A 108,642-nucleotide genomic window follows, 5' to 3' on the forward strand; every position below is an offset into this window, starting at 1 on the left:
AAATAGAGGACAAAGAGCTGGATCAGGCAAGGCGTGCCGCGAAAGAGGCTGACATAGAGTGTACCTATCGCCTGCAGGATTGCCGATTTCGACATCTTGGCGGCCGCGGCAAGCGCCGCGACCACAAGGCCCAGGATCAGGGCCAGCATCGTAATCTCTATCGTCACCAACGCGGCTTCCACGAAGAACGGGAAGACGCGCTGCATCAAGGAGAAATCCATGGAATAGCCCGGTAGGAGGAGTGGTCGGGCTTCATCGCGGCCTTAGCCGCTGCGAAACCCATGCAGGTCAGCGGATGTCGGTGCCCACCCACTGCATGGAGATCTTCTTGTAGGTGCCGTCGGCGAGCATATCGTCGAGCGCCTTCTGCATGGCAGCCTTCAACTGCGGATTGTCCTTACGAATGGCGATGCCGATGGCGACGCTGCCACCTTCAATGTTCGGTGTGTCGAGCTTGCGGACCTTCTCTCCCGTTTCCTTGACGGCGACCATGACCGGAATGTTGTCGACGACGATGGCGTCGACGCGGCCGGACTTCAGTTCAAGCAGAAGTTCCGGCAGGCCCTTGTAGGTGCGGATGTTCCAGCCGCCATGCTCGCGCGCCCATTTCTCATGGGTTTCGCCCAGCGTCACGCCAAGGGTCTTGCCCTTGAGGTCGTCAAGACTCTGTACCTTGGAGTCCTCGTTGACGAAGACCGCACGGCCGGCGTGGTAGTACGGCCCGACGAAATCGACCACCTTTTCGCGCTCCGGCGTGATCGTCATCGAGCCGACGACGGTATCATATTTGTTGGCCAGCAGGCCGGCGATGATACCGTCCCAGGCCGTGGTGATGATGGTGCCCTTGACGCCGATGCGCTCGGCGATGGCCTTGCCGATATCCGCGTCGAAGCCGACAACCTCGTTCTGGTCGTTGACGAAGTTGAAGGGTGGATACTGCCCGCTCATGGAGATCTTCAGTTCGCCAGCCGCCTTGATTTTCTCGAGGTCGTCGGCTCTGGCCGAAACGGTCGTGAAGGTCGATGCGAGCAGCAGGGCCGCGACCGCGATACCGCAAAATACTCTATTCATCTGGTGTCCTTGTTCCTCTGGATGGAGCGCGAAGTCTTGTTCTTGGGAGGCGTGGGAACGCTCTCCTGAACTCAATGATTGCCTTTGCGCATGCATTGCGCAAATAGATAATGGGAATAGGGAGCATAGATATCAGAAATGGCTTTGCCTCGCCCCGAACGGCTGGTCTGGGATTTGGACTGGAACCTTCTGCGGACATTCGTTGTCATCGCCGAGGTGAAGAGCATCACGCGGGCCGCCGAGCGGCTCACCCTCAAGCAGCCAAGCGTCAGCAATGCGTTGCGCCGGCTGGAAGACCGGGTTGGTCGGCGACTGGTCGAACGCGATGCGACACGCTTCGAACTGACCGAGGTCGGGCGGCTCCTCTATGAGCAGAGCATCGAGGTGTTCGGCACCATATCGCAGCTGCCGCAACTGATGCGGGGCATCAGCGACGATGTCACCGGCCATGTCATGATCGCCACTGCCAGCCATGTCGTTTCGCCGCTGTTTGATCAGGCGCTTTCGGAGTTCCACCGCAACTACCCGCGCGCCAGCATCACCATCTCGGTCGCCGCAAGTACCGAAGTGGCCAAACAGGTGAAGGAGCGCCGGGCCTCCTTCGGCATCTGCCTGGTCAGCCAGCGCGATCCGGCGCTGGAATACGCGATGGTTTATCGCGAGTTCTTCGGCTTCTTCTGCGGTCCTCAGCACAGGCTCTACGGAAAAACCGGACTGACCCTGGCGGATCTGCGCGGCGAGCCCTCGGTATCCTTCCAAACCGACCATATATCGGACGCGCTGCGGCCAGTCGCGCTGCTGCGCAGCGAGGCTCGGCTGAACGCCGATGTCGTCGGTGTGTCCTCGAGCCTGGAGGAGGTGCGGCGCATGATCGTCGCCGGCCTCGGTATCGGTCCGCTGCCATTGCATGTGGCGCGGCGCGATATGGCCGATGGGACGCTTTGGCGGCTGCCTCCCTACGACGCGCCGCCGGCCATCGATATTTTCCTGCTCACCAATCCCGACAAGGCGATGAATCGCGCCGAGAAGGCGCTGCTGTCAGGGATGCAGGCGCTGATCGCCGAAACGCCGTTCGAGGAGCGCATCTACAATGGCTGATCACCTGAAGCTGGCCTATTCGACGAGGTAGGCAGCCGCACGTCCGCGCATCGATTCATCAAGCGCCACCGAGGCACGCGCGACAAGGTCGAAGCGTACGCTGGTCGTCCGGCTCGATGCATGGACGATGCCGTCGAGAGACCCTGACATCACCTGTTCGAAGGTGATGGACGTCCGGCCGATCTTCGCCACATGCGAGCGGATGGTCAGGAGCGAACCAGCCTTCGTTTCATGGCGATAGTCGATCTCGGTGCGCACATCTGCCCATCCGGTTGCCGGGGCCAGGCTGCCGTCCTGTCCGGCGATGTGGCCGAGAAGCTGGAAGCTGGCATCGTCGAACATGGCCGCATAGTGACGCACATTCATGTGTCCCATCACATCGCACATCCAGGGATGAGCGACGCCAACGAAAGTGACGAGGGATTTGCTCATGGGGATTGCTCCGTGCCACGTCGGATCGCGCCTTCCGCGATCGCGCACACGCAATATCGAAATGCGCAATGACAGGCAAACCGGTTACTTGGCCTGGTATTCGTTAGCCGCGCCCTTGGCCGCCTCCAGCAAACCGACTATCTCAGGGGAGGCGGCGTTTCCGCCACTGGAGGCGGCATGCTCAGAGTGCAGAAGGTCAAGGTCGACGACATCTACGTGCCGACGGCGCGCAAGAAGACATTGCACCCAGAGACCGTCCGCCATCTGGCCGAGGATATTCTGGAGAACGGCATGAAGACCCCGATCCAGGTCCGCCACGACGGCAAGCGCCATATCCTTGTCGAGGGCCTGCATCGGCTGGAGGCGGCCAAGTGGCTCGGCGAGACCGAGATCGACGCCTATCTGGTGCAAGCCAAGCGCCATTGACGCACACTCGGTTCGCGGTTCTCACTGCAACGGTATCCGCAATTTTTACCGGGTTTGTCGGGTTGTGTTTTGTCGGCTCGTCCTTGGAACGGAAGCCAGATCAAACCGAGGAGACCACCTTGACCACCAAGCTCGACATCGCCCCCGCCAATGACCGCGAACTGGTTGTCGCCCGCATCATCGATGCGCCGCGCGAGAACGTCTATCGCTGCTGGACCGACACCCGGCTTTTGACGCAGTGGTTCGCCCCGAAGCCGTGGACGACGCCACGCGCCGAGATGGATGTCCGCACCGGCGGATCGAGCCTTGTCGTCATGGCCGGTCCGGACGGCAATGAATTCCCCAACCCGGGCGTCTTCCTGGAAGTCATTCCCGGCAAGAAGATTGTTTTCACCGATGCCTATACACAGGCTTGGGAGCCATCGGAAAAGCCGTTCATGACTGGCGTGCTCACCTTCGAGGATGAAGGCGAGGGCCGGACACGCTATATCGCGCGCGTCCGCCACTGGAGTGTTGCCGACCGCGAACGACACGAGGCGATGGGTTTTCACGTGGGCTGGGGCCAGTGCACCGACCAGCTCGAAGACCTCGCCAGGACGCTTTGATACAGGACAGCTCCGCCGACGATCGCGCCCAGGCTCAGGAGGCCTTGGCGCGGCGCGGCTGCCTGAGATGCTTGATACCGGCCATCTCGACGAAGTTTGTCGCCGACTCCCAGAGATAGTCGCCGTAGAGAAACGGCTCGAAAGGCTCGGCGCCGCTCAGGGGCAGCGGCGCGATCTCGGCGTCGACACGCGGTTCATAGAAAAACGGGATCGAAAACCGCACCGTCTTGGGTGCGATCACGCGGTGCCGCGTCGCCCGCACACGCCCGCCAGTCCAGCGCTCCAGCAACTGGCCGAAATTGACCGCCAGCGTGCCGTTGGCGGGCGGCACGTCGATCCATTCGCCGGCGAGGTTTTTGGCCTGCAGACCCTCGACCCCATCCTGCGCCAGCAAGGTGACGAAACCGGAATCGGCATGCTCGCGGCCGATGATGGTGCGCGTCTCCCCCTTGTGGAGGACCGAGAAGTCAGGCCCGCTGATGTCGACGCCGGCATTGGCGTCGCGCAGGGGATAGCGGATCAGGCGCAAGGTCGAGATGCCGTGCTCGAAATAGGGATCGAAGATCGCTTCCGGCAGGCCAAGCCCGCGCGCGATCGAGCGCATCAGCGCGTTGCCGACCGTCCCCATGGCGCGGTAATAGTCCGCCGCAGCCGCGCGCCAGCCGGGCAAGATGTCTTCAGCCGGCAGCGGCGTCGGCTCGCACAGCGGATCGTCGGATGCCGAAACGCCGACGGCGTCGGCGATATCCGGACCCATGTCGATGCCTTCCTTGTAGGAAACGGCTGTCGGCTGCAGCGGAAACCAGCCGCGATAGACATTCTTCCTGGTGCGGTCGAAATTCCAGCGCAGCAATTTCTGCTTCTCGGTGTCGGGAAGGGCGAAGATGCGCAGCAATTGCGCCCGGCGCTCCGGCGTCAGCCAGGCATCGCCGGGAAAATCCCGAACCGCCATGAAGCCTATTCCGGACGCGGCGGCCATGATGCCGATGTCGGCGCGATCGCGGCCGGGCGAGGGCGGCCCGAACAGATCCGCAATGCCGATGGTTTCGATGTCTTGCGTCACGATCTCCCCATCACGGTAATCGATGAAACTGTATCAAAGCTTTTCAATTGACCCAATCGGTCCCGCCATTTACCTCGACCGCACACTCTCATCATGGATCACGGTGATATGGCTAAACATCGGGGCGGGTGCCTGTGCGGAGCGGTGCGCTACAGCACCGACGCGGCACCCATCAACGAACGCATCTGCCATTGCCGGCTTTGCCAGAAGGCGATCGGCGCCGCCTTCAACGCGCGCATGCTGTTTCGCATCGATGATGTGACCATCGAGGGACCGCTGGCGACCGTGAACACTTCGCCCGATCTCAAGCGCGGCTTTTGCCCGAGCTGCGGCACGACGATGTTTTCGCGCCGCGATTCCGCCGGCATTATCGGCATCACCACCGGCTCGCTCGATGATCCCACGGTCTTCAGGCCGCAGATGCATATTTTCACCGCCTCGAAACAGCCTTGGGTGGTGCTCGATGACGGCCTGCCGCAATATGAAGGCGCTCCCCCGCCAGGCTAGGCCTTTCGTTCTCCCTTGTGGGAGAAGGGAAGGTGAACCATGACCAAAAATTGATCCAAATCATCACGCGATAGCCGGCAAAACGTCATTGGCGGGCCATCATTGTCCTCCTATCTATGCTGCGCGGGCCGGCATCGAGGAGACGACGGATGAACGACAGCATCAGCACCCTGGACGAGCTTTTGAGCGATCCGATGGTCCTGCTTGTCATGGAGCGCGACCGTGTGCGCCCGGAACAGGTGCGCATGCTGCTCGAACGGGTTCGCAGCCGGGCGCCCGATGACGCACGCGGCGATCAGCCGGTCGTTCCGCCGGCCCATATCGTGGCCAGAAGTTGTTTCCAGCAATGGCTGCGCAGTTAGGCGCGGTCAGTTGGAGCTAGGCGACAGATAGCTGTAGTGGCTGCGGAAATAGGCGATCCTGAAGCCCAGGCGCGCGTAGTTGCGGTAGGCCGGGCCGTCGCGTTCCTCGTGCGGCGCCTCGATGTCGGCGACGAACAGTTTCGCGCCGGCCGCAATCCCGTCACGCACCAGCGCTTCTCCAAGCACCGCGTCGAGATCGAAGCTCGGCGCCATGATGCCCGGCACCGGCGCTTCGATGCCGCTCCAGGCCGCGCCGTCGGCGCCGATGAACAGCGAGCGCACCGCCGCCACTGCGCCATCCCGCCTGGCCATATAGTGATGCCAGCCCTGTCGGTCGACCAGAGCCAGCAGCCAGGGCGAGGTGGGCAGCCGGTAGCTTCTGTCGATGAAGCCTGCCCATTCGCTCGCCGATGCCTTCGTGACACGCTCGACTGAAACCCCGTCAACCGTGAAGAGCGGCTCGGACGACAGCGGTTCGGCCTCACGATAAATCCGCTCCCAGCCGCCCTGGCGCTGCAGGCCGCGCGCCTCGAGCCAGCATCTCAGGCGTGATGGTTCGGCGTGTGGATTGACATAGAACCAGGGCCGCGAAATGCCGGCGGCGCGGTAGTGCGCGAGCAGCGCGTCGAGCTGGCCTTCGGAGGCCGGGCTGTCGACGCCGAAATTCTTCACGCAATTGAAATGGACGAACGGGATCGTCGTGCAGGTGGTCCAGGCGAGGTCGCCTTCTCCCGCTATCGAAAGGCCTTGCCTTGCGGCAAAGTCGGCCGGCGCGGCGGCATAGAGGTCGACCCAGGCGTTCACCTCGGCGCGCTCGATAATGCGGCTGACGTCGCGCGAGACATCCTCGATCGCGATGGCTGGCGAGTGCGGTTCTGGCAAGGGCTGTAATTCTGACAGGGCGGTCAGCATGGCTCTCCTCCGTCACTTAACTTACAGTGTAAGATTAGCGGAGAATAATATGAACGGGCGGCTTGTCAAGCGGCGCCTTACAAATCCGTAAATAGGAATCCGCGCATCGCGCGTCTATTCCTCGCGCGGATCGCTCTTCAGGATTCTCCGACGGAAAGGCTCGACATGGCTGACATCTGCACCCAAGGGGTGGACACCGGCTTCGTCGGCCTGGGATTTGCCAAAGTCGCCTTTCTCGGCCTGGTGCAAGGCATCACCGAATTGCTGCCGATTTCCTCGACCGCCCATATGCGCATCGTGCCGGCGGTACTCGGCTGGCAGGACCCGGGCTCGGCCTTCTCCGCCGCCATGCAGCTTGCCGCCCTTGCCGCTGTGATCAGCTATTTCTGGGGCGATGTCAGGGATCTCCTGTTCGGCTCGCTCGACGCCCTCACGCGCCGCGATTTTTCCGACCGGCATTTCCGGCTGGCGTCCTGGATCGTGCTGGCGACGATCCCGATCGTCATTGCCGGCGTCGCGCTATCGGGCATTCTCAACGCCTGCAATTCGCCGCTGCGCAGCCTGAGCGTGATCGGCTGGTCTTGTATCGTCATGGCGATCCTGCTGGCGCTGGCCGAGATTTTCGCCCGGCACAAGCGGACCATTGGCGAGGCGTCTCTCGCCGATGCGCTGCTTGTCGGCGTCGCCCAGATCGGCGCGCTGATCCCCGGCGTTTCGCGCTCGGGCTCGACCCTGACGGCGGCGCTGGGGCTTGGCTTCAAGCGGGCCGAGGCGGCGCGCTTCTCGTTCCTGCTCGGGCTGCCGGCGATCGCGCTTGCCGGTCTCAAGGAACTGTGGGAATTGCACAAGGTTCACCTCGACGCCCATGGCTGGTCGGTTCTCGCCACCGGGCTGGTCGTCGCCTCGATCTCCGCCTTCTTTGCCATCTGGGGCCTGATGCGGGTGCTGGAACGCTTTTCCGCCTGGCCTTTTGTCATCTATCGCGGCCTGCTCGGCGTCGTCCTGTTGCTCGGCCTGGCGATGGGATGGCTGGCTTAGCGGGCCTGGTGTTGCGCGCCGGCAACCAGTTGGGCGCGTGAGTCGCTCCCTCGCAGATGTGATCGCCAGGGTTGATTGACTTCGGAATATAACCGCCCTTAACATTCTGTTAACAAAACGGATGGGTGGGGCCGGATGGCATCCTCGATGGGTTGGCGCCGCAAGGCGAAGGGGCTGGGGCTGGCGGTTCTCGTGACCGCTTTCTGTTCGGTGGCGTGGTCGGCCTATGCCGCGCCCGTTTCCATGGTTGTCGGCGGCTCGACCTCCCAGCCGATCGGCCACTATGATTTTTGCAAGATCCATGTCGCCGAATGCTCGATCCGCTCGTCCGACAGCGTACCGGAACACCTGACCAGCAAGCTGCTGCACGATATCTCGGCCGTGAATCTCTCGGTCAACACGCGCGTCAAGCCGATGAGCGACATGGACAATTACGGCAAGGACGAGTGGTGGGCCTATCCGGACAACGGTTTTGGCGACTGCGAGGATTACGCGCTGGAAAAGCGGCGCGAGCTCAACAGCCTGGGCATTGCCATAGCCAATCTTTTGATGACGGTGGTTCGCAAGCCTGATGGCGAGGGTCACGCCGTGCTGACGGTGCGCACCGACAAGGGCGACTTCATCCTCGACAATCTGACCGACAAGGTCCGCCTCTGGAACCAGACAAGCTATCGCTACCTGAAGCGACAGGCGAGCGACAACACCGGTCACTGGGTCTCCATTCTGGGTGGCGACGAACAGCTGGTCAGCGCCGTCAAATAATCGGGTCGGCTCCGCCGTGTCCGAGCATGAACCTCGATCCGATCCTTTTGGTGCCGGCCTTCCATCGTGCCAGCAAGTGGTGATAACCACGACAGCTGATTGAAGCTGGCATCCGCAGGCGCATGGACTTTCTGACACTTCTGAACTCGGCGCCCCTGCTGCTGGGCCTGGTCAAAGCCGCGCTGCCCCAGGCGGTCGCCAGCACGATGGCATTCAGCCAATGGTTCGTGTCGCTGCCGCCGTGCCGTGACCTCACCTTCGAGGCGACCAGCTATCTCGTCTGCGAGGTCGATCCGAAGCTGTATTCGATCGAACTGTTCTGGAAGGACCCGGCCGGCAAGCCATTTCAGTCGCTTCACAATCTCGACACCGCCCAGCGCGCGGCCGGCCGCACCATGCTGTTTGCTATCAACGCCGGCATGTATCATCCCGACCTCAGGCCGGTTGGCCTCTATGTCGAGCGCGGCCAGGAAATGGCCGGCGTGAAGACGGGATCGGGAAGCGGCAATTTTTCGCTGCAGCCGAATGGCATCTTCTACATCGGCGGCGGCAAGGCCGCGGTCCAGGCGACCAGGGACTTCGTCAGGAAGCGGCCTTCCACCGACTATGCCACGCAATCTGGACCGATGCTGGTGGTCGACGGCCAGCTCCATCCCAAATTCCAGTCCGACGGCACCTCGCGCAAGACCCGCGACGGCGTCGGGGTGCGCAAGGATGGTGTCGCGGTCTTTGCCATTTCGAACGGCACGGTGAATTTCCATGCATTCGCCCGGCTGTTTCGCGATGCACTCGGCTGCGACAATGCGCTGTTTCTCGATGGCACGATATCGAGCCTGTTCGCGCCCGCCATCGGCCGCAACGACGACTACTGGAATCTGGGGCCGATGATCGGCGTGTTCAGGAAGCGCGGCTAGGCGGGGGCGGATCACCTGCTCCGGTGCTTGAGCGCGATCACCACTATGATGATCAAGGCGGCCACGGCGATCGCCGCCAATCCGAACAGGCTGGTCACGTCGAGCTCGGGAATGCTGCCGGCGCCCTTCGCCACCAGCCAGCCCGGCGACAACACGACCGGCGCCCAGATGATCGCCGACAGGATATTGGCGATCTGGAAGCGGCGCCGGTGCATGCCCATCATGCCGGCGACCAGCGGCACGGTGGCGCGGACCGGGCCGAAGAAGCGGCCGACGAAAACCGCCGCGAAGCCATAGCGGTGGAAGAACAGCCGCGCCCTGGCGACCTCGCGGCGGTAGCGGTTGAGCGGCCATTTGTGGACAACGCCCCGCCCCAGCCATCTGCCGAGAAAATAGGAGATGGTATCGCCGAGCGCCGCCCCGATCATCGCGGCCAGAAGGACGGGCAAAGGCTGGACGATACCCGCCCCCACCAGGCCGCCGACGATGATGAGCACCGTGGTGCCGGGCAAGAGGATTCCGACCAGCACGAGCGACTCGCCGAAGGCCAGCAGCCCGACCACGAGGCCGGCCCACGCCTGATGGTTCTCGATGAAACAAACGCTCTGGTTTATGAACGCCTGCAAGCAAGCTCCTGTTTAACAGCGTTTCTCAGCTGCCGCTGTCGAGAAGGCTTCTGAGTTCTTCGAGCTTGTCGTTGACGAGCCAGCCGTAATAATTCTCGACCGGCAGCTTGCGGCCCTTGCCGGTGAGCGCCGCGTGCAGGTCGGCTGCCCGCTGCCGGGGCTGGCCGACATTGTAGAGCGTGGCCGTGATGCCTGGATTGCCTGAGATATCGAAGCCCTGTTCCTTGTAGGCGTCGATGGCATCGCGCACGATCGCGGCGATGTAGACAATGCTGCGGTCGGGATCCATGACATCGCGATAGATCGCCTGCGGGTGATCCGGCGTGAGCTTGTCGTAGCCGCTGACCCTGTTGACCAGATCGGTCACTTCGAGCGCGGTCAGCGGGCTGATCTGGCCGAGGCCGAATGTCTGGCCGGCGAAGAAGGGCTGGAAGAAGGCCTGCTGGAAGGTCATCGCGTCATAAGTGACGCCGTCGACCGTCTTGCCGCGGAAATGGTCGATCCACACTTTGTCGCGGCAGCTCCACAGGGCGGCACTGTCTTTCGCCCCGGCGCAGGCCGTGAATTCAGGCCGCTGGACAAAGGTCTGCACCGGCACGCCCTTGTAGCGGAAGGCGAAGTCGAGGCCGGAATAGGACAGCGCCTTCACATAGTAGGTCTGGACCGAGCCGACGGCCGTCACATTGTAGGTGTGTTCGCCGACCAGCGCGCCGACAATATGGATGGGGTCGATATCGTAGGCCGCCGCGACCTGCTTGATATGCGCCACCAGCTTCTTCTCGCGCTTCAGCAGCGCGACGATCTTCTCGTATTTTTCCGCGTAGGTGGTCTTGAAGGCGCGGGTTCGCGTCGCCGATGCATCCGGGATCTGCGGCTGCGTTTCGGAGCGATTGCCGGGAGGAACGACGATCAGCGCGCTGGCATGCGCGGTCTCAACCAGCAGTGCGCCGCCGCAGGAGAGGGCCGCGAGCAGGGGGACCAGGAGAAGCCGCTGCAACGCAATCATCGGGCGCCTTTTGAGAACTCGTGGAAAATGCCTGCGGCGAAGGCCGCCTCCCGTCTCAACAGCCACATCATGGCACTGTCAAGGCTGGGCCGGCGGCATCGACGGCGAATGTCTGAAACGGGTCACAGTCATGGTAAAAAACTTGATTCAAACTTTATTGGTAATTTCTCATTCATAACTGGCCCGGTTGTCCGTCGGCCGTTGCCTTCGGTCTGTTGTGTTTTGAGTACAGGTCCAGATGCGGTTACCAGGCGCCCTCAGTTTCGTGATCGCATCGCTATGCCTCGCCGGCTGCTCGTCGACATCGGGCATGGACGCGCTCGACATTCAGAAGCCGTCGAATGAAACCACCAGTTCGGTGGTGCGGCCAAGCGCACCGATCGCATCCGTTCCCGTGAGCAAGGCCAGCAATGCGCGCAAGCTGGCCGAGGCCGCGCCCGAGGACGCTCCCGATCGGCCCTTTGGGCTGGCGGAGGAAGAAACCGTGGCGCTCTCGGCGCCCGCTTTGCCGGACAATGTCGATCCGCCCATCGAGCCCGCGGCCCTGGTCTCGCCGCCGAAACTCTTGTCGCGCGCCGCGCCGGCGATGCTTGCCGGGCCGGTCACGCGCTACGGTTTTCGCGATGCCAAGCCGATCAATTTTGGCCGGGGCTCGCCCAGGCACCTTGCCGTGCACGGGGTCGACGTATCGCGCTGGCAAGGCAACGTGAACTGGGAAAAGCTGCGCAGCCAGGGCGCCAACTTCGCCTACATCAAGGCGACCGATGGCGGCGACCATCTCGATCCGATGTTCATGAGGAACTGGCGCAATGCCGATGCGGCCGGGCTGAAGCGCGGCGCCTATCATTTCTTCTACTGGTGCCGCACCGCCGGCGAGCAGGCCGACTGGTTCATCCGCAACGTGCCGAAGGTCGATGGCGCGCTGCCGCCGGTGATCGACGTCGAGTGGAACGGCGACTCCAGCTGCAAGCGGCGCCCGTCGCGGGAAAAGGTGCTGGAGAAGATGCAGGTCTTCATGGACAAGCTTGAACGCCATTACGGCCAGCGTCCGATCATCTACACCTCCCCCGATTTCTATCGCGACAACCTCCAGGGCGCCTTCCTCGACTACCCGTTCTGGCTGCGCGCGGTGGCGCGGCATCCGTCAAAGGTCTATCCCGGCCGCAAATGGCTGTTCTGGCAGTATTCCGGCTCCGGCCTGTCGCACGGCGTGACCGGCCGCATCGACCTCAACGTCTTCCATGGCGACGAGCGGCAATGGCGCGCCTGGGCCGGCGGCGGCGGCCGTCAGATGATGGCCGACGCGGATTAGCGGCCGCGTCGCCATTCGTTCAGGTCCTGCCGTCTATTGGAGCTGGTTGCTCCCGCCATTCCTGTCTTCGCTCAGCCGCAGCTGTCTCCGCAACGCCATGATCTCGGCAATCGCGGCATCGATCATGGTGAGAAGCGTAATCGTATCGTGCTGGGTGGGATCGGCCCTGACATAGGCGAGCTGGTTGACGATGTCGGTGTCGTCCTCGTTTTCGTCGCTCATGGCCGTCTTCCGGTTGTTATCTTCCAGACGTTCTCATTCCATCCGATCCGTCGTCAAATTGCACCTATATCACTTCGTCGTGTGAATGGCCGCCCGACCGCCATCCAACCGGTCCGACCGCCTTATCTTGGATAACGGCGACGCGATTCGTCATAGGTGGCAAAAGCCAGAACCGCGGAAAATGACGCGAAGCTGAGCAGGACTGCGGCGATAACCATGAGGTCGTAAGTCGACACGTTCGTTCTCCTTGGGATGATGGCCGAGGAGACAGCACGGACGATGCGTTCGCGTTGATCTGGATCAACCGATCGGCCGATGCCGGGCCTTGCGCGACACGGGGGACTGGAACCGAGGGCTGAGAGAGGCGAGATTCATATCGTCCCCAATCCTCGGCTCCTATCGGTGCTCTATGAAGCCGACGGCTCGTTGATCATCGCCTCGATGTTGTAGCCATCGGGGTCGAGCACGAAGCAGGCGTAGTAATTCTGCGCATAGCCGGGACGCGGGCCGGGTGCGCCATTGTCTCTGGCGCCGGCTGCCAGCGCTGACTGGTGGAACGCATCGACCTCAGCCTTGCTGCCGACGCGGAAGGCAACATGCAGATGGGTGAGCGGCGGCGCCTCGCCGGTTCGCTGGATCTCGAACAGGCAGCCATTGCCGACATCGAAAGCCCAGAACACACCCTCCTTGCCGAAGGACAGGCGATATCCCAGGGGCGCGAAAGCGCGCTCGTAGAAGAGCTTGCTCTTCTCCAGGTCACCCACTTCGATGGTTATGTGATCGATCATCTGGTCCTCTGTAGCGAGTGAACCCTCCAAGCCTATGTCTGGCGCTCTTCCTGCGCCCGAATCTCCGCGGTCTGGGCCAGCACCCAGTCGCGGAACACCTTGATCTTCGGCACGTTGCGGCGGCCTTCCAGATGTACCAGCCAATAGCCGTCGCCGTCGGATCCGAGGACTTCGAAGGGCTGTATCAACTGGCCCTTCGCCAGCAGGGCGCTGTAGATATTGCGGGTGAGGATGGCCGCGCCCCGATCGGTCAAAGCCGCCATCGCGTCGTAGGCCTGCGAACCCAGCATCGGGCCCGCAATCACGCGATCGGGCTCGAAGGGTACGCCGGCGGATTCGAACCAGATTTTCCACCAGGGATCGTCGGCGCAGCACAGCGGCACCTTGTAGAGATCCTCGGGGCGCCGGATGCCGCCCACGCTTTCAGCCAGTCTTGGGCTGAGCATGGGCGTGTAGTCGGCCTTGAACAGATAGTGCGCGGTCAGACCGGGCCAGTTTCCGGTGCCGGTCCGGATGCCGATGTCCATGTCCTCGCGTGTGAAATCGACGAGCCGGGGCGATGTGTTGACCTTCACGGCAAGGTCTGGATGCATCAGCTGGAATGTTCCAAGCCATACGGCCAGCCAGTTCGTCGCAAAGGTTTCCATGGTCGTGACCGACAGCACGCCGGTCGCTCCGCCCTTGGTGGCGACCCAAGCATCTGCGAGTGCCGAGAACGCGCCGGATGCATGCGGCGCCAGCTGCTGTCCAGCTTCGGTCAAGGCAATCTGCCTTGTTTTTCTTATGAAAAGCGGCGTTCCGGCGCGCTCCTCCAGCACCTTGATCTGATAGCTGGCAGCGGACTGGGTCATGCCCAGTTCTTCCGCGGCCTTGGTGAAACTGCCCAGCCGCGCCGCGGCTTCAAAGACCCTGATGGCCCCTAATGGCGGTAGTTCCCAACTCATGACGCATCAATCCTCCTGATGCATGCTACGCGACGTTCGATTGGAAGCCAAGGCCGCGAGCAGGCATGCTCTGGTCATCAAATCGAACCCGAAAGGACAGGGCTATGACCACCACCCTCTACAGCACGCTTCGTCGTCCGATGCTCGATCTCTTCACCGCGCCGTTCAGGTCCCGCAGGCGCCACCTGCTCGACCACCGTTCGCTGTCGGATCATTTCCTGCGCGACATCGGCGTCCTCGACGGACACGTGCCTCCCGGCACCCTTCACTGACGAAGTTTTTTGACCCACATGGACGCAAGGGAGGGCAAGATGGATGTGTTGTCGCAGGCTCTGGCGAAGAGCCGTCAAACGATCAGCGCCTATGAGGATTATGCGGATCGCTACGATGCTATCGTGCGGCATGTCCCCAACGAGAGGGAGCAGGGATCGCTGAAGCGTCTGGTGGCGATCGCCGGCACGTCAGGCCGGATTCTGGAAGTCGGGTCCGGAGCGGGCTACGATGCGGACTTTCTGGAAGGCCTGGGCGTCAAGGTTCGGCGCACCGACGCGACAAAACGGTTTCTCGAGCTACAGGCGGCGCGCGGCAAGCACGGTGAGCTTCTCGATCTCCTCACCGACGATCTCGGCGGCCCCTATGACGCCGTCCTGGCGCTCGCCGTCCTGATCCATGTGCCGCGCGACCAGATCGACCAGGTGCTTGCCAAGATAGCGCGGTCGCTGCGGCTAGGCGGTGCCTTCCTCGTATCGATGCGCAATGGCGACGGCGAGACATCAGGCAGCTATCATACGGTCCTGTGGCGCAGGGACGACTTCGCGGCCCGTCTCGAAGCCGCCGGGCTGGTGCTTCTCAGGGACGATTTCAACATTGGCCGCAACAGCGAGGAATGGAACACCTTCCTGGCTGTGAGGCCGTCATGAAGGGATCTTTTTCCCTTCTCCCACAACGGGCGAAGGAGAGCCGCGCGTGACGCCTGGCCGCTCATCTCTCGACTTTGCGAATAAGCGAGACATTGCCGCCGCGGTGCTGTCTAGTGCCGGTTCCTGCACTCCGGGGGGATCAGGATGGAGCTGGAACTCAAATTTCTGCTTGTCGGATTTGCCTGCGCGGTCTCCGGCATGCTGTCGCTCATCACCTTCTTGAAATGGCGAGAGGTGCAGGCGCTCAGCCGCTGGTTGCCGACGCCGGGAAAGATCATCTCGTCGCGCGTCGAGGCGCGTGAGGTCAGGAGCTCGGGCGTCGGCTCGGACAGCAGCGATACCACCGAGATGCGCAATTTTCCGGCGATCACCTTCGAATACAAAGTCGGCGGCAAGAAATTTCAAAGCTCGCGCTACAGCGTGAAGGAGAATTTGGGGAATTTCGAAGTCACCGAAACCCTTGCGCAGTTTCCCCGCGGCGCGGAGGTGACCGTCTTCTACAATCCGGCCGATCCGAGCAAGGCCGTGATCGAGCGCACCATGCCGGACGGCGCCTTCAAGTTCATGGTCCAGCTCTCGGCCGGGTTGGTGATCGGCACAGCGGTGCTGGTGTTTTCCGTCGGCGGCGTGCTGGAGGCGATCCGGCCGCATCTGCCCAAGCCGCAGAACCTCGGGGCCGCGGCATTGCTGCTGTTCATGGGGCTGTTTGCCCTGCGCATGGGTTTTGTCCAAAAATCGCTGGCCGGGCAGGCGGCAAAATGGCCGGTCGCCGCCGGCCGCATCGAGTCCTCAGGTCTGCAGGCGCTGCGAAACTATAGCGGCTATCAACGCTGGCGCACCGTCTTCAAATCTCGCATCGTCTACAGCTATGGCGTCGCCGGCCAGCGCTACAGTTCTGACCGCGTGACGTTCGGCGCCACAGTGACGGCTTCGCTGCCCGGCCTCGTCAGCGGCCAGGCCCGAAGCTATGCCGAGGGCAGCAAGGTCGACGTGCACTACGACCCCGCCAACCCTACCTCGGCCGTGCTCGAATGCCGGGTGAGGGGACTTTGGCTGCTGTGGGTCTGTTCGGCGGGCTTTCTCGGTGGCGCGGCTTTGCTGGTCGGGCTGGTGTGAGTGCGGGCTTTCATGATGCTTTTCCGGAGACATCTCGTGATCATCCGCAAACTGGCCTTTGTATTGTTGGGCCTACTCGGCCCGATCCAGGGGGCGACCGCCAAGGAATGTCTGCTAAGCCACGCCACCTACCGCGAGCCGCGCTCCGGCGCGGTCCTGCAATTTCGGCCGCTCGACAATGAGCCGGCGGCGCTGACGGCGCAGGTGTTTTCGCTGAGCGTGCCCAACACGGACAAAAACCTGCCGGCCGACATCACCTGGACCAATGGCAAGAATTCGTTTCCACTCGGCACCATCCGCCACGCCTGCACCGACGACGACCGCGAAGCCGGACTGCAGGATGGCAGCGGACTGTGCAGGATATGGGATGGCCAGGTCTACGCCTTGACCGGCGGCGGCGCCGAACAGTTGAATTCGCGCGAAGCGACACCGGCGCCGAAAGGGCTGTTGCTGCCCGATTTCGGCGTGGCTTTCACGGAATGGGCCGATTTCGCCAAGGCCAATCCGGACGGGTCTGCCTGGGATGCTTTTACTCTGACAGGATGCAGCGATGACTAGCGCCATGCGATCGATCGCTTGGGCCTGCGCCTTGCTTGCATCCGTGACGACATCCGCCGCGGCGGACGAACCCGCGCCATCGCGCCCACCGATCGACAAATGCGTCTGGGAAAAAATGGCCGACAAAACGATCGGCCTTGCCGCCTGGGCGCAGCGCTGCGACTTCGGCTTCCGCCAGATCCATTTCGAATTCGTCGGCAACGCGCTCGCCATCAAATACAGCGATGGCGGCGCGGCCGCCCCGCTGGTCGAAGTGTTCGATATCAAACCAGGCGAAACCGCCGAGGTCGCGTTGCAGCGCCTGTTCCTGGAAAGGACCGACAAGGCCGTCAGCGCCCGCTGCGTGCTGACGCCTTACACCGAGGGAAGTCTGCCCGCCGGCGTCAAGCGCTACACATTCAGCCCCGACGCCGCCTATGCAAAAGAGCTGGAAGCGAAGGCCGACCCCAACGAGATCCCCGACCCGCCCTGCGGCGACTGGGGCGAAATGCCCGACGGCATCCAGTATTTCGAGGTGCCATCGGGCGAGGGGCGGAAAGTGCTGTTTGTCCGGGTGGGGCAAGACGAGCCGCTGTTTGACGAGCAGACGCTGCGGGTGTTGCCGGCGGGATGAGCCGGGACTAGGGTCTTCGGCGAAGCAACCGTCGGACACCTTCTCCCGGAAAAGGGAGAAGGTGGACATAGTAGGCCGCTTATCTAAGTCCTGTCTGACGGGACGCTTCATTGGCTACTAGCCTTGCCCGTATCGATTGCCAACGGTCGGCAATCTCTTGGCACGAGGCCGCGAGCAGTTTTCTGCGCTGGCTGAAGTTGCCGGGCGCGGCGAAAATCTTCTGCGCAAACACATCAACGACGAAACAAAATTCTGCACGAGGCTCTCCTGCACCTTCGAAGAATTCTTCCGCATACCAGTGGAGAAGAGCTCCTTGGAGTGACGAAGTTTCCGTCGTCAGTGGCAGCGTTTTACATAAGTAAGGCTTGATCAAGCCAAGGCCCAATTCCTTATTTCCTATCTGTGCCAGTTTCACTGAGTTTGTGGGCCGGACGCTAACAGAGACGCCGCCAAGGGAGAATTTAGGCTGGGTATCTGAAATGCCGATCAATTTCGCGGCAGCAGGCAGTTTAGCCAAGCTCATAGTACGACAGAGCTCGATTGCATCGTGGGCCGTAAGAAGCCTCTGTTCGTCATGCGAAGTGGCAGGTTGGCGCGACAACAAGGCTCCGTCGAGCTGTGATAGTCGGCTGTCATCACGGCCATGAGTTTCAATGAAATGTATCATCGCGCGCTCAATCTCGTTGTAGCGCGTGTCGAGGAGGAAGTTCTTAGGTCGGATGATTTCTTCAATGATCACAGTTCGACGAGTCGATCGAGCGAAACAATATTCGATCAATTTATTGGCACTAATTTGTGGTTCGGTTTTCATAACGAGAAGGCCTTTCTTGAGCCGTTAAAGTCACGCCAACTACCGATGCCTTCTCGACTCCTTGATCAGAATCTCCATATAATAACCTTGCAACAGGAGATGGGATTCCGATCTCGTCGCCCCGCGTGGGCTTCGGCTTATTCGCGGTACCTAAGGCCGCTCCGGGAGGGGCGGCCTTAGGTGTTTTCAGAGGATGTCACATAAAGACATCCTTATGTGATGTACCCTCTTTGTTCCGTTTACTACTTCGGCCCGATCTTACGACCGGGCCGATGATGTTGCGTTTTGGCGTCGTCGTTTCAGATTCTTAGCTGCACCCGCTCGTGGCACCGCAGGTATCGCACTTCTCACACGTCCCGTTGCGCACCATCGTAAAGTTCTGGCACTCGGAGCAGGAATTGCCGGTGTAGCCTTGCAGCAGTGACTTGGCGCGGCGGTCGGCGGCGAGTTTCTTCGCTTCGGCGGCTTCGTTCGCGGCCGCATCGGTGAACAGCGCCGCCGTGGCGTCCGAGGCTACGGAAGCAGAGCCCGCCGCTTCCTCGAAGGCGATGTCCTCGGCCAGTTCCTTGGCGCGATCCTCATAGTCGCGCTTGTAGGCGACCGCCTCGTCGCTGGCAGGCTTGAGCGCCAGCACATTGGAGCCGGAGAAAGCCGTCGGCGCCGAGCGGGCAGGGGTGCCGGCGCCGGCAAAGCCCTTCGGCTCGTTGCCGATCGCCCTCGACACCAGCTTCACCGGCGAACCGCGCGTCAGGCCCTTGGAAACGGCGTCGGTCTTGCCTTCGCTGATGCCGCGGCCAAGCGCGGTGTTGGAGAAGTCCGACTGGTCGACATGGGCGAGGTCGTTGCGGCCGAGATAGGAGATGGCGAGTTCGCGGAACACGTAGTCGAGGATCGACGTCGCGCTCTTGATGGCATCGTTGCCGATGACCATGCCGGCCGGCTCGAACTTGGTGAAGGTGAATGCGTGCACATATTCGTCGAGCGGCACGCCGTATTGCAGGCCGAGCGAAATCGCGATGGCGAAGTTGTTGAGAAGGCCACGCAGCGTGGCGCCTTCCTTGTTCATGTCGATGAAGATCTCGCCGAGGCGGCCATCATCATATTCGCCGGTGCGCAGGAAGATGGTGTTGCCACCGATCTTGGCCTTCTGCGTGTAGCCCTTGCGACGGCCGGGCAGCTTTTCCTGCTCGCGCGACACGCGTTCGATGATGCGCTCGACGATGCGCTCGGTGATCTGCGCCGCACGCGCGGCTGCCGGGGCCGCGATCAGCTGCTCGACGGCCTCGTCCTCGTCCTCCTCGCCATCGGCGAGCAGCGAGGCGTTGAGCGGCTGCGACAGTTTCGAGCCGTCGCGGTAGAGCGCGTTGGCCTTCAGCGCCAGCTTCCACGACAGCATGTAGGCGCCCTTGGCGTCCTCAACCGTCGCATCGTTGGGCATGTTGATGGTCTTGGAGATGGCGCCGGAGATGAAGGGCTGCGCGGCGGCCATCATCTGGATGTGGCTGTTGATCGACAGCGAGCGCTTGCCGATCTTGCCGCAGGGGCTGGCGCAGTCGAACACGGCAAGGTGTTCGGCCTTGAGGAAGGGTGCGCCTTCCAGCGTCATGGCACCGCAGACATGGATGTTGGCGGCCTCGATGTCCTTCCTGGAGAAGCCCATCGCCGGCAGCATCTCGAACGAGAAGTCGTTGAGCTGCTCGTCGGTGAACCCAAAAGTCTCCTTCACCCAGTCGGCGCCGAGCGTCCACTGATTGAAGACGAACTTGATGTCGAAGGCCGACTTCAGCGCCGCATTGAGCGCGGCGATCTTGTCATCGCTGAAACCCTTGGCCTTGAGCGAGCCGGGATTGATGCCGGGCGCCTGGTTGAGATTGCCGTGGCCAACCGCATAGGCCTCGATCTCGGCGATCTGGCTCTCGGAATAGCCGAGCGTGCGCAGCGCTTCCGGCACGGCGCGGTTGATGATCTTGAAATAGCCGCCGCCGGCGAGCTTCTTGAACTTCACCAGCGCGAAGTCGGGCTCGATGCCGGTGGTGTCGCAATCCATGACCAGGCCGATCGTGCCGGTCGGCGCGATGACGGTCGCCTGCGCATTGCGGTAGCCATGCTCCTCGCCGAGCTCGATGGCGCGGTCCCAGGCGGCTTTGGCATGCTCGGCAAGCGCCTGCTGCTTGAGGTCGGAGGCGACCAGCGGCACCGGGTTGACGGCGAGCTTCTCGTAGCCGTCCTTGTCGCCATAGGCGGCGCGGCGATGGTTGCGCATGACGCGCAGCATGTTCTGGGCGTTGCGGTCATAGTCCGGGAAGGCGCCGAGTTCGGCGGCCATCTCGGCCGATGTTGAATAGGCAACGCCGGTCATAACAGCGGTGAGCGCGGCGCAGATGGCGCGGCCCTCGTCGGAATCATAGGGAATGCCCGAGGTCATCAGCAGGCCGCCAATGTTGGCGTAGCCGAGGCCGAGCGTGCGGTATTCGTAGGAGAGCTTGGCGATCTCCTTCGACGGGAACTGCGCCATCATGACAGAGATTTCGAGGACGATGGTCCACAGCCGCACCGTGTGCTCGTAGGCCGCGATGTCGATCGTGCCGTCGGCGTTGCGGTAGGGCAAAAGGTTGATCGAGGCGAGGTTGCAGGCCGTGTCGTCGAGGAACATGTATTCCGAGCACGGGTTGGACGCCCGGATCGCACCGGCCGAAGCGCAGGTGTGCCAGTCGTTCATCGTCGTGTTGAAATGCAGGCCCGGATCCGCCGACGCCCAGGCGGCGTAGCCGATCTTTTCCCAGAGGTCCCTGGCCTTCAGCGTCTTCAAGACCTTGCCGTCCTTGCGGGCGGTCAGGTGCCAGTCGGCATCGTCCTCGACGGCGCGCAGGAAATTGTCCTTCAGCGACACCGAATTGTTGGAGTTCTGGCCCGAAACGGTCAGATAGGCATCCGAATCCCAGTCGGTGTCGTAAGTCTTGAACGACATCGAGGTGTAGCCCTGCTTGGCGAACTGGATGACGCGATAGATGTAGTTCTCCGGCACCGCCGACTTCTTGGCCGCCTTGATTTCGCGCTTCAGCGCCGTGTTGATGGCCGGATCGAAGCAGTCCTCGCCATTGCCTTCGCAATTGACGCAGGCCTTCATGATGGCTTCGAGATGTTTCTTGACGATCTTGGAGCCGGTCACCAGCGAGGCGACCTTCTGCTCTTCATTGACCTTCCAGTCGATGAATTCCTCGATATCGGGGTGGTCGGCGTCGACGATGACCATTTTCGCGGCGCGGCGCGTCGTGCCGCCCGACTTGATGGCGCCCGCGGCGCGGTCGCCGATCTTGAGGAAGCTCATCAGGCCGGACGAGCGGCCGCCGCCAGACAGCTTTTCGCCTTCGCCGCGCAGCAACGAGAAGTTGGAGCCGGTGCCCGAGCCATATTTGAACAGGCGCGCCTCACGCACCCACAGATCCATGATGCCGCCCTCGTTGACGAGGTCGTCCTGTACGCCCTGGATGAAGCAGGCATGCGGCTGCGGGTGCTCGTAGGAGGACTTCGACTTGGTCAGCTTGCCGGTGAAGGGGTCGACATAGAAGTGGCCCTGGCTCGGACCGTCAATGCCGTATGCCCAGTGCAACCCAGTGTTGAACCATTGCGGCGAATTCGGCGCGACGCGCTGGGTGGCCAGCATGTAGGCAAGCTCGTCGCGGAAAGCGCGCGCGTCTTCCTCCGACTTGAAGTAGCCGCCCTTCCAGCCCCAGTAGGTCCAGGTGCCGGCCAGGCGGTCGAAGACCTGGCGGGCGTCGATCTCGGAACCGTAGCGCTCGGCTTCCGGCAGCTTGGCGAGTTCCGCCTCGTCGGCAACGGAGCGCCACAGGAAGGAGGGGACGTCGTTCTCCTCGACCTTCTTCAGCCGCGCGGGCACACCGGCCTTGCGGAAATATTTCTGCGCCAGGATATCGGCGGCGACCTGGGAGAATTGCGCCGGCACATCGATGTTGTCGAGACGGAACACCACCGAGCCATCCGGATTCTTGATCTCGGAAAGCGCCTTGCGGAATTCGATCTCCGCATAAGCCGATTGCCCTTGCTTGGTGAAGCGACGCTCGATGCGCATTGGTCCGGTCCTTTTGTCTATATATAGCGCTTTTCCCCAGGGATTTCTCCCCCTGATGCGAAACGCGCATGTCCGCCGTCTGCCGGCGTTCGAAAACGGCCGGCTCTCCATTCCGCGATCTTCCCCAGCAATGCTGCCTGGGCTTCTCATGAAGCCTCTGTCACAACACGCCGGCGAACCCCGCGGGTCCCTCAAATCTGATTTTTTCGATTCCCTCACTCGAGGGAAATTCACACTATCTAGCGTCGAACCTACCTGCAAACACTAAATATAGTATTAACAGACAATTTATTCCAGTCCGACAATTCTCCCTTTCGTCGCCCCACCACCCCACAATCCCAACGCTTCCGCCGGCCTCGTAAACAGGCGGAAATGCGGGCAAAAACGCACATAATCCGGGAAAAAGACCGGGCTCAGAACTTTCCGGTCGCGCTCTCAACAGGAGCACATGGCCTATAAAAGGCGACTCGTTTTGCGCCGTCAAGGATTCGTTTGCGTAGCTTTTGTGACCCCAACATCTTGTGTGTCACACATGTGGATAACGGGGATAGAAATGCGCCTTTGCGATTGCCGTTTCGAGCGGCGGGTCCGAGGTCCTTGACCGCCAGGAGGCGTCCGTCGGGAGCAAATCTGGTCGGCCTCGAAAAACCTGTCGGGCCGACATGCCGGATATCAGCCGTAATGCAGCTTCGGCTTCGGCTCGGTGCCGGTGAATTGCACGCCGACCCGGTCGTTGCGGCGCCAGCGGACCTCGCAGCGATAGGCAACGCCGTCGAGCGGCACATAAAGCAGGAAACGGTCGGGCACCCGTGCCTCGAGCGGTATCTTCAATTCGGCGCCGCCCGCATGCTGGTTGCGCAGCATGACGGCGATTTCCGAGTTTTGAATCCCGGTGATGACGGTTCCACCCTTGAGAACGCGTGGACGGTGCTCGCGCTGGGGCTCGCCGGTATGTTGCTGAAGTGGGTCTACAGGATTCGCCATCGATCAAACGCCAGATTGGTCGATTCTTAGCGAAGAAGGATTAGCAAAACATTCATGCTCGGCACATCACAGGGTTGTGAAAATGCCAGTTACGAGAATCTGTGCGGGTCGGCGCAGAAGTAGGCGACGATCTGGCAAAGGTCCGGCTCGTTGATCATGCGCACCGCTTCGCTGGAACTCACCCATTTGCGGGTGCGGGAGCGCTTTTCCTTCCAGCGGTCGGCGATCTTGTCGACATGCAGCGGAAACACCAGCACCTCGCAAGGCACTTCTTCGCCCGAAGCCAGAACCTTGGCATAGAAATAGCGGCCGGCTTCGAGATGCGAGACCGTTCCGCGCAATCCGGCTTCCTCACCCGCTTCGCGCGCCGCCGCCTCGCAGAGCGGCTCCCTGGCCTCCGGCCAGCCCTTGGGCAGCACCCAGCGGCCAGTATCACGGCTGGTGATCAACATGATCTCGACGCCATTTCCGGTATCGCGCCAGGGCAGGGCGGCAACCTGCAGGCGACACGGTGCGGTGCCGAAGAGTCGCCGGACCCTTTCAGCCAGGTGGTTGTGCGTCGTTGGCCTTGTCAACATCGGAGAAGCTAGCCCCAGCCTCCAGAATCGTTTGCCGCCTTACGAATCTTACGGCTAATTCTGGCCAATAAAAGTAAAAACTTTGGTCAGGCTGGCCGATTCCCGTCAACAAAGGTCGATTTCACAGGATATCTTGCCCCGGGGACCCGTCCACGGAAGCAGATATTGTCGTCGGTGGCGGCTTAACTGGAAAAGCGGCGTGTTGCGAATCAGCCGGCGTGGTCGTCGGCGATCGGCTTCTGGTAGGTGAAGCCCATGTCCCAGGGGAAATAGATCCAGGTGTCCTGGCTGACCTCGGTGACGAAAGTATCGACCAGCGGCCGGCCCTTCGGCTTGGCATAGACGGTGGCGAAATGCGCCTTGGGCATCATTGCGCGCACGATGCCGGCGGTCTTGCCGGTGTCGGTCAGGTCGTCGATGATCAGCACGCCGGCGCCGTCGTCGGCGAGCAGTGCGGGCGTAATCTCCTTCAGCACCTGCAACTGCCCCTGGCTGGTGTAGTCGTGATAGGAGGCGACGCAGACCGTCTCGATGATGCGGATGCCGAGCTCGCGCGCGATGATCGCCGCCGGAACCAGGCCGCCGCGTGTGATGCAGACGATCGCCTTCCATTGCCCCTTGTTGGCGCCGGAAAGGCGCCAGGAAAGCGCACGGGCGTCACGATGGAACTGGTCCCAGGAGACCGGGAAGGCTTTTTCGGGAAGGGACATTGTTCGCGCACTCCGCAGCACGCGAAGACCGCGTGCACAAAAACAGGGGAATGCGCGCGGAATTAACTGGAAAACCTCGGCCTTGGCAAGGGCGGCAGGCAGCGATGGCTGTGGACTTATCGCGACAGGAAGGCCGCTACCTGTGCCGTACGCAGCACCGTGCGCGTCACCCCGCCGAACAGCAGCTGGCGCAGCCAGGAGTGGCTGTAGGCGCCAAGAACCAGCAGATCGGCGCCGCTCTCGGCGACCCGGTTCTGGATCATGTCGTCGACCGAAGTGCCGCCCGATTTCTGCACCGACACGCTGACGGTGGCGCCGTGGCGTGACAGCGCCGACGCGATTTCGGCGCCGGCGGCCTCCGGGCTTTCGTCGAACGCATCGGGCGGATCGATGACCAATATGTCGGTCTTCTCGGCCTCGATGATGAAAGGCAGGGCGTCGAAGGCGGCGCGGGCGGCCTCCTTGCTGCCGTTCCAGGCAAGCAGCACGCGTCTGAACGTGGTGACCAGCGGACCGGCACTCGGCACCACCAGCACGGGCCGGCCGGCGTCATAGACCAGCGTGTCGACATCGGCGCTGGGGTCGCCGCCGGTTTCGCGCTGGGCGGCAATGACGAGATCGGCGGCGCGCACGCTTGAAATGCCTGTCAGCGCGCTGTCGCCGGAGAAGCTCTCCAGGCTGCGCCACTCGAAAGAGAGGCCGGAATCCTCGATGCGCCGCAGGAAGACGGCCTCAAGCTTGTCGGCCCGCTCGCGGCTCATGTCGGCCGAGACCTGCAGGAACTCGGTATCGGGAAAACCGGTCGCCGACGTGTAGGGCACCGGAAGCGCCTCGGCATGGATGCCGACCAGGTGGCTCTCGAAGCGGTTGGCGAGCGGAATGGCGCAGTCGAGCACGCGTTCGGCGTCCTGCTCGTTCTGCAGAATGGCAACGATGGTCTTGAAGCGCATGGTGATCCCTCAATCTGGCGAGTGTTCGAACTCGCGTGAAAGCAACGCTGGCGCGCCATGCTTTGTTCCGGCCTGAACCGGCTCAACTCGCCTTGGCGGCGAAACCCGCTACCATCGCCTCTACATCGGCGCGCGCGGCGTCGAGCGCCTGCTGGCTGCGGGCGCGAACGACCAGCTCGGTCCAGAACTTGCCGTCACCATACTTTGGATAGGACCCGATGATCGTATCCGGATGGGCTTTCTGGATCTCGCCCAGCGGCCCGCCGACAAGGCCTTCGCCGAACGGACAGTGCACAGTCGCCGACAGCATCTTCGTGCCGGTCTTGAGCGTCGGCACGACATTGTCGAGCATGGCCTGGAAGATCGAGGGCACGCCGGCCATGACGTGGACGTTGCCGATGCGAAAGCCGGGCGCCACCGACACCGGGTTGTCGATATGGTCGGCGCCGCGCGGCATCCGCGCCATGCGCTTGCGCGCCTCGGTGTATTCGATGCCGCGCGCGGCATAACTTGCCTCCAGCAGCGCATAGGCCTTGGCATCGTATTCGCAGGGCACGCCGAACGCCTTCGCGATCGAATCGGCGGTGATGTCGTCATGGGTCGGGCCGATGCCGCCGGTGGTGAACACGTAGGTGTAGCGCGCACGCACGGCATTCACCGCCGCGACGATCTCGTCTTCCTCGTCGGGAACGATGCGCACTTCCTTCAGGTCGATGCCGACGGCCGTCATGATGTCGGCGAGGTGGCCGATGTTCTTGTCCTTGGTGCGGCCGGAGAGTATCTCATCGCCGATGACGAGCATGGCGGCGGTAACGATTTCGGTCATGGAGGGCTCCGGCAGGACGGGTCGCCTGAAATAGCGCGGCGCATGGCCGACGGCAATGCCATGTCGGCGGTGAACATCCGCCCTGGACGCGCGCGTTTCGATGCGAGGTTGCAGCATCACCGGATGCGGGTAAGCTCAAACGGGTTCTGGTCCGGGTGAACAATGCTGATATCGATCCTGTCATGGCTGCTGGCCCTGTTTTTGCTGCTGGCGGTCCTGGGGATCGCCTGCCTGGTGCTGGCGACGCTGTGGATCGCGGCGAAGGCGCAAAGGCAGGTGCCGCCGGTCGGAAAATTCGTCGAGGTCGACGGCAACCGCATCCACTATGTCGATGTGGGCGAGGGGCGGCCGATCGTCTTCCTGCACGGGCTTGGTGCGCAACTCCATCACTTCCGGCATACGCTGTTGGGACGTTTCGGCCCGGGCTATCGGCTGATCGCGCTCGATCGCCCGGGATCGGGCTATTCGACGCGCGCGAACGGTGCCACTGGCCGCTTGCCTGAACAGGCGGCCCTGGTGCGCCGCTTCATCGAAAAATTGGAGCTGGAAAGGCCGCTGGTGGTGGGCCACTCGCTGGGTGGCGCCGTCGCGCTGACCCTGGCCGTGGAACATCCCGAGGCAATTTCGGGCATTGCCTTGCTGGCGCCGCTGACACATCTGGAAAACAGGGCACGCCAGCGGTTTGACCTGCTCTATATCCCCTCGCGCCTGCAGCGCTGGATCATGGCCTATACCGTGGCGATACCCCTGAGCCTGCGCTATGCGCGGCCGACAATGGAATTCATCTTCGCGCCTCAGGCTTTTCCGACGGACTATATGGTTGAAGGCGGCGGCTGGCTCGGGCTGCGGCCAGCCCATTTCCAGGCGACATCAGCCGATGTCGTGGCCGTCGAACAGGATCTCGGCCGCATCGAGCAACGCTATGGCGAGATCGTCATGCCGGCCGGCATCCTCTTCGGAACCGCCGACCGCGTCATCGACATCCGCATCCATGGCGAGCCGATGCGAGGCAAGATCGCAGGGCTCGATTTCGAACCCGTCGACGGCGTCGGTCATATGCCGCAATTCGTCGAGCCCAGGCGGGTGATCGGCTTCATCGAGCGGATTGCCGCGCGCGCGTTTCCATCACCGCAGCCTCACGACAATTTCAACGAACCAACCGGCTGACTGCCGGGTTTACCCCGTGTCGCACCCAAGGCGACCAAGACACGGAGTAATGCAATGTACAGGAAATTTCTTGCAGCGTCGGTTCTGACGATCGGTCTCGCCACGTCGGCGATGGCGCAATCGTCCGACGGCGCGTATTCAAACCATCACAACTGGTGGCCGTTCGGCAACGAACAGTCTTCCGGCGTCGACCAGAACACGACCGGAAGCATCAATGGCGACCGCTCAGGGCTGGACAGCCTTGGCAATTCGGGCGCCTCCGGACCTTGTGCCTCCAATACGGCCGGTCCTGATGCCAATGCCGGATTGAACGTCAACGATCACTATTGCGGCAAATAATTCAGCCGTTGGGCAGCCGCTGACCGTGGGACGTCGTCTCTCCTGACGTCCGCGGTCGGCGCCCTGCCAGTTCCTTCCGGAAAGTTCTCTTCTGAGGAGGGTCTAGTCGGACACTTCGGTCTGTGGCCGGTCGCGGCCATCGGCCAGTTCCTCGTGCCATTTGCCGTCGGCGTCCTCATACTGGATGCCGTCCGTCGCGCCTGCCACCTGCTGCTCGGCCGAGGCGATCTCGGCTGCGCGCAACGCATCCTGATGGGTGGGAAATGTCTCCGAGAAGGTCGAACCGACCTTGTAGGCCCAGCCGCCGTCATGCTCGACGATCTTGTAAGTCAGCTTCGCCATAAAAACCTCCGGTTGAAAGGTCCGCCTGCTCAATGCAGCCGGTCGTCGGATAGCTTGTCGTCGGGCACCAGCACTTCCGATTCCCTGGCGGCCTCGATCAATGCCCGTCGCGCTTCCGCTGTCGAACGATAACCTTCCAGCACTTTGAGGCAAGTGTCGAGGGCATCACGATGACGCGGGCCGCGATTGAGCGGCCACACCGTCATGAGGCACTCCGCCGCTTCCTGGGTGCTGCGGATATGGCGATATTTGCCGACATGGCCGAGTTCGACCACGACCGGCGTTTCAAAAGGTTTGTTGTCCATCATGGCCGCAACGCAAAGCAGCCAATTTGGTTGCAAAAGTGGCCCGGAACCTGCGCCCAAAGGTCGCGTCGCGTTTTGCGGCGCGTTTTGGGCGACATGCATCGGCGTCTCAGTAGCCGCAGTCGTTGCGCAGCCAGCGTGCATTCGCCCAGCCGGTCGTGCCGCCGATTTCGACCTGATACCAGTTGCCGCGCCGGTCGAAAATCTCGACGTGATCGCCATTGAACAGCTGGCCGATCATCCGCGATGACGAGTTCGGCCGTGTCCGCACGGCGAGAAAGCCGCTGCCGGTCGCCAGATTGTAGCGGCCGGACAGGCCGTGCACAGTCCCCTCGCAATATTGCGCGACGCCTGGCGTCGATGCGCCGAGCCAAAAGCCGGCGACAGCCACAAGCATCGCAGCCGGCAAGAATGCCCTGAATGACATGATCTCCTCCCAAGCCCGGCCGCGCCCGCCGCAGCCTCACCCAGCGTAACAGTTTGCGGCCAGAATTGAAGCGGGCCGTGGCAAACGAGCCGGTCAGGATCGCACTGGTATCGGGAGAATTGGCTGTTTTCAGCCCGCCGCCTTCATCCAGTGCTCCATCGTCGTCACCGAGCGGGCGAGCTGCGGCGCCGGATGGATCTTTTCCTTGAATGTGGCGGCCGCACGCCAGCCCCAGCGCGGGTCGGCGAGGAAGGCGCGCGCCAGTGCTACCATGTCGGCGCGGCCCTCGGCGATGACAGCCTCGGCCTGCTGGGGATCGTCGATCAGGCCGACCGCGCGGGTCGGGATGCCGGCGCCCTTGCGCACGGCTTCCGCCAGATGCACCTGATAGCCGGGGCCGGTGGGCAATTTCTGCAAAGGGGAATTGCCGCCGCTGGAGCAGCAGAGATAGGCGATGCCCTCGGCCTTCAGGACCTTCGCCACCTCGATTGCATCCTCGACGTCGAAGCCGCCGTCGACCCAGTCCTTCACCGACAGCCGCGCGCCGAGCATCAGCTTCGGCACCGCCTTCTTCACCGCCCTGGCGATTTCGACGACAAGACGCATCCGGTTTTCCAGCGAGCCGCCCCAGCGGTCCGTGCGCTGGTTGGACAGTGGCGACAGGAACTGGAAGATCAGATAGCCATGTGCTGCGTGCAGTTCGATGAAGTCGAAGCCGGCGCGTTCGGCCCGCCTGGCGGCTCGGGCGAACCGCTCGATGAGCTGCAGGATCTCGTCCTCATCGAGTGCGCGCGGCACGTTCCAGCCGGTGTCGTAGGCGATGGCCGAAGCCGAGACGGTCTGCCAGGGATCTTCGTTCGGCTGCAGCGGCCCGCCGCCCTCCCAGGGCTTGCGGTTCGAGGCCTTGCGGCCGGCGTGCGCGAGCTGCGTGCCGAATTTCGTGCCTGGTGCTGCGACGCGCCGCGCCGCGTCCAGAGTGCGGCGCGCGGCGGCCTCATTGTCGTCGGAGTAAAGCCCGAGGCAGCCATGGGTGATACGCCCGCGCCGCTCGACATCGGTCATCTCCACCGTGACCATGCCTGCGCCGGACATGGCCAGGTTCATCCAGTGGTAGAGATGCCAGTCGCTGGCCGACCCGTCCTCGGCGGAATACTGGCACATCGGCGCCACGGCGATGCGGTTGGGGAAGGTGAGGCCGTCGAGGGTGATCGGCTGGAAAAGCGATGCGGTCATGAAGTGAGCTCCGGGAGAGGGAACGCTATTTAGGCGACGGATATGTTGCATACCACACACGAGAGAGTGAAACGCTGGACCAATCGCTGCCCCAATTGCGTCGGCGCCGGTTCGCGGCTACGCCTGCGCCCCGCTGCAAATACCGAGGTATCCAATGGAAGATCGTATTCGTATCCGTTCGGAAGAGGTTCTTTCCGACGACTGGGCGGTGCTGAAGAAGACCGTGCTCGACTATCGCCGGCGCGACGGCCAGTGGGAGACGCAGATCCGCCAGACCTATGATCGCGGCGACGGCGCGGTGATCCTGCCCTACGACCCCCAGCGTTCGACGGTGCTTCTGGTGCGCCAGTTCCGCTATCCCGCCTATGTCACCGGCCACCGCGAACCGCTGATCGAGGCCTGTGCCGGGCTGCTCGACGAAAACGATCCGGAGACCGCCATCCGCAAGGAAGCCGAGGAGGAACTCGGCTACCGGCTGGACAAGATTGAGCGGCTGTTTTCGCCTTACATGAGCCCGGGCAGTGTCACCGAGCGGCTGTGGTTCTTCATCGCCCGCTATTCGCCCGCCGACCGCATCTCGGCCGGCGGCGGCGCCCCGGAAGAAGGCGAGGACATCGAGGTCCTGGAAATGCCGCTCGACGAAGCGCTGGCCGGCATCGCCGACGGCCGCATCGTCGATGCCAAGACGATTATTTTGATCCAGCATTTGAAGCTGAACCCGATGAAGGCTTGAGACCACGAGGCTCAGCGGGCAAGCGGCTCACACATCAGGCTGCGGACATGCCGGCACGTCCATTTCACGGATGAAGTTGCGCAATGTCTCCATGTCCCCGGAAAGCGGCCGATCGTCGGACTAGTGCGCGATATTGTCACGCACCATTTGGTAGATGGCGTCGGTACCCCGCGCGCGTGCACCGCGCGCTGCCAGAAAATCATGGGCCTGTGCGGCCGCCATGAGTTCGATGGCCAGGATGTATTCCGCGTTGTCGATGACCGCCAGCAGCTTGTTGGCCGCGACGGTTGGATGCGCCAGGAAATCCTCTTGCAATCCGGATGTGACGCCGCCGTCGGTCGCCGCCGGGGCGGCCAGACGCCGATTGACGTTGCTGAGCGACGTGGCCGTGTACTGGGCGATCATGAAGCCGGAATTGGCTCCGTCCTCGTCGGCAAGGAAGGCCGGCAAATTGTTGACAAGCGGATTGACGAGACGATCGATCCGACGCTCGCTCATTCCGGCAACCTGAGCCAAGGCGATGGTCAGGCCGTCGGCGGCCTGCCCGAGAGCGGGCGCCACCGCATGCGCCTCTGAAACAACCTGAGGATCGTTCAGAGACCCGAATACCGCGGGATTGTCGGTGACGGCAGCCAGTTCGCGGTCGACCAGCGCGGCGGACCGGTCCAGCACCTCCCGGGCGGCGCCATGAACATGCGGCACGGCGCGAAGGCTGAGCGCGTCCTGCGTGCGACTGCCATGGGCCAGCGCGATAAGCTCGCTGCCATGGAGCCAGCCGCGCAGTGATCTGCCCACGTCCTGAATGCCGGGTGAGGGCCTCATCGCCAGGATTTGTTCGCCAAAGGCCGGCATTTGCGCGCCCGCGGCTTCAAGCGTCAAAGCCGCCGCGGCGTCGGCCCACCCCAACAAACGCTGCGCGCGCAGCACGGCGATGCTTGTCAGGCCGGTTGCGCACGCGGTGCCATTGACGAGGCTCAAGCCTTCCTTGGCGCCAAGCTCCAATGGCTCCAGACCCATTTCGGCCAGGGCCTCGAGCCCGCTCATCGGGCGACCCGCCACGGTTGCTCTGCCTTCGCCGATCAGGACCAGTGCCACATGCGCGTTGTGCGTCAAATAGCCTGCCGATCCCCGGGACGGTACGTCGGGAACGCAGTCGCGCTCGATAAAGGTTAGCAAGTTGCTGACGATCGCAGGGCTCACGCCCGAGTGGCCATGCGCGAAATTTGCCACTTGGGCAGCAATGATGGCGCGCACGCCGCGTCTCGGCACCAGGTCACCGACGCCGCAGGCGTGGCTGCGAATGATGTTTCGCGACAACTTCTTTTGCAGGGCAGGCGCCACGACCTTGCTTGCCAAGGCGCCGACACCGGTGTTGACGCCATAGGCGCGGATGCCTTTTTCCACGATGGCCGCCACGATCTGGTGCGCAAAAGCGATCCTCTCCCACGCTGCCTGGCTAAGCGCCAGGGATTCGCCTTCGCTCACCCGCGCGATATCGCGCCAGCTGGCGGTTCCATCTATCGTTATTGTCATTGCCCGTTCCGAAATAGCTTTGCGAATGCGCAGGCGCTGTTGGCTCACTCGAAAGGCGGCGTGAGAACCGCTGCTTCGGCACCGTACCGCCCAACCGCGGGCATAATGGCGATGGAATTGCCGGGTGATGCGACTGTAGCGACGTCGCCGGCAACAAAAGACATGCCGGCTGCGATCCGATGCTCGAAATCCGGCGCCCCGTTTGAAGTCACGTCCGAGAGTGACCTAAGCTCCGCCTCAGGCCTTGGCGCCGAGGCCGCTACCATCCGATGGAGCCCAAAGACGCCTCTAGGGATCATATATTAGCAATAAACAATATATTAATGGCTATAATGCAGCCTTGGCACGGGAGGGAAATACCATCGACGTTCCAACACGCGCCCTGGAGCGCCGGAACGCTTGACCAATGCGGAGCAAAACGCATGAGTGTCGGAACCGCTCTCGAACAATTGCTCCGGCTGATTCATCGCCGAGCCATGAAATTGGCGATGTTGCCGGAGGATGAAAGGGATTCCCACTACGATCGCATCCGCCTGTCATGTTGCGCGGCCGCCGAGCACATTGGGCAAGATCCCGATCAGGCAGCCATCACGGCGAACGATATGGTCGAGTTTGTTCGCGCGCTGGTCGGAATCATTGAAATGGGCTCTGGGCCGGACCATGAGCGAAGCGCCGATCAGCGGTCGCCGGTACTACCTTCGGGCGGCCAAGAGCATGTCACCACGCGCATCTAGCAAACAGGCAAGAACGCCACCTTGGGGCTACGGGAACGAGGCGGCTAAGGCTCGTGCTGTACGATGTAGCTGCTCGTGACGGCGTCGGCGCCGAGGCCGCGCGTTACAAGAACCTTTGTATAGCCGAGCGGCAAGCCATCTGTGACGGTCGCATCAACGAGACGACACCGCCCAACGGTTTCGCCGTTCGGAGCGCTTGCCAGCCTGTCCTTCAGCGAAGCCATGCATGAGTCGAGCGACGCATACGTGGTCGGCCCCATATCGATGGGTTTGCAGACAGAACCCTCAACCGGGCCGCACTGGAGCAAAACCATCACTGCCGCAGTCGCCGGATCCATTTTCAAAAATCTCCCTCGTTTTGACGAGGCTCAACGTGGAAATGCATCCTTTGTTTCGCCTTTGCTCAAAAATCGAATGGGATAGCCGTTCTCGATACGGCTGCCTTGCGGCCACACTGTCAAACCTCGCCATGGCTAGCCGCCCATGCCAATCGGCTAAACTCTGCTTTGATCTCAATCTGCTGCGGACGACGGGAATCGAACCCGTACGATCAGAGATCGAGGGGTTTTAAGTCCCTTTTTCTGCGGTACTTCGGACTCAACAGCCTGAAAAACCGGGACTTCGAGCTGATGGTGAAGTCCGGTTTTCTCCCACATGCGTGGGAAATCCCCACGATGTTTCCCACACAATCAAGTGTGCGAGCCTGCTCCCTTGCTCTTTGCAAAATCCCACACCACGCGTACATGTGCGGGCTCTGCGGGCGTGGTGAAATTGGTATACACACCGGACTTAAAATCCGGAGGCTTCGGCCATGCGGGTTCAAGTCCCGCCGCCCGCACCATGCTTCCCATAGGATCGAACGCATCACGGCATGGAGGCAAGTTAGGCATGGCTAGGCGACCAACGAAAAAACCCGCGAAAAAGGTGTCGGCCGGACCGCACAGCCTGGCACTGCGATTGGATGTCATGGGCGTAACCGCATACATGACCAAAGCGGCAATTGAGGACCTCATCGAAGAGCTAGTCAGGATTAGCGCGTCTGATCCGGAGGAACTCCACGATGTGCATGTTGCGACGCACTTCGGCGGCTGGACGCCCTCAGGCGAGTATATTGCGCCGAGTTTCGGCCATCACCACGGGCTTGGATCAATCCTGACCAAACTGCGCAACGAGCACCTGAAGGACGGCATGACGAAGGTGGAAATCGAACGCGGCATTGCGCCAGATGAGGCTTATCGGGCTTTCGATATTACCATCATGCATGTGTCCCCCGAGGTGGTTCAGCGCGTGGCCATCGAAAACGAAGCGGCCGAAGAGCAAGCCGTCTGAACACGCACCCCAGAGGAGGTGGCGTGGCGATACTGGTGTGATCGCGGAATTTAGCGCGGCGCGCGCAATGCGTAGGGTGTTTGCACGGCGGACTTGATCCGCCGAGGCCGGCGTCTACCAGGCCCAACCCATTCCCCCGCCCACTGGGGGCGCCGGCCGCCCCTGTTGTCGAAATCGCGGATTACGCCACAGCCGTCGCTCGCCGAGCGGTGCTGGCAAGGCTCAGAATTTGTAGCTGAGATTGACGCCGACGGTGTTCAGCTTGGTATCCTGGTCGCGGCCGACGAAGTCGGTGGATCCGTCATAATGCTCGGAGCCGAAATCGTAATAGCGATACTGCGCGCCGACGACGAACTTGTCGGTCAGCGCGTAGTCGACGCCGGCGCCCAGGGTCCAGCCGACATTCGTGCGTGTCTCGGAGAAGGCGGAGCCTGCTGACTGCGAGGTTTCGATCCCGGCGAAGGCGACGCCGCCTATGCCGTAGACCAGCACACGATCCATCGCATATCCGGCCTTGGCGTTGACCGATCCGAACCATTTGATGTCGGCACCGAAATTGTTTCCGGGTTCCGCTTCCACCGTGCCGTTGACCGAGGAATAGTTGAGGTCGGCCTCGGCGCCGATCACCGCCTGGTCGAACTGCCACAGCCCGGCGACATGCCCGCCGACGAAACCGCCGTTTATGTCCGGCGAGACGGAAAACGGCCCGCCTTCCGTTCCTGAGATGTCGGACTGGCCCCAGCCATAGCCCGCCTGCAGGCCGGCGTAGTATCCGGTCCAGTCGAAGCCGGGCGCGGTCATCGGCACGTCGACCGTCGGGTCGGCTGCGAAAGCCGGCATCGACAGGACGGCAAGAAGGCCGGCACTTGCGACGACAAGGCGATACATTCGAACTCCCCAGACGAAGAGTCGGAAAAGTCTTGGCAATCAACGTAGACCGATTTGCGACGAAACGGAATCCTATTTCTGGTTGCAGCCATATGCTGCTCGCATAACCGCCGGCTGCGGCCGAGGGCAGCCGGCATTGCCGGGAAAATGTCCGCGTGCAAAATGCTCGTCTTGCAGGGAAAAATCCTGATGGACAGCCTGGCTCGTCTCATCGCTGGAACAGCCATCATACTGTTCGCCTGTGATCTCGCCATGGCCGAGCCATTGACGCTCGCCATCGCCAAGGCCGCAATCGTATCCGATCAAGCGTCGGGACAGCGGGCACTCGACCTCAAGATGACACCGGACAGTGCAAGGGCGTTCGCCGACTTCACCAGGGCGAATGTCGGGAAGGTGGTCGATCTCAGCGTCGACGGTGCCGTGGTGGCGTCGCCGCGCCTGGTCGAACCCATTCTCGGCGGCGAAGTGACGCTCTCCGGCGCCTTCACCGCCGGCGAACTCCAGCGCCTCGCGGAGCGGATTTCGGCCGGCGGTGCGAAAGTCACGGTCGGGGTCAAGGCTGATCAGCCTTTGTGAAGGCTGGATAGGCCTGTCCGCTGTTTGGCGCTGGTCAAAACCAGGCAGGCTTGGCACAGTCGCGCAAACAGGAGTTCCTTCATGGCAAAGAAGCCGGCGGCGCATGCGACGAAACCAAAACCCTGGACCGAGATGGCGACGCATCTGGTCGACGTCGCCATGGGCCGCAAGCCCGCCGATCTCGTCATCCGCAACGGCCGCTGGGTGAACGTTCACTCCGGCGAGATCATCGCCGGCACCGACATCGCCATTGCCGGTGGCCGCTTCGCCTATTGTGGACCGAATGCCAGCCACGCCATCGGCCAGGGTACCAAGGTGGTTGACGCCGGTGGGCGCTATCTGGTGCCGGGCCTCTGCGACGCGCACATGCATGTCGAAAGCGGCATGGTGACGGTGACCGAGTTCTGCCGCGCCGTCATCCCGCACGGCACCACGTCGATGTTCATCGATCCGCACGAGATCGCCAATGTGCTGGGCTTGCCGGGCGTACGGCTGATGCATGACGAGGCGGTGGCGATGCCCATCAACGTGCATGTGCAGATGCCGTCCTGCGTGCCGTCGGCGCCTGGGCTGGAACATGCCGGTGCCGAACTGACGGTCGCCGACGTCGCCGAAGCCATGACCTGGGAAAACATCATCGGGCTCGGCGAGGTGATGAATTTTCCCGGCGTCGCCGCCAATGATCCCGTCATGTCGGGCGAGATCGCGGCGACGGTTCGTGCTGGCAAGACGGTTGGCGGCCACTATGCCTCGCGCGACCTTGGCCTGCCGTTCCACGGCTATGTCGCCGGCGGACCCGAGGACGATCACGAAGGCACGCGCGCCGAGGATGCCATCGCCCGTGTCCGTCAGGGCATGAAGGCGATGCTGCGGCTGGGCTCGGCCTGGTACGACGTGGCCTCGCAGATCAAGGCGGTGACCGAAGGCGGCATCGATCCGCGCAACTTCATCCTTTGCACCGACGACAGCCATTCCGGCACGCTGGTGCATGAAGGCCACATGGACCGGGTGGTGCGCCATGCCATCCAACAGGGGCTGAAGCCGGTGACGGCGATCCAGATGGCGACGATCAACACCGCACAGCACTTCAGGCTGGAGCGCGAGATCGGGTCGATCGCGCCGGGACGGTTGGGCGACCTGCTGATCGTCTCCGACCTCGCTGCAATGACCATCGACGAGGTCTATGCGCGCGGCGTCAGGCTGGCCAAGGGCGGCAAGCTCGATATCGACATTCCAGCCTATGACTACCCGAAGACGGCGAAGAATACCGTCAAGTTGGGCAAGAAGCTCAGGGCTGGCGATTTCGACATCATGGCTCCCAAGGGCGCCAACGAGGTGAGGGTGCGTGTCATCGGCGTCATCGAGAACCAGGCGCCGACACGGGCGCTGGAGGCCGATCTGCCGGTCGAGGACGGGCTGGTCGCCATGGACCGCCGCAACGACGTCTGCCAGATCGCGCTGGTCGAACGGCACCGGGGCACGGGCGGCGTCACCAACGCCTTCGTCTCCGGCTTCGGCTATATGGGTGATTGCGCCATGGCCTCGAGCGTGGCGCATGACGCCCACCACATCATCTGCGTCGGCACCAACAAGCAGGACATGGCGCTGGCGGTCAACCGGCTGGGCGAGGTCGGCGGCGGCGTCGTGCTGTTCTCCAAGGGCAAGGAACTGGCGCTGGTCGAAATGCCGATCGCCGGCCTGATGTCGGACGAGCGCGCCGAGATCGTCGCCGCCAAGGCGGAGAAACTGACCGAGGCGATGCGCAAGATGGGGTGCTCCCTGAACAACGCCTACATGCAGCACTCGCTGCTGGCGCTGGTGGTCATTCCGGAGTTGAGGATTTCCGACGTCGGGCTGATCGACGTGACGACGTTCCAGAAGGTCGATCTGTTCGTCTAGATATGTCGATATTCAGGTGATGTCGGCCTGCGAACTGCATACGGTGAGGCAGCATGACCACGACCAAAAGAACCTTTGCGCGGCGCGAGCCGAAGCAGCAACGCTCGCGGCAGACCGTGGACTGCGTGCTCGAGGCGGTCCAACTTGTGGTGAAGCGTCACGGGACCCAGGCCATCACCACGAATCGCATCGCGGAGGTAGCTGGCGTCAGCGTCGGGTCGCTTTATCAGTACTTCCCCGACAAGTGCGCAATCTTCACCGCCCTTCATGACCGACACGTCGACGATGTACGGCAGGTCATCGGGCAGACGACGGCTGCCTACGCCGCCGCTCCGCTGCAGGAATTCACGGGCGAACTCGTCCGAGGTCTGGTGAACGTGCACGTGGATGCCGCGGAACTGCACGACATTGTTTCGTCCGCCGTTCCGGAAGGCGCTCTTGGCTTCAGGAACGCGCTGCATCACACGTTTGGGCGAGTGCTGTCACGCGCCGACCAAAAGCGATATAGCCTCGACGAGACGGAGCGAATGCTTTTTGTCCTTCCACGCATGGTGGAATCCCTCGTGCACGGAGCGGTCCACCAGGTGCGCGCGCTCTCGCGTGATGTCGTCAGGAACGAGGCGATCCGTACCGTACAGGTCTATGTGAAGTCTTTTTAGGGCACCGCACCGAAACACTACTGAAACGACGCGGCGTTCTCGGCAGCCCACTGAGCGAACGCGATTGGTTCTCGCCCAGTTACTCGTTTTACCCCGTCCGTCACCGTGTCAAGTCGACCCTCGCGCACCGCGCGCCAGATGTCCACTAGGGCATCGACGTAGGGGCCTTTCCCGGCCCATTCGACGGCGTCGGTGTACGCCTGCCGGTCGGATATTTCCTCGAAGCCGACGGGCTTGCCGATGGCCCGGCCTATCGTGGCCGCCATCTCCCCATAGGACAGCGCCTTACGGCCGGTGATCACCAATGCCTGGCCGTCGTGATCGCGTGTGGTCAGGGCCGCCGTGGCGACGGCAGCGATGTCGTCTGGATGGATGAATGCGATCTTGCCCCAACCCGTGGACGAGCGCAGCACGCCCTCTCGGCGGATGGATTCCGACCAACCGAGCGCGTTGGACATGAATCCGGCCGCCTGAATGAACGTGAACGCCACCCCGCTTCCCCGAATGGCATCCTCGCCGCGCGCATGCCATGGACCGGTGCCAATCCCGGTTCGCACGTCCAAGGTGGACAGCTTGACGACGTGTCGGACGCCTGCGTGGCGGGCAGCGAAGGAGACCGCGCGATCTCGCTTCTCGAGATCCGATCCATCAGTCAGGAGGAATATGCCGTCGACCCCAGCCAGCGCATTGGTTAGCGAGGAGCTTGGCTTTTCGAGGTCTCCGGTATGGATATCGACATGGTCACCGAAAAGGGCTCTGGCCTTATTCGCGCTGCGCACGAAAACGGACGGGCGTGCCCCAGAATCAACGAGGCGCTGGGTTACCCGAGAGCCGATGTTTCCCGTGGCGCCGATGATGAGATGTTTCACTGGAGCTTGCTCCAGCCGCGGACTACCTCGAATGCCATTCGCTTCTGGCCCGCCAGAGTGAAATGTAGACCGTCGTCCATGAGCAGGTCGGGATGAGGCGGACTCCCCAGCATTGAGAAGGCGTCGACAACCGGCCCGTCGCCCTCGCGGACGATCTTGGCGACTCGCGCCAAGTCTTCGTTGCGGAACCGAACCCCGAACCTGGCCAGCCCCCGATGGGCCGCTACCTGCGCTTCATTGACCGCAGGCGGAGTAATCCAGACGCAGTTTGCCGTGGTCTCCGCGGAAACGCGCTCGCGCAACTCGGCGATGTTGCGCGCGGTCTCCTCATGATGGACGAGCGTCTTCGTGGGGTGCGGGCCTTGCGTGCGGGCGTCATTCGTACCGAAGAGGAAGAGTATCCAGTCGGGCCGGGAATTGATGACATTTGCGACCCGCACGAGACCGTGCGTGGTCGTCTCGCCTGCGACTGCGCTGATGGTCAAAGAAATCCCGTCGATACCGCGGCGCCTCGCCAGCATTTCCCTAAGGACGACCGCCCAAGATTGGGGATCGGACGTCAAGCTGTCGCCGAACGCCACTACCTTGTCGCCTTTACGCAGGGGAAGGCGGTCGACCATCGATGCCACGGCCGGGTCAGCAAGCAACGCGCCTGCTGCTTCCGAGGCCTCCTTTTGCATGCGGTCGAGTTCGGTCGCGTAGATCTCAACGGGCAGGCCGAGGAGCCGGGCATGAGCTTCCCGGCTTAGGCCGGCGCCTTCGGGGAGGAGGCCAAGGTCCCCTCGGGCTGGATGACCTTCAAAAGCCAGCGCACTTGCTCGTCCGACATGGGTTTGACCTCACAGTTGGATGCGTTTTGCAGAACGCGAAAGAAGTAGTCGCACCTCGGGAACGTCGCTACTCGCGTTTGCAGGTCATTAAATTATTGTAATTGCTCCGAAATCTCGCGAACCCCAGGATCTTCGTCAGGTTCAAGGGCCATCTGGGAAGGCCTTTCACGTTCGGTGCAGAGAGTCCGCATCCTCGTTCGCGGCGAATGAGGGAGGGGGGCACGCCCAAAGCCGCCATTCAATTTTGAAAGAAATCAAGCCAAACAAGCCGACGTTCCTGCAAAGCAAATACTTGCCGAGCAGTTCAATCGCCCGGAAAACCGAGCCGTTCAGGATATTTCACGGGCGACCAAGCACGTTCTGTTCCGGTTCTCGGAAGCAGCCCTCGCACGCGTTAGTGCTCACCCGCCGGTGACGATGGTCAGCACCTTGAACGGCGTGGTGATGACGACCTCGGCGACCGAACCGACGGCCTTGCCGAGGCCCTGGCCGAGATTGTTGAGCTGTGCCGTATCGGGTTCGTCCGAGGCCAGGCCGGCAGGGGTGCGCAGCCGGTCGCCGAGCAACTGCACCAAGATCGGATTGTCGGCGAATTTCGCGTGGTTGAGGCCACCGTCGCCGCCCTTGATCTTGGTCAGGTCGACCACGGAGACGCCATAGCTGGCGAGGTCGGCCGCATTGCCATAGTCGCCGACACGCGGCTTGTCGCCGGAGATAAGCGAAGACAATTTGAGCGCCCGGTCATCGCTTGAAAGCAGCACTGCAAACGGCTTGTCCGGCTTGCCGTACCGCATCATCTGCTTCTTGAACACGTCGACATCAATGTCGGGCGAAGCCAGGACGACATAGCCGAGCTTGCCGCCGAGATCGCGGTCGCCGGTGATGGCGAGCTGGCGTAGCGCTTCCATGGTCAGCCAGGTTCCCATCGAATGGGCGATGATGTCGATGCTCTTGACCCGCGTCTTGGCGAGCATTCTGAGCGTCGCCTCGAGATCGTCGCGGGCAGCGTTGGCGCTGTCCTTGTCGTAGATATAGCCCGTCGTCTTGGCGCTCGACGCCCAGGAGAACAGCACCGGCGTGCCGGGATATTTCGTATCGTGGGCGATCTGCGTCAGCCGGTAGATGCCGTCGTCGAAGCCGTTGTTGAACCCGTGCACGAAGACCAGTGCGCGATCGCCGCGCATGGCGATGTCGGCGCCGACCGCCTTGGCGAATTGCGGGGCGTCGCCATAGTGGACGACATTGGTGGCGGTGAATTGCTTGGCCGGGTTCGAGTTGGCCGAACCCTTGGCTCGCTCGATGGCGCCGACCTGGTGGACCTTCGGCACGGTGACGTCGACACGGGCGTAGCTGGTGGTCAACGAGCGATCGCCGTCGAACACCTGCCGCGGATCCTTGGTCGCCTGCTGGCGGGTGGTGGCGACGAAAATTTCGTGCGTGGCCGCGATGTCGGAAGCGGGGACCGAGACCGTCGTCTTGTTGAGCAGGTCGTGCGTGTTCTGGCCGGCGCAGCCGGCAACGGCGAGTGCCAACGCGACGACGAAACTGTTCACGCGCAAGTTCAAGCGCCGGCTCCCGTAACGGGGGACGTCAAAAGCATGACGTCGCCGCTATTCCGATAGAGCCAGAGATCGGCGCGGTCCAGTTCAAAGTGGCCCGATACCTCTTGAATGGTGAACAGGCACGGCGAAATCCGCGACGCTGCATCTACTGTCCGAGCAGGCTGATGCGGTCCGTCACGTCCCGGTCACTGGCAAAGCCGTCATCCTCGCGCAGCCGCTGGCCGATCATCTTCACCAGCACCGGATTGTCGGCGAATTTCGTATGGTTGAAGCTGTCGCTGCCCTTGACCTCGGAGAGATCGACCACCGTCACGCCATAGGAGGCAAGATCGGCGGCATCCTTGTAGTCGCCGACGCGTGGCCGTGAACCGGCGATCAGGCCGGAGAGCCTCAGAGCGCGGTCGTCGTCGGACAACAGCAGGATGAACGGCTTGTCGGGTTTGCCATAGCGGCGCATCTGGCTCTTGAACACGTCGACATCGATGTCGGGCGAGGCGAGCACCACGTCGCCGAGCTTGCCGCCGAGATCGCGGTCGCCGCTGATTGCCATCTGGCGCAGCGTTTCCATGGTCACCCAGGTGCCCATCGAATGCGCGACAATGTCGATGCGACGCGCGCCGGACTGCTGCAGCATGCGCAATGTCACTTCGAGCTGGTCGCGTGCGGCGCTGGCGCTTTCCTTGTCATAGACATAGTCGGTGGTCTTGGCGCCCGATGCCCAGGAAAACAACACCGGCGTGCCGGGGTAGCCGGAATCGTGGACGATCTGGGTCAGGCGATAGACCGCGTCGTCGAAACCGGTGTTGTAGCCATGCACGAAAACCATCACGCGGCCGCCGCGCGCCGCGATGTCGGCGTTGAGCGCGCTGGAGAATTTCGGCTGCGTGTCGTAGCCGACAACCTCGGAAGCCATGAAGTATTTGGCCGGATCATCCGACTTGCCGCGCGAGCGCCGTTCGATCTGGCCGGTCTGGTGGAGCCCCGGAACGGTGACGTTGACGCGGGCATAATTCAGCGTCGCCGAGCGCTCGCCGTCGAAAACCTTGTTGGGATCGTCGGATTTCTTGCGCGTCGTGGCGATGAAGATCGAGTGGTTGCCGGCAATGTCCGTCACCGGCGCGGCGACAATGGCGCTGCCAAGCAGTTCCTGCGTTTGCGGGCCGGCGCAGCCGGCGACGAGCAAGGCGAGGCAAACAGTAACGATCTTCTTCAAAGGCACGTCTGAAATTTCCACTCCGGCCAAAAGGCCCATCTACCCCCGCGACACCTCCCGGACAGGGAGAGTGCGGCAGAACTAAGTCGTGTCCAGCCGAAATGTGGTCGGCGCCGGGTTAAGGCCATCCTACTGTTGCGCGAAAGCCAAAGTGGCGGAAGAGATCCCGGGAAAAGGGCCGCCCCCTCCAGCTCGAGGCGGATGCCGGGTACGACGGCCGCGAAGACTCGCGTCCCTTCGATTTCGCGGCCAGTCGACACAAAGGCATGAACAAATTTGTACAAGTGATTGCGAATATTATATGATTTCTGGCTAATGAGAGCTGTGAACGGTCGGACAATGGCGTTGCTGGGCCGGATATGCAATAGGCAGGATCGGCTGTGAGAGAGCAGCGTGCAATAAACAGACGTTGTGCGGCCAGGTTGATGACGGGGGTCCGCGTGGACATGCGGCACAAGGTGGCTTTGCGATGAACAGTTTCTCCTCCCGCGTCGCCACCGCTGCCGCCGCGATCCGCCAGATCTTTCCGCAAACGCCGCTGCAGGAAAACGACTACCTGTCGAAGAAAACCGGAGCGCGGGTACTGCTGAAGCGCGAGGATCTGAGCCCGGTGCGCTCCTACAAGATCCGTGGCGCCTTCAACTTCTTCCGCAAGGCGCTTGCCGCCGGCAACCAGGCTGAACTGTTCGTCTGCGCGTCCGCCGGCAATCATGCCCAGGGTTTTGCCTTCGTCTGCCGCCATTTCGGCAAAAAGGGCGTGGTGTTCATGCCGGTGACGACGCCGCAGCAGAAGATCGACAAGACCAGGCTGTTCGGCGGTGATTTCGTCGAGATCAGGCTTGTCGGCGACTTTTTCGACGACTGCTATCGCGCCGCCTTCGAATTCACCGAAAGCTCCGGCGCCCACATGGTGCCGCCCTTCGACCACAAGGACATTATCGAAGGCCAGGCGACGGTCGCCTATGAGATCGCGGACCAGATGCCGGGCGCGCGCATGCCCGACATCATCATGCTGCCGGTCGGCGGTGGCGGGCTCGCCGCCGGCGTCACCCATTATTTCGCCGATCAGGGCCGCGAGGCGCGTTTCGTCTTCTGCGAACCGGCCGGCGCGCCGAGCCTGCATGACAGCCTGGCGGCCGGAAAGCGGCTGAAGCTCGCCAAGGTCGACAACTTCGTCGACGGCGCGGCGGTGGCCGAGATCGGCCGCGAACCCCTGCGGTATCTCAAGGAGTTCGCCGCCGACACGGTGCGGCTGATCCCGGAAAACCGGCTCTGCGCGACCATGATCGAGATGCTCAATGTCGAAGGCGTCGTGCTCGAGCCGGCTGGCGCGTTGGCCATCGACGCGCTGAAGGATTTTGCCAGGAAGGAGATCCGCGGCAAGACCATTGTCGCCGTGGTTTCAGGCGGCAATTTCGATTTCGAGCGGCTGCCCGATGTCAAGGAACGGGCGCTGCGCTTCGAAGGCCTGAAGAAATACTTCATCATCCGCTTCCCGCAGCGACCGGGCGCGCTGCGCGACTTCCTCGAAATGCTGGGACCGGACGACGACATTGCCCGCTTCGAATATCTGAAGAAGTCGGCGCGCAATTTCGGCTCGGTGCTGATCGGCATCGAAACCAAGGACCGTCGCAATTTCGACCTGCTGAAGGCAAACTTCGAGGCCGAGGGCGTCCAGTATCAGGATATCACCGACAACGAGACATTGGCAGGGTTCATCATATGAGCGCAAAGGTCTTCATCGCCCTGTTTTCCGGCATCAATGTCGGCGGCAACCGCATCGTCAAGATGGCGGAACTGCGCTCGTTCTTTGAGGATCTCGGCTTTTCCGGCGTCGCCACCTATGTGCAGAGCGGCAACGTCGTGTTCCGGGCCGGCAAGGGCGACGCCGCCGCGCTGACCAGGCAGATCGAAACGGCCTTCGAGAAGAAATGGGGTTTTCATTCGCGCATCATGGTGCGCGATCTCTCGTGGTTCGAACGGCTGGTGAGTGAAAATCCCTATCCGGAAGCGGCCGCCGACCACACCAAGCTCCACGCCTACGCGCTGGAGCGTGAGCCGACCACCGAGGAGGTGGCACGGCTGGCTGAAAAATGCACCGGCCCCGAGCGCTTCGAGGTCAAGGGAGACGTGCTCTACCTCAGCGCGCCGGACGGGCTCGGCAAGTCAGTCTTCGCCAACCTCGTTCCGCGCGTTTTGAAGGTGCCAGGCACCGCGCGCAACTGGCGCTCGGTTCTGGCGCTGCTGGAGATGGCCGGTCAGGCCGGCGGGAAAGCATGACCCCGAAAAGCGGGTTCCGGTTTTCGGAAAAGGTCATGCTCAAATAAACACCTACGCTGCCGTCGCCAGCTTCCAGTCGAAGGTCAGTTCTTCGCGGAAGGCAAAGCGCTTGATGTGGTCGGCAACGACACTTTCCAGGCGCTCGAGCAACCCTGCTTCGTCAGTTGATACAACGATGTGCAACGCTGCCGCGTCCGCATCCATGACGGTGCGGCCGAGCGACAGATCGATCGTGCCATGGGAGGGATCGAACTCGACGGGGAATTTGTGCGCCCAGTGCTTGCACAGCTGCTGCAGATAGCGGCTGGCATGTTCGGTGGCGACGTCGGCATGGCTGGATGGCATGAATGACTTCTCCTGGTCTGGGCGCCGGCCCGCCGGCCATGCGCGATGACCGGTCACATAGGTGGCGTGGTGCCAAACGGCAAAGGCGGCCGGCATATCACCCGGCCGCCCACCTTCAACATGGTGTGATCGCTACCAGCTTCCGGTGTTGGCCATCGAAGCCCAGGGTTCGGCCTTGGCTTTCGCCGGGCCCTTCTGCAGAAGCTCGATGGAGATGCCGTCCGGCGAGCGGATGAAGGCCATGTTGCCGTCGCGCGGCGGCCGGTTGATGATGACGCCGTTGTCCATTAGATGCTGGCAGGTGGCGTAGATGTCATCGACTTCATAGGCGAGGTGGCCGAAATTGCGCCCGCCCTTGTAATCTTCCGGATCCCAGTTGTAGGTGAGTTCGATCAAAGGCGCCTTGTCGTTGATGCCGCTTTGCTCGTCTTCGGAGGCGGCGAGGAAGATCAGCGTGAAGCGGCCCTGCTCGTTTTCGTAGCGTCGGACCTCCTTCAGCCCGAGCTTGTTGCAGTAGAAATCGAGCGAGGCATCGACATCGGCGACGCGGACCATGGTGTGCAGATAGCGCATGAGCTTTCCTCGATCTGTTGGGGTGCGGCGCAACATAGGGTCGACCCGGCGAAAGGGCAATCTCTCGCGGCCGGCGATGCCGGCAAAGAACAAATCCGGTATTCCCGCAATGAACCGTGAAAAAAGGCAGGGAAGGTCTTGCACACACCGGAAGCCGCGGTGTTAATCTGGTGTCAAGAATCAGTTGCGGTGTTCTTGAACAAAGGGGGCATTCTTATGGGGGAAAAGGCCTCTTTGACGGGGCGGGCCGGAACCCTTGGCGACGCCTTGAAGCGCGACGAAGGCGGCGACGCCGCCGACCTGACCGAAATTGCCGGCGCCATCAAGTGGTTCGATGTGGCCAAGGGCTATGGGTTCATCCTACCCGATGACGGTGTCTCGGGCGATATCCTCCTCCATGTGACATGTCTTCGACGGGACGGTTTCCAGACTGCCTTGGAGGGCGCACGCGTGGTCTGCCTTGTCAAGCAGGGTGATCGCGGGCTGCAGGCCTTCCGAGTGCTTTCCATGGATGTCACCACAGCCGTCCATCCGGCGGAAATGCAGGAGCAGCGCACCCATGTCGCGGTGACGCCGGAGAGCGGCCTCGAACGCGCCTTGGTCAAGTGGTTCAACCGCACCAAGGGCTTCGGCTTCCTGACGCGTGGCGAAGGCACCGAGGACATTTTCGTCCATATGGAGACCTTGCGCCGCTATGGCATTACCGAGCTTCGGCCGGGGCAGGTCGTGCTTGTCCGTTTCGGGCGCGGTGACAAAGGCCTTATGGCCGCCGAAATTCACCCCGATATGGGCACCTTGCCGGTTTCGCACTAGGACGATTTCGGCCGAGGATCTTGGATGACTCGCAGGAACTGGCTGACGGCGGGCGTGTTTTGCGCCATTTCCGCCGTGATCGTGGCCGCAAGCGCTTTCTTCTATTCGGAACGGCCGACCTCGGCCGACAGCCGGGCGATGATTCTTCCGGTCGACCCGACGCCGCTGGTCGTGGTGACGAAAGATGGGAATCGCTCTTTCTCGATCGAAATCGCCGACACCGACGCGCAGCGCGAGGCCGGCTTGATGTATCGCCAGGACATGGCGGACGATCACGGCATGCTGTTCGTTTTCGAGATACAGCAGCAGGTCAGTTTCTGGATGCAGAACACGCCGATGCCGCTTGACCTGATCTTTGTCGGCCAGGATGGCAAGATCCGGGCCGTCAAGCATGGCGAGCCGCAATCCCAGGCCATCATTTCGCCCGGCGTGCCCGTGCGCTTCGTGCTCGAACTCAAGGCCGGCACCGCCGCCAAATACGGCATCGGGTATGGCGACCTGTTGCGCCACCCGGCAATCGGCACCGTATCCGGGCCCGGCGTGCCACCGCCGGACAATGGCGATGCACCCAACGGCGGCGGCTGAACGCGAGTTGGAGCAGCCGATGCAGTTCTTCTCCCATGACGGGTTCGATCTTGCCTTCCTCGACCGCCAACCGGCGTCGGGGCAGGGCGACCCAGTGATCATGATCCACGGCTTCGCCTCGAGCCACTACGTCAACTGGGTGTCGCCCGGCTGGTTCAAGACGCTCAACGATGCCGGGTATCGCGCCATCGCCTTCGACAATCGCGGCCATGGCTCGTCATCGAAGAGCTATGACGAGGCCGACTATACGCCAGCGAAAATGGCCTCGGATGCCGCCGCCTTGCTCGATCATCTCGGTATCGAACGGGCCCATGTCATGGGCTATTCGATGGGCGCTCGCATCGCGGCGTTTCTGGCTTTGTCCGATCCGCACAAGGTGGCAACGCTGGTCTTTGGCGGCCTCGGCATCGGCATGATCGACGGCGTCGGCGACTGGGACCCGATCGCCGCGGCCCTGCTTGCCGACGATCCGACGGCCACCACCCATCCGCGCGGCCGCTCTTTCCGCGCCTTCGCCGACCAGACCCGCAGCGATCGCCGGGCGCTTGCCGCCTGCATCGCCACATCGCGCGAATTGCTGAGCGAACAGGACCTTGCCCGCATCGCCCAGCCGACGCTGGTCGCGGTCGGCACCACGGACGACATTGGCGGCTCGCCGGACGAACTCGCCGCCCTGATGCCGAACGCCAGGGCTTTTCACATCCAGGGCAGGGATCATATGCTGGCGGTCGGGGACAAGACCTTCAAGCAACGCGTGCTGGAGTTTTATGCCGAATATCCGCTTTGAGCGGTCCGCCGGGGGGCAACAGTGGCACAATGGGGAAGAAGCACGGCTGCCATGCCTGGCGGCGTCGCTCGCAAGACATTCGGCAAACGTTCGGTCATATTGGCATTGGTCGCCTTCACGGCGGGAGCAATCGCCATCGCCATCCTGGTGGCGATGCCGAGCGACGCTTCGCAACGCGTCCAGAACATCGCCACCGGGTACTTCATGGCGGTTTTTCTGCTGGCCGCCCCGCTGGCGCATATCACCGGCGCGGTTTTCGGCGTGATGGCGCTGGCGCGTTCGAACGACAATCGCGCCCTCGGCCTGCTGGGGATTATCCTCAATGGGCTGTCGGTGACGGCGGGGCTGGCCATCCTCGCGGCAATGGCCTCGACCATAGGCGCCTTTACCTGATCTCGCGCGCTCTCGCTTCCTGCACTGACTTCGCCAGCACGCACAGCAATTCGAACATCATCGTCGCCCCCGCCAGCGCCGTCATGCCGCCGAGATCGAACGGCGGCGCCACTTCCACGACATCGGCGCCGACAATGTCCAATCCGTCGAGCAGGCGGACCATTTCCTGCGCCTCGCGGGTGGTGAAGCCGCCGAGCTCGGGCGTGCCTGTTCCCGGCGCCATAGACGGGTCGATGCAGTCGATGTCGAAGGTCACATAGGTCGGGCCGGTCCCTGCGATGGCGCGCGCTTCCTCCATGACGCCGGCCGCGCCGCGGCGGACGAATTCCTCCATGTAGATGATGCGAATGCCCTGGGCGACCGCCCAGTCATGCTCGCCGGGCTCGTAGATCGAGCCGCGAATGCCGATCTGCACCACCCGTTTGGGATCGAGCAGTCCCTCTTCGATGGCGCGGCGGAAGGGCGTGCCATGCGTGTAGGGATTGTCGCCGAAATAACGGTCATTGGTGTCGGAATGCGCATCGAAATGGACCATGCCGACCGGACGATCCTTGGCGACGGCGCGCAGCACCGGCAAAGTCGTCAGATGGTCGCCGCCGGCGGCGAGCGGAATGGCGCCTGCCGCCACGATATCAGCGATGCCGTCCTCGATGCGCTTCAACCCGTCCATCAGGTTGATCGGATTGACCGAGAGATCGCCGACATCGGCGACATTGGCGATGCTGAACGGTTCGACGCCCGAAACATGGTGGGCGCGCCGCATCAGGCTCGATTGGTTGCGGATCTCGCGCGGGCCGTGCCGTGCGCCGGCGCGGTTGGTCGTGCCGCCGTCCCACGGTATGCCGACCAGCGCGATGTCGAGCCCCACAGCACTCGCCACCGCCGGCAGCCGCATGAAGGTCGAGAGCCCGGCAAAACGGGGAACGGCCGAGGCGTCGACCGGCTGGAAGAAATTGCTGCTCATAATGTCGGCACCTCAGGAGAATTCACGTTTGACGATTTCAACGATCCGCGTCTCGCAGTCGTCGAGCAGCCATCGGCCCTTTTGCGCCGACGAACCCTCGGTCAGCGACAGCACGCCAGACGGCGGCACTTCTTCGGCCGGCCTGGGATAACGGTCATAGGGCTTGAACTGCGCTGGACCGTCATGCAGCGCCTTGCCAAGGTCGACGAGTTCGGGGCGCAGCGCCAGCATCATCGAGGTCTCGATCACGCTGGCATGCTCGAGTTCGATGCCGGGGTAGCCGTCCGGGAACACTTTTGTCAGCGTCTCGGCGTGCACCATTTCCCAATGGTCGATGCGCAGGATCGTCAGGTCGGTCGCGCGCTCGCGGCCGATGGCGTCGAGCGCGAGTTCAATGCCCTCGATGGAGGGGCCGATATTCTCGTAGTGGCCGTTGAGGACGACGATGCGCCGGACCTTCTGGCGATAGAGATCGCAGATCACATCCTTGACGATGAGAGAGAACGTGTGCGCCGTGATGTTGATCGTGCCAGGGAAGGCCGGACCGCCGCCGGTCCTTGGCTGCGAGCGGTTGCCATAGGCGATGGTTGGCGCAACGAGGCCGCCAACCTGCCTGGCCACCGTCTCGGCGATGGCGGTCGGGATGACGACATCGACATTCATGGCCATGTGGTGGCCATGCTGTTCGGTTGAGCCGAGCGGCAGGAAAACCGGAGCGCCTGTGGAGATCCGCGTCTCGGCCTCCGGCCACGTCAGTTCAGCGAGGAAAACCCTGTCTTTCATCATCATCTCATCTCAAAGCATCGCCGCGCCGCCATTGGCGCCCAGGCATTGTCCCGTGAAGAAGGTGGCGCCCGGGCCGGCGAGGAAAACCACCGCCGAGGCGATCTCATCCGGCCGGCCGATCCGCCCCAACGGATGGGTGGTTTCCAGTGCGCGCTGGCTTTCGCTCAGGGCCTCGAAGCCGAGAAGCGGTGTGTCGGTAGGCCCCGGCGCCACGGCGTTGACCAGTATTCTGGGTGCAAGCTCGCGTGCCCAGGAGCGGGTCAGGCCGAGCAGGGCCGCCTTGGTCGCGCAATAGACCGAGGCGCCGGCCCGGCCGAGATAGGCGAGTTCCGAAGCGATGTTGATGATGCGGCCGCCGTCGGGAAGATGCGGCAGGACTTCGCGTGCGACGAGGATCGCGCCGCGCACGTTGACGGCGAACATGCGGTCGACATGGTCGAGCGAGATCGCATCAAGCGAGGCTTCCTGCAGGATGCCGGCATTGTTGACGAGAATGTCATAGCCGCCGATCCGCTCGGCGCCCTGCCTGACCGCCGCAATGATGTCGGCTTCGCTGGCGAGATCGCAGGCAAGGATCGGAATATCGCCTTCGGATGCCTTGAGATCGAGCCCGAGGACGGTCGCCCCGGCCTCCCGCAAGGCGAGCGCCGTCGCGCGGCCGATGCCGCTCGCCGCGCCGGTGACCAGCGCGCGTTTCCCGTGGAGCGGGACTACCAAGGCACTTCTCCCCTGTCGACGCCTAGCGACTGCCCGGTGATGTTGGCCGCGAGGCTGGATGCCAGGAACAGATAGGTGCCGGCCATGTCGGCCGGCTCCATCAGGCCGGGCAGGGCCTGCGCGCCGACGATGTCCTCGAGCAGCACCGACTCGTCGAGCCCGCCTTGCTCCGCCATACGGCCAAGCGAGCGCATCGACGCCTCGGTGCGAACCCATCCGGGGCAGACCGCATTGACGCGGATGCCTTTCGGCCCAAGCTCCCTGGCCCAGGTCTTGGTCAGGCCGATGATGGCGTGCTTGGAGGCGACATAGGCGCCGAAACGCGCTTCGGCGACACGGCCCCAGATCGACGCGGTGTTGATGATCGCCGCACCCGCCTGCATGCGCGGCAGAGCGCGTGCGGTGATCAGCGCCGTGCCGATGATGTTGATCTCGATGATGCGCCGGAACGCGGCTTCGGTCTCGTCGCCGCTGTCGGTGATCGGCGTCATCAGTTCAAGGCCGGCATTGTTGATGAGCACGTCCATGCGGGCAATTGGTTCGATCGCCATCGCGGCAGCAGCACGATCGGCGATGTCGGCTTGCGCGCTGGTAGCGCCGAGCTCCCGTGCGCGGTCGTGCACGGCCGCGTCATTGGCGATGAGATGCAGCCTGGCGCCGGCCTGCGCGAATCCCTTGGCGATGCCGAGCCCGATGCCGCGGCTGGCCCCGGTGATCACCACCGTCTTTCCGGAAAAGGAGAGGCTCATACGACCACTCCGGTTTCGTTGCGGATGAGGTGCAGGACCTTGTTGCGCAGTTCGAAGAATTTTTGAGTTTCGCGGATCTCCAGCGGCCGGTCCGCACCGAGCTCGGCCGCCACGTCGATGTCGGCGACGACGGAAGCCGGGCGGCGTGAGAACAGGATGATGCGGTCGGCAAGGAACACCGCCTCTTCCACGTCATGGGTGACGAAGATGACGGTCTTTTCCTCGCGGATCTGGATCTGCCGCAGTTCGACCTGCAGGCGTTCGCGTGTCAGCGCGTCGAGCGCGCCAAACGGTTCGTCCATCAACAGCACATCGGAACCAGCCGCCAGCGTGCGCGCAATGGCCACGCGCTGGCGCATGCCGCCCGAGATCCGGTTCGGATAGGAGCCGGCGAAGTCGGCGAGCCCGAACAGGTCGAGATAATGGCCGATACGCTCGGCCTTTTGCATCGCATCGAGGTCCTTCCTGTAACGCATGCCGAAGGCGATGTTCTTTTCCACCGTTAGCCAGGGAAAGGACGAATAGGACTGGAACACCATGCCGCGCCGGCGGTCCGGCCTGACGACCTTTTCCCCACCAAGCAGGATCGAGCCCGAGCTCGGCTCGTCAAGGCCGCCGACCATGCGCATCAGCGTGGTCTTGCCGCAGCCCGACGGTCCGAGGAAGACGACCAGTGAATTGCGCTCGAGGCCAAGGCTGGTCTTGCGCACCACATTGACGGGGCCGAAGGACTTCGCCGTATCAACGAATTGGACATATCCGGTCATTGTCATGCCCCTCACAGATACCGGAACAGCCGGCGATGAAGCAGGCGAAGCAGCTGATCAGTGACAAGGCCGATCAGGCCGATGACGACGACGCCGGCCATGACCTCGGGCGTCTTGACGAAGCGCCGCGCCGTCCAGATCACGTAGCCGATGCCGGAATCGGCGGCGACGATCTCGGCGATGATCAGATAGGTCCAGCACCAGCCGAGCGTGATGCGCAGATTGTCGAGCAGCGTCGGTCCCATCCAGTGCAGCGCGACATCGGTCATCACTTGCCTCGAATTGGCGCCTACCGTGCGGGCGACCTCGACGAACTCCTGCGGCACGCGCCGCATGTCGTCGGCCACCAGCAGCACGAGCTGGAAGAACGTGCCCAGCCAGAGCAGGAAGATCTTTGTTTCCTCTCCGACACCGAACCAGATGATGGACAGCGGCACGAGCGCCGGAACCGGCAAATAGCGGATGAAATCGATCATCGGTTCCAGGGCCGCGCCGACGATCCGGTAGCTGCTCATCATGATGCCGATCGGGATTGCCATGATGGCGGCGAGCAGGAAGGCGATCCAGACGCGGGCGGTCGAAACCGCGACGTGCCAGACAAGGTTCTGCTCGGTCAGCATGGTCCACAGGGCGACGACGACGCGGCTCGGCGAGGGCAGGAATTGCGGCGCGATGATGCCCGCGCGCGCCGCCAGCTCCCACAGCGCAATGACGAGCATTGCCGCCGCGACGCTGACGGCGAACTCCCCCAGCGGCGAGGCGCGGCCGCGGAAGACAAACAGGCTGCTGAACAAATCACTATCCCCGTCTGAGAGAGACATGGCTGCCGGCAGCCAGGCTGCCGGACCCGGTCGGCGTGACCGTTATTTCGCGGGAATCTTGTTGATCGCCGAATTGTCGATCTGGTCAGCCGCGACCAATTTGTTGTCGGCGGCGCCGTTCTCCAGGTTGAGGTCCATGACCGTGTCGAAGATGCCGTGCAACGTGCCTTTTTCGCCAGGCTTGCCCATGTAGGCCTGCGATTCGGCGAGCGTCGTGTAGGACAGGCTGGAGTTGACGATGTCGCTCACCTCTGCTGGTGTCAGGCCGAAATGCTTGGAGGCCATGTCTGCGAATTTTTGCGGCTCGGCCTTGATGAAATCGACCGCTTCATAGATGCAGCCGAGGAATTTGGCGTATTTGTCGGGGTTCGCCTTGAAGTCGTCATTGCGGGCTATGATCGCGTCGATGATGATGCCGCGATGGTCTTTGGACGAGATCAGCATGCGGGCGCCCGGACGGGTCGATGCTTTCAGCGCCTGCGACATGAACGGTTCGTAGGTTGCGATCGCGGCAATCGATGGATCGACGAAAACCGCGCCGGTATCGGCCGTGGCGATGTCCTTGATCTGCAGATCCTTCAGTGACAGGCCTGCCTGCTTGAGTTCCATCTGCAAGAGCAGGCGTGAGGGGATGTTCGGCTCGGCCGCAACCACCTTGCCCTTGAGATCGGCAACCGACTTGATGGTGTCGTCGGTGATGACGCCGTCGCCGCCGACGGATTCATCGATCGTGCCGATGATGATGCCGGGGGTCGACGCATCCCGCGGCCGGCCCTGATATTCGCCGACCGAGCGCATCTGCATCTCGATGTCACCGCGCGCCATTGCGGCCATGACATTGGTCAGGTCGTCCTCGAACTTGATGCTGACGTCGAGGCCCTTGGCGGTGAAGCAGCCGAGATCGCCGGCGATATGGACGGGTGCAAATCCCAGCCATGTCGGCGCAAGAATGCGGATCTGGTCGGCGCTCAGCGCCAGCTGTGAACTGGCGAGCACCAGGGCCGCGGACAGCGCGGTGGCGAGCAAGGACTTCATGATTGTTCCCCAATTTGTTTCGCACAGGCTCGCGATTTCAGACATTGATGTAAATGAGTTTATTTAGAACGATACATCGAATAATATCGATGTGAGGTGAGGGGTAGCGCCATGCGCCGGTTGGACAATATCGACATCCGCCTGCTGCGTGTTTTCGTGGCACTCGCCGATTCAGGCGGGTTCGCCGCCGCGCAGATCACGCTGAACCTCTCGCAGCCGACACTCAGCACGCATTTGGCGGAACTGGAGAAACGCATTGGCGCCCAGCTCTGCCATCGCGGGCGCAAGCAATTCCGCCTGACCGAGGTCGGCCAGGCGACCTACGATGCGGCGCAAAAACTGTTTCGCGACCTGGATGATTTCGGACACCGCATCAATGCCGCGAGTGGCAGCCTGTCGGGCCGCTTGCGGGTCGGTACGTCGGATGGGGTTTTCACCAGCAGCGAGCTGGGTATCCAGCACGCCCTCAGCCGTTTCATGGGGCCGGATTCGGATGTCTTCATCGATCTTTCGGTGGGCACGCCGTCCGAACTCGAGCAACAGGTCGCCGATGGCGGGCGCGATGTCGTCATCGGGCCGCTGTCGCAGAAGGCGCCCGGCGTCGTCTATCGCGACTATTGCGGCGAACCGCATCTTCTTTATTGCGGGCGAAGGCACCCGCTTTTCGCGGTGCCCGATGCAAGGATCGATCAGGGCGCCATCGACGCCGCGCGGTTCTCGGTGCGCAGCTATCGGCATTTCGACGACCTCTATCTGGTCGGTCACCCGAGGGCGAGCGCATCGGTCGTTCACATGGAGGCTCAGCTGATGCTGATCCTGTCGGGCAATTTCATCGGCTTCCTGCCATGCCACTTTGCCGATCCCTGGGTTGCGGCCGGAGACATGCGGGCGATCAGGCCAAGGTCGTACGCGTTCAGTTCGATCCATCGCGTCGCCTATCGCAAGACCGACGCCCAGCGCTCGCTCGTCCAGGCGTTTCTGGCGGCGCTGTTCGACGCAACGCCCGGCGTGGGATCGACACAGGGCCACGTTTAGGGCGCCCGGAGAACCTCGGCGAAGATCACGAGGGCCTTTGCAGGGTCTCCAGCGAGCGCGCCATGTTCAGCCTGGCCTGCGGCTCGAAACGCTGGCGAAATTCCTCGGTGTGGAAAATGCGCGGGCGGGCGATGAAGTCCTTCAGCACGGCACCCCGCCCGGCGCGCCACATCGGCTCCTCCACCCAGTCATATTCTTGGCGAACCGCGCGCTCGTAGGCGTCGAACGCATCCGGCGCGGCGCCCAGGATCGACAGATCCATGTCGAGGAAGAGGCTGGCGTCGCGAGTGGCCGTGTTATCGTCGAACCGAGGCAACTGGTGCGTAGCGGTGGCGAGGATCATCGCGCCGATGCGGTCCAGGCGCCCCGCGTCGGTGCGGCCCGCGAGCTTTTTCTCGGCAAGCGCGGCGCTTCTGGCCTCGTTGTCCTTGGCCTTGCTGTCATAGATGGCGTCGTGAAACCAGATCGCCGCTTCGACGGCCTCCGGATCTCCGAACAGCGCTCGATAGTCGGCGGCCAGCACCAGCATTGCTTCGATATGGGCGAGGTTGTGGTAGTGGCGGCCTTCGGCCCGGTAGAGCGCCGAGAGTTCCTGTTTCAGCGGTTCGTCGATCAAGGGCTGGTCTTTCATTTTCATCATCCGTCCAGTTAATCGATCTCAGCCCCTTCGAGCCAGTCGCTTCGAACCTTGCATGGGCCCGAGCTCTGGGGAATGTTGCCCTCCCAGGAATATCCAACCCAGGAGGCTGACATGACCAACACGAGCGGCAGCGAGAGGCCAGGGACGATCGACATGAAGCTGGAGGCCGTCATCATTGCCGTTGCGGATGCCGATCGATCCAAGGGTTTTTACAGCGGCCTGGGTTGGCGGCTCGACGCGGACTTCATCGTCGGCGATGCGTTTCGAGTCGTGCAGTTCACGCCGCCGGGTTCGCCGTGCTCGATCCATTTCGGCAAGGGGCTGACATCAGCCGCGCCAGGCTCGGCGAAGGGACTTTATCTCGTGGTGTCCGACATCGTGGCGGCACATGCCGAACTCGTGGCGCGCGGCGTAGAGGCGAGCGAGGTGTTCCACCGCGCGGGTCCAGGACAGCCGCCGGTCAGCGGCAGGCATCCGGAAGGGCGCAGCTATTCATCCTATGTCACGTTCAGCGATCCGGACGGCAACAGCTTCATACTGCAGGAAATCACCCAGCGACTGCCTGGACGTGTGGATGCCAGCGACACGATATTCACGTCGTCGGGCGAGCTTGCCGCGGCGCTGCGCCGCGCGGCGGCGGCACATGGCGAACATGAGAAACGGACCGGCGGACAATATGACGTGAACTGGCCCGACTGGTATGCCGAATACATGGTGGCCGAACAGGCCGGCACGCCGCTGCCGACTTGAACCGTGGGTAATCACGGCGCGGTGTCATCGGCGCCGCGCTGGCCTTGATCCGCCATCGGATCGTCCCGGCAACTGGGCGCGAAAGGTCGACTTCCGGCGGCTCGCCGATCAAGGGTTCGTTTTCCATGGCTGCTTGAATTCCTGCGAACCAAATCCATTTGACACAGCACTAAGGAAAATTGAGTTCAATCATGCTATGATCTGGCCTATATGTGCGGCCGGACAACAGGCAAGCCAGCAGGACGCAGGACGCGACGTCGATGAACAGCATCAGCATTTCCCGCCACAGTGCGTTGCAGCCGGTCGATCCGATCTGGCGTTCGATCCGCGACGAAGCGATGGACGCGGTGAATCGCGACCCCTTGCTCGCCGCCTTCCTCTATTCGACGATCCTCAACCAGGAGAGCCTGGAAGAGGCCGTCATCCACCGGATCGCCGAGCGGCTTGCCCATCAGGACATCGGCTCAGACCTCATCCGCCAGACCTTCAAGACCATGCTGGCTGACGACAAGGAATGGCCGACCACCGTGCGTGTCGACATCCAGGCCTACTACGACCGCGACCCGGCTTGCGACCGTTTCATCATGCCGGTGCTCTATTTCAAGGGCTTTCACGCCATCCAGACCCATAGGCTGGCGCATTGGCTGTGGAACCAGGGCCGCAAGGATTTCGCGCTCTATCTGCAGAGCCGCTCGTCCTCGGTCTTCCAGACCGACATCAACCCGGCCGCGCGCATCGGCAAGGGTATCTTCATCGATCATGCGACCGGCCTCGTTGTCGGCGAGACCGCGGTCATCGAGGACGATGTGTCGATCCTGCACGGCGTGACGCTGGGCGGCACCGGCAAGGCCGGCGGAGACCGCCATCCCAAGATTCGCCGTGGCGTGCTGATCGGTGCCGGCGCCAAGATTCTCGGCAATATCGAGATCGGCCATTGCTCCAAGGTCGCCGCCGGATCGGTGGTGCTGTCGCCCGTGCCGCACAACAAGACGGTTGCCGGTGTGCCGGCCCGCGTCGTCGGCGAGACCGGCTGCGACCAGCCTTCGCGCCAGATGGACCAGCTTCTGCCGTCGCAGTCGATGGATCAGGTGGTCAGCTTCGATATCTGATTTCCGCGCCGGCGCGCCGTCCGGCGCGATTGCGATTTTGTCCGGCGGCACTGCCGCTTCCGGTGCAATACCGCCGGCTTGCCTTTACATCGCCATTGTCGACGTGCCAGAAGCGCCCTTCAAACCAGCAAGCCCGATGATCGGAGAAGACTGTTGAAGCCGGACGAAATCAGAAAGCTGGACGCCTATTTCAAGCGCGTCTTCCAGAACCCCAAGCTTGAGGTCAAGGCACGGCCGCGCAAGGAAGATTCCGCCGAAGTCTATGTCGGCGACGAGTTCCTCGGCATCGTCTTCAAGGATGAGGACGACGGCGACTACAATTTCTCGATGGCGATCCTCGACATCGATCTGGGCTGAGCCCGCATCAAATGGCAGGCCGCGTCAGGCGCGGCCTGCCATTGTCTTCAATGTCCGCTCTTCAGCATTCGCCCGGCCTCTGCGGTCATCGCCGCGTCGAGTGCCTGCCAGTCGCCAAGGAATTCCTTGGGAAAACGGTAGGTGAGGCTGAGATCGTCGCCGACATGGATGTCTCGCTCGCAAGGCGCGAGCGATTGACCGGCACTCGGCCCGCTCAGGCAGCGGGCGACGAAGGGATCCTTTCCCCCGCGCTTGCCGACCACCAGCACCTCGTTGAGATAGCCTGATTTCTCATTGAAGCCGTAGACCGTCGTGCCGCCCGGTCCCGGAATGCCGGGCTGGACGATCAGCGCGCTGTAGATCGGCACGAACCGGCCGCTCATGTCGCGGGACATCATCTGCTGTTCGAAGGACAGGAAGATGATTTTCTTGTTGGCTTCCGAGTGATTGAAATCGTCACGAGCCGCCTCGCTATACCCGTCCATCTGGGGATAGCGCAGATAGAGGTCGAGACGTGAGGCAATGCCGTCGCGCCGGGCCTGGTCGAAACGGATGAAATTGGCCGGCACGGAAATCACATTGTTGCCGATCACCACCCGGCGCACCGTCGTGTCGTCGGTATATCCGGCCATGGCGATGCTATGGCCGAACCATTTGCCGCCAAGGCTGATCGCGACCGACAGCAAGGCAAGTGCGGCGAAGGCATAGAACACCCGCTTCATCAGCGTGGAATCGACCACGGTGAGTTCAGGGCCGTCGGCAATCGCTGCCTGCTTCATCTCGGTCCTCATCCCAACCGCCATTCCCGGTGTCCCTCGGCGGCACACATCGCGCGGCACGGCTCTTGCAGCCTTCCTGAAACGACTGTGCGATTTCATGGTAAATGGGAGGTTAAGATGGCTCAGATGGAACTCTTCCTGTTTGCTTTTGTCGTCGGGCTGACGGTGTGCGGGTTGACGGGTTCGACGATGGAGCTGGTGTCGGGCCGCAAGGTCGCCTTCGCCGAGCCCTATGTGTCGCCCGAGCACGTGCTGCGCTCGCTGGCGGCCACTGCTGGCGCAGGGCCGTTCATGCTGGTCAACGATGCCCTCGATGCCCGCCGCGAGAAGCGCATTTCGACGATCGCGCTCTTGTCATGCGGCTGCACGGCGATTGCCTGGTCCCTGGCGCTGGGCATCGTCGTGCTTGCCATTGCCTCTTGGACGATCCGTCTCCTAGGGTCCGGCATCTGAGACGATTCGGAGGCCGACAATGCCGCTTTATGCGATCGACGGAACGGAGCCCAGCTTCGCGGATGCTGACACAAACTGGATCGCGCCCGATGCGACGCTGATCGGCAACGTGCAGGTCGGCCGCAATGCCGGTTTCTGGTTCGGCGTCGTCATTCGCGGCGACAATGAGCCGATCACTATCGGCGCCGACACCAATGTGCAGGAACACACGCTCATGCACACCGATCCCGGCTTCCCGCTGACCATCGGCGAGGGCTGCACGATTGGCCACCGGGCCATGCTGCATGGCTGCACGATCGGCGACAACAGCCTGATCGGCATGGGCGCCATCGTGCTGAATGGCGCCAGGATCGGCAAGAATTCGCTGGTCGGCGCCGGCGCGCTGGTCACCGAAGGCAAGGAATTTCCGGACAATTCGCTGATCGTCGGCTCTCCGGCCAAGGCGATCAGGGTGCTGGACGACGCTGCCGTCGCCAGGCTGCGCGGCTCGGCAGCGCACTACGTCGCCAACGGCAAGCGCTTCAAGGCAGGGCTGAAGAAGGTCTGAGGCCAGTTTCGGCCGAGCCGGGCCATTATCTGTTGGAGCCGCGCTTGGCCATTGCATCACGCAGCAATGAAGCGCCCGCTTCAAAGCCGGCTTTGTCGGCTTCCTCGAAGGCTGTGGTATAGTCATCGATGCGGGTCGCGAGAGTCGGATCGGCGCCAGCCGCCAAAAGCAGGCGGATCGCCTCGGCGCTACGAATGGCCACTGAATAGTGAAGCGGCGTCCAGTCGTTCACGCCCCTCATGTTGGGATCGGCGCCAGCCTCGATCAACACCCGCACGATCTCCAGACGATCGGCCCGGTCGGTGGACAGCGCGGCAATGATTGCCGGAAACCCACCGTGATCCCCATAATTCGGATCCGAGCCTGCATCCAGCAACGTCGAGATGAAGCGGACCGGGCTCCAATAGATCGCGTATTCCAGAGGGTGCCCGAGGCCGAGTTCGAACGGCATACGTTCGTCGAACCAGCAGGGCGAACCGCCCAGGGCTTTGCCAAGGCCATCGAAGTCACCGGCCTTGAAGGCATCGTCGATCGCCTTGAACAGACGATGACGCTCGCATCGATCTTCCGGGATCTCCAACATCGCCGTGATCCAGAGGACGGAACCAACAGCCTATGATGCCTCGATCCGCCGTCCGTGCAAAGGAGGTGCTGGGTAGTCGGATGCGCCTACTCAACGCTGATTGGGTTTCGAGCTGCCGCCAGAAATGGCGGAGCCGGCCCGGGGACGGGGCCGGCTCCTTAGACCCGGTCGTTGGGGACGGGGAGGGTGGGGACTCGACCGGGTTTCTCGTTACGTCCTAGCGGACGCTGGCGACCGCGTCGGAGCGGCCGTCGTTTATCGTCACCCAAACGCCGGAGTTCTCCGTCGATTGACGCTTGAGATAGGTGTAGTCGGTGTCCGTCCAGGACAGGACTTTGGTTTCCAGATTGTCGAGGATGAACTCGCCGAGGCTGGTGCGCACGGTCAGTACGGCGTGGCCGTCGCCATTCGGCTGGCGCGCGACCGTCATCAAGAGATCGCCCGCCGGCACGCCCGCATCCATCAGTTCGCGGCGCTTCTCCAGCGCATAGTCCTCGCAATCGCCATAGCCATTGTCGGGATAGGCCCAGTATTCCTCGACACCGTAGTTTTCCATGTCGGTGCGCGGCTTGACGCGGGTGTTGACCGAATTGTTGATGCTGACGATCGTCGCCCAGAGCTTGCGGGTCAGGTCGACCGGCGCGCCCTTGGGCGTCTTCTCGTTGCATTCGCCAGGGATGCGCTGGCAGAATTCATAGTGGCCAACAGGCTGTGTGGTACGGCCGCCAGTGTGCATATAGGCCGGTCCCGCGGCATATGCTGATCCCCAAGCGGAAAGCTGCATCGCCATTGCCAACAGCAACAGCTTGCCCCTCGTTTTTTTCATTTTCTAGTCTCCCCGTTCGAAGGAGACATTGCCACGGCTGGATTTATTTGACGCAAAAGCGCGAAGCAGACTTTAAGTAAAACGCCAATAGAATAAACATAAAATTTGAATCATTTGAGTATTGAATTGTTTGGATTGGATGGGCTGGCATCGGGCGCGAGTCCTTGTGCCCGGCGTCCGAAGCGAACCCGGCCGCTTGCGAAGAGACAAATCGCTGTCGCCCGGAAACAAAAAACCGGCCACGCGGGGCCGGTTTGATTGCAGTGCCCGTTGTATCCGGTCAGGCGCGCGGCGTGTTGAATTCGGAATCGAGCGTCTCAGGGCGCTGGATGACAGCGAATTCGATGGCGACGCCATCCTCGAAATGACGAACGATCTGCCCGCGCATCGTGCCAAGCATGACCTGGACGCCGATCGCCGGCTTGACGTCGATCTCGATCGCGGCGCCGGACAGCGACAAGTCGATGATCCGGCACTGGTATTGGCGGCCATCGGTGAGCTGCAGCACGCTGGTCGGATTGCGCGGCGCGACGCGCTCGTGGCGGCGGTCTTCCGGCAGGTCGAGTTCGTGCTTGTTGGCAAGCCAGGTCAGCTGCGCCGCCAGCTTGTCCTTCTTGCGGTCGGAGGCAATCACCGTCATGGCGAAGCCATCCTGCAGCGTGCGCGTGACGACGCCTTCGATGCGGCCGATATGGTCGATATAGGCGATCACCTTTTCACCGGGCATGCCGATGCGATCGGTGCGGAACGCGACATTGCCAGGCGACATGTCGACAACCTGGCAAGGATGCTCGGTGCGGTCTTCCAGCATGAATCGCCCGTATATCTTGACCCGGACGCGCTGAAAGTTACGCCTCTCAGCTTGGGACGGCGCGTAGTCGACCGCCGCTGACCTCATGACTGCCTACACCCCGTTTGGCATTCCCGCGCGTCAATGCGAGGGACTTCATCACAGAAGTACAACAAAGCGGGTTAACAAAGGGGAAAAACGAGCCTGCGAGACTGTGCGATCATCAACTATTCGTCGCGCCCGCCGTCGAAGACGACGAGATGGCGAATGCGGCGTGCCCGGCCAAGCGCCGAGATCGTATCTGGCGCCTCGAGTTCGGTTGGAACAAGCGAGGGAACGTCGATCGCCGGACGGTTGTTGAGCAACTCCTTCTCCGGATCGACGACACGGATCGAATCGATCATTGCGTCCGTGATCGGGTCGGCACCCAGCCAGAACGGCTTCTCCGCGGCACTGATGACGCCAAGGCAGCGCGGGTTCTCGATGCCGCCGTCGAGCGGCAGGGCAAGCAATTCGAACTTGTTGGAGCGGCCATTGCGGCTGAAGCCCTCGAAATTGATCAGCACCACCGATTTCTGGTCGAAAACCCCGTGAATCAGCCGTGAAACCAGACGCTGATCCTTCTCGCGCCACAGCGACGGGAAGGAGAACCCCTTGAGTTCCCGGCCATAGCAGGCGCAGAGCCTGGTGCCGGCCAGGCGGAAGACGGGTTGGCCGCGCGTGTCTCGTTCCAGGATGAACGTGTCGGCCAAAAGTGACTTGATATCGGCCGGCTCGACTTCCGATCGCTTCGGAGCAGGGCGTCCGTCGCGCAGGCGGTTCCAATAATGGAACAGCGTGATCGATCCGTTTTGGTTCATGGTATGCTGCTCCGCGCATTCTGTCGTCTGATGTCCCATCGGTGAACAGAAGGGCGCCCTCCGATGACCTACATGCGTTGCGGAGCAGGAAGCGTGCCAGCGTCGTTAACACTTGTTCACGGGTCGGGGACGTTAAGGTTAACAACTGGTTTACGTTGCGCCCGAGAGGGCCCTGTGGCACACCAAAACCACTCCAGAAGCGGTCGTTTCGCGACGATCGGCAGCACTTCAGTCAAGAGTTTTAGGGGAGCAGGGGGCTCGACCGGCCGTTCAAGGGAAACCTTGGACGGCTTCTTTTTTGATTCGCACTGGGGCGATTCGCCGTTTGCGGTTCCAATGGCGGTGATCTAGATGCTCGCCAGATCGAACCAGCACCGAGTGCGATTGCAGATGAGCGAACAGCAAAATCCAACCGAAGCCGAACCGGCCGAAAGCATGCCGCCGCCTGCGCGCGAACCGGTGTTCAACCTGCCGCCGATCGTCCTGGCGGTGATCGGCATTTGCGCGGCCGTCTATCTGCTTCAGCAATATGTGCTGAACGACGCGCAGCAGATGACGCTGCTCTACGACGGAGCCTTCATTCCCGTCCTCTATACCGGGCAATACGGCTTCGACTGGTTCCTGTTCACTCGGCCCTTCACCTACGCCTTCATGCATGGGGGTTTTGCCCATATCGCCGTCAATATGGTCTGGCTCGCCGCGTTTGGTTCGCCGCTGGCCAATCGCCTCGGCGGGCTCGGGTTTGCTCTGTTCTTCGCCGTTACCGGACTGGCTGCCGTGGCACTGTTCTGGGCCATGCACCCCTATGGTGAAGCACCGCTGGTCGGCGCCTCCGGCGCCATATCGGGCATGATGGGTGCTGCGGCGCGTTTCGGTTTCCGCACCGACCGCTCTGCCGGCAAGGCGGCCTTCGCCGGCCCCGTGCTGCCGATCGCGCTTGTCTTGCGTTCGCGCGGTGTCGTGGTCTTCCTTGCCATGTGGATGATCATCAACCTCGCCACCGGCCTGCTCGGTTTCGCGCCTGGAGTAGATGGTCAGATCGCCTGGGAGGCTCATATTGGCGGCTTCGTTGCCGGCTTTTTCGGCCTGCGCTGGTTCGATCGGCGATGGCAGCCGCGCGAATGGGAGAGCGCCGACCCTCGCACTTGAAATGCAACTGATCACGGCGCACGATGTTCACTCTTACGTGAAAGCCGGTCTGGGCAGGGGACCGGCAGGCGAAGCAGAGGAGGACGCCATGACGGTTAAGGCAATTCTGGAAAAAAAGGGCCACGACGTGTTGACGCTCGGGCCGAACGAAAAGCTCAGTGAAGCCATCCGCATCCTGACCGAACACAAGATCGGCGCGCTGGTCATCACCAATGGCGATCGCAAGATTGTCGGCATCCTGTCGGAGCGCGACATCGTGCGGGTTGTCGCCAAGGAAGGTGCCGCCGCGCTCGATATCGCCGTGCGTTCGGCAATGACGCCGAAGGTGAAGATCTGCAATGAGAACCACACCGTCAACGAGGTGATGGAGATCATGACCAGGGGCCGCTTCCGCCATCTGCCGGTGGAAAAGGACGGCCTGCTCGATGGCATCGTCTCCATCGGCGACGTGGTCAAGCGCCGCATCGAGGATGTCGAGCGCGAGGCGGATGAGATCAGGGCCTACATCGCCACGGCCTGAGCGGCGAAAGGACCGCCGGCCGGAAACCCGACCGGCGGAACTGTAGTCTATCGGTTGTCGAGTTCGGAGCGAACGAGCTCGAGCCCGCGCCTTGTGATGCGGTAGGGACCGCCACCCGACGACGAAACCGCCTTCTTGCGTTTCAGCTTTCGAAACAGGTCGAGATCGACGCCCGGATAGTGCCAGCCATCGCGGGTCAGGCATTTGACGGAGGCGATCCGTTTCTTCTGGTTCTTTTCGATTTCAATGCGTCCGCCCTGCGCAAGCAGGTGCAGGATGCGCTGTTCAGTGCGCGAAATATCCATATGGAGAGTTTCCGGGAAAACAAAAAATACCGCCGCCGCGTTTCGCGGCACGGGGTTTCAGGTTTTCTGCCCTGCCTCGCTACGAGGTCAGGGCCTTACCGGGACTGAGCGTAAGTGAACATCCACTCTCCATTGGGATGGGCGTCCTATAGGCGAAAGCGGCCGAAAAGGCCAGCCCGCGGCTTTGCGCTTGTCTCTTCTGGCGGTTTGCACTAGCGAATAACTTTCGCTTCAGACGTGAAAGTCACGTTCAAACGTGAGTTCACTCATCGTAATTTGCAGGCCGCCATGACACTCATCGATACCCGCACGCCCGACGCAAAACGCCTGATCCCCGGCGCCACCGGCGACTGGGAAATCATTATCGGGCTCGAAGTCCACGCGCAGGTCATCTCGGAGGCAAAGCTGTTTTCCGGTGCCTCGACCGCTTTCGGCGCGGCCCCCAATGCCAATGTCAGCCTGGTCGACGCGGCAATGCCCGGCATGCTGCCTGTCATCAACGAGGAATGCGTCAAGCAGGCGATCCGCACCGGCCTAGGCCTGAAGGCGCAGATCAATCACAAATCCGTCTTTGACCGGAAGAACTACTTTTATCCCGATCTGCCGCAGGGCTACCAGATCTCGCAGTTCAAGCAGCCGATCGTCGGCGAGGGCACGGTGATCGTGTCTGTCGGCCCCGACCGCCAGGGCGAATTCGAGGACATCGAGGTCGGCATCGAGCGGCTGCATCTGGAGCAGGATGCCGGCAAGTCGATGCACGACCAGCATCCGACCATGTCCTATGTCGACCTCAACCGCTCCGGCGTGGCGCTGATGGAGATTGTCTCCAAGCCGGACCTGCGTTCCGGCGACGAGGCAAAGGCCTATGTCACCAAGCTGCGCACCATAATGCGCTATCTCGGCACCTGCGACGGCAACATGGATGAAGGCTCGCTGCGCGCCGACGTCAACGTGTCGGTACGCCGACCCGGTGGCGAGTTCGGCACCCGCTGCGAGATCAAGAACATGAACTCGATCCGCTTCATCGGCCAGGCCATCGACTACGAGGCGCGCCGCCAGATCGCCATTCTCGAGGACGGCGGCAAGATCGACCAGGAAACGCGGCTGTACGATGCCGTCAAGGGCGAGACGCGCTCGATGCGCTCGAAGGAAGAAGCGCACGATTACCGCTATTTCCCCGATCCCGATCTGCTGCCGCTGGAATTCGACCAGGCCTATGTCGATGCTTTGGCCAAAGGGCTGCCGGAACTGCCCGACGACAAGAAGGCGCGGCTCATCTCCTCGCTGGGTCTGTCGACCTACGATGCTTCGATCCTGGTGTCGGAAAAGTCGGTCGCCGATTATTTCGAGAACGTGGCCGCCGGCCGCGACGGCAAGCTCGCTGCCAACTGGGTCATCAACGATCTGCTCGGCCAGTTGAACAAGGTGGGCAAGGACATTGAAAATGCGCCGGTTTCGCCCGACCAACTCGGCGCGATCATCGACCTGATCAAGGATGGCACCATCTCAGGCAAAATCGCCAAGGACCTGTTCGAGATCGTCTGGAACGAAGGCGGCGATCCGCGTGCGCTGGTCGAAAGCCGTGGCATGAAGCAGGTCACCGACACCGGCGCCATCGAGAAGGCGGTCGACGAGGTGATCGCGGCCAACCCGGACAAGGTGGAACAGGCGCGCGCCAAGCCGACCATGGCCGGCTGGTTCGTCGGCCAGGTGATGAAGGCGACCGGCGGCAAGGCCAATCCGCAAGCGGTCAACGACCTCGTCAAGGCCAAGCTCGGCATAGAGTAAGGCCATGTTCGTCCGCACCGCAGGCGAACGTGACCTTGATGCAATTCGGGCAGTGCTGGTCGAAACCTGGCATGCGACCTATGACGCCATGTACGGCGCCGCCAAGGTCACCGAGATAACCGACGAATGGCATTCGATCGCCTCGCTGAAGGCGCGGCTGATCAAGCCGAACAGCGACTTCCTTGTTGCCGACGACGGCAAGCGCATTGGCGGCGTGGCCTTTGCCGAAAGCGTCGACGGCGGCAAGACGGTTGTCCTGAGGCAGCTTTACGTGCTGCCCAGCCTGCAGGGACGGGGCATCGGCGGCATGCTTCTCGATGAGGTCATCGAAAGTTTTCCGGAAGCCCACGCCATCCGTCTGGAAGTTGAGGCGCGGAACACCCGCGCCATCGCCTTCTACGAAGCGAACGGCTTCGTTCGATCCGGCGATGCCGGCAAGCACGCGGGTGCCTCCGGCGAGCCGACATTGGTCTACCGCCGGCCTCTAGCCGACCTCTCTTGATCACCTTCGCGCGAGCGGCGCGGCATACGCCTGTTTTCGTTTGACGGCTTGGGGCCCCCACACCAAAGCTGCTGATGCTGACCGCGCGGAAGCCGGAATGGACCGGCACGCTGGGTAGCGCTGGGGGGAACCATGCCAAGCTTGCCTGAACTGATGCCGACACAGGTGTCGGACGAAACCTTTGGCGGCGTCACCTATCACATAGCGGGCGAGCTGGTGCCCGTGCTTTCGGTCGATGTGACGCGGATGCCTGTCTATTTCGAGCACCACATCCTGTTGTGGAAGAACTCGACCATCACCATCGGCCTGAAATCGCTGAAAGGTGCGCTGAAGCGCATGATGGCCGGCATGCAGATCTTCGTCACCGAGGCGTCGGGAGCGGGCATCATCGCCTTCAGCCGTGATGGGCCCGGCCACATCGTGCCGATCCATCTCAGGCGTGGCGAGGAGATTCAGGTGCGCGAACACCAGTTTCTCGCCGCCACCGGCAATGTCGACTACACATTCGAGCGTGTGCGCGGCCTGGCGACGATGCTGTTCGGCCAGAGCGGCTTCTTCATCGACCGATTTCGTGGCGATAGCGGCGACGGCATCGTCTGGCTGCACGGCTACGGCAATGTCTTCGAAAAGACGCTTGCTGCCGGCGAGACCATCGACATCGAGCCGGGCGGCTGGCTGTTCAAGGATGCCTCCGTCAGGATGGAAACCAAGATCGACCGCCTGTCGAGCGGCTTCTTCGGCGCCAATATGAATTTCATCGTCAATCGCTTCACCGGCCCGGGCCGGGTCGGCATCCAGTCGATGTATCTGCACATGCCGACGGAGGAGTAGGCCCGAGGAGGATATGGATCAGCGCTGGCGAACCGCCGCAGTCGTATCAGCCGGTGCGGCATAACCGACGGTACTTCGCAGCGGCGGCGAAGTACCTATCGGGTCCATTCGGGCATGCGTCATTGTCGCATTTGCTGCGCCGGCTCACGACGGATATTCAGGGACATGACTAAGCTGTCGCGCATTGCAGCCCTGGCGCTGCTCGCCATCATCGTTCTTGCAACCCTGTCGCCGATCCAGGTGCGGCCGCACATAGCCGATGCGAATGTTGAGCGCGCCTTGGCTTATCTGTTGCTTGGCCTCGCCGTGGCACTCGGCTTCCCAAATCGTGTGTATCAAGCCGTGATCTTCGTGGTTGCTACCGCAGGCATACTGGAATTGCTTCAGATCATAGATCCCAGCCGTCACGCACGTCTCATCGATGCCCTTGTGAAGGCCTTTGCCGGAGTGGCTGGGATCGTGGCGGGACAACTGCTCGTCAGGACCGGCGGACGAAAGAGCGAGAGCTAGGTGCGGCGGCAAACCGCCGTATTGTCACCTAGACGGTGGGAACCTCCACATTGTCGATCAACCGCGTCTTGCCAAGCCAGGCCGCCGCAAGCAGGCGCCCCGCGCGGTCGCGGCGCCAGGGGGCTAGCGTCAGGCTTTCGCGGGCCTCGACATAGTCGATTTTCTGGAAGCCGGCGGCGATGAGCGCGCGGTCGGCCTCACCGGTCGCGTCGTCCTGGTGCGCGCCCGCGGTCAGTGCCGCTGCCGCCTTGCGCAGGATCACGTTGAGCTGGCGGGCGACAGCGAGTTCGGCCTCGCCGAGATAGGCGTTGCGCGACGACATGGCCAGGCCATGCGCGTCGCGTATGGTCGGGGCGCCGATGATCTCGACAGGCAGGTCAAGGTCGCGGCAGAGCTGCCTGACGACGCAAAGCTGCTGGTAATCCTTCTCGCCAAAGACCGCACAGTCAGGCGTCGCCTGCAGAAAAAGTTTGGCAACCACGGTGGCAACGCCCTCGAAGAAGGTGGGGCGGAAGTCCGATTCGAGCCCGGCGGACGGACCGCCGACCGAGATCCTGGTGGCGAAGCCGGCGGGATACATCGCGTCGGCCGTCGGCGTGAAGGCAAGATCGGCTTTGACCGTCGCCAGCAGGTCCAGGTCGCGGGCGAGCTGGCGCGGGTACTTGTCGAGATCCTCGCTCGGCGCGAACTGCGTCGGGTTGACGAAGATCGACACCACGCACCGCTCGGCTTTTTCCCTGGCGATCCTGATCAGGGAGAGATGCCCCTCATGCAGCGCGCCCATGGTTGGCACCATGGCGACGCGCAGGCCATCGCGCCGCCAGCCACTGACCTGCGCGCGAAGTGCGGCGACGCTGTCGACGACGTCAGGCCGGCTCATGGTTCATCCCCATCATTTGAGTCCGAAGAGGCTTTTGAACCCGAAAAGACATGGTTTGGGCCAGGGAAAGTCCGCTCTCGCACCTCCGCCGCATAGCGCTCGGCGGCATGCGCGACCACACGGCGCAGATCGGCATATTCCTTGACGAATTTCGGCACGCGGTCGACGGTCAGCCCGACCATGTCGTCGATGACCAGGATCTGGCCATCGCAGTCGCCGCTGGCGCCGATGCCGATGGTTGGAATGGCGATGCGGCGTGTGATGTCGGCGGCGACCGCCTCGATGGTGCCTTCGATCACCACGGAGAACGCGCCGGCCTTTTCGACGGCACGTGCGTCGGCCATCAACGCCGCGACAGTCTCGTCCGTGCGGCCCTTGATCTTGTAGCCGCCATCCTTCTCCACCGATTGCGGCAGCAGGCCGATATGACCCATGACCGGAATGCCGGCGGCCACGATTGCCGCGATCTGCCCGGCCATGTCGACGCCGCCCTCAAGCTTCACCGCCTGGCAGCCGGTCTCGTCAACGATGCGCCGCGCAGAGGCCACGGCCAGCGCCGCCGAATCCTCGTAGCTGCCGGCCGGCATGTCGACAACCACGCAGGCCCTGGCCGAGCCGCGCATCACGGCTTGCCCATGCGCGATCATCATATCGAGCGAGGCGCCGAGCGTCGTCTCGTGGCCATGCAGGACCATGGCCACGCTGTCGCCGACCAGAAGCAGGTCGACATGCGGGTCGAGCAGGCGGGCGACGGGATAGGTGTAGGCGGTCAGGCAGACCAACGGGATGCCGCCCTTGCGGCGGCGAATCAGCTCGGGGCCGATGCGAATGTCGGTGGTCGGCAGTTTCGTGGCCAATCGTCACCTCCTTCGGCCCATGGCCGGATCGGATATCCGCATGGGCGCGCTGAGCTTTAGAAAGAGCCGAAAGGCTTGGCAAGCGTGCATCCTGCCGCCCCTCGGGATCACAGGCTTGTGTCGGCACCCCGGCGCGCCATTTGCGCGCTCCCCGCGGCAAAACCCTTGCCTTCCCGCAGGCCTGACGCCATAAGCAGGAAACAGGCGCCGCCAGCGCAAAGGGTTCTGAGATGAAGACGTTCCTGACGCAGTTTTTCACTTGGTGGAACAGCCAGACGCTGGGAACACGCCTGCACACCTGGCGGTATGGCAAGAGGGTCGGCCAGGACGAGGTCGGCAATGTTTATTACGAAGGTGGCATCGATTCGGAAGGCCGCACGCGCCGCTGGGTCATCTACCGCAACTATTCGGAAGCCTCGGCCATTCCGCCCGGCTGGCACGGCTGGATCCACCACCGCGTCGACCTCGCGCCGCCGAGCGACGATTACAAGCCGCGCGACTGGCAGAAGCCGCACCAGCCCAATCTGACCGGCACGCCGGCGGCCTACCGCCCGAAGGGCTCGGTGCTGACCAATCAGCATCGCCCGCAGGTCACGGGTGACTACGACGCCTGGACGCCCGGTTCGTAACGGCCCCGGCTTGCAACGGCGCCCCGACTTGTCACAGCACGAAGTGCGGGCCGGTCCTTTATCGCCACAATTGGTGTTTAGCTGCTTGCTGATCAGAAAACGGCGACTAGCCTTGGCGATCGACGGAATCACCCGGGCGCGAACCACCGGTACCCCTATATGAGCTTTTTCAATCGGATATCGACGGGCGGTCTGACGCTAGCCGCCGGCCTCGCCGTCAGCACCGCGGCCTTTGCAGCGTCGCCCACGCCGGCCGCCCCCGCCGCTCCGGCACCGGCCGCGCCCGCGGGATCGGATCGCATCACCAACCCGGTTGCCGAGTTCGCCGGTATCGACAAGATCACCGGCCGCATCATCACCTTCGATGTTTACATCGACGAGACGGTGCAGTTCGGCGCTTTGCAGGTGACGCCGCGTGTCTGCTATTCCCGGCCGCAGAACGAGGAGCCGAAGACCGATTCCTTCGTCGAGGTCGACGAGATCACGCTCGACCGCAAGATCCGCCGCATCTTCACCGGCTGGATGTTCGCCGAAAGCCCGGGCCTCAACGCCGTCGAGCATGCCGTCTATGACGTCTGGCTGAAGGAATGCAAACAGAAGTCGGATGTGCCGGCGCCCGACGCAACCAAAGCCGATGCCACCAAGGCCAACGCTTCGAAGCCGGCCGCGACCAAACCTGCCGCCGCCCAGCCTGCGGCCAGCCCGGATGCACAACAGTCCGATCCCACGGAACCGGATACGTCAGGCACCAACTGATCCCTGGGAACCGTCGTCGCCACCATGCGTTGGACCTCCGACGACCGCGCATCGATGCGCCCGGAGGATATTTCGATGTCGGACAGCAAGCGAATCACCGCCAGCAAGAAAGAACTGCTGGAACTGGAAAAAGGGTTCTGGACGGGCGATGCGGCCTACTACGCGGCCAATGCCGACACGGAATGCCTGGTGGCCTTTCCGCAAATGGCAAAGGCGATGGACAATGCCGATTTGGCCAAGACCGCGACCAAGCCCAATCGCTGGCGCGATCTCAATATCGAGCTCAAGGGCATAATCGAGCCTGGCAGCGACATCATCATGCTGACCTACGAGGCGCATGCGACACGCGAGAACGGCGAACCCTACGCTGCGCTGGTCAGCACCGGCTATGTCCATCGCGTCAATGGCTGGAAGATGATGTTCCATTCGCAGACGCCGCTGGAGGCTGCAGCGAAGGGCTGATCCTCTGGGTGGTCCGATGGATAGTTCACTCGGTGATGTGTATTCCATGCTCGAAGAGAGCAGCCATTATGTCTTAGATCTCGGCTGAACTGAATTCGCGCCTGGGAAGCAATTGGTTGAGCTGACCCATTGTGACGTCTCTGCCATTTTCGATCAGCGCTTGAACAATTGGCCGCATATCCGCTCGAAGGTAGTTTTCGCTCGACATCGAAGCTACCCCAGTCACGGAAAGAAGATCGCCTCGCCCTTCAGTGCTTCGGCCAGCATCTTCTCATATTTGCCGCGTGGCACGTCGACGGCGCCGAAACGCTTGAGGTGCTCGGTGGTGAATTGCGTGTCGAGCAGATCGAAGCCGCGCGCCTTCAAGCGCTCGACGAGATGCACGAGGCAGATCTTCGACGCATCCGTCTCCTTGGAAAACATGCTTTCGCCGAAGAACACCCGGCCGAGCGACACGCCGTAGAGGCCGCCGACCAACTTGTCCTCATGCCAGGCCTCGACCGAATGGCAGTGGCCCATGCGGTGCAACTGGACATAGGCCTCGCGGATCGGCGCGTTGATCCAGGTCGAGCGCCGCTCCTCGCGCTTTTCGGCACAGCCGTCGATCGTCGCTTCGAAATCGAAGTCGAAACGGATATCGAACGGGTTTTTGCGGATCGTCTTCCTCAGGCTTTTGGGCGCGTGGAACCCGTCGAGCGGAATGATGCCGCGCGTCTCCGGCCGCACCCAGAACACTTCCGGGTCGCTGGCGCTTTCGGCCATCGGGAAGACGCCCGAAGCGTAGGCCTTGAGCAGAAGGTCGGTGGGGATGCGATAGCCGGGCGCGTAAGGACGGGTCATCGCGTCCCCGGACTACTCTTCCTTGGCCAGGTATTTTTCCAGCCAGTGGATGTCATAGTCGCCATTGGCGATGTCGGCATTGCCGACCAGATCGCGAAACAGCGGCAACGTCGTCTTGATGCCGTCGACGACGAATTCATCCAGAGCCCGCCGCAGCCGCATCATGCATTCGACGCGGTTGCGCCCATGCACGATCAGCTTGCCGATCAGGCTGTCGTAATAGGGCGGGATCTTGTACCCGGAATAGACGCCCGAATCGACGCGGATGCCGAGACCGCCCGGCGTGTGGAAATGCGTTATCGTGCCGGGCGAGGGGGTGAAGGTGCGCGGATCCTCGGCGTTGATGCGGCATTCGATGGCGTGGCCATTGAACTTGATGTCTTCCTGCTTGACCGAAAGCCCGCCGCCGGAAGCGACGCGGATCTGCTCATGCACGAGATCGATGCCGGTGATTGCTTCCGTCACCGGATGCTCGACCTGCAGGCGCGTGTTCATCTCGATGAAATAGAACTCGCCATTCTCGTAGAGGAACTCGATCGTGCCGGCGCCGGAATAGCCGAGATCAGCAATGGCCTTGGCACAGATGCCGCCGATGCGGGACCGCTCCTCGGCGTTGAGCGCCGGCGAATTGGCCTCTTCCCAGACCTTCTGGTGGCGCCGTTGCAGCGAACAGTCGCGCTCTCCGAAATGCACGCCGCGGCCAAAGCCGTCGCCGAACACCTGCACTTCGATGTGCCGCGGCTTCTGCAGGTACTTCTCGATGTAGACTGCGTCATCGCCGAAAGCCGCACCCGCTTCCGAGCGCGCCGTCTGCAGGGCGACCTCGAGGTCGGCTTCGGTGTGCGCGACCTTCATGCCGCGCCCGCCGCCGCCGGCCGAAGCCTTGATGATCACGGGATAACCGATTTCGGCGGCAATGCGCTTGGCTTCTTTCTCTTCGCTCACCGCGCCGTCGGAACCTGGCACCACCGGGATGCCGAGGCGCTTGGCGGTGCGCTTGGCCTCGATCTTGTCGCCCATGATGCGGATATGGTCGCCGGTCGGGCCGATGAAGGTGATGTTGTGCGCGGCCAGTATGTCGGCGAACTTGGCGTTCTCCGATAGGAAGCCGTAACCCGGATGCACCGCGTCGGCACCGGTGATCTCGCAGGCCGCGACGATCTGATGGATGTTGAGATAGCTGTCGCGCGATGGCGGCGGGCCAATGCAGACGCTCTCGTCGGCAAGCCGCACATGCATGGCGTCGGCGTCGGCGGTCGAATGCACCACCACCGTCTGGATGCCGAGTTCCTTGCAGGCGCGCAGCACCCGAAGCGCGATTTCGCCGCGATTGGCGATGAGGATCTTCTGGAACATCCGGTCCGCTCTACTCGATCACGACGAGCGGCATGCCGTATTCGACCGGCGTCGCATCCTCGAACAGGATCGCCGTCACCGTGCCGGCGCGCGGCGAGGGGATCTGGTTCATCGTCTTCATCGCCTCGATGATCAGCAGCGTCTGGCCTTCCTTGACCTTCTGGCCGACCTCGATGAACGGCTTGGCGTCGGGCGACGGCGCCAGATAGGCGGTGCCGACCATTGGCGAGGCCACAGCGTTCTTCGACACGTCGACCGTGGCCGGGGCTGCGGCGACCGCGGGCTGGGCTGCCGCCGGCGCATAGTTGGGCTGGGGTGCCGCGATCGCATGGACGGCAGGGGCCTGCCGCGACACGCGCACCTTCAGGTCGCCCAGTTCAACCTCGATCTCGGTCAGGTTGGTGTCGTTCAGTATGCCCGCCAGATCGCGGATCAGTTGCTGGTCAACACCGGTCTTCTTTATCGACATTTTCGAGCCTTCTGTTTGTTGGCCGGTCATAGGCGTGCGGCCAGCGCCTGTAGCGCCAGCGTGTAGCCGAGCGGCCCAAAGCCACAGATCATGCCGACGGCGACCGGCGCGATCATGGAGACGTGGCGGAATGATTCCCGCGCATGGATGTTGGAAAGGTGGACTTCGGCGACCGGCAGCGGCGCAACCGAACGGATGGCGTCGTGGATCGCGATCGAGGTGTGGCTGTAGGCGCCTGGATTGATGACGATGCCGGCAGCCTTGTCGCCGGCTTCCTGGATCCAGTCGACAAGGTCACCCTCGTGGTTCGACTGGCGGAAATCGATCTCGAGCCCGAGCGCCGTGCCCAACTGCTTGCAGTCGTCGGCGATGGCGGCAAGCGTCTTGCCGCCATAGATGCCCGGCTCGCGCTTGCCGAGCGCGTTGAGATTGGGACCGTTCAGGACGAAAACCGTTTTCAAAAAAACCGACCTTTTCCGGCGCCGGTATCAAACCGGCGCGCTGGGCCTCTATACCGGGCATAGTCGTCCGCGAAAAGAGCGCAAGTGCGTTCTTTCACTGTCCACAACAGGTCGAAATGCGCCCGTGAAGAAAACTCCGGGCTGATCAAAGCGCGGCTTTCACCGCCTTGATCTTTTCCGCCAACACGTCCTGCCCGAGAGCTCCGAACACGACCTCGTTGCCGACGACGTAGGACGGCGTTCCAGTGATCGCCAGCTTGTTGGCAAGATCATAGGTCTTCGAGAAGGCCTGGGGTATCGAAGCATCCTTCATCTTCTCGCGCAGCGTCGCCTCGTCGGCGCCGAGCGAAAGCGCGATCTTGATCGCGGCCGCCTCGGTGGCGCGTCCCTGGCCGCCGAGCAGCGCATTGTGGAACTCGCCGTACTTTTCCGGCATCATCAGGTGGAAAGCCATCGAAACGACGCTGGCTTTCTGCGAATCCGGGCCGAGGATCGGGAATTCCTTGAGCACGAAGCGCAGATCCGGATCGGATTTGGTCAGCGCCCGCATGTCCTCGATGGCGCGTTTGCAGAAGCCGCAATTGTAGTCGTAGAACTCGACGATCGTCACCTTGCCGTTCGGATTGCCGACGACGCCGTCGAAGGCGGAGTTGAAGATCTGGTCCTTGGCGTCCTTGATGACGCCGAGCGCGGCGATGCGCTGCTCTTCCTTCTGCTTGGCTTCGAGCGCGTCCTGCACTTCGAGCAGCACTTCCGGGTTCTTCAGGAGATAGTCGCGGATGATCCCTTCGACCTCCGCGCGGTCGATCCTGGTGTCGGCAGCCTGGACCGGCTGCGCCGTACCGGCCTTGGCAATCTGCGGGCTGCCGGCAACGAAACCGAAAGCCAGCATGGCAAGGACGACAGCGACCCCCGTGGTGCCCAGCAGCAGTGCCTTTTTCATCGTTCTCGTTCCTTTTGCCTGTTTCCTGGTCCGGCTGTGTCGCAGTGCGTGACCGGAAGGTTCACTAGATCTTGTTAGACGATTTGTAGTTTATGATATCCTGGGCGCGTATCCAACGCGGTTCGCCGCGCTTCATCTGCTGCTGCGCCCGCATGGCGAAGATCTTCGCATCCTTGTAGTTACCGGAATAGAAATGACCTTCTGCCGTGGCCAGCTCCGCGCCCGGTATGTCACCCAACTCGCCGTAAGCCTGCGCCAGGTAGCGATAGCCTTCGGAATTTTCCTTGTCGCGTCCAAGGCCATTGTTGATCTGCACGACGGCCTTCTTCAGCGAGTCAGGCGTACCGACCGCCATCAGCGCCTGGCCGAGCGAGACAGGCAGCAAGCCGGACCGCGCCGGATCGAGACTGACCGCCTTGGCGTAGGCTTCCGCCGCGTCCTTGGGCTTGTTCGCCTTCATCAAGATGTCGCCGCGCAACTCCTGGAAATAGGCATTCTTCGGCTGCGCCTTGATCAGGGCATTGGTCTTGGCGAGTGCGCCGGCGATGTCGCCGTAAAGGTAGGTCGATTGGGCGTCGCCATATTGCGCCGCGAGGCTGCCTCTCATCTTTTGCATCAGCCGCGCGGCGGCGGCCTGGCCTTCCATGTAGACGGCGATCTTCGCCCGCATCATGTCATGGCGCTGCTGCAGCGCAGGCGGGTCGAGCTTGTCGACATTGGGGCTCTGCTTCACCAGCACTTCGAGATTGGCGATGCGCTCCTGCGGCATCGGGTGGCTGATCCGATAGGGATCGACTTGCGCACCCGACAGCGATAGCGCGGTCTGGAAGCGGCGGAACGTCTTCAGCATGCCCATGCCGGACTGGCCGGTGGCGTTGAGATAGGTGATGGCGGAGCGGTCTGCCGTGATCTCCTCGGTACGCTGGTAGGCGAGGATGCTGCGCTGTGCCATCTCGCCGCCGCCAGCGGCCACGCCCATGCCGGCGCCGGCAAGGCCGCGGCTGTTGGTTGTCGCGCCAGCGACGATCGCGCCCGCGCCAAGCAAGGTCGCAATGATGGCCATCGTCTTGGCGCGCTCGAGCTGGTCACGCAGTTTCTGCTGGTGGCCGCCGGCGATATGGCCGGCCTCGTGCGCGATGACGCCGATGATCTCGTTGGGCGTTTCAGCCGTCATCAGCGCGCCGGTGTTGATGAACAGCCGTCGCCCGGTGACGAAAGCGTTGAAGCTGGAATCATTGACCAAGACGATGTCGATGCCGTCATTCGCGAGCCCCGCCGCCTTGAAGATCGGCCGCGCATAGTCGCGCACCAAAGCCTCGATCTCGGCATCGCGCACCACCGGCACGCTCTGGGCGAAGGCTGTGACCGAACTTGCCACGGCGACGGCAAGGCCAAGCGAAAGCGTCGTGAAAACACGCGCAATCCTGGCAATTGACGATCTGGGTCGGCTCAACATGACGTGTCCACTGGTAGACGAGCGGGCGAAAGATGAAAAGTCGGCACCGGAAAACTTCCTCAACTTGTGATCCTCACATCAATCGGGCATTTGTGCGGCGCATGTATTCGGGGGCGTGGCGCGCCAAACCGTCGGGATAGGGATAAAATGGTCGTTTCACTCTCACGTCGTGGCAATGTCGAGCCATTCCACGCCATGGATGTGCTGGCCGAAGCGAACCGGCTGAAGGCCCAGGGCGTGCCGGTGATCTCCATGGCGGTCGGCCAGCCGTCCGATCCGGCGCCAGCACGGGTTCGCGCCGCCGCCGCCAAGGCCTTGCAGGACGGCCGCATCGGCTACACCGACACGCTGGGGCTCGCCGGCCTGCGCAAGGCGATCGCCGCGCACTACGCGGATCATTATCGGCTGGAAGTCGAGCCCGCCCGGATCGCGGTGACCACCGGATCGTCGGCGGCCTTCAACCTCGCCTTCCTGGCGATGTTCGATCCGGGCGACCGTGTCGCCATCGCGGCACCGGGCTACCCTGCCTATCGCAACATCATGGCGGCACTCGGCATCGATGTGGTCGAGATCGAACTCGGCGACGCTGCCTATCTGCATGCTGGTCATCTGGAGGCCGCGCATCGCGAGAAGCCGTTGAAGGGGGTGCTTTTCGCGAGCCCCGCCAACCCAACCGGCGCCGTCATACCGGCCGACGAACTGTCGGCGCTGGTCGATACGGCGGAGGCACTGGGGATCGCCGTGATTTCCGACGAGATCTACCACCGGTTGGCCTATGGTGCGCCTGACACCACCGCACTTGCCTTCGGCAACAGTGTCACCGTGATCAATTCCTTCTCGAAATACTATTGCATGACCGGCTGGCGCATCGGGTGGATGGTGTTGCCGGAAGAGCTGGTGCGGCCAGTCGAACGCATCGCCCAAAGCCTCTACATCTCGCCGCCGGAACTGTCGCAGATCGCGGCGATCGAGGCGTTTGCCGCGACCGAAGAGCTGGAAGCGGTCAAGGGCCGTTACGCCTGGAACCGCGAACTGCTGATGAAACGCCTGCCGGAACTCGGCTTCCCGCTGGCCGCGCCCATGGACGGCGCCTTCTATGCCTTCTGCGATGTCACCCGCCACACCAATGACAGCATGGCCTTCGCGCGCAGGATGCTGGCCGAGGCGCATGTCGCGGCGACGCCCGGCCGCGACTTCGATACCCAGGCTGGACACCGCACGATGCGGTTTTCCTATGCCGGCAGCCATGACGACATGGTCGAGGCGATGGCGCGCATCGAACGCTGGTTGAGGTAGCATCATGCCGGAACTCGAACAGGCCCCCAGACTTGATCAGGCATTGGCCGAAGTCGCCGCCGAAATGGCCGAGCGTACCGATCGCGGCGATGTCGCCACCTACATCCCTCAACTGGGCAAGGTCGATCCAAGGAAGTTCGGCATTGCCGCCGTCACCAATGACGGCCGGGTGCTGGTGGCGGGCGATGCCGACCAGGCATTTTCGATCCAGAGCATCTCCAAGGTGTTCACCTTGACGCTGGCGCTCGGCAATGTCGGCGACGCGCTGTGGCAAAGGGTCGGGCGCGAGCCTTCGGGCAATCCGTTCAACTCGATCGTCCAGCTCGAGCACGAGAACGGCATCCCGCGCAATCCGTTCATCAATGCCGGCGCCATCGTCATCTCCGACATCCTGCTTGCCGGCCATCAGCCGCGCGAGGCGATCGGCGAGATCCTGCGCTTCATCCAGTTTCTTGCGGACGACGAGACCATCATCATCGACCGTGAGGTCGCCGCATCCGAGCGCGCCACCGGCTATCGCAATTTCGCGCTCGCCAACTACATGAAATCCTTCGGCAATCTTCATCACGCGCCGGAACTGGCGCTCGGCGTCTATTTCCACCATTGCGCCATTGCCATGAGTTGCCGGCAACTGGCGATGGCTGGCCGCTTCCTCGCCAATGGCGGCAGGAACCCGGCAACCGGCCACTCCGTGGTGTCGGCGGAGCGGGCGCGGCGCATCGGCGCCATGATGCTGACTTGCGGTCACTATGACGGCTCCGGCGATTTCGCCTTCCGCGTCGGCATTCCGGGAAAAAGCGGCGTCGGTGGCGGCATATTGGGCATCGTGCCGGGTGTGGCGTCGCTTGCGGTGTGGTCGCCCGGCCTCAACGCCAACGGCAATTCCAAGCTGGGCTCGATCGCCATGGAGAAGCTGGCGAAAATGATGAACTGGTCGATCTTCGCGCCTTAGTTTTGCAGCCTGCCGGATGTGAAAAATCCCGCGCCGTCTTTCGATCGGCGCGGGATTTTCTTATCAAAAAGTCACTTCAACCTGTTCAAAGGCCTAGAAAAAGCCCTTCCGCTGCCACCAGCCGGCGCGCTTCGGCTTTTCTTCGGTCTTGGCCTCCGGCTCGCTGGCGACGGTTGAGGAGACCACCGGCACGACCGGTGCATCGATGGCCGCCGGCTTGCGTCGTGACGGCCGGGCCTTTGCGGGCTCTTCCGCGACGGGTGCAGCCGCTGTCTCTTCAGCAGCCGCCACCGGAGTTTCGACCGGCGTTTCCGAGGCCGCTTCGACGACTGTCGTTTCGGCGAGGGCTTCGGCGGCTGCCTTCTTCGGCTTGGCTGCGCGACGCGGCTTCTTGGGCTTCTCGGTGCTCGGCACCTCTTCGCTCACCGCGGCCACCGGCTCTTCCGTGACGGCGGCAACAGCCACCGGCTCGATAGAGGCGGGCTCGCTCTCGGAAGCATCGGTTTCCGAAGCCTCGGTCGCCTCATTGGCGCCTGCCTCGGTCTCGCCTTCACCGTCTTCGCGACGATTGCGCTTGCCGCCGCGCTTGCCGCGCCGGCGCTTCTTGCCCTGGCTGTCATCCGCAGCCTGCACCGCCTCGTCGGAGGCACTGGCGGCGATCGGGGCGGCGTCGTCCTGTTCGCCGTCGTCATCGCCTGCCGCGTCTGCCGCGCCGGCGAAATCGCCGGCCGGAGTGGAGATGGAAGAGCCGTCCGCCGGGGCGCCATGCTCGCGGTCGCGATCTCGCCCGCCGCGCCGTCTGCGGCGCTTGCGGCGTTTGCGGTCGCGGCCTTCGCCCTCTTCGCTGCCGGCAGGCCGCGGCTGCTGGTTCTGCTGCGGCTGCTGGCGTGGCTGCTCGGCCTGGACCACGACCTCATCGTCTTCCTCGACGACGGCAATCTCGTCCTCGGGCTCTTCCGGCTCGACGTAGGCCGGCAGGCTCCGCGCCTCGACAAAGCCCTCGGGCTTCTCGGCCAGCGCGCCGCGGAAGATCGCATAGTGCTGCGCGCCAACCGTATCGTCGGCCTCGATTGTGATGGTCAGGCCGAAGCGGCTTTCCAGTTCCACCAGCGTGCCGCGCTTGTGGTTGAGCACGTAGAGCGCGGTCGCGGCCGGCGTGCGCACGGTGATGTGGCTGCGCGAATCCTTGAGCAGAAATTCCTCGATCGCCCGCACCACCATCAGCGCGACCGACGAATCGGACCTGACATGACCGGTGCCGCCGCAATGCGGGCAGGGCTTCATGGTCGATTCCAGCACGCTGGCGCGGATGCGCTGGCGTGACATCTCCATCAGGCCGAAATGCGAGATGCGGCCGACCTGGATGCGAGCCCGGTCGTTCTTGAGGTGATCCTTCAGCCGCTTCTCGACGGAGCGGTTGTTGCGGTTCTCCTCCATATCGATGAAGTCGATGACGATCAGGCCCGCGAGATCGCGAAGCCTGAGCTGACGGGCAACTTCTTCGGCCGCTTCCAGATTGGTGTGGAGTGCGGTGTCCTCGATCGAGTGCTCCTTGGTGGAACGGCCCGAATTGACGTCGATGGCGACCAGCGCCTCGGTCTGGTTGATGATGATGTAGCCGCCGCTCTTCAGCGTCACCTGCGGCTGCAGCATGCGGTCGAGCTGCGCCTCGATGCCGTTGCGCACGAAGATCGGCGTCGTGTCGCGGAACGGCTGAACCACCTTGGCGTGGCTCGGCATCAGCATGCGCATGAAGTCCTTGGCTTCGCGGTAGCCTTCCTCGCCGGAGACAAGGATCTCGTCGATATCCTTGTTGTAGAGGTCGCGCACCGAACGCTTGATCAGGCTGCCTTCCTCATAGACGAGGGCAGGGGCGGTGGACTGCAGCGTGAGATTGCGCACGTTCTCCCACAGCCGCATCAGATATTCGTAGTCGCGCTTGATCTCGGCCTTGGTGCGGCTCTCGCCGGCGGTGCGCAGGATGACACCCATGCCTTGCGGCACTTCGAGATCGGCAACGACTTCCTTCAGGCGCTTGCGGTCGACCGCGCTGGTGATCTTGCGCGAAATGCCGCCGCCGCGCGCCGTGTTCGGCATCAGCACCGAATAGCGGCCGGCGAGCGACAGATAGGTGGTAAGCGCGGCGCCCTTGTTGCCGCGCTCTTCCTTGACGACCTGCACCAGCAGGATCTGCCGGCGCTTGATCACTTCCTGGATCTTGTACTGGCGACGCACCGGCTTGCGACGGTTGCGCACTTCCTCGAGGGCATCCTCGGCGCCGACCGATTCGACCTCGTGATCATCGGGATGCGAGGACTGTACTTCCTCCAGCATGCCGCGATCATTGTCGCTGGAGGTGGCGTCAGTGGCCTGTTCCGTCTGCGAGACGGGTTCGGAAATCACATCACCTTCGACCGCGGCAGCGATCGATGTCGGGCCGCCCTCGCGGGTTTCGGTTTCGTCCTGCTCGGCGGAACCTTCATCATGGCCTGATTGATCGGCATGCCCCGAGTGCTCTGAATGTTCTGACGTGTCGGCTGCGTGTTCGATGATCCCGGAGGTGTGGGAAATCTCCTCGACGACGATGTCGCCGCTGTCGCTGCCTTCACCTGGCTCGCCGGAGCCTTCGCCTGCCTCGCCGGCATCGCGCTTGTGTTCACCGCGCTCGCGGCTCTTGCCGCCTCGCCGGCGTCCGCGCCGTCCGCGATCGCGGCTCTGGCGGTCATCACCGTCACCGTCCTCGTCCTCTTCGTCCTCGGCCTCCTGCGCTTCGGCGCGCAGCAGTGCCTGACGGTCGGCGACCGGGATCTGGTAGTAGTCGGGGTGTATTTCACTGAAGGCGAGAAAACCGTGACGGTTGCCGCCGTATTCGACAAAGGCTGCCTGAAGGGAGGGTTCGACGCGCGTTACGCGGGCGAGGTAGATGTTTCCTTTGAGCTGCTTCTTGTCCTGGGATTCAAAGTCGAATTCTTCGATACGGTTACCGCGTACGACGACAACGCGTGTTTCCTCCGGGTGGGAGGCGTCTATCAGCATTTTGTTGGGCATTATTTCGTTTCCCCCCGGCAGCCGTCAGCCGCAGCTGGCGGGGCAAAGCCCGCTGCTGTGTGTCTGGAGAGTGGGTGCCGGATAATTGAATGTCCGCCGGACGGTGCCTGCGTGTCATGGCGGTGCCGCCCGCTGCCATACTGGCGCGGTTTGATGCGGACCTTTCCATGATTGCGCTTGAAGCCATCGTCACCAGCAGAACCTTTTGAACCAAAGCCCGGAAACCGGACCAGCTTGTTTGCTCATACAGAGCCGGCACGGGAACAAACCCGGCCGTTTTCCTCACGCAGGTGATTCCCCCGCCACGGGAGCACACCTGCGAAATTCGTCGCAATCACCTGAAGCCTTTTCGCGTGAAGCGAAAGGAGCCGCCTTTCATCTGACCCTGTAGCAGGAAGCTGCGGAGGAGGGCGGTTCCAGGATTGCAGTGATCCACTATCGCTTTTATGATTTGGCGGGTCTGAAGGCAACCCCGATTTCCGATGCCGGCAAAAAGCAGTTCCGTAGCGTAAGCCTTGGGCCGAACCTTGCGTGAAAAGGCTTGGTTAACCTTCTCTGGATACCAATCGTTAATCGAGTTCGCGGCCTAACCGGCATTTCGACGAAACGAACGGCGCCTGGCGCCAAACCGGGAGCGACTGGAAGAGAGATGGGACTGGCGGACTTCACAGACAAGGGATGTCGTGTTGGCGGCCGGATTCTTGCTGCTTTGTGCCTCTTGCTGCTGGTGGCGATTTCCCAGGCCTTTTCCTCTGTTGCCAATGCCGCCGACGCGCCGCTGGTGGCAAAAGGCTACAAGATGGCGGGCGATGCCACCAAGATGCGCATCGTCATGGATTTCGATCGTGAGCCCGACATCAAATGGTTCCTGCTGCGCGGACCCAATCGTCTGGTCATCGACCTGGCGAATACCAGGCTGGCCATCGACGCCAAGGATTTGAAGCCACGCGGCCTGGTCAAGGGCGTGCGCCTGGGCGCGCTCGGCGAGGGCGCTTCGCGGCTGATCCTCACCGGGAAGGGACCGTTCGCCGTCGACAAGCTGGATGTGCTCAAGAATGAGGACGGCACCGGTTACCGCATTGCCATCGACATGTCGGCGGCCTCCGAACGGGAGTTCGACACCGCCCTCGCCAACCAGGCGCTGACCACCGGCTCGACGGTTTCGACCGACAAGGGAGGGCGGGTTGGCACCGGGCCGGTCTCCAACCCGGGCCACCGCTTCACCGTCGTCATCGATCCCGGCCATGGCGGCGTCGATGGCGGCGCCGAGGGTCTGAACGGCACGATCGAGAAGAACGTCACGCTGGCCTTTGCCACGGAACTGCGCGACAAGCTCGCGGCCATCGGCAAATACGATGTCTTCATGACCCGCGACACCGATGAATATCTGCGTCTGGACGACCGCGTGCGCATTGCCCGCCAGCATGAGGCCGATCTGCTGATTTCGATCCATGCCGACACGATCAGCGTCAAGGGCATCCGCGGCGCCACCGTCTACACCGTCTCCGACAAGGCGTCGGATCCCGAGGCGCAGGCGCTCGCCGACCGCGAAAATCTCTCCGATCAGTTCGCCGGAATGGTCATCAAGGACGACAACAAGGAAGTGACCGATATCCTGATCGACCTGATCCGCCGCGAGACGCACACATTTTCGATGAGTTTCGCCCACACACTGGTCGGCCAGCTTTCGACCAGCGTCGGCCTCATCAACAATCCGCAGCGTTCCGCGGGCTTCAAGGTGCTGAAGGCACCGGACGTGCCGTCCGTGCTGGTCGAACTCGGCTATCTCTCGAATGCCAAGGACGAGGCGCAGTTGCTCGACGCCGAATGGCGCGGCAAGGCCGCGCAAAGCATCACCAATGCCGTTGCGCTGTTCGCTTCCGCCCGGGCCGGGGCGGGAACCGGAGGTTGACGTGCCTTGCGGCGCCTGCAACCAGAAGCGGCGTTGCTGGATGACAACACCCGGTGCCTTTATTTTCGGCGCGCGGTCACGAAATGAGGCCTTGCCGTATTTTGTCCACATGGTGGCGACATGGGTTTTCGAATACGGATTGGGACCGGCTCGAAAGCTTGCGTGGAAGGCGGCTTCGTTTAGGAAATTCCCGAACCAAGGACTGGAGCGGGTATGATTCGTCTCATTGGCTATTTCTTCGGCATCGGCACGACGCTGGCCCTTCTGGTCGCGGCGGGCGTTGCCATTTACATCGGCCATCTGTCGAAGGATCTGCCTGACTACGAGGTGCTGGCCAAATACGAGCCGCCGGTGACCACCCGCATCCACGCCTCGGACGGCTCGCTGATGGCCGAATATGCGCGCGAGCGGCGCCTGTATCTGCCGATCCAGGCTATCCCGGATCGCGTCAAGGCGGCCTTCCTGTCGGCGGAAGACAAGAACTTCTACAACCACCCCGGCATCGACGTGACCGGCCTTGGCCGCGCCATCATCGTCAACCTGCAGAATTTCGGCTCGGGCAGGCGCCAGGTCGGCGCCTCGACGATCACCCAGCAGGTAGCCAAGAACTTCCTGTTGACCGCGGACCAGACCTACGAGCGCAAGATCAAGGAAATGATCCTGGCCTTCCGCATCGAGCAGGCCTATCCCAAGGATCGTATCCTTGAACTCTATCTCAACGAAATCTTCTTCGGTTTCGGCGCCTACGGTGTCGCCGGCGCGGCGCTCACCTACTTCGACAAATCGGTGAACGAGTTGACCGTGGCCGAGGCCGCCTACCTGGCTTCGCTGCCGAAAGGCCCAAACAACTACCATCCTTTCAAGCATGCCGATCGCGCGATCGAGCGCCGCAACTGGGTCATCGACCAGATGGTCGAGAATGGCTACGTCACGCGTGAGGAAGGCAACAAGGCCAAGGCCGAGCCGCTCGGCGTGACGCCGCGCCGTACCGGCACCTATCTGTTCGCCGGTGAATACTTCACCGAGGAAGTGCGCCGCCAGATCATCTCCCGTTACGGCGAGAACGCGCTCTACGAAGGCGGACTGTCCGTCCGCACCACGCTTGATCCGAAGGTCCAGCTCATCGCCCGCAAGGCGATGCAGAACGGCTTGATCAAATACGATACGCTGCGCGGCTATCGCGGGCCGGTAACGTCAATCGACGTGTCCGGTGACTGGGGCGTCCCGTTGGGCGCCGTCAAGGGACTGGAAGACGTTCCCGAATGGTCGCTGGCCGTCGTGCTCGATTCCTCGGCATCCGGTCTCTCGATAGGCCTGCAGCCCGCCCGCCAGGCATCGGGCGACATCGTCAAGGAACGCGTCGAAGGCACCGTCAGCAAGGATGACATGGGTTTTGCCATGCGCCATCTGGTCGACGGCAAGACGGTCAAGGCCAAGTCGCCGGCCGATGTGCTCAAGCCCGGCGACGTCATCTTCGTGCAGAAGAATGAGGGCTCCGACAACACCTACAGCCTGCGCCAGGTTCCCGAGGTGGAAGGCGGCCTGATCGCCATGGATCCGCACACCGGCCGCGTGCTGGCCATGGTCGGCGGCTTCTCCTACGCCCAGTCCGAATTCAACCGCGCCACCCAGGCGATGCGCCAGCCGGGCTCCTCGTTCAAGCCGATCGTCTATTCGGCGGCGCTCGACAATGGCTATACGCCGGCCTCGGTGATCATGGACGGACCGATCACCATTCAGAGCGGCAACACGACCTGGACGCCGAAGAACTATGACGGCACCGTCGCCGGACCGGCAACCCTTCGCTCCGGTATTGAGAAGTCGCGCAATTTGATGACGGTGCGGCTTGCCAACGACATGGGCATGAAGCTGGTTGTCGAATATGCCGAGCGCTTCGGCGTCTATGACCACCTGGCGCCATATCTGCCGATGGCGCTGGGCTCCGGCGAGACGACCGTCATGCGCATGGTTTCGGCCTATTCGATCATGGCCAATGGCGGCAAGTCGATCAAGCCGTCGCTGATCGACCGCATCCAGGACCGTTACGGCAAGACCGTGTTCAAGCAGGATGAGCGCGGCTGCGAAGGCTGCAACGCACCTGAGTGGAAGAACCAGCCGGAGCCGGAACTGGTCGACAATTCCGAGCAGGTGCTCGATCCGATGACCGCCTACCAGATCACCTCGATGATGGAAGGGGTGGTCCAGCGCGGTACCGGCGCCACCATCGGCGAACTCGGCCGCCACATCGCCGGTAAGACCGGCACCACCAACGACGAAAAGGACGCCTGGTTCATCGGTTACACACCGAACCTCGTGGTCGGCCTCTACATGGGCTACGACACGCCGCGCGGCCTTGGCCATGGCGCCACCGGTGGCGGTCTCGCCGCCCCGATCTTCAAGGATTTCATGCGCGTGGCGCTGGACGGCACGCCCAATGTCGACTTCAAGGTTCCGGACGGCATGAACCTGATCGCCATCAATCGCAAGACCGGCATGCGTGCCGCGTCGGGCGATCCGGGCACCATCATCGAGGCCTTCAAGCCGGGCACCGGTCCCGCCGACAGCTATTGGGTGATCGGCATGGGCGCCGACGGCTCCAACGCGTCGGGCGGCGCACTGTCGCCGCAGGCGAACCAGGCCATCCAGGACGGCGGCGGCGGGCTCTACTGACGGGTCCGGATGCGGATTGCTGGGCTGGCCTGGGCCGGCCCATTTCGCTTTACACATGACGGCGCCGTCCCTATGTATCGCGCCGACCGAAGTGTCACTTCAGCAACAGGACAAAATACCAGGCCATGCGCGCGGAAACGCAGAATATTGTCGACGAGATCAGGCAGGCGATAACCCTGCTGAGGAGGCATCTTTGACTGGGATCAGGCCATAAAGCGGCTTGAATACCTGAATGTCCGGGCCGAAGACGCCAGCCTCTGGAACGAACCGCTGGAAGCGCAAAAGCTGATGCGCGAGCGCCAGGGCCTCGAGGAGGGCATCGCGGCGGTCAAGGGCCTGACCCAGGCGCTGGAAGACAATATCGGCCTGATCGAGCTGGGCGAGGAAGAGGGCGACGAGGGCGTCATCGCCGAGGCCGAGGCGGCAATCCGCTCGATGCAGGGCGAGGCCAAAGCCCGCCAGGTCGAGACACTGCTGTCGGGTGAAGCCGACGCCAATGACACCTATCTCGAAATCCATGCCGGCGCCGGCGGCACCGAAAGCCAGGACTGGGCCTCGATGCTTTTGCGCATGTACACGCGCTGGGCCGAACGCCGCCGCTTCAAGGTCGAGGTGCTGGAAGTGCATGACGGCGAAGAGGCCGGCATCAAGTCCGCGACGCTGCTGATCAAGGGCCACAATGCCTATGGCTGGCTGAAGACGGAATCGGGCGTCCACCGCCTGGTGCGCATTTCGCCCTATGACAGCAATGCGCGTCGCCATACGTCCTTCTCCAGCATCTGGGTCTATCCAGTCGTCGATGACAGGATCGAGATCGATGTTTCGGAATCGGATGTGCGCATCGACACCTATCGCTCGTCCGGTTCGGGTGGCCAGCACGTCAACACGACGGATTCGGCCGTACGCATCACTCATATCGCCACGGGCATCGCGGTTGCTTGCCAGGCCGAGCGTTCACAGCACAAGAACAAGGCCAAGGCCTGGGAAATGCTGCGCTCGCGCCTCTACGAGGAAGAGTTGAAGAAGCGCGAAGCCGTTGCCAACGCCACCGAGGCGTCGAAGAGCGACATCGGCTGGGGCCACCAGATCCGTTCCTACGTGCTGCAGCCCTACCAGCTGGTCAAGGATCTGCGCACCGGCGTCGAAAGCACCAGCCCGTCGAGCGTGCTCGATGGCGACCTGGACGATTTCATGGAAGCCTCGCTGTCGCAACGCATCGAAGGTGGCGCGGGCGAGGCCGTGGCGGATCTGGACTAGCACCGTCCGCCACCAGACCATTGCGCCCGCTCTCACTTGACCAAGCGGGCCTATCACTTACGACGACCTGCCGTGGTCATGAAGGGCAAGTTTTGCTGCCTTGGGCGACCCTGCAACGGGCGCGGTCCCACGCAGCAATTTCTTGCGCCGACTCACATTTCGGCTCACCATTTGCGGCAGGAGGAGACAAAAGCATTTATGGCCGGTCGCGGCATATCTGCTGACGATTGGCCGCTGGGAAGACACGTTCCGGGAACGGGCAGGCGAAACGCTTGAACCTCGTTTGAAAGGAACGTTCCCATGTTTGCCGCCAATTCCAGATCGGCCATCGCCGTTCCATCGGTTGGCCAGCTTGTCACTCCCCTTTGCGCGGCGTGTGTGATCGCGCTTCTATCGGTGCCGGCCTTGGCGCATGACGCCAAGCCGACCGCGGCCAAGCCGCAGGGCTGGAGTTATCCGTTCGCATGCTGCGCGAACTACGACTGCCACGAGGTGTCGCAGACCTCGATCAGCGAGCGTCCGGAAGGCTATGTCATCAAGGACACCGGGGAGGTGCTGGCCTACAGCGACAGGCGCATCAAGGATTCGCCTGATGGCGAATACCATTGGTGCGCGCATGAGGCCGGGCTCGATGCCGGCAAGACCATTTGCCTGTTCGTGCCGCCATCGTCCTACTGAGTTCGCCGCCTGCCGTTCGGGGGTAGAGCCTGCTGACAGGCGGTTGTCAGGGCCGCTTCTTTATGGTGCCCTGCCGCGTGGGCGGCGGACATTGGAGAGGTGATGTTGATGACCATCAAGGGAAGCTGCCACTGCAAGGCGACGACATTCGAGGTTTCAGAGGCACCGGAAACGGTGACGCAATGCACCTGTTCGTTCTGCTCGAAACGCGGCTCGCTCTGGGCCTATTATACCCCGTCGCAGTTCAAGCTCATCACGCCACTGAAAAACGTCTCCTTCTATGAGTGGGGCTCGAAAACCGTGAAACACGGTTTCTGCGCCAACTGCGGCTGCGGCACGTTCACCGAGACGCCGGATTGGTCGACCGGGAAACCGGATTTCGACAATCCGAAGATCAGCGTCAACTCGCGGCTGTTCGACGACTTCGATCTCGATAGGGTGGAAGTGGTGGTCATTGACGGCAAGAATCTCTGGTAACTGATCCCGGGAAAAGCCGTGGCGGGCGCTTTTCCCGTTCCGCTTTTCGCCGCAATTCATGGTACAAGTCGCGGGAAGGGCTGATTTGGCGCCGTCGAAAAGGCGCGACTTGGAGAGGGACCATCTATGAAGAAGACCGTGCTCGCCGTCGTGGCGACGGCTTTGCTCGTGAGCGCCTGCACCACCACCGATCCGTATACGGGAGACCAGAAGATTTCCAACACGGCCGCGGGTGCTGGTCTCGGCGCCCTGGCAGGTGCCAGCCTTGGACTGCTTGCGGGCGGCAATGACCGCCGCAACGCGCTGATCGGCGCCGGCATCGGTGCGCTGGCCGGCGGCGCCATCGGCGCTACCATGGATCAGAACGAGGCTGAACTGCGCCGCCAGCTCGAGGGCACCGGTGTCAGCGTCACCCGCAGCGGCGATCAGATCATCCTCAACATGCCGTCGGACATCACCTTCAATGTCGATCAGGACGCGGTGAAGCCAGGCTTCTATCCGGTGCTGAACTCGGTCGCGCTGGTGCTGAAGAAATTCAAGCAGACCACGGTCGATGTTTTCGGTCATACCGATTCGACCGGCGGCGACCAGCACAATTTCGATCTGTCGCAGCGCCGCGCGCTGGCGGTTGCCAACTATCTGTCCGGTCAGGGCGTCGATCAGCGCCGCTTCGCCGTCACCGGCTTCGGCAAGACGCGGCCGATCGCATCCAATGCGACGGCTGCCGGCCGCGAGCAGAACCGTCGCGTCGAGATCCAGTTGTCGCCGCTCACCTGATGATCGGTTTGGCAGACGAATGTGAAAACGGCCCCATGCGGGGCCGTTTTTGCTTGAGCGGCCACCGGTGCTCTTCAGCTGTCGCGCCTGAGAATTAGCAATAGCTAAATAACATCTTTCCTACAGTCACGGAAAGGAATAGCATCATCGCTGTAGGGGATGAGGCGGTACAACTGGCCGCGCAATTAACATTTTCCCGCCTCGGTCTTGCACGGCCAGATGAAATATCTGGGAGGAATGCATGACAAGAACAGCCTGCCTCGGGCGCTGCGGCGTCCTTGCTTTGACTAGTATTGCGGGTGTGTGGTTGGGGCTCGCAACGGCTCAGGCCGAGGACGCCAACAAGGCCGACATCGAGGCCTTGAAAAAGTCGCTCGCCAAATATGAGGACTACACGGCCGCGGTCCGCGATCTCTATCTGTCGACAGTCGGCTGCGTCTTCTACAGTGGAGAAAAGATACCGGGCTCGATGGATTACCCGAAAGGCGCCATGGGCGTCCATTTCGTCAACGTCCCAAGCGTCGGCCAGAAGCTCGATCCGATGAAGCCCAACGTCCTGATCTACGAGCCGACGAAGAAAGGCCTGAAGTTGGTCGGCGTGGAATGGCTGGTGCCATTGACACCGAACGTCAAGGAAGTCCCCACGCTGTTTGGCCAGAAATTCATGGGGCCGATGGAGGGACACTATCCGCTCATTCCGAGGGAGTTCGTCCACTACGATCTTCACGCCTGGCTGTTCAGGGACAATCCCAATGGCATGTTCAGTCCGACGAACCCGAACGTGAAATGCAGCAAGGCCGAGTTCCCGATGCTGGAGAAGCCGACCAAGATGATGCCTGGGCCAATGTAGCGGCCCAATGCATGTCGCCCAAGAGGAGCTCCAGCTTCTGGTGCGCGACATGCGTGGGACAGGAGTAAGGCGCGTCGCCTAAATCCGTTGGAATGCGACGCGCTTGAGACGCTTGCCGGAGGGCAAGCCGGCTGGCTTGCCTGAGTTCGGGATCAGACCTTGGCGACGATGCGCATGAAGGCCGGCATGTCATCGCCGAAGCCAACGGTGGTGTCGTTGTCTTCCTGGTGGCGATGGCGGGGAGGGCGGCTGTTGTCGCGCTGCGGCCTGGTGTCACCCCGTTCCGGTGCGCGCTGTTCGTTGCGATCGGAGGATTTGCGTTCGGTGTTTTCCGAACGGATCGCCTCCTTGCGCGCGCGCCGCTCGCTGATATCGGCGACGGCCGTCTCAGCCACATCGGGCTGTTCTTGCTGTGCGACCACGCTCGAGGCGTCTTCCTCGCCGTGTCTGGCACGGCGTTCGCCACCCTTCTTGCGCTCGCCCCTGTCCTTGCGATCGTCGTCCTTGCGGCCGGCGCGACGCGGTGCGCCTTTGCCCCGGCGCGGAGCATCGTCCTCGCCCTCGCTGGCGACCACGGTCGACAGGTCGCCGTCGTGCCACTCGATCTTGGTCCCGATCAGCCGTTCTATGGCGTCGACATATTTGGTGTCGGACTTGGTCGCGATCGTGAAGGACTTGCCGGAGCGGCCGGCGCGCCCGGTGCGGCCGATGCGGTGGACATAATCCTCGGCATGGATCGGCACGTCATAGTTGAAGACGTGGCTGACATCGGGGATGTCGAGGCCGCGCGCGGCAACGTCCGAAGCCACGAGGTAGCGAAGCTTGCCGTCGCGGAAATTGGCCAGCATCTGCATGCGGGCGCGCTGGTCCATGTCGCCATGCAGGGCGCCGGCATCGAAATCATATTTCAGCAGCGAGCGGAACAGCTCCGACACTTCGACCTTGCGGTTGCAGAAGATGATGGCGTTCTTCAACTCGGCGTCTTCGGCCTTGATGAGGTTGCGCAACGTCTCGCGCTTGTCCCAGGGCTTCGAGCCGGATTTGACCAGCCGCTGGATGATGTTGGTGGCGGCCGACGCGGCCTTCGAAACTTCGACGCGCACCGGCGCGTGCAGGAACTTTTCCGTCAGCTTGGTGATTTCCGGCGGCATGGTCGCCGAGAAGAACAGCGTCTGCCGGGTGAACGGGATCATCTCGCAGATGCGCTCGATATCGGGAATGAAGCCCATGTCGAGCATCCGGTCGGCCTCGTCGATGACGAGGATCTCGACGCCGTTGAGCAGAAGCTTGCCGCGCTCGCGATGGTCGAGCAGACGGCCAGGCGTCGCGATCAGCACGTCGGCGCCACGCTCCAGCTTCTTGTCCTGCTCGTCGAACGACACGCCGCCGATCAGAAGCGCGATGTTGAGCTTGTGGTTCTTGCCGTATTTGACGAAGTTTTCCTCGACCTGCGCGGCAAGCTCACGCGTCGGTTCGAGAATCAGCGTGCGCGGCATTCGGGCGCGGGCGCGGCCCTTTTCCAGCCGGGTCAGCATCGGCAGCACGAAGGAGGCTGTCTTGCCGGTGCCGGTCTGGGCTATGCCCAGCACGTCCTTGCCGAGCAAGGCGTGCGGGATAGCACCGGCCTGGATCGGTGTCGGCTGCGTGTAGCCGGCATCGGTAACTGCGGAAAGCACCTTCGGCGACAGGCCGAGGTCTGAAAAGGTCAACGCTTCTTGAGCGATCGTGGTGTCTGAGGACAAGTGTTGTTGTCTTTGGCTGGTTCGGGGAGGCGCAACGTTATTCGTCGCGGCAAGCGCCACGCGCTTGCAAGATTGGCATTGCGATTAGGCGCAAGTCCGCGATTTGTCAACAGAAACGGGCGGGATTGGCGCGATTGTGAAGCTGTAACCTTAATCGCGATGCTTAATCCGGCCGCTTGTCTGTGTGTCGGCTCAGTAACGGAACTGCTCAGCCAGGATTCGCTCGTTCCAGGAGTGATTGGGATCGAACAGCAAGGTTGCCGTCGCAGCGGGCGATTCCCGCACCGTTACCGAGGTCACAGCCTTGACCTCCGTATGGTCCGCGGCGGCGTTCACCGGCCGCTTTTCCGGCTCCAGAATGTCGAAGCGCACGGTCGCCTTGTTGGAAAGCAATGCGCCACGCCAGCGGCGCGGGCGAAACGGGCTGACCGGCGTCAGTGCCAGAAGCGGCGCGTCGAGCGGCAGGATCGGGCCATGCGCGGAAAGATTGTAGGCGGTGGATCCGGCTGGCGTCGCGATCATGACGCCGTCGCAGCTGAGTTCCTCGAGCCGTATCTGGTCATCGACGCTGATGCGGATCTTGGCCGTCTGGTAGGACTGGCGCCACAGCGCGACCTCGTTGATCGCCAGCGCCGACACGGTTTCGCCTTCCGAGGTGACGGCCAGCATTTCGAGCGGCCGGATTGTTTCGGCGACCGCCGCCGCGATCCGCTCGGTGAGACCTCCGGAACGGTATTCGTTCATCAGGAACCCGATGGTGCCACGGTTCATGCCGTAGACCTTTTTTCCCGTTCCCATCGTGTCGCGCAAGGTCTGCAGCAGGAAGCCGTCGCCGCCCAGGGCCACGACAACCGCGGCCTCCGCGATCGAACACTGGCCGTAGCGCGCCGACAGACTTTCCAGCGCCGCCTTGGCGTCTGCTGTGTCGGACGAGACGAAGGCGATGCTGTTGGCGGCTGTGCTCATGGCTCCCCGATCGCGACCGATTGGCGGCGGCAGGTCTGGCCGCGCCCGCGCCGGGGTAGCACGGGGTGGGCAGGTCTGCAAAGAGAGCCGTTGCGGCGGCGCACAAAGCAGGCCGCGACAGCATCGTGCGGATCTGCGGATCGCGCTTCATGACAGGGCACGCGCGAATGTGATGGTTAAGGCGGGGCTTAAAGTCTCGTAAAGGCGCATCGATCATGTTAGCCGGCATGAATGGCGTGGGGGCGCCCGTAGCATTGCTGCATCTTTTGGGATGCCAAAAGGACGCTGCGGCACTTTTGATTTGTGCGCATGATCTCCGGGAAAATCCTGATGTCCGGGGCACGCACCAACCAGACGAGGCCGACATATTGCCGGTAGCACGCCTGATCATCGTCTTTGTCATGCTGGGTAGCTTCGCGCTGGTCTTCGCCGAGCTTGTGCGCCAGTCGGAAAGCATGAGCATGAGACCGCTGCCGACAGCGTCGCGCTGCGGCGATGCCACCGGAATGCCTTGCCCGCAACGGGCACTGTAGGTCGCCAGGATACGCTTGCCCGTCCGTGGATGCCCACCTCGGCCTATCGCGAGCGACAGTTTCACGTTTGGGCGACCGAGCTGGAGCAGTTTGATCGTTGCGATTGCGGCATCGACGAAAACACTGCTAGAAGGCTGCCGGATCCGGATAGGACCCAGTTCCCATCTTTCCGGGGAACAAGCGTTGCGGCGCGTTGACCGGCCGTGTTTTCTGAAGGGGAGTGCGCATGCCGCGCAACGTGTTGGTTTCTGGTGGCTGCGGCTTTCTTGGCTCGCATCTTGTCGATCGTCTGCTGCGGCGTGACGATCTGGAAACGCTGGTCGTCATCGACAATCTGTGGACCGGATTGCGCGACAACATTGCCCATGTCTCGGACCCGCGGTTCAGCCTGCGGATCGCCGATGCCGAAAGCTTCACGACCACCCAGCATTTCGACGAGATCATCCATCTGGCGTCACCGGCTTCGCCCATATGGTACATGCGTGAGCCGGCGCGCACGATCAGGGCCAACATAGGCGGCGCGCTCAATCTTCTGTCGCTGCTCAGGCCCGGTGGTCGCTTCTGCTTCGCCTCGACCTCGGAAGTCTATGGCGATCCTCTGGTGTCGCCGCAACCGGAGAGCTACCGGGGATCGGTGGACTGCACCGGGCCACGGGCGTCCTATGACGAGAGCAAACGCTGCACCGAGGCGCTGCTGTTCGAAGAGCAACGCGTCAGCGGGCTCGATGTGCGAGTCGTCAGGCTGTTCAACGCCTATGGGCCGCGAACGCGCATCGATGACGGCCGCGCCGTTTCGAATTTTGTCAGCCAGGCCCTGACCACGGGAGTCCTGACCGTTTATGGCGACGGCTCCCAATCGCGCAGCTGGGGCTACGTCGATGATATCGTCGATGGCTTGGAGCGATTTTTCTGGCGCGACAGCATCTCGCACCGAGGCCCCTTGAATATCGGCAACAATCACGAGGTCTCGGTTCTCGATACCGCGAAATTCGTCAGTTCGCTTGTGCCAGGCAGCCGCATCGAACACCATGCGCCTGTCCCGCAGGATCCGACGAACCGGTGTCCGGATCTGACCTTGGCGAGGCAGGTTCTTCCTGGATGGGAGGCAAAGACGAGCTACCAGGAAGGCATCCGGCGCACCTTCGAATGGTTCCGCCAGCAGATCGTGACTGACGGCAGATTGGCGGCAACCGCCTGAGAGCCGGACCTTCTTAAGGCTTCAGGCCCGACCCGTCATGGCGACCGTGAAACAGAATCGAGTTCGCCCGCGAAATAGGGCGCGAGCACTGTTTCGAAGGCCTTCAAGGCCGCGCCGATCGCCTGGTGCATGTCGAGATACCGGTAGGTGCCCAACCGTCCGCCCAGATGCAGGTTTTGCTCGGCGGCCGCCCGTTCGAGATAGCGGCGATAAACCGCCTGATCCCGGCGTGTGTCGATCGGATAGTAGGGCTCGTCGGTGCGGCCGGCAAAACGGGAATACTCGCGGCCGATGAGTGTCTTGTCGCTCTTGTGCTGGCGTTCCGGATTGAAATGCCGGAATTCGACCACGCGGGTGTAGGGCACGGTTTCGTCGGCATAGTTCATGATCGCCGTACCCTGATGATCCGGCGTGTCCATGACCTCGAGATCGATATCGATGGTCCGCCAGCCGAGTTCGCCTTCGCTATAGTCGAAATAGCGGTCGATGGGACCGGTGTAGACGACCGGCAGATCTTTCGGCAGCAAGGGTTTGATATCGAAGAAGTCGACGCCAAGCCGCGTTTCGATGAGTTCGTGCGCGAGCATCTTTTCGAAGATCGCTGTATAGCCGTCCACAGGCTGGCCCTGGAAGCGGTCGTTGAAGTAGCCGTCGTCGAATGTGTAGCGGACCGGCAGGCGCGCGATGATCTGCGCCGGTAATTCGCGCGGGTCCGTCTGCCATTGCTTGGCGGTGTAGCCTTTGATGAAAGCCTCGTAGAGGGGGCGGCCGACGAGGGAGATCGCCTTCTCCTCGAGATTGGCCGGCGGACGATCGCCGAGCTCCGCTGCCTGTCCGGTGATCATGCCGCGCGCCTCGTCCGGGCTCAACCGTTTGCCGAAGAACTGGCAGATCGTGGCAAGGTTGATCGGCAGCGGATAGACCTTGTCGCGATAGGTCGAGAACGCGCGATGGCGATAGGGTGTAAAACCGGTGAAAGTCCGCAGGTAGTTCCAGACCTCCTCGTTGGATGTATGGAACAGATGCGGCCCGTAGCGATGGATCTCGACACCGGTGGCGGGATCCTGTTCGGTGTAGGCATTGCCGCCGATGTGCTGGCGCCGGTCGATCACCAGCACGCGCCGGCCGAGTTGCGTGGCGATGCGCTCGGCGAGCGTCGCGCCATAAAAGCCGGCGCCGACGATAAGAATGTCGGCTTTTCTGAGCAGGTTCTGGTCCATTCGCGGATCTGCCGTCCTCATGGTTCGAGTACAATCTGAGACAGGTCCATCGGCTTGAAATACTGCCTGCGCAGGAGGCGCCACAACAGTTCTTTCAATCGGTCCGCCTGGCGAAACTCTTTTCGGTCCAAGAAGTAGTCGGCCACCATGCGCAGGCCGATCATGGGACGTGACCGCCAGCGCCTGCCTTTGCGGTCGACGGCCCCGTAGGAGAGCGGAAAGAGCTCGCCGAAATGATACTTCAACGCCAACCGGCGGTATTCCTCTTCGGCCGTTCGACCGGACTTGAGCATTGCCGTCGCCAGATGAGTTCCCACTGGACGCGTATGACGGACAGGCAAGGCGTCGAAAACAGCCGACGTTCCGAGGTTTTGCGCGGCAAGTCTCGTCCATAAAACGTCCATGCCGAAACCACTCATGGAGTGTTTGAAGAAGGGCAGCATCTTGGCCAAAACGTCGGCCCTCAAGCAGGGGGCCATGATTTCGATCGTGTCGACGAGGCGAAATTCGAAGCTCTTGCAGCGAAGAAAAGGCAGGTGGCTAAAGTAGCTGTCCAGCGTCAGCGCAGGCTGTGCGATATGCAGGTCGAGCCGGCGCATGTTGCCGAACATGGTCTCGATCGTCGCTCGGTCTGCCTCCAGATCATCGTCAGGCAGCCAGATATATTGATAGCGATCCAGCAATTCGGGTTGCTGGCTGAGCACGGCATGGATGCCGTCCCATTTGCCGCCCTTGCAGTCGACCCGGTTTTCAAAGGACTGCCGGAATGCCGACGGATCGGTTCCGTAGTAACTGACGATCAAATCGAATTTGCAGTCCGGATCGTCCGCTCCCCATCCACGATGAAGAGAGCTGTCACCAGCCCTGACAATGACAAGGTTGCGATGGGCCGCGCTTGCCGGAGGTCTGCTTTCGACAGTCATGCGCCGGTCCGTGGTTTGAAAAATGCGGCGAGCCCTACACGAAAGCAAGATGAATGCAAAGGCCGCCCATCCCGAACGGGAAGGGGGTTTCTTGCCAAAATGACTGGTGTAACGAGACCGCGAATATCGATTTGCTGTTTTTTAGAACCGTAGGCGAGTCGCTTGAAACCTGTTGTGCCAACGGCTATTGCCGGGACGAGCTATTGTACTGTCATCACGATGACGGCTGATGATCAAGACAAGCCGGCTGCGCTGCCACTCATAGGACGAGCATTCCATGAAACTGATTGTTGTGACGCCGGCCGGCCGCGAGAAATATCTTCGCTTGCTGGGGCATCACGTCCTGAAAAGCCCTGACGTGCATGAGTGGCACCTGTGGGACAATTGCCGCAACGAAGCCGACCGCGCCTACCTGCAACAACTGGCCGCTTCCGATCCGCGATGCAGGATCAAAAGACTTCCGCATGCCGATGGCGGAATCAATGTCATCGGTGACTTCTACCGTTTTTGCGATGATCCCGATGCTTTCTACCTTCGCCTCGACGATGACGTGGTTTTTGTCGAGGACGGCTTCTTCCAAAAATTCATGGCAAGGGTCATGGTCGAAAGAGGATCGGCTATCTGGTACGCGCCGTTGATCATCAACAACGCGATCTGCAATTCACTGATCAAGCAACTCTCCAAGGTTCTGGTGGACGGTCCGCTCACCTGCCAGGCGTCCTGCGAATTCTCCTGGGCCTATGCGAGCTTTCCGCAGGCGCTTCACCCGGTGTTCATTGAAGCCGTCCGTTCCAACCGGCTCGGTGACTTCCGCGTGCCGGACCGGGAGATCAGGCTGTCGCGCTTCTCGATCAATGCGTTCGGTTTTTTTGGATCGGACATTGTCAGCCTGGGAGAGCGCTTCCAGCCGCCGTCGGGCGGTGACGAGGAAGAGTGGCTGTCGGCGACGCTGCCGGCAAGGCTGGACCGGCCAGGCAAGATTTTTGGCGACCTGATCGTTGCCCATTTCGGCTTTTACACCCAGGAGCGCGAATTGCTGCGCACCAACATACTCGACGGCTACTATGGTCTGGCTGGTCTGGCGGACCCGATCTACGAGAAACCTCCTCTCCATCTGAGAGAGCGATTTAGGCAATGGCGCAGGATCAGGCGGGGAAAGACACCGCGCTACACGATCTCGCTTCCGGCGATCGTTTCAAGCTGACCCCGGGATCAAGCGACTGGTCGACGAGATCGACGGCAAGGAGCGCGCCGGTGCCACCGGGAGTGGGCCTTCTCGGCTTGAGCTCTGGCGCGGCGGCACCGCGCAGCACCGCCTCGCAGTCGACAAGCAGCCGCTGCCGTTCCAACAGGTTGAGAGCGACGGGTTGACCAAGCTCGCCGGCTATCAACGGCGACTCGTCTCTTTCGAAAGCTGGCTGCCGAGGTCTTAACCGGCCTCATGCATCTTCCTGGCCTGGCTAAAATCAGCCAACCGGCCTCTGTACGCGCTTCGCGGAACCGACCAGTTCCGGAGCGCCAGCCAGGGTGTGCCATTGAAGTCGCCGAAACATATTGACTGTATAGTTAGTTACATTTAGTCCTGTTGCGAACGATCAAGTCGGTCAGCTGGCATCCGCCCGTGAATGGCCGCGAAAAGGGGAATATCTTGACAGCCAGCCGGTGCGTTTGGGCCGAAGGGCACAGTCAGGCTTGTTCATCAGCAGGAGACGGACCGATGCGGCGACGCAACCGGTCCCAACAATGGGAGCACTAGCATGAACTGGAAACTGACCGCGGCGGCCGTCGGGCTGTCGCTGCTCGCCGCGACAGGCGTTGCCCGCGCCGATGGCGAACTCAACATCTACAATTGGGGCAACTACACCAGCCCGGACCTCATCAAGAAGTTCGAGGAGACCTATAAAGTCAAGGTCACCGTCACCGACTATGATTCCAACGACACCGCATTGGCCAAGGTCCGCCAGGGCGCGTCCGGCTATGACATCGTCGTGCCGTCGGCCAGCGTCGTGCCGGTCTGGATCAGCGAAGGTCTGCTCCTGGAGACCGACCCCAGCAAGATGGAGAATTTCAAGAATGTCGATCCCAGATGGGTCGACGTTCCCTTCGATCCGGGCCGCAAATACACTGTTCCGTGGCAGTGGGGGACGACAGGCATTTCGGTGAACAAGTCGGTCTATGCCGGCGATCCGAACACCTCGGCGATTTTCCTGGACCCGCCGCCGGAGCTAGTCGGCAAGATCAATGTCGTGCCCGAAATGGGGGACATCATGTTCCTCGCCATCGCCTATGAGGGCGGCAAATATTGCACGAACGACATGCAGGTGCTGAAGAAGGTGCACGACAAGCTGGTCGAGGCGAAGGCGAAATGGCTCTCGCTCGACTACGCGGCCGTCGACGGCCTGGGCAGGGGCGACATCGCCGCCGGCGTCAACTGGAACGGCATATCGCTGCGCGAGCGGCTGCAGAACGACAAGATCGTCTACGGCTATCCCAAGGAAGGTTTTCCGATCTGGATGGACAATGTCGCCGTCCTCAAGGACGCCAAGAATGTCGAGAACGCCAAGCTGTTCCAGAATTTCATCATGGATCCCAAGAACGCCGCGATGATCTCGGCCTTCGCCCGCTATGCCAACGGCATCAAGGGCTCCGAGGCCTTCATGCCAGACGACATGAAGACGGCGCCGGAAGTGGACGTTCCGGTTGAATTCGCCGCCAAGGGCCAGTTCATGCCGGCCTGTCCACCGGATGTGCAGGCGCTCTACACGAAGATCTGGACGGACCTCCAGAAATAGCGTCGCCGGAACAAGCCAACCACACTCACCGGACCGCGCGTCGCGGTCCGGCAACCCTCGATGCCAGGTGCGGTCTCGCGATCGCAGGAGATTTCCGATGTCCGATCTAGACCTCTGCTACATGCCGGCCCATGAGGCGCTGCGGCTGTTCAAGGCGAAGAAACTCTCGCCCGTCGAATTGATGCAGGCCACCATTCGCCGCGCCGAAGCCACCAGATCGGCGATCAACTGCTTCACCTTCACGCATTTCGAAGAGGCGATGAAGCTGGCCGCCAGGGCCGAGGCGAAATACGCCAGGGGCGCCAGGACCGGCGCGCTGGAAGGCCTGCCGATCGGCATCAAGGATGAGAGCTACATCAAGGGCAAGCCGACCTCGCATGGCTCGCTGCTGTCCAGGGATGCTTTGGGCGGCCACACCTCGACAATGAACGAGCGCATCATGAAGGCCGGCGGCATCGTACATGCCCGCACCGCGACGCCGGAATTCAGTTGTGCCGGATACACCTGGTCGAAGCGGTGGGGGGTGACGCGCAATCCATGGAATACGGACTTTACGCCGGGCGGCTCGTCGGGTGGTGCTGCGGCCACGCTCGCTTCCGGAACATCATCGATCGCCACCGGTTCGGACATTGCTGGATCGATCCGCATTCCGGCCTCGGCCTGCGGTCTGGTCGGCTACAAGCCGCCTTACGGCCGCAATCCCGACGAGCCGCCCTTCAACCTCGATTTCTACTGCCACACCGGGCCGCTGGCGCGAAATGTCAGGGACGCCATCCTGCTGCAGAACGTCATGGCCGGACCGAGCCCGCTCGACATCGCCACGCTGCGTCCCAAGCTGCGCCTGCCGCTCGACTACAAGCCGATCAAAGGCTGGAGGATCGCCCTTTCCATGGATCTCGGCTCCTTCGAGATCGACCCCGACGTGCGCAAGAACACGCTCGCCGCCTGCGATGTGTTCCGTTCGCTCGGCGCCACGGTCGAGGAAGTCGATCTCGGCTGGGATGATGGGGTGCTCAAGGCCGGAATGGCCTATCTCGAACACCTGTTCGGCGCGTCGCTGTCGCAACTGCTCGCGGAGCACGCCGGCGACATGACCAGCTATGCCCGGCGGTTCGCCGAGGACGGGCAGAAGTCCAAGGCCACCGACTTCGTCGCGACGCTGGACGTGGCGGCGAGAATGTACCAGACGCTCGGCCCGCTGTTGGAGACCTATGATGTCCTGATCTGCCCGACAAACGCGCTGCCCGCGGTGCCGGCGGAGTTCGACCAGACCAGGGACAGGGTCGAAATCAACGGCAAGGAGGTGAACCCCTCGCTGGGCTGGGTGATGACGACGCCGTTCAACATGCTGAGCCGTTGCCCTGTTCTGTCCATACCATCGGGCCACGCCGCCAGCGGCGTGCCGACAGGCATCCAGATCGTCGGCCGCACCTATAGCGACGCCGATGTCTTCCGGGCGGGGCTGGCCTATGAAACGGCGCGGGGGCAATGGTATGGGAGCACGGCGACACGCCCGTCGCTCTGAGCGATTTCCGGGACGGGCCGGCGTGCCATGTGGCAAAGCAATCTATGCGGCGGGATATCTCCGCCGCGGGTCCGAAAGGCCTGACGAAAATGGCGCAACGCAAGGCGACCGCAAAGCCGGAGAAACGCAAGCTCGCGACGACCAAGGGCGCGGCAAACGATGCCGCGCCGCCCAAGGACCGCCGGCGCGAGCGCGGCGAAGCCAGCGTGCAGCGCATCATCGACGCCACCATCGAACTCATCGCGGAGGAGGGCTTGGCGAGCCTCACCATGCAGCGCATCGCCGAACATGTCGGCTCGTCCAACGCGCTGGTCGTCTTTCATTTCCGCAGCAAGGAAAACCTGTTCCGGGCCGTGCTTCAGTATCTCAGCGATCAGTATGACGCGCTGTGGATCAGCCTGGTGCGGGCGCCCGGCCTGTCGCCGGTCGAAAGGCTGCTGGGCGCCGTCGATTGCGCGCAGCGTTTCGCCCGGCAGCATCCGAAATGGGTATCGGTCTTTGTCGTGTTCTCAAGCGACCGCAAGAGCATGCAGATCTACAATGAGATCGGCCTGCCGAGCGATCTCGCCTACACCGCCGAAGCGCGCGAGCTGCTGATCGAGATTGCGCGCAGCGGCGGCTATGCCGGTGTCGACATCAACACCTTGTCGGAGAGCCTGAATTATCTGGTTCACGGCGCATGGTACTGGGACCATCTGAACCCATCGAGCCGCGACACCAATGTGCTGCGCAAGACCATGCTGCTCCTGCTGCATCAGGCATTTCCGCGGCATTTTGAATTGATGCCGTAGCTGCTCTCAGGGGCGCTGCCGCAGGTGGCAGCCTGCCTGGCGTTTCTGCGCCAGGTACTCGTCGATCAGCTGGCGGTAGCGCACCTTGCCGAAGCTCGGGAAATGGCCGCCATGCACGACCGAGACATCGAGATCGCGCATGGCGAGCAGTGTCTCGACATAGTCCGACATATCCGAATGGTAGACGTCGTCGATAAGCAGGCCGTCATAGATGATGTCGCCGGACAACAGTATGCCGGTCTTCTTCTCGTAGAGCGCGATGCCGCCGGGTGAATGGCCCGGTGTGTGGATCACTTCGAAGGCGCGGTCGCCGAGATCGACGACATCGCCATGCGCGAGCAGGCGGTCGGCCGGGGCAGGCATGATCCGGTAGCGGGACGACTCCCAGCCTTGCGGCAATCCATCGAACATATCGTTGGTCGCATAGCGGTCGGCCACCGTCCATTCGTTGCGCGGATCGGCGAGAATTTTTGCTTCGGCCCGGTGCACGCAGCGGTCGGGAAATTCGTGATGACAGCCAATATGGTCGAAATGCGTGTGGCTGGCGACGCAGGTCAGCTTGCGCTCGCTCACCAGCGGCACGTGTTTGCGCAGGCTGAAATGGCCGAGGCCGGTGTCGAACAGAAGGTCGCGGTCGCGGCCGCGCACATGCCAGATGTTGCAGCGGAAGAACGGCTTGATCCACGGCTCGTGGATCAGCGTGACGCCGTCGGCCATGCGGATGGTCTCGTACCAGTCTGGTGCGTCGATGACCGGAAGGGATCCCATTTCAGTCCGCCAAGACGATGATCTGGTCGGTATCGCACGAAACGGCAAGCGTGTCGCCGGGCTGGACGGTGGTTGACGCCGGCAGCTTGGCGATGAACTGCAGCGAGGGGTCTTCGACGGAGACGGCAAGCACGCGCTTGAAACTACCCTGGAAGACGACATCGCTCACTTTCGCCATGCCGAGGCTTGCGGTGCCGGCGGCCCCACCGAGCATGAGATGCTCCGGCCGGATGGCCAGTGCGACAGCCGAGCCCTCAGGCAAGGCGCTGCGCACCGAAACCGGTCCGGCCGGCGTCGTGACCGTGCCTGTCCTGTCCCCGGCTTCCGTGACCTTGCCGGCAAGGATCGTGCTTTCGCCCATGAAGGTCGCCGAAAAACGCGTCGCCGGCCTGGCATAGACGCGCTCGGGCGGCCCTTCGTCCTCGATGCGGCCGTCATTCATCACCACGCAATGGTCGGCCAGCGCCATCGCCTCTTCCTGGTCATGGGTGACATGGATGAAGGCGGTGCCGACGCGCTTCTGAATCGCCTTCAACTCGTCCTGCATCTGCCGGCGCAGTTTGAGATCGAGCGCGCCGAGCGGCTCGTCGAGCAGAAGCACCGCCGGCTCGATGACCAGCGCCCGCGCCAGCGCCACGCGCTGCCTCTGCCCGCCGGAGAGCTGATGCGGCTTCTTGTCGAAGGCGGAGGACAGCCCCACCAGCGCCAGCGCCTCGCGCGCCTTTGCGGCGCGTGTCGCGCCGTCGACACCTTGCATGCGCAGCCCAAAGCCGACATTGCCGCCGACGCTCATATGCGGGAACAGCGCATAATCCTGGAACACGGTCGTCGTCGGGCGCCTGGCCGGCGGCACCGCGGTGCAATCCTCGCCGCGGATGAACACCTTGCCTTCGCTGGGCGTGACGAAGCCGCCCAGGATGGACAACAGCGTCGTCTTGCCCGAGCCCGACGGCCCGAGCAGGATGGTGTAGCTGCCGGGCTCGATCCGCAGCGAGACGTTCTTCAGCACGGCCAGCTGCCCGAAACGGTGCGAGACGGCGCGGATATCGACCAGGGGCGCGGTCATGTCTTTCTCCGGCGCAGCAATGTCAGTTCGAACAGCACGACCAGCACGATGGAAACGGCAAAGACCAGCGAACCGACGGCATTGGTCTTCGGGTTGAGACCGGAGCGCAGCAGATTCCAGATCTCCACCGGCAGCGTGGTGTCGAAGCGGGTGAGCAGGAAGGAGATCACGAACTCGTCCCAGGAGAAAGTCATCGACAGGAAGAAGCCGGCGAAGATGGCCGGCGCCATGACCGGCACGGTGATCAAGAGCAGCACCTTCCATTCCGACGCGCCGAGGTCGCGCGCGGCGCGCTCGATGTTGATCTGATGATCGCCCATCTGGCTGTAGATGATGGCAAAGCACAGCGGCAGGTTGATCACGACGTGACCGATGCCGGCGGCGAGCAGCGATTTCGGCACGCCGGCCCAGTTGAACAGCACCAGCAGGCCCATGCCGATGATGAGATAGCTGACCGTCAAAGGCAGCGTGATCAGCCCGCGCAGCAGGCCGGACCCCGGCAGCACGAAGCGCGCGAAACCCCAGGCGGAGAGGAAGCCGAGCGTGACCGCGGTGGCCGAGGAGATGGACGCCACCAGCAGCGAGTTGACCAGTGCCGAGGTCAGCCTGACGTCGCTGAGAACCGCGTCGTACCAGCGCAGAGACGGGCCGGTGAAGGGCGGAATGGGGAAGGAGGTCGCCTGCAGCGAGAACAGCACCAGCACGACAACAGGTAGAAAGATGAAGCCGTAGACGGCAAGCGCGTAGAGCCAGGAAGCGACGCGGATGATCCTGCGCATCTCAGGCCCGCTCGATCTTCAGCCAGCGGGCACAGGCAAGGTAGGCGACGGTAACGACCGCCATCAGGATGATCGACAGGGCCGAGGCGAGGGGAAAATCGCCGCGCCGGCCGATCTGCATCATCACCAGCTGCGGCATCAAAAGCTCGTTGTTGCCGCCCAGAATCTGCGGCGTGATGTAGTCGCCAATGCACAACACGAAGGTGAGGAAGGCGCCGACCATGATGCCCGGCAAGGTCAGCGGCAGGATGACATGCAGGAAGGTACGCACCGGTCCTGCGCCAAGATCGGCGGCCGCCTTGCGGTAGCTCGGGCTGAGCTGCTTGAGGTTGGCGAAAATGGTCAGCGTCAGCAGCATGACGAAGAAATGCACGAAGCCGGTGGCGGCGGCCAAACGCGTGTTGGCGAGCTGCAGCGGCTCGGTGATCAAGCCGGAACCGGTGAGCGCGCGGTTGATGACGCCGTTCTGCGCCAGCACCAGCAGCCACGAATAGGAACGCACGACATAGGACGTCCAGAAGGGCAGCACGGCCAGCATCAGCGCCAGCCGCTGCCAGCGTTCCGGCACCTGTTCGGCGAGGATCCAGGCGAAGGGATAGGCGAGCAGCACCGAAACCACGGTGACGATGGCCGTCACCTCCAGCGAGTTCACCATTGCCTGCCAATAGGAGGGATTGGTGAAGAACTGGCTGTAGTTGGAAAGCGTGAAGCCGCCGCCTTCATGCGCCGTGAGGCTGGAAAACCCCATGGCAATGAACGGCAGCACGAAGAACAGCAGCGTCCAGCCGAGCGCCGGTGTCACCAGCGCCCAGGGCAGGGCAGAGCCTGCCCGGGGCACAGAGTTGTTTCCCGCCGAGTTCATGCGCAGCGGCCGCTCACTTCGCCTGCAGCATTTCGGTCCACATGTCCTGCATCTTCTTGTCGAGATCGGCGTTCGGCGCGGGATAGGCCTGGGCGCGGGCGAGGAAGCCCGGCTGCTCGTCGAAGCGCAGCACCTTTTTCTGGTCGTCGGTCAGCGCCGCCTTGGTGTTGGCGGGCATGCCCCAATAGCAGGATGAGGTGGCAAGGCGCGCCTGGCCTTCCGGGCTCATAATGTACTGGATGAATTTCAGCGCCATGTCCTTGTTCTTGGAATCCTTGAACATGGCCAGCGACTGCGACCACAGCACCGCACCCTCTTTCGGGATCGAGAAGTCCAGGGCCGGGTTCTCCTTGGCCAGCCCCGCCGTCACCCATTCGCCGCCGCCGACCAGAATGTCGACCTCGCCGGTGGCAAGGGCGGTCTGGCTGGCGGTGACTTCGCCGACCAGCTTGGCGTTGGCCTTCATCTTGAGCAGCTCGTCCTTGAGCGCCGGCAGATCGGCTTCGGTGAGCTCAGCCGTCTTCTTGCCGATGGCCAGTGCCGCCATGCCGATGACCGGCAGGTAATAGTCGTAGATGGCGACCTTGCCCTTGTATTTGTCTGATGTCAGCGATGCCAGGGACTGCATGTCGGCCGGATCGACCTTGGTCTTGTTGAAGCCGATCGTGTTGTAGCCGAACTTTTCGGTGATGCCGTAGCGCTTGCCGCCGACGACGGTGGAGCCATCCATTTTTACCTGCGGGAAGAGGTCGGCGAAGGGCAACTTGTCCTCCGGCAGCGGCTCGAACAGGCCTTTTTCGACGCCGCGCGGCACGTCGATGCTATCGATCACCATCACGTCCCAGTCGCCGGGCTGCGACTGCTCGACGATGGCCAGGCCAGCGCCTGTACCCTCGAACTCCTTGACGTTGACCTTGACGTTGTTGGCCTCTTCGAAAGGCTGCAGAAGTGCGGGATCGGAATGGTCGCACCAGATCAGCGCGTTGAGATCGGCGGCCTCGGCGAGGTTGCCCGCGCCAAGCAGCAGGGCCGTGGCGGCGCAGGCGGCATGCAGATGGCGCTTCAGGATGCAAAGCGGATTCCCGGATTTGACGGACATCGAGTGTTCTCCCTTGCCTTTGTGGCTTCTTGCAAAAAGTTGAACCAATTCTAAAATTGAGTCAATTCTGTTTTTGTGGCAAGAGGCTGCTATGAGCGGATTGCGGGCAAGGCAAAAGGCGGACCGGCACAGGCGCATCATCGAGGCGGCGGCAGCACTTTTCCGCGAGGCCGGCTATGAGGGCGCCAAGATCGAGGCGATTGCCGCGCAGGCGGAAGTGTCGATCGGCACGATCTACAATTACTATGAGAACAAGGGCGACATCCTCGGCGCCATCGTCTCGCTGGAGGTCAACGAGGTGCTCAATGCCGGGCGCGGCGTCGTCGCCAGGCCGCCGGCCAATGTCGGCGACGCGCTGGACACGCTGATCGGCATCTATATCGAGCACTCGCTGCATTATCTCAGCAAGGAGATGTGGCGCCAGGCCATGGCGATTTCGACGCAATTGCCTGACAGCCCGTTCGGCCAGGCCTACACCGCGCTCGACCGCTCACTCACCGAACAGATTCGCGCACTGATCG

Annotated in this window: 120 protein-coding genes, 1 tRNA gene and 1 pseudogene (2 of these 122 cut by a window edge); 60 read left to right on the forward strand and 62 right to left on the reverse strand. The window is 62.5% G+C overall.

What is annotated here, in order from left to right:
• Nucleotides 1-221, reverse strand: partial view of an amino acid ABC transporter permease gene (locus QQK95_RS19760; RefSeq protein ID WP_284275755.1) — the beginning only. The gene continues 427 nt to the left of window position 1, outside the view; 221 of the gene's 648 nt are visible here — the first part of the coding sequence; it begins with the start codon at nt 219-221; its stop codon lies beyond the left edge, outside the window.
• A 67-nt stretch (nt 222-288) separates the two neighbouring features.
• On the reverse strand, nt 289-1,071 hold the full coding sequence (locus tag QQK95_RS19765) for an ABC transporter substrate-binding protein (RefSeq protein ID WP_284275757.1): 783 nt from the start codon (nt 1,069-1,071) through the stop codon (nt 289-291).
• Between the two features lie 138 nt (nt 1,072-1,209).
• Here QQK95_RS19765 and QQK95_RS19770 point away from each other — a divergent pair, with 138 nt between their 5' ends.
• On the forward strand, nt 1,210-2,169 hold the full coding sequence (locus tag QQK95_RS19770) for a LysR family transcriptional regulator (protein WP_284275759.1): 960 nt from the start codon (nt 1,210-1,212) through the stop codon (nt 2,167-2,169).
• A 15-nt stretch (nt 2,170-2,184) separates the two neighbouring features.
• Here QQK95_RS19770 and QQK95_RS19775 read toward each other — a convergent pair whose 3' ends face one another.
• Entirely contained in the window at nt 2,185-2,601 is a 417-nt protein-coding gene (locus tag QQK95_RS19775) for an acyl-CoA thioesterase (RefSeq protein ID WP_284275761.1), read from the reverse strand.
• Nucleotides 2,602-2,778: 177 nt separating this feature from the next.
• Here QQK95_RS19775 and QQK95_RS19780 point away from each other — a divergent pair, with 177 nt between their 5' ends.
• Nucleotides 2,779-3,027 (forward strand): ParB N-terminal domain-containing protein, encoded by a 249-nt coding sequence (locus QQK95_RS19780; RefSeq protein WP_008875526.1) that lies wholly within the window; start codon nt 2,779-2,781, stop codon nt 3,025-3,027.
• Between the two features lie 119 nt (nt 3,028-3,146).
• Complete coding sequence (locus QQK95_RS19785; RefSeq protein WP_284275765.1) at nt 3,147-3,632, forward strand: SRPBCC family protein; 486 nt, start codon at nt 3,147-3,149, stop codon at nt 3,630-3,632.
• A 34-nt stretch (nt 3,633-3,666) separates the two neighbouring features.
• Here QQK95_RS19785 and QQK95_RS19790 read toward each other — a convergent pair whose 3' ends face one another.
• Nucleotides 3,667-4,695, reverse strand: a complete 1,029-nt coding sequence (locus tag QQK95_RS19790; RefSeq protein ID WP_284275767.1) for an isopenicillin N synthase family dioxygenase — start codon at nt 4,693-4,695, stop codon at nt 3,667-3,669.
• Between the two features lie 108 nt (nt 4,696-4,803).
• Here QQK95_RS19790 and QQK95_RS19795 point away from each other — a divergent pair, with 108 nt between their 5' ends.
• Complete coding sequence (locus QQK95_RS19795) at nt 4,804-5,202, forward strand: GFA family protein (RefSeq protein ID WP_284275769.1); 399 nt, start codon at nt 4,804-4,806, stop codon at nt 5,200-5,202.
• A gap of 149 nt (nt 5,203-5,351) precedes the next feature.
• The gene (locus QQK95_RS19800) at nt 5,352-5,564 is read left to right on the forward strand and encodes a hypothetical protein (RefSeq protein ID WP_284275771.1); all 213 of its coding nucleotides are present in this window, start codon (nt 5,352-5,354) and stop codon (nt 5,562-5,564) included.
• A 6-nt stretch (nt 5,565-5,570) separates the two neighbouring features.
• Here the strand turns inward: QQK95_RS19800 and QQK95_RS19805 are convergent, their stop codons facing one another.
• Complete coding sequence (locus tag QQK95_RS19805; protein WP_284275774.1) at nt 5,571-6,476, reverse strand: hypothetical protein; 906 nt, start codon at nt 6,474-6,476, stop codon at nt 5,571-5,573.
• Nucleotides 6,477-6,641: 165 nt separating this feature from the next.
• Here QQK95_RS19805 and QQK95_RS19810 point away from each other — a divergent pair, with 165 nt between their 5' ends.
• The 3 genes from QQK95_RS19810 to QQK95_RS19820 all read left to right on the forward strand — a co-directional run bounded on the left by QQK95_RS19810 (nt 6,642) and on the right by QQK95_RS19820 (nt 9,190).
• Nucleotides 6,642-7,514, forward strand: a complete 873-nt coding sequence (locus QQK95_RS19810) for an undecaprenyl-diphosphate phosphatase (RefSeq protein WP_284275776.1) — start codon at nt 6,642-6,644, stop codon at nt 7,512-7,514.
• A gap of 135 nt (nt 7,515-7,649) precedes the next feature.
• Nucleotides 7,650-8,276 (forward strand): transglutaminase-like cysteine peptidase, encoded by a 627-nt coding sequence (locus QQK95_RS19815; RefSeq protein WP_284275778.1) that lies wholly within the window; start codon nt 7,650-7,652, stop codon nt 8,274-8,276.
• Between the two features lie 122 nt (nt 8,277-8,398).
• A complete protein-coding gene (locus tag QQK95_RS19820; protein WP_284275780.1) occupies nt 8,399-9,190 on the forward strand; it encodes a phosphodiester glycosidase family protein in 792 nt (263 codons plus the stop codon).
• An 11-nt stretch (nt 9,191-9,201) separates the two neighbouring features.
• Here QQK95_RS19820 and QQK95_RS19825 read toward each other — a convergent pair whose 3' ends face one another.
• Together QQK95_RS19825 and QQK95_RS19830 are read right to left on the reverse strand one after the other, a co-directional pair.
• On the reverse strand, nt 9,202-9,816 hold the full coding sequence (locus QQK95_RS19825) for a DedA family protein (RefSeq protein ID WP_284275782.1): 615 nt from the start codon (nt 9,814-9,816) through the stop codon (nt 9,202-9,204).
• Between the two features lie 25 nt (nt 9,817-9,841).
• Nucleotides 9,842-10,822 carry a DUF1402 family protein gene (locus QQK95_RS19830; RefSeq protein WP_284275784.1) on the reverse strand — a complete coding sequence of 327 codons (981 nt, stop codon included), beginning with the start codon at nt 10,820-10,822 and terminating at the stop codon, nt 9,842-9,844.
• Nucleotides 10,823-11,060: 238 nt separating this feature from the next.
• On the opposite strand from QQK95_RS19830, the gene QQK95_RS19835 reads away from it, so the two are divergent.
• Entirely contained in the window at nt 11,061-12,134 is a 1,074-nt protein-coding gene (locus QQK95_RS19835; protein ID WP_284275786.1) for a glycoside hydrolase family 25 protein, read from the forward strand.
• A gap of 33 nt (nt 12,135-12,167) precedes the next feature.
• Here QQK95_RS19835 and QQK95_RS19840 read toward each other — a convergent pair whose 3' ends face one another.
• From QQK95_RS19840 to QQK95_RS19850, 3 genes are all read right to left on the reverse strand, one after another.
• Nucleotides 12,168-12,356: a hypothetical protein gene (locus tag QQK95_RS19840; RefSeq protein ID WP_284275788.1), complete on the reverse strand. Its 189-nt coding sequence runs from the start codon at nt 12,354-12,356 to the stop codon at nt 12,168-12,170.
• Between the two features lie 407 nt (nt 12,357-12,763).
• The gene (locus tag QQK95_RS19845) at nt 12,764-13,144 is read right to left on the reverse strand and encodes a VOC family protein (RefSeq protein WP_284275790.1); all 381 of its coding nucleotides are present in this window, start codon (nt 13,142-13,144) and stop codon (nt 12,764-12,766) included.
• A gap of 32 nt (nt 13,145-13,176) precedes the next feature.
• Entirely contained in the window at nt 13,177-14,088 is a 912-nt protein-coding gene (locus QQK95_RS19850; RefSeq protein ID WP_284275792.1) for a LysR family transcriptional regulator, read from the reverse strand.
• 104 nt (nt 14,089-14,192) lie between these two features.
• Between QQK95_RS19850 and QQK95_RS19855 the strand changes: the two genes are divergently transcribed.
• The 5 genes from QQK95_RS19855 to QQK95_RS19875 all read left to right on the forward strand — a co-directional run bounded on the left by QQK95_RS19855 (nt 14,193) and on the right by QQK95_RS19875 (nt 17,295).
• A complete protein-coding gene (locus QQK95_RS19855; protein ID WP_284275793.1) occupies nt 14,193-14,360 on the forward strand; it encodes a hypothetical protein in 168 nt (55 codons plus the stop codon).
• Between the two features lie 39 nt (nt 14,361-14,399).
• Nucleotides 14,400-15,008, forward strand: coding sequence for a class I SAM-dependent DNA methyltransferase (locus tag QQK95_RS19860; RefSeq protein WP_284275795.1), 609 nt, complete (start codon nt 14,400-14,402; stop codon nt 15,006-15,008).
• A gap of 144 nt (nt 15,009-15,152) precedes the next feature.
• Entirely contained in the window at nt 15,153-16,124 is a 972-nt protein-coding gene (locus tag QQK95_RS19865) for a DUF3592 domain-containing protein (RefSeq protein WP_284275797.1), read from the forward strand.
• A 36-nt stretch (nt 16,125-16,160) separates the two neighbouring features.
• On the forward strand, nt 16,161-16,682 hold the full coding sequence (locus tag QQK95_RS19870; protein WP_284275799.1) for a hypothetical protein: 522 nt from the start codon (nt 16,161-16,163) through the stop codon (nt 16,680-16,682).
• A 115-nt stretch (nt 16,683-16,797) separates the two neighbouring features.
• Nucleotides 16,798-17,295 carry a hypothetical protein gene (locus QQK95_RS19875; protein WP_284275801.1) on the forward strand — a complete coding sequence of 166 codons (498 nt, stop codon included), beginning with the start codon at nt 16,798-16,800 and terminating at the stop codon, nt 17,293-17,295.
• A gap of 79 nt (nt 17,296-17,374) precedes the next feature.
• Here the strand turns inward: QQK95_RS19875 and QQK95_RS19880 are convergent, their stop codons facing one another.
• The 7 genes from QQK95_RS19880 to QQK95_RS19910 form a co-directional block, all read right to left on the reverse strand.
• On the reverse strand, nt 17,375-18,106 hold the full coding sequence (locus QQK95_RS19880) for a hypothetical protein (RefSeq protein ID WP_284275803.1): 732 nt from the start codon (nt 18,104-18,106) through the stop codon (nt 17,375-17,377).
• A 307-nt stretch (nt 18,107-18,413) separates the two neighbouring features.
• A complete protein-coding gene (locus QQK95_RS19885) occupies nt 18,414-22,196 on the reverse strand; it encodes a vitamin B12-dependent ribonucleotide reductase (protein ID WP_284275804.1) in 3,783 nt (1,260 codons plus the stop codon).
• A gap of 672 nt (nt 22,197-22,868) precedes the next feature.
• Nucleotides 22,869-23,180 (reverse strand): PilZ domain-containing protein, encoded by a 312-nt coding sequence (locus tag QQK95_RS19890; RefSeq protein WP_284275806.1) that lies wholly within the window; start codon nt 23,178-23,180, stop codon nt 22,869-22,871.
• A gap of 89 nt (nt 23,181-23,269) precedes the next feature.
• Nucleotides 23,270-23,758 (reverse strand): NUDIX hydrolase, encoded by a 489-nt coding sequence (locus tag QQK95_RS19895; RefSeq protein ID WP_284275807.1) that lies wholly within the window; start codon nt 23,756-23,758, stop codon nt 23,270-23,272.
• 209 nt (nt 23,759-23,967) lie between these two features.
• The gene (gene gpt, locus QQK95_RS19900; protein WP_095770312.1) at nt 23,968-24,468 is read right to left on the reverse strand and encodes a xanthine phosphoribosyltransferase; all 501 of its coding nucleotides are present in this window, start codon (nt 24,466-24,468) and stop codon (nt 23,968-23,970) included.
• Nucleotides 24,469-24,584: 116 nt separating this feature from the next.
• A complete protein-coding gene (locus QQK95_RS19905; protein WP_284275812.1) occupies nt 24,585-25,418 on the reverse strand; it encodes a universal stress protein in 834 nt (277 codons plus the stop codon).
• A gap of 82 nt (nt 25,419-25,500) precedes the next feature.
• Complete coding sequence (locus QQK95_RS19910) at nt 25,501-26,244, reverse strand: competence/damage-inducible protein A (protein ID WP_284275814.1); 744 nt, start codon at nt 26,242-26,244, stop codon at nt 25,501-25,503.
• A 162-nt stretch (nt 26,245-26,406) separates the two neighbouring features.
• On the opposite strand from QQK95_RS19910, the gene QQK95_RS19915 reads away from it, so the two are divergent.
• Together QQK95_RS19915 and QQK95_RS19920 are read left to right on the forward strand one after the other, a co-directional pair.
• Nucleotides 26,407-27,411 (forward strand): alpha/beta fold hydrolase, encoded by a 1,005-nt coding sequence (locus QQK95_RS19915; RefSeq protein WP_284275816.1) that lies wholly within the window; start codon nt 26,407-26,409, stop codon nt 27,409-27,411.
• Nucleotides 27,412-27,465: 54 nt separating this feature from the next.
• Entirely contained in the window at nt 27,466-27,750 is a 285-nt protein-coding gene (locus QQK95_RS19920) for a hypothetical protein (protein ID WP_284275818.1), read from the forward strand.
• 102 nt (nt 27,751-27,852) lie between these two features.
• On the opposite strand, the gene QQK95_RS19925 is transcribed toward QQK95_RS19920, so the two are convergent.
• The 4 genes from QQK95_RS19925 to QQK95_RS19940 all read right to left on the reverse strand — a co-directional run bounded on the left by QQK95_RS19925 (nt 27,853) and on the right by QQK95_RS19940 (nt 30,057).
• Nucleotides 27,853-28,092, reverse strand: a complete 240-nt coding sequence (locus tag QQK95_RS19925) for a DUF2188 domain-containing protein (protein WP_019857848.1) — start codon at nt 28,090-28,092, stop codon at nt 27,853-27,855.
• Between the two features lie 29 nt (nt 28,093-28,121).
• Nucleotides 28,122-28,400: a DUF982 domain-containing protein gene (locus QQK95_RS19930; RefSeq protein WP_010909164.1), complete on the reverse strand. Its 279-nt coding sequence runs from the start codon at nt 28,398-28,400 to the stop codon at nt 28,122-28,124.
• 106 nt (nt 28,401-28,506) lie between these two features.
• Nucleotides 28,507-28,824 carry an SH3 domain-containing protein gene (locus QQK95_RS19935; RefSeq protein ID WP_284275823.1) on the reverse strand — a complete coding sequence of 106 codons (318 nt, stop codon included), beginning with the start codon at nt 28,822-28,824 and terminating at the stop codon, nt 28,507-28,509.
• Nucleotides 28,825-28,953: 129 nt separating this feature from the next.
• Complete coding sequence (locus tag QQK95_RS19940; RefSeq protein ID WP_284275825.1) at nt 28,954-30,057, reverse strand: NADH:flavin oxidoreductase/NADH oxidase; 1,104 nt, start codon at nt 30,055-30,057, stop codon at nt 28,954-28,956.
• A 154-nt stretch (nt 30,058-30,211) separates the two neighbouring features.
• On the opposite strand from QQK95_RS19940, the gene QQK95_RS19945 reads away from it, so the two are divergent.
• On the forward strand, nt 30,212-30,790 hold the full coding sequence (locus QQK95_RS19945) for an NUDIX domain-containing protein (RefSeq protein ID WP_284275827.1): 579 nt from the start codon (nt 30,212-30,214) through the stop codon (nt 30,788-30,790).
• 27 nt (nt 30,791-30,817) lie between these two features.
• On the opposite strand, the pseudogene QQK95_RS19950 reads toward QQK95_RS19945, so the two are convergent.
• Nucleotides 30,818-32,323: pseudogene (locus QQK95_RS19950) on the reverse strand (HAL/PAL/TAL family ammonia-lyase).
• Nucleotides 32,324-32,745: 422 nt separating this feature from the next.
• On the opposite strand from QQK95_RS19950, the gene QQK95_RS19955 reads away from it, so the two are divergent.
• On the forward strand, nt 32,746-33,057 hold the full coding sequence (locus tag QQK95_RS19955; RefSeq protein WP_284275829.1) for a hypothetical protein: 312 nt from the start codon (nt 32,746-32,748) through the stop codon (nt 33,055-33,057).
• A gap of 44 nt (nt 33,058-33,101) precedes the next feature.
• On the opposite strand, the gene QQK95_RS19960 is transcribed toward QQK95_RS19955, so the two are convergent.
• Nucleotides 33,102-33,395 carry a hypothetical protein gene (locus QQK95_RS19960; protein WP_284275831.1) on the reverse strand — a complete coding sequence of 98 codons (294 nt, stop codon included), beginning with the start codon at nt 33,393-33,395 and terminating at the stop codon, nt 33,102-33,104.
• 418 nt (nt 33,396-33,813) lie between these two features.
• On the opposite strand from QQK95_RS19960, the gene QQK95_RS19965 reads away from it, so the two are divergent.
• Both QQK95_RS19965 and QQK95_RS19970 read left to right on the forward strand, forming a co-directional pair.
• A tRNA-Leu gene (locus tag QQK95_RS19965) sits at nt 33,814-33,898 on the forward strand.
• 47 nt (nt 33,899-33,945) lie between these two features.
• A complete protein-coding gene (locus QQK95_RS19970) occupies nt 33,946-34,386 on the forward strand; it encodes a hypothetical protein (protein WP_284275833.1) in 441 nt (146 codons plus the stop codon).
• 222 nt (nt 34,387-34,608) lie between these two features.
• Here the strand turns inward: QQK95_RS19970 and QQK95_RS19975 are convergent, their stop codons facing one another.
• A complete protein-coding gene (locus QQK95_RS19975; RefSeq protein ID WP_284275834.1) occupies nt 34,609-35,274 on the reverse strand; it encodes an outer membrane protein in 666 nt (221 codons plus the stop codon).
• 189 nt (nt 35,275-35,463) lie between these two features.
• On the opposite strand from QQK95_RS19975, the gene QQK95_RS19980 reads away from it, so the two are divergent.
• From QQK95_RS19980 to QQK95_RS19990, 3 genes are all read left to right on the forward strand, one after another.
• Nucleotides 35,464-35,850 (forward strand): SecDF P1 head subdomain-containing protein, encoded by a 387-nt coding sequence (locus QQK95_RS19980; RefSeq protein WP_284275836.1) that lies wholly within the window; start codon nt 35,464-35,466, stop codon nt 35,848-35,850.
• Nucleotides 35,851-35,931: 81 nt separating this feature from the next.
• A complete protein-coding gene (gene ade / locus QQK95_RS19985; protein WP_284275838.1) occupies nt 35,932-37,749 on the forward strand; it encodes an adenine deaminase in 1,818 nt (605 codons plus the stop codon).
• Nucleotides 37,750-37,802: 53 nt separating this feature from the next.
• Entirely contained in the window at nt 37,803-38,408 is a 606-nt protein-coding gene (locus tag QQK95_RS19990) for a TetR/AcrR family transcriptional regulator (protein WP_284275839.1), read from the forward strand.
• A 17-nt stretch (nt 38,409-38,425) separates the two neighbouring features.
• Here the strand turns inward: QQK95_RS19990 and QQK95_RS19995 are convergent, their stop codons facing one another.
• From QQK95_RS19995 to QQK95_RS20010, 4 genes are all read right to left on the reverse strand, one after another.
• Entirely contained in the window at nt 38,426-39,277 is an 852-nt protein-coding gene (locus QQK95_RS19995; RefSeq protein WP_284275841.1) for an NAD(P)H-binding protein, read from the reverse strand.
• Nucleotides 39,274-39,957: an SGNH/GDSL hydrolase family protein gene (locus QQK95_RS20000; protein WP_284275843.1), complete on the reverse strand. Its 684-nt coding sequence runs from the start codon at nt 39,955-39,957 to the stop codon at nt 39,274-39,276. The genes QQK95_RS19995 and QQK95_RS20000 overlap by 4 nt, the downstream gene beginning before the upstream one ends.
• A 551-nt stretch (nt 39,958-40,508) precedes the next feature.
• Nucleotides 40,509-41,666 carry an alpha/beta hydrolase gene (locus QQK95_RS20005; protein WP_409371701.1) on the reverse strand — a complete coding sequence of 386 codons (1,158 nt, stop codon included), beginning with the start codon at nt 41,664-41,666 and terminating at the stop codon, nt 40,509-40,511.
• Between the two features lie 148 nt (nt 41,667-41,814).
• Complete coding sequence (locus QQK95_RS20010; protein ID WP_284275847.1) at nt 41,815-42,921, reverse strand: alpha/beta hydrolase; 1,107 nt, start codon at nt 42,919-42,921, stop codon at nt 41,815-41,817.
• 430 nt (nt 42,922-43,351) lie between these two features.
• On the opposite strand from QQK95_RS20010, the gene ilvA reads away from it, so the two are divergent.
• A complete protein-coding gene (ilvA, locus tag QQK95_RS20015; RefSeq protein WP_284275849.1) occupies nt 43,352-44,608 on the forward strand; it encodes a threonine ammonia-lyase IlvA in 1,257 nt (418 codons plus the stop codon).
• The gene (locus tag QQK95_RS20020; RefSeq protein WP_284275851.1) at nt 44,605-45,162 is read left to right on the forward strand and encodes a DUF1697 domain-containing protein; all 558 of its coding nucleotides are present in this window, start codon (nt 44,605-44,607) and stop codon (nt 45,160-45,162) included. The genes ilvA and QQK95_RS20020 overlap by 4 nt, the downstream gene beginning before the upstream one ends.
• 51 nt (nt 45,163-45,213) lie before the next feature.
• Here the strand turns inward: QQK95_RS20020 and QQK95_RS20025 are convergent, their stop codons facing one another.
• Nucleotides 45,214-45,507 (reverse strand): DUF2218 domain-containing protein, encoded by a 294-nt coding sequence (locus QQK95_RS20025; protein WP_284275853.1) that lies wholly within the window; start codon nt 45,505-45,507, stop codon nt 45,214-45,216.
• A 132-nt stretch (nt 45,508-45,639) separates the two neighbouring features.
• Nucleotides 45,640-46,080: a lactoylglutathione lyase gene (gene gloA, locus QQK95_RS20030; protein WP_284275855.1), complete on the reverse strand. Its 441-nt coding sequence runs from the start codon at nt 46,078-46,080 to the stop codon at nt 45,640-45,642.
• A gap of 216 nt (nt 46,081-46,296) precedes the next feature.
• Here gloA and QQK95_RS20035 point away from each other — a divergent pair, with 216 nt between their 5' ends.
• The 4 genes from QQK95_RS20035 to QQK95_RS20050 are packed head-to-tail and all read left to right on the forward strand — an operon-like array spanning nt 46,297 to nt 48,658.
• Complete coding sequence (locus QQK95_RS20035; RefSeq protein ID WP_032920553.1) at nt 46,297-46,893, forward strand: cold-shock protein; 597 nt, start codon at nt 46,297-46,299, stop codon at nt 46,891-46,893.
• Between the two features lie 24 nt (nt 46,894-46,917).
• Entirely contained in the window at nt 46,918-47,478 is a 561-nt protein-coding gene (locus tag QQK95_RS20040; RefSeq protein WP_284275861.1) for a DUF192 domain-containing protein, read from the forward strand.
• A 19-nt stretch (nt 47,479-47,497) separates the two neighbouring features.
• On the forward strand, nt 47,498-48,265 hold the full coding sequence (locus tag QQK95_RS20045; protein ID WP_284275862.1) for an alpha/beta fold hydrolase: 768 nt from the start codon (nt 47,498-47,500) through the stop codon (nt 48,263-48,265).
• Between the two features lie 51 nt (nt 48,266-48,316).
• On the forward strand, nt 48,317-48,658 hold the full coding sequence (locus QQK95_RS20050; protein ID WP_284275864.1) for a hypothetical protein: 342 nt from the start codon (nt 48,317-48,319) through the stop codon (nt 48,656-48,658).
• On the opposite strand, the gene speB is transcribed toward QQK95_RS20050, so the two are convergent.
• The 7 genes from speB to QQK95_RS20085 form a co-directional block, all read right to left on the reverse strand.
• A complete protein-coding gene (gene speB, locus QQK95_RS20055) occupies nt 48,651-49,622 on the reverse strand; it encodes an agmatinase (RefSeq protein WP_284275866.1) in 972 nt (323 codons plus the stop codon). The genes QQK95_RS20050 and speB overlap by 8 nt on opposite strands.
• A 12-nt stretch (nt 49,623-49,634) precedes the next feature.
• Nucleotides 49,635-50,405: a creatininase gene (locus QQK95_RS20060; protein ID WP_284275868.1), complete on the reverse strand. Its 771-nt coding sequence runs from the start codon at nt 50,403-50,405 to the stop codon at nt 49,635-49,637.
• A 12-nt stretch (nt 50,406-50,417) separates the two neighbouring features.
• Nucleotides 50,418-51,125: an SDR family NAD(P)-dependent oxidoreductase gene (locus QQK95_RS20065; protein ID WP_284275870.1), complete on the reverse strand. Its 708-nt coding sequence runs from the start codon at nt 51,123-51,125 to the stop codon at nt 50,418-50,420.
• On the reverse strand, nt 51,119-51,874 hold the full coding sequence (locus QQK95_RS20070) for an SDR family NAD(P)-dependent oxidoreductase (RefSeq protein ID WP_284275872.1): 756 nt from the start codon (nt 51,872-51,874) through the stop codon (nt 51,119-51,121). Before QQK95_RS20070 ends, QQK95_RS20065 begins: the two co-directional genes overlap by 7 nt.
• Nucleotides 51,871-52,641, reverse strand: a complete 771-nt coding sequence (locus QQK95_RS20075; RefSeq protein ID WP_284275874.1) for an ABC transporter ATP-binding protein — start codon at nt 52,639-52,641, stop codon at nt 51,871-51,873. The genes QQK95_RS20070 and QQK95_RS20075 overlap by 4 nt, the downstream gene beginning before the upstream one ends.
• An 11-nt stretch (nt 52,642-52,652) precedes the next feature.
• Nucleotides 52,653-53,435 carry an ABC transporter permease gene (locus QQK95_RS20080; RefSeq protein ID WP_284275876.1) on the reverse strand — a complete coding sequence of 261 codons (783 nt, stop codon included), beginning with the start codon at nt 53,433-53,435 and terminating at the stop codon, nt 52,653-52,655.
• Nucleotides 53,436-53,504: 69 nt separating this feature from the next.
• Nucleotides 53,505-54,497, reverse strand: coding sequence for an ABC transporter substrate-binding protein (locus QQK95_RS20085; RefSeq protein WP_284275878.1), 993 nt, complete (start codon nt 54,495-54,497; stop codon nt 53,505-53,507).
• 111 nt (nt 54,498-54,608) lie between these two features.
• Here QQK95_RS20085 and QQK95_RS20090 point away from each other — a divergent pair, with 111 nt between their 5' ends.
• Entirely contained in the window at nt 54,609-55,532 is a 924-nt protein-coding gene (locus tag QQK95_RS20090) for a LysR family transcriptional regulator (RefSeq protein WP_284275880.1), read from the forward strand.
• A gap of 25 nt (nt 55,533-55,557) precedes the next feature.
• Here QQK95_RS20090 and QQK95_RS20095 read toward each other — a convergent pair whose 3' ends face one another.
• Complete coding sequence (locus tag QQK95_RS20095; RefSeq protein ID WP_284275882.1) at nt 55,558-56,163, reverse strand: HD domain-containing protein; 606 nt, start codon at nt 56,161-56,163, stop codon at nt 55,558-55,560.
• A 120-nt stretch (nt 56,164-56,283) separates the two neighbouring features.
• Between QQK95_RS20095 and QQK95_RS20100 the strand changes: the two genes are divergently transcribed.
• From QQK95_RS20100 to QQK95_RS20110, 3 genes are all read left to right on the forward strand, one after another.
• Nucleotides 56,284-56,922 carry a VOC family protein gene (locus tag QQK95_RS20100; RefSeq protein ID WP_284275884.1) on the forward strand — a complete coding sequence of 213 codons (639 nt, stop codon included), beginning with the start codon at nt 56,284-56,286 and terminating at the stop codon, nt 56,920-56,922.
• A gap of 260 nt (nt 56,923-57,182) precedes the next feature.
• Entirely contained in the window at nt 57,183-58,031 is an 849-nt protein-coding gene (cysE, locus tag QQK95_RS20105; protein ID WP_027046788.1) for a serine O-acetyltransferase, read from the forward strand.
• 153 nt (nt 58,032-58,184) lie between these two features.
• Entirely contained in the window at nt 58,185-58,388 is a 204-nt protein-coding gene (locus QQK95_RS20110) for a DUF3126 family protein (RefSeq protein ID WP_019857879.1), read from the forward strand.
• A 47-nt stretch (nt 58,389-58,435) separates the two neighbouring features.
• On the opposite strand, the gene QQK95_RS20115 is transcribed toward QQK95_RS20110, so the two are convergent.
• Nucleotides 58,436-59,167: a hypothetical protein gene (locus QQK95_RS20115; protein ID WP_284275895.1), complete on the reverse strand. Its 732-nt coding sequence runs from the start codon at nt 59,165-59,167 to the stop codon at nt 58,436-58,438.
• Nucleotides 59,168-59,284: 117 nt separating this feature from the next.
• Here QQK95_RS20115 and QQK95_RS20120 point away from each other — a divergent pair, with 117 nt between their 5' ends.
• Entirely contained in the window at nt 59,285-59,620 is a 336-nt protein-coding gene (locus QQK95_RS20120; protein ID WP_284275897.1) for a DUF6949 family protein, read from the forward strand.
• Between the two features lie 19 nt (nt 59,621-59,639).
• Nucleotides 59,640-60,167, forward strand: coding sequence for a gamma carbonic anhydrase family protein (locus tag QQK95_RS20125; protein WP_284275899.1), 528 nt, complete (start codon nt 59,640-59,642; stop codon nt 60,165-60,167).
• Nucleotides 60,168-60,192: 25 nt separating this feature from the next.
• Here QQK95_RS20125 and QQK95_RS20130 read toward each other — a convergent pair whose 3' ends face one another.
• The 4 genes from QQK95_RS20130 to QQK95_RS20145 form a co-directional block, all read right to left on the reverse strand.
• Entirely contained in the window at nt 60,193-60,750 is a 558-nt protein-coding gene (locus QQK95_RS20130) for an ankyrin repeat domain-containing protein (protein ID WP_284275901.1), read from the reverse strand.
• Nucleotides 60,751-60,967: 217 nt separating this feature from the next.
• Nucleotides 60,968-61,576 carry a transglutaminase-like cysteine peptidase gene (locus QQK95_RS20135; protein WP_284275903.1) on the reverse strand — a complete coding sequence of 203 codons (609 nt, stop codon included), beginning with the start codon at nt 61,574-61,576 and terminating at the stop codon, nt 60,968-60,970.
• Between the two features lie 280 nt (nt 61,577-61,856).
• On the reverse strand, nt 61,857-62,474 hold the full coding sequence (locus QQK95_RS20140) for a PilZ domain-containing protein (protein WP_010909193.1): 618 nt from the start codon (nt 62,472-62,474) through the stop codon (nt 61,857-61,859).
• 119 nt (nt 62,475-62,593) lie between these two features.
• Nucleotides 62,594-63,226, reverse strand: coding sequence for a PAS domain-containing protein (locus tag QQK95_RS20145; RefSeq protein WP_284275905.1), 633 nt, complete (start codon nt 63,224-63,226; stop codon nt 62,594-62,596).
• 390 nt (nt 63,227-63,616) lie between these two features.
• Between QQK95_RS20145 and QQK95_RS20150 the strand changes: the two genes are divergently transcribed.
• The gene (locus tag QQK95_RS20150; protein ID WP_284275907.1) at nt 63,617-64,375 is read left to right on the forward strand and encodes a rhomboid family intramembrane serine protease; all 759 of its coding nucleotides are present in this window, start codon (nt 63,617-63,619) and stop codon (nt 64,373-64,375) included.
• An 88-nt stretch (nt 64,376-64,463) separates the two neighbouring features.
• On the forward strand, nt 64,464-64,895 hold the full coding sequence (locus QQK95_RS20155; RefSeq protein WP_284275909.1) for a CBS domain-containing protein: 432 nt from the start codon (nt 64,464-64,466) through the stop codon (nt 64,893-64,895).
• A gap of 47 nt (nt 64,896-64,942) precedes the next feature.
• Here QQK95_RS20155 and QQK95_RS20160 read toward each other — a convergent pair whose 3' ends face one another.
• Nucleotides 64,943-65,200: a YjhX family toxin gene (locus QQK95_RS20160; RefSeq protein ID WP_013895772.1), complete on the reverse strand. Its 258-nt coding sequence runs from the start codon at nt 65,198-65,200 to the stop codon at nt 64,943-64,945.
• Nucleotides 65,201-65,488: 288 nt separating this feature from the next.
• On the opposite strand from QQK95_RS20160, the gene gatB reads away from it, so the two are divergent.
• From gatB to QQK95_RS20180, 4 genes are all read left to right on the forward strand, one after another.
• Nucleotides 65,489-66,988: an Asp-tRNA(Asn)/Glu-tRNA(Gln) amidotransferase subunit GatB gene (gene gatB, locus QQK95_RS20165; RefSeq protein WP_284275913.1), complete on the forward strand. Its 1,500-nt coding sequence runs from the start codon at nt 65,489-65,491 to the stop codon at nt 66,986-66,988.
• A 4-nt stretch (nt 66,989-66,992) separates the two neighbouring features.
• The gene (locus tag QQK95_RS20170) at nt 66,993-67,490 is read left to right on the forward strand and encodes a GNAT family N-acetyltransferase (protein ID WP_284275915.1); all 498 of its coding nucleotides are present in this window, start codon (nt 66,993-66,995) and stop codon (nt 67,488-67,490) included.
• 132 nt (nt 67,491-67,622) lie between these two features.
• Entirely contained in the window at nt 67,623-68,321 is a 699-nt protein-coding gene (locus QQK95_RS20175) for an AIM24 family protein (protein ID WP_258583990.1), read from the forward strand.
• A 165-nt stretch (nt 68,322-68,486) separates the two neighbouring features.
• Entirely contained in the window at nt 68,487-68,831 is a 345-nt protein-coding gene (locus QQK95_RS20180) for a hypothetical protein (protein WP_284275921.1), read from the forward strand.
• A gap of 28 nt (nt 68,832-68,859) precedes the next feature.
• Here the strand turns inward: QQK95_RS20180 and panC are convergent, their stop codons facing one another.
• Nucleotides 68,860-69,711, reverse strand: a complete 852-nt coding sequence (panC, locus tag QQK95_RS20185; protein WP_284275923.1) for a pantoate--beta-alanine ligase — start codon at nt 69,709-69,711, stop codon at nt 68,860-68,862.
• Nucleotides 69,708-70,568: a 3-methyl-2-oxobutanoate hydroxymethyltransferase gene (gene panB / locus QQK95_RS20190; protein WP_284275925.1), complete on the reverse strand. Its 861-nt coding sequence runs from the start codon at nt 70,566-70,568 to the stop codon at nt 69,708-69,710. The genes panC and panB overlap by 4 nt, the downstream gene beginning before the upstream one ends.
• Before the next feature lie 230 nt (nt 70,569-70,798).
• Here panB and QQK95_RS20195 point away from each other — a divergent pair, with 230 nt between their 5' ends.
• The 3 genes from QQK95_RS20195 (at nt 70,799) to QQK95_RS20205 (ending at nt 72,415) form a co-directional block, all read left to right on the forward strand.
• Nucleotides 70,799-71,197, forward strand: a complete 399-nt coding sequence (locus tag QQK95_RS20195; protein WP_202354570.1) for an NADH:ubiquinone oxidoreductase subunit NDUFA12 — start codon at nt 70,799-70,801, stop codon at nt 71,195-71,197.
• A 159-nt stretch (nt 71,198-71,356) separates the two neighbouring features.
• Nucleotides 71,357-71,953, forward strand: a complete 597-nt coding sequence (locus tag QQK95_RS20200; RefSeq protein ID WP_284275928.1) for a DUF2155 domain-containing protein — start codon at nt 71,357-71,359, stop codon at nt 71,951-71,953.
• A 75-nt stretch (nt 71,954-72,028) separates the two neighbouring features.
• Nucleotides 72,029-72,415, forward strand: coding sequence for a hypothetical protein (locus QQK95_RS20205; RefSeq protein WP_284275931.1), 387 nt, complete (start codon nt 72,029-72,031; stop codon nt 72,413-72,415).
• Between the two features lie 222 nt (nt 72,416-72,637).
• Here QQK95_RS20205 and aat read toward each other — a convergent pair whose 3' ends face one another.
• From aat to QQK95_RS20235, 6 genes are all read right to left on the reverse strand, one after another.
• Nucleotides 72,638-73,255 (reverse strand): leucyl/phenylalanyl-tRNA--protein transferase, encoded by a 618-nt coding sequence (gene aat, locus QQK95_RS20210; RefSeq protein ID WP_284275932.1) that lies wholly within the window; start codon nt 73,253-73,255, stop codon nt 72,638-72,640.
• Between the two features lie 12 nt (nt 73,256-73,267).
• The gene (gene accC, locus QQK95_RS20215; protein WP_284275934.1) at nt 73,268-74,611 is read right to left on the reverse strand and encodes an acetyl-CoA carboxylase biotin carboxylase subunit; all 1,344 of its coding nucleotides are present in this window, start codon (nt 74,609-74,611) and stop codon (nt 73,268-73,270) included.
• A gap of 10 nt (nt 74,612-74,621) precedes the next feature.
• The gene (accB, locus tag QQK95_RS20220; protein ID WP_284275936.1) at nt 74,622-75,080 is read right to left on the reverse strand and encodes an acetyl-CoA carboxylase biotin carboxyl carrier protein; all 459 of its coding nucleotides are present in this window, start codon (nt 75,078-75,080) and stop codon (nt 74,622-74,624) included.
• 26 nt (nt 75,081-75,106) lie between these two features.
• Complete coding sequence (gene aroQ, locus QQK95_RS20225) at nt 75,107-75,541, reverse strand: type II 3-dehydroquinate dehydratase (RefSeq protein ID WP_284275938.1); 435 nt, start codon at nt 75,539-75,541, stop codon at nt 75,107-75,109.
• A 145-nt stretch (nt 75,542-75,686) separates the two neighbouring features.
• Nucleotides 75,687-76,484, reverse strand: a complete 798-nt coding sequence (locus QQK95_RS20230) for a DsbA family protein (protein WP_284275940.1) — start codon at nt 76,482-76,484, stop codon at nt 75,687-75,689.
• A 64-nt stretch (nt 76,485-76,548) separates the two neighbouring features.
• Complete coding sequence (locus QQK95_RS20235) at nt 76,549-77,940, reverse strand: tetratricopeptide repeat protein (RefSeq protein ID WP_284275943.1); 1,392 nt, start codon at nt 77,938-77,940, stop codon at nt 76,549-76,551.
• Between the two features lie 147 nt (nt 77,941-78,087).
• On the opposite strand from QQK95_RS20235, the gene QQK95_RS20240 reads away from it, so the two are divergent.
• Both QQK95_RS20240 and QQK95_RS20245 read left to right on the forward strand, forming a co-directional pair.
• Entirely contained in the window at nt 78,088-79,236 is a 1,149-nt protein-coding gene (locus QQK95_RS20240; RefSeq protein ID WP_284275945.1) for a pyridoxal phosphate-dependent aminotransferase, read from the forward strand.
• Nucleotides 79,237-79,240: 4 nt separating this feature from the next.
• Nucleotides 79,241-80,188: a glutaminase gene (locus QQK95_RS20245; RefSeq protein WP_284275947.1), complete on the forward strand. Its 948-nt coding sequence runs from the start codon at nt 79,241-79,243 to the stop codon at nt 80,186-80,188.
• 93 nt (nt 80,189-80,281) lie between these two features.
• Here the strand turns inward: QQK95_RS20245 and QQK95_RS20250 are convergent, their stop codons facing one another.
• The gene (locus QQK95_RS20250; RefSeq protein WP_284275949.1) at nt 80,282-83,236 is read right to left on the reverse strand and encodes an Rne/Rng family ribonuclease; all 2,955 of its coding nucleotides are present in this window, start codon (nt 83,234-83,236) and stop codon (nt 80,282-80,284) included.
• A gap of 649 nt (nt 83,237-83,885) precedes the next feature.
• Here QQK95_RS20250 and QQK95_RS20255 point away from each other — a divergent pair.
• The 7 genes from QQK95_RS20255 (at nt 83,886) to QQK95_RS20285 (ending at nt 91,857) form a co-directional block, all read left to right on the forward strand.
• Nucleotides 83,886-85,148 carry an N-acetylmuramoyl-L-alanine amidase gene (locus QQK95_RS20255; protein ID WP_284275951.1) on the forward strand — a complete coding sequence of 421 codons (1,263 nt, stop codon included), beginning with the start codon at nt 83,886-83,888 and terminating at the stop codon, nt 85,146-85,148.
• Nucleotides 85,149-85,361: 213 nt separating this feature from the next.
• On the forward strand, nt 85,362-87,818 hold the full coding sequence (locus tag QQK95_RS20260; RefSeq protein ID WP_284275953.1) for a penicillin-binding protein 1A: 2,457 nt from the start codon (nt 85,362-85,364) through the stop codon (nt 87,816-87,818).
• Between the two features lie 125 nt (nt 87,819-87,943).
• Nucleotides 87,944-89,075 (forward strand): peptide chain release factor 2 gene (prfB, locus tag QQK95_RS20265; protein ID WP_135903903.1). Its coding sequence is split into 2 segments (ribosomal slippage): nt 87,944-88,009 and nt 88,011-89,075, totalling 1,131 coding nucleotides; the frame shifts between segments, so codons are not numbered across the junction.
• Nucleotides 89,076-89,375: 300 nt separating this feature from the next.
• Nucleotides 89,376-89,753 (forward strand): hypothetical protein, encoded by a 378-nt coding sequence (locus QQK95_RS20270; protein ID WP_284275957.1) that lies wholly within the window; start codon nt 89,376-89,378, stop codon nt 89,751-89,753.
• A 108-nt stretch (nt 89,754-89,861) separates the two neighbouring features.
• On the forward strand, nt 89,862-90,230 hold the full coding sequence (locus QQK95_RS20275) for a GFA family protein (protein WP_284276000.1): 369 nt from the start codon (nt 89,862-89,864) through the stop codon (nt 90,228-90,230).
• Nucleotides 90,231-90,356: 126 nt separating this feature from the next.
• A complete protein-coding gene (locus tag QQK95_RS20280; protein ID WP_284275959.1) occupies nt 90,357-91,007 on the forward strand; it encodes an OmpA family protein in 651 nt (216 codons plus the stop codon).
• Between the two features lie 241 nt (nt 91,008-91,248).
• Nucleotides 91,249-91,857: a hypothetical protein gene (locus QQK95_RS20285; protein ID WP_284275960.1), complete on the forward strand. Its 609-nt coding sequence runs from the start codon at nt 91,249-91,251 to the stop codon at nt 91,855-91,857.
• A gap of 152 nt (nt 91,858-92,009) precedes the next feature.
• On the opposite strand, the gene QQK95_RS20290 is transcribed toward QQK95_RS20285, so the two are convergent.
• Both QQK95_RS20290 and QQK95_RS20295 read right to left on the reverse strand, forming a co-directional pair.
• Nucleotides 92,010-93,599: a DEAD/DEAH box helicase gene (locus QQK95_RS20290; protein ID WP_284275963.1), complete on the reverse strand. Its 1,590-nt coding sequence runs from the start codon at nt 93,597-93,599 to the stop codon at nt 92,010-92,012.
• A gap of 192 nt (nt 93,600-93,791) precedes the next feature.
• Complete coding sequence (locus tag QQK95_RS20295) at nt 93,792-94,565, reverse strand: NAD kinase (RefSeq protein WP_284275965.1); 774 nt, start codon at nt 94,563-94,565, stop codon at nt 93,792-93,794.
• A gap of 215 nt (nt 94,566-94,780) precedes the next feature.
• Here QQK95_RS20295 and QQK95_RS20300 point away from each other — a divergent pair, with 215 nt between their 5' ends.
• A complete protein-coding gene (locus QQK95_RS20300; protein ID WP_284275967.1) occupies nt 94,781-95,098 on the forward strand; it encodes a hypothetical protein in 318 nt (105 codons plus the stop codon).
• A 226-nt stretch (nt 95,099-95,324) separates the two neighbouring features.
• Entirely contained in the window at nt 95,325-96,296 is a 972-nt protein-coding gene (locus QQK95_RS20305) for an NAD-dependent epimerase/dehydratase family protein (RefSeq protein WP_284275968.1), read from the forward strand.
• A 35-nt stretch (nt 96,297-96,331) separates the two neighbouring features.
• Here QQK95_RS20305 and glf read toward each other — a convergent pair whose 3' ends face one another.
• Complete coding sequence (gene glf, locus QQK95_RS20310; RefSeq protein WP_284275970.1) at nt 96,332-97,516, reverse strand: UDP-galactopyranose mutase; 1,185 nt, start codon at nt 97,514-97,516, stop codon at nt 96,332-96,334.
• 17 nt (nt 97,517-97,533) lie between these two features.
• Nucleotides 97,534-98,439, reverse strand: a complete 906-nt coding sequence (locus QQK95_RS20315; RefSeq protein WP_284275972.1) for a hypothetical protein — start codon at nt 98,437-98,439, stop codon at nt 97,534-97,536.
• 277 nt (nt 98,440-98,716) lie between these two features.
• Here QQK95_RS20315 and QQK95_RS20320 point away from each other — a divergent pair, with 277 nt between their 5' ends.
• The 4 genes from QQK95_RS20320 to QQK95_RS20335 all read left to right on the forward strand — a co-directional run bounded on the left by QQK95_RS20320 (nt 98,717) and on the right by QQK95_RS20335 (nt 103,547).
• Nucleotides 98,717-99,643 carry a hypothetical protein gene (locus QQK95_RS20320; protein ID WP_284275974.1) on the forward strand — a complete coding sequence of 309 codons (927 nt, stop codon included), beginning with the start codon at nt 98,717-98,719 and terminating at the stop codon, nt 99,641-99,643.
• 553 nt (nt 99,644-100,196) lie between these two features.
• Entirely contained in the window at nt 100,197-101,231 is a 1,035-nt protein-coding gene (locus QQK95_RS20325) for an extracellular solute-binding protein (protein ID WP_284275976.1), read from the forward strand.
• Nucleotides 101,232-101,328: 97 nt separating this feature from the next.
• On the forward strand, nt 101,329-102,756 hold the full coding sequence (locus tag QQK95_RS20330; RefSeq protein WP_284275978.1) for an amidase: 1,428 nt from the start codon (nt 101,329-101,331) through the stop codon (nt 102,754-102,756).
• An 89-nt stretch (nt 102,757-102,845) separates the two neighbouring features.
• Nucleotides 102,846-103,547 (forward strand): TetR/AcrR family transcriptional regulator, encoded by a 702-nt coding sequence (locus tag QQK95_RS20335; protein ID WP_284275980.1) that lies wholly within the window; start codon nt 102,846-102,848, stop codon nt 103,545-103,547.
• 6 nt (nt 103,548-103,553) lie between these two features.
• Here the strand turns inward: QQK95_RS20335 and QQK95_RS20340 are convergent, their stop codons facing one another.
• Genes QQK95_RS20340 through QQK95_RS20360 form a run of 5 tightly spaced genes read right to left on the reverse strand, consistent with a single transcriptional unit; the run spans nt 103,554 to nt 108,121 of the window.
• Complete coding sequence (locus QQK95_RS20340) at nt 103,554-104,315, reverse strand: MBL fold metallo-hydrolase (protein ID WP_284275982.1); 762 nt, start codon at nt 104,313-104,315, stop codon at nt 103,554-103,556.
• Nucleotide 104,316: 1 nt separating this feature from the next.
• A complete protein-coding gene (locus tag QQK95_RS20345) occupies nt 104,317-105,381 on the reverse strand; it encodes an ABC transporter ATP-binding protein (RefSeq protein ID WP_284275984.1) in 1,065 nt (354 codons plus the stop codon).
• Complete coding sequence (locus tag QQK95_RS20350) at nt 105,378-106,160, reverse strand: ABC transporter permease (RefSeq protein WP_284275986.1); 783 nt, start codon at nt 106,158-106,160, stop codon at nt 105,378-105,380. Before QQK95_RS20350 ends, QQK95_RS20345 begins: the two co-directional genes overlap by 4 nt.
• A gap of 1 nt (nt 106,161) precedes the next feature.
• Nucleotides 106,162-107,022 (reverse strand): ABC transporter permease, encoded by an 861-nt coding sequence (locus tag QQK95_RS20355; protein WP_284275988.1) that lies wholly within the window; start codon nt 107,020-107,022, stop codon nt 106,162-106,164.
• Between the two features lie 13 nt (nt 107,023-107,035).
• A complete protein-coding gene (locus QQK95_RS20360; RefSeq protein ID WP_284275990.1) occupies nt 107,036-108,121 on the reverse strand; it encodes a polyamine ABC transporter substrate-binding protein in 1,086 nt (361 codons plus the stop codon).
• 91 nt (nt 108,122-108,212) lie between these two features.
• Between QQK95_RS20360 and QQK95_RS20365 the strand changes: the two genes are divergently transcribed.
• A protein-coding gene (locus tag QQK95_RS20365; RefSeq protein WP_010909235.1) for a TetR/AcrR family transcriptional regulator crosses the window boundary here: on the forward strand, nt 108,213-108,642 show its 5' portion. It continues 185 nt past the right edge of the window; only the first 430 of its 615 coding nucleotides appear in the window; its start codon is at nt 108,213-108,215; its stop codon lies off the right edge, out of view.

The sequence above is a fragment of the Mesorhizobium huakuii genome (assembly GCF_030160235.1).
Lineage (GTDB): Bacteria > Pseudomonadota > Alphaproteobacteria > Rhizobiales > Rhizobiaceae > Mesorhizobium > Mesorhizobium huakuii.

What these genes read in the sequence shown, in the direction of transcription:
- QQK95_RS19765 (WP_284275757.1), bottom strand. Translation starts at nt 1,071, where the DNA reads ATGAATAGAGTATTTTGCGGTATCGCGGTCGCGGCCCTGCTGCTCGCA.
- QQK95_RS19770 (WP_284275759.1), top strand. Translation starts at nt 1,210, where the DNA reads ATGGCTTTGCCTCGCCCCGAACGGCTGGTCTGGGATTTGGACTGGAAC.
- QQK95_RS19775 (WP_284275761.1), bottom strand. Translation starts at nt 2,601, where the DNA reads ATGAGCAAATCCCTCGTCACTTTCGTTGGCGTCGCTCATCCCTGGATG.
- QQK95_RS19780 (WP_008875526.1), top strand. Translation starts at nt 2,779, where the DNA reads ATGCTCAGAGTGCAGAAGGTCAAGGTCGACGACATCTACGTGCCGACG.
- QQK95_RS19795 (WP_284275769.1), top strand. Translation starts at nt 4,804, where the DNA reads ATGGCTAAACATCGGGGCGGGTGCCTGTGCGGAGCGGTGCGCTACAGC.
- QQK95_RS19800 (WP_284275771.1), top strand. Translation starts at nt 5,352, where the DNA reads ATGAACGACAGCATCAGCACCCTGGACGAGCTTTTGAGCGATCCGATG.
- QQK95_RS19805 (WP_284275774.1), bottom strand. Translation starts at nt 6,476, where the DNA reads ATGCTGACCGCCCTGTCAGAATTACAGCCCTTGCCAGAACCGCACTCG.
- QQK95_RS19810 (WP_284275776.1), top strand. Translation starts at nt 6,642, where the DNA reads ATGGCTGACATCTGCACCCAAGGGGTGGACACCGGCTTCGTCGGCCTG.
- QQK95_RS19815 (WP_284275778.1), top strand. Translation starts at nt 7,650, where the DNA reads ATGGCATCCTCGATGGGTTGGCGCCGCAAGGCGAAGGGGCTGGGGCTG.
- QQK95_RS19820 (WP_284275780.1), top strand. Translation starts at nt 8,399, where the DNA reads ATGGACTTTCTGACACTTCTGAACTCGGCGCCCCTGCTGCTGGGCCTG.
- QQK95_RS19830 (WP_284275784.1), bottom strand. Translation starts at nt 10,822, where the DNA reads ATGATTGCGTTGCAGCGGCTTCTCCTGGTCCCCCTGCTCGCGGCCCTC.
- QQK95_RS19835 (WP_284275786.1), top strand. Translation starts at nt 11,061, where the DNA reads ATGCGGTTACCAGGCGCCCTCAGTTTCGTGATCGCATCGCTATGCCTC.
- QQK95_RS19840 (WP_284275788.1), bottom strand. Translation starts at nt 12,356, where the DNA reads ATGAGCGACGAAAACGAGGACGACACCGACATCGTCAACCAGCTCGCC.
- QQK95_RS19845 (WP_284275790.1), bottom strand. Translation starts at nt 13,144, where the DNA reads ATGATCGATCACATAACCATCGAAGTGGGTGACCTGGAGAAGAGCAAG.
- QQK95_RS19850 (WP_284275792.1), bottom strand. Translation starts at nt 14,088, where the DNA reads ATGAGTTGGGAACTACCGCCATTAGGGGCCATCAGGGTCTTTGAAGCC.
- QQK95_RS19855 (WP_284275793.1), top strand. Translation starts at nt 14,193, where the DNA reads ATGACCACCACCCTCTACAGCACGCTTCGTCGTCCGATGCTCGATCTC.
- QQK95_RS19860 (WP_284275795.1), top strand. Translation starts at nt 14,400, where the DNA reads ATGGATGTGTTGTCGCAGGCTCTGGCGAAGAGCCGTCAAACGATCAGC.
- QQK95_RS19865 (WP_284275797.1), top strand. Translation starts at nt 15,153, where the DNA reads ATGGAGCTGGAACTCAAATTTCTGCTTGTCGGATTTGCCTGCGCGGTC.
- QQK95_RS19875 (WP_284275801.1), top strand. Translation starts at nt 16,798, where the DNA reads ATGGCCGACAAAACGATCGGCCTTGCCGCCTGGGCGCAGCGCTGCGAC.
- QQK95_RS19880 (WP_284275803.1), bottom strand. Translation starts at nt 18,106, where the DNA reads ATGAAAACCGAACCACAAATTAGTGCCAATAAATTGATCGAATATTGT.
- QQK95_RS19885 (WP_284275804.1), bottom strand. Translation starts at nt 22,196, where the DNA reads ATGCGCATCGAGCGTCGCTTCACCAAGCAAGGGCAATCGGCTTATGCG.
- QQK95_RS19890 (WP_284275806.1), bottom strand. Translation starts at nt 23,180, where the DNA reads ATGGCGAATCCTGTAGACCCACTTCAGCAACATACCGGCGAGCCCCAG.
- QQK95_RS19895 (WP_284275807.1), bottom strand. Translation starts at nt 23,758, where the DNA reads ATGTTGACAAGGCCAACGACGCACAACCACCTGGCTGAAAGGGTCCGG.
- gpt (WP_095770312.1), bottom strand. Translation starts at nt 24,468, where the DNA reads ATGTCCCTTCCCGAAAAAGCCTTCCCGGTCTCCTGGGACCAGTTCCAT.
- QQK95_RS19905 (WP_284275812.1), bottom strand. Translation starts at nt 25,418, where the DNA reads ATGCGCTTCAAGACCATCGTTGCCATTCTGCAGAACGAGCAGGACGCC.
- QQK95_RS19910 (WP_284275814.1), bottom strand. Translation starts at nt 26,244, where the DNA reads ATGACCGAAATCGTTACCGCCGCCATGCTCGTCATCGGCGATGAGATA.
- QQK95_RS19915 (WP_284275816.1), top strand. Translation starts at nt 26,407, where the DNA reads ATGCTGATATCGATCCTGTCATGGCTGCTGGCCCTGTTTTTGCTGCTG.
- QQK95_RS19920 (WP_284275818.1), top strand. Translation starts at nt 27,466, where the DNA reads ATGTACAGGAAATTTCTTGCAGCGTCGGTTCTGACGATCGGTCTCGCC.
- QQK95_RS19925 (WP_019857848.1), bottom strand. Translation starts at nt 28,092, where the DNA reads ATGGCGAAGCTGACTTACAAGATCGTCGAGCATGACGGCGGCTGGGCC.
- QQK95_RS19930 (WP_010909164.1), bottom strand. Translation starts at nt 28,400, where the DNA reads ATGATGGACAACAAACCTTTTGAAACGCCGGTCGTGGTCGAACTCGGC.
- QQK95_RS19935 (WP_284275823.1), bottom strand. Translation starts at nt 28,824, where the DNA reads ATGTCATTCAGGGCATTCTTGCCGGCTGCGATGCTTGTGGCTGTCGCC.
- QQK95_RS19940 (WP_284275825.1), bottom strand. Translation starts at nt 30,057, where the DNA reads ATGACCGCATCGCTTTTCCAGCCGATCACCCTCGACGGCCTCACCTTC.
- QQK95_RS19945 (WP_284275827.1), top strand. Translation starts at nt 30,212, where the DNA reads ATGGAAGATCGTATTCGTATCCGTTCGGAAGAGGTTCTTTCCGACGAC.
- QQK95_RS19955 (WP_284275829.1), top strand. Translation starts at nt 32,746, where the DNA reads ATGAGTGTCGGAACCGCTCTCGAACAATTGCTCCGGCTGATTCATCGC.
- QQK95_RS19960 (WP_284275831.1), bottom strand. Translation starts at nt 33,395, where the DNA reads ATGGATCCGGCGACTGCGGCAGTGATGGTTTTGCTCCAGTGCGGCCCG.
- QQK95_RS19970 (WP_284275833.1), top strand. Translation starts at nt 33,946, where the DNA reads ATGGCTAGGCGACCAACGAAAAAACCCGCGAAAAAGGTGTCGGCCGGA.
- QQK95_RS19975 (WP_284275834.1), bottom strand. Translation starts at nt 35,274, where the DNA reads ATGTATCGCCTTGTCGTCGCAAGTGCCGGCCTTCTTGCCGTCCTGTCG.
- QQK95_RS19980 (WP_284275836.1), top strand. Translation starts at nt 35,464, where the DNA reads ATGGACAGCCTGGCTCGTCTCATCGCTGGAACAGCCATCATACTGTTC.
- ade (WP_284275838.1), top strand. Translation starts at nt 35,932, where the DNA reads ATGGCAAAGAAGCCGGCGGCGCATGCGACGAAACCAAAACCCTGGACC.
- QQK95_RS19990 (WP_284275839.1), top strand. Translation starts at nt 37,803, where the DNA reads ATGACCACGACCAAAAGAACCTTTGCGCGGCGCGAGCCGAAGCAGCAA.
- QQK95_RS20000 (WP_284275843.1), bottom strand. Translation starts at nt 39,957, where the DNA reads ATGCAAAAGGAGGCCTCGGAAGCAGCAGGCGCGTTGCTTGCTGACCCG.
- QQK95_RS20010 (WP_284275847.1), bottom strand. Translation starts at nt 42,921, where the DNA reads ATGGGCCTTTTGGCCGGAGTGGAAATTTCAGACGTGCCTTTGAAGAAG.
- ilvA (WP_284275849.1), top strand. Translation starts at nt 43,352, where the DNA reads ATGAACAGTTTCTCCTCCCGCGTCGCCACCGCTGCCGCCGCGATCCGC.
- QQK95_RS20020 (WP_284275851.1), top strand. Translation starts at nt 44,605, where the DNA reads ATGAGCGCAAAGGTCTTCATCGCCCTGTTTTCCGGCATCAATGTCGGC.
- QQK95_RS20025 (WP_284275853.1), bottom strand. Translation starts at nt 45,507, where the DNA reads ATGCCATCCAGCCATGCCGACGTCGCCACCGAACATGCCAGCCGCTAT.
- gloA (WP_284275855.1), bottom strand. Translation starts at nt 46,080, where the DNA reads ATGCGCTATCTGCACACCATGGTCCGCGTCGCCGATGTCGATGCCTCG.
- QQK95_RS20035 (WP_032920553.1), top strand. Translation starts at nt 46,297, where the DNA reads ATGGGGGAAAAGGCCTCTTTGACGGGGCGGGCCGGAACCCTTGGCGAC.
- QQK95_RS20040 (WP_284275861.1), top strand. Translation starts at nt 46,918, where the DNA reads ATGACTCGCAGGAACTGGCTGACGGCGGGCGTGTTTTGCGCCATTTCC.
- QQK95_RS20045 (WP_284275862.1), top strand. Translation starts at nt 47,498, where the DNA reads ATGCAGTTCTTCTCCCATGACGGGTTCGATCTTGCCTTCCTCGACCGC.
- QQK95_RS20050 (WP_284275864.1), top strand. Translation starts at nt 48,317, where the DNA reads ATGCCTGGCGGCGTCGCTCGCAAGACATTCGGCAAACGTTCGGTCATA.
- speB (WP_284275866.1), bottom strand. Translation starts at nt 49,622, where the DNA reads ATGAGCAGCAATTTCTTCCAGCCGGTCGACGCCTCGGCCGTTCCCCGT.
- QQK95_RS20060 (WP_284275868.1), bottom strand. Translation starts at nt 50,405, where the DNA reads ATGAAAGACAGGGTTTTCCTCGCTGAACTGACGTGGCCGGAGGCCGAG.
- QQK95_RS20070 (WP_284275872.1), bottom strand. Translation starts at nt 51,874, where the DNA reads ATGAGCCTCTCCTTTTCCGGAAAGACGGTGGTGATCACCGGGGCCAGC.
- QQK95_RS20075 (WP_284275874.1), bottom strand. Translation starts at nt 52,641, where the DNA reads ATGACCGGATATGTCCAATTCGTTGATACGGCGAAGTCCTTCGGCCCC.
- QQK95_RS20085 (WP_284275878.1), bottom strand. Translation starts at nt 54,497, where the DNA reads ATGAAGTCCTTGCTCGCCACCGCGCTGTCCGCGGCCCTGGTGCTCGCC.
- QQK95_RS20090 (WP_284275880.1), top strand. Translation starts at nt 54,609, where the DNA reads ATGCGCCGGTTGGACAATATCGACATCCGCCTGCTGCGTGTTTTCGTG.
- QQK95_RS20095 (WP_284275882.1), bottom strand. Translation starts at nt 56,163, where the DNA reads ATGAAAGACCAGCCCTTGATCGACGAACCGCTGAAACAGGAACTCTCG.
- QQK95_RS20100 (WP_284275884.1), top strand. Translation starts at nt 56,284, where the DNA reads ATGACCAACACGAGCGGCAGCGAGAGGCCAGGGACGATCGACATGAAG.
- cysE (WP_027046788.1), top strand. Translation starts at nt 57,183, where the DNA reads ATGAACAGCATCAGCATTTCCCGCCACAGTGCGTTGCAGCCGGTCGAT.
- QQK95_RS20115 (WP_284275895.1), bottom strand. Translation starts at nt 59,167, where the DNA reads ATGAAGCAGGCAGCGATTGCCGACGGCCCTGAACTCACCGTGGTCGAT.
- QQK95_RS20120 (WP_284275897.1), top strand. Translation starts at nt 59,285, where the DNA reads ATGGCTCAGATGGAACTCTTCCTGTTTGCTTTTGTCGTCGGGCTGACG.
- QQK95_RS20125 (WP_284275899.1), top strand. Translation starts at nt 59,640, where the DNA reads ATGCCGCTTTATGCGATCGACGGAACGGAGCCCAGCTTCGCGGATGCT.
- QQK95_RS20130 (WP_284275901.1), bottom strand. Translation starts at nt 60,750, where the DNA reads ATGTTGGAGATCCCGGAAGATCGATGCGAGCGTCATCGTCTGTTCAAG.
- QQK95_RS20135 (WP_284275903.1), bottom strand. Translation starts at nt 61,576, where the DNA reads ATGAAAAAAACGAGGGGCAAGCTGTTGCTGTTGGCAATGGCGATGCAG.
- QQK95_RS20140 (WP_010909193.1), bottom strand. Translation starts at nt 62,474, where the DNA reads ATGAGGTCAGCGGCGGTCGACTACGCGCCGTCCCAAGCTGAGAGGCGT.
- QQK95_RS20145 (WP_284275905.1), bottom strand. Translation starts at nt 63,226, where the DNA reads ATGAACCAAAACGGATCGATCACGCTGTTCCATTATTGGAACCGCCTG.
- QQK95_RS20150 (WP_284275907.1), top strand. Translation starts at nt 63,617, where the DNA reads ATGAGCGAACAGCAAAATCCAACCGAAGCCGAACCGGCCGAAAGCATG.
- QQK95_RS20155 (WP_284275909.1), top strand. Translation starts at nt 64,464, where the DNA reads ATGACGGTTAAGGCAATTCTGGAAAAAAAGGGCCACGACGTGTTGACG.
- QQK95_RS20160 (WP_013895772.1), bottom strand. Translation starts at nt 65,200, where the DNA reads ATGGATATTTCGCGCACTGAACAGCGCATCCTGCACCTGCTTGCGCAG.
- gatB (WP_284275913.1), top strand. Translation starts at nt 65,489, where the DNA reads ATGACACTCATCGATACCCGCACGCCCGACGCAAAACGCCTGATCCCC.
- QQK95_RS20170 (WP_284275915.1), top strand. Translation starts at nt 66,993, where the DNA reads ATGTTCGTCCGCACCGCAGGCGAACGTGACCTTGATGCAATTCGGGCA.
- QQK95_RS20175 (WP_258583990.1), top strand. Translation starts at nt 67,623, where the DNA reads ATGCCAAGCTTGCCTGAACTGATGCCGACACAGGTGTCGGACGAAACC.
- QQK95_RS20180 (WP_284275921.1), top strand. Translation starts at nt 68,487, where the DNA reads ATGACTAAGCTGTCGCGCATTGCAGCCCTGGCGCTGCTCGCCATCATC.
- panC (WP_284275923.1), bottom strand. Translation starts at nt 69,711, where the DNA reads ATGAGCCGGCCTGACGTCGTCGACAGCGTCGCCGCACTTCGCGCGCAG.
- QQK95_RS20195 (WP_202354570.1), top strand. Translation starts at nt 70,799, where the DNA reads ATGAAGACGTTCCTGACGCAGTTTTTCACTTGGTGGAACAGCCAGACG.
- QQK95_RS20200 (WP_284275928.1), top strand. Translation starts at nt 71,357, where the DNA reads ATGAGCTTTTTCAATCGGATATCGACGGGCGGTCTGACGCTAGCCGCC.
- QQK95_RS20205 (WP_284275931.1), top strand. Translation starts at nt 72,029, where the DNA reads ATGTCGGACAGCAAGCGAATCACCGCCAGCAAGAAAGAACTGCTGGAA.
- aat (WP_284275932.1), bottom strand. Translation starts at nt 73,255, where the DNA reads ATGACCCGTCCTTACGCGCCCGGCTATCGCATCCCCACCGACCTTCTG.
- accC (WP_284275934.1), bottom strand. Translation starts at nt 74,611, where the DNA reads ATGTTCCAGAAGATCCTCATCGCCAATCGCGGCGAAATCGCGCTTCGG.
- accB (WP_284275936.1), bottom strand. Translation starts at nt 75,080, where the DNA reads ATGTCGATAAAGAAGACCGGTGTTGACCAGCAACTGATCCGCGATCTG.
- QQK95_RS20230 (WP_284275940.1), bottom strand. Translation starts at nt 76,484, where the DNA reads ATGAAAAAGGCACTGCTGCTGGGCACCACGGGGGTCGCTGTCGTCCTT.
- QQK95_RS20235 (WP_284275943.1), bottom strand. Translation starts at nt 77,940, where the DNA reads ATGTTGAGCCGACCCAGATCGTCAATTGCCAGGATTGCGCGTGTTTTC.
- QQK95_RS20240 (WP_284275945.1), top strand. Translation starts at nt 78,088, where the DNA reads ATGGTCGTTTCACTCTCACGTCGTGGCAATGTCGAGCCATTCCACGCC.
- QQK95_RS20245 (WP_284275947.1), top strand. Translation starts at nt 79,241, where the DNA reads ATGCCGGAACTCGAACAGGCCCCCAGACTTGATCAGGCATTGGCCGAA.
- QQK95_RS20250 (WP_284275949.1), bottom strand. Translation starts at nt 83,236, where the DNA reads ATGCCCAACAAAATGCTGATAGACGCCTCCCACCCGGAGGAAACACGC.
- QQK95_RS20255 (WP_284275951.1), top strand. Translation starts at nt 83,886, where the DNA reads ATGGGACTGGCGGACTTCACAGACAAGGGATGTCGTGTTGGCGGCCGG.
- QQK95_RS20260 (WP_284275953.1), top strand. Translation starts at nt 85,362, where the DNA reads ATGATTCGTCTCATTGGCTATTTCTTCGGCATCGGCACGACGCTGGCC.
- QQK95_RS20270 (WP_284275957.1), top strand. Translation starts at nt 89,376, where the DNA reads ATGTTTGCCGCCAATTCCAGATCGGCCATCGCCGTTCCATCGGTTGGC.
- QQK95_RS20275 (WP_284276000.1), top strand. Translation starts at nt 89,862, where the DNA reads ATGACCATCAAGGGAAGCTGCCACTGCAAGGCGACGACATTCGAGGTT.
- QQK95_RS20280 (WP_284275959.1), top strand. Translation starts at nt 90,357, where the DNA reads ATGAAGAAGACCGTGCTCGCCGTCGTGGCGACGGCTTTGCTCGTGAGC.
- QQK95_RS20285 (WP_284275960.1), top strand. Translation starts at nt 91,249, where the DNA reads ATGACAAGAACAGCCTGCCTCGGGCGCTGCGGCGTCCTTGCTTTGACT.
- QQK95_RS20295 (WP_284275965.1), bottom strand. Translation starts at nt 94,565, where the DNA reads ATGAGCACAGCCGCCAACAGCATCGCCTTCGTCTCGTCCGACACAGCA.
- QQK95_RS20300 (WP_284275967.1), top strand. Translation starts at nt 94,781, where the DNA reads ATGTTAGCCGGCATGAATGGCGTGGGGGCGCCCGTAGCATTGCTGCAT.
- QQK95_RS20305 (WP_284275968.1), top strand. Translation starts at nt 95,325, where the DNA reads ATGCCGCGCAACGTGTTGGTTTCTGGTGGCTGCGGCTTTCTTGGCTCG.
- glf (WP_284275970.1), bottom strand. Translation starts at nt 97,516, where the DNA reads ATGGACCAGAACCTGCTCAGAAAAGCCGACATTCTTATCGTCGGCGCC.
- QQK95_RS20315 (WP_284275972.1), bottom strand. Translation starts at nt 98,439, where the DNA reads ATGACTGTCGAAAGCAGACCTCCGGCAAGCGCGGCCCATCGCAACCTT.
- QQK95_RS20320 (WP_284275974.1), top strand. Translation starts at nt 98,717, where the DNA reads ATGAAACTGATTGTTGTGACGCCGGCCGGCCGCGAGAAATATCTTCGC.
- QQK95_RS20325 (WP_284275976.1), top strand. Translation starts at nt 100,197, where the DNA reads ATGAACTGGAAACTGACCGCGGCGGCCGTCGGGCTGTCGCTGCTCGCC.
- QQK95_RS20330 (WP_284275978.1), top strand. Translation starts at nt 101,329, where the DNA reads ATGTCCGATCTAGACCTCTGCTACATGCCGGCCCATGAGGCGCTGCGG.
- QQK95_RS20335 (WP_284275980.1), top strand. Translation starts at nt 102,846, where the DNA reads ATGGCGCAACGCAAGGCGACCGCAAAGCCGGAGAAACGCAAGCTCGCG.
- QQK95_RS20340 (WP_284275982.1), bottom strand. Translation starts at nt 104,315, where the DNA reads ATGGGATCCCTTCCGGTCATCGACGCACCAGACTGGTACGAGACCATC.
- QQK95_RS20345 (WP_284275984.1), bottom strand. Translation starts at nt 105,381, where the DNA reads ATGACCGCGCCCCTGGTCGATATCCGCGCCGTCTCGCACCGTTTCGGG.
- QQK95_RS20350 (WP_284275986.1), bottom strand. Translation starts at nt 106,160, where the DNA reads ATGCGCAGGATCATCCGCGTCGCTTCCTGGCTCTACGCGCTTGCCGTC.
- QQK95_RS20355 (WP_284275988.1), bottom strand. Translation starts at nt 107,022, where the DNA reads ATGAACTCGGCGGGAAACAACTCTGTGCCCCGGGCAGGCTCTGCCCTG.
- QQK95_RS20360 (WP_284275990.1), bottom strand. Translation starts at nt 108,121, where the DNA reads ATGTCCGTCAAATCCGGGAATCCGCTTTGCATCCTGAAGCGCCATCTG.